At 74.9% G+C, this 92,553-nt stretch carries 82 protein-coding genes, 2 tRNA genes and 1 pseudogene; 36 read left to right on the top strand and 49 right to left on the bottom strand.

Annotated elements, in window-relative coordinates; genetic code table 11:
• Together ABGB16_RS15055 and ABGB16_RS15050 are read right to left on the bottom strand one after the other, a co-directional pair.
• Positions 1-566: membrane protein insertase YidC (locus ABGB16_RS15055; RefSeq protein WP_347668649.1), on the bottom strand; the 566-nt coding region annotated here is incomplete at its 3' end.
• 139 nt (positions 567-705) lie between these two features.
• Positions 706-1,002 carry a DUF6412 domain-containing protein gene (locus ABGB16_RS15050; protein ID WP_347668648.1) on the bottom strand — a complete coding sequence of 99 codons (297 nt, stop codon included), beginning with the start codon at positions 1,000-1,002 and terminating at the stop codon, positions 706-708.
• A gap of 139 nt (positions 1,003-1,141) precedes the next feature.
• Between ABGB16_RS15050 and ABGB16_RS15045 the strand changes: the two genes are divergently transcribed.
• From ABGB16_RS15045 to ABGB16_RS15035, 3 genes are all read left to right on the top strand, one after another.
• The gene (locus ABGB16_RS15045; protein ID WP_347668647.1) at positions 1,142-2,290 is read left to right on the top strand and encodes a glutamate--cysteine ligase; all 1,149 of its coding nucleotides are present in this window, start codon (positions 1,142-1,144) and stop codon (positions 2,288-2,290) included.
• A 24-nt stretch (positions 2,291-2,314) separates the two neighbouring features.
• Positions 2,315-3,694, top strand: a complete 1,380-nt coding sequence (locus ABGB16_RS15040; RefSeq protein ID WP_347668646.1) for an FAD-dependent oxidoreductase — start codon at positions 2,315-2,317, stop codon at positions 3,692-3,694.
• An 83-nt stretch (positions 3,695-3,777) separates the two neighbouring features.
• Positions 3,778-5,199, top strand: coding sequence for a WGR domain-containing protein (locus ABGB16_RS15035; RefSeq protein ID WP_347668645.1), 1,422 nt, complete (start codon positions 3,778-3,780; stop codon positions 5,197-5,199).
• 60 nt (positions 5,200-5,259) lie between these two features.
• On the opposite strand, the gene ABGB16_RS15030 is transcribed toward ABGB16_RS15035, so the two are convergent.
• A complete protein-coding gene (locus ABGB16_RS15030) occupies positions 5,260-6,093 on the bottom strand; it encodes a DNA-formamidopyrimidine glycosylase family protein (RefSeq protein WP_347668644.1) in 834 nt (277 codons plus the stop codon).
• Between the two features lie 363 nt (positions 6,094-6,456).
• Here ABGB16_RS15030 and ABGB16_RS15025 point away from each other — a divergent pair, with 363 nt between their 5' ends.
• A complete protein-coding gene (locus ABGB16_RS15025; RefSeq protein WP_347668643.1) occupies positions 6,457-7,173 on the top strand; it encodes a thrombospondin in 717 nt (238 codons plus the stop codon).
• Between the two features lie 340 nt (positions 7,174-7,513).
• Complete coding sequence (gene ddaH / locus ABGB16_RS15020) at positions 7,514-8,332, top strand: dimethylargininase (protein ID WP_347668661.1); 819 nt, start codon at positions 7,514-7,516, stop codon at positions 8,330-8,332.
• A 13-nt stretch (positions 8,333-8,345) separates the two neighbouring features.
• On the opposite strand, the gene ABGB16_RS15015 is transcribed toward ddaH, so the two are convergent.
• Positions 8,346-9,563 carry an RNA-guided endonuclease TnpB family protein gene (locus tag ABGB16_RS15015; RefSeq protein ID WP_347668642.1) on the bottom strand — a complete coding sequence of 406 codons (1,218 nt, stop codon included), beginning with the start codon at positions 9,561-9,563 and terminating at the stop codon, positions 8,346-8,348.
• Between the two features lie 87 nt (positions 9,564-9,650).
• Between ABGB16_RS15015 and rocD the strand changes: the two genes are divergently transcribed.
• A complete protein-coding gene (gene rocD, locus ABGB16_RS15010; RefSeq protein ID WP_347668660.1) occupies positions 9,651-10,865 on the top strand; it encodes an ornithine--oxo-acid transaminase in 1,215 nt (404 codons plus the stop codon).
• A 76-nt stretch (positions 10,866-10,941) separates the two neighbouring features.
• On the opposite strand, the gene ABGB16_RS15005 is transcribed toward rocD, so the two are convergent.
• From ABGB16_RS15005 to ABGB16_RS14975, 7 genes are all read right to left on the bottom strand, one after another.
• Positions 10,942-12,144: an FHA domain-containing protein gene (locus ABGB16_RS15005; RefSeq protein ID WP_347668641.1), complete on the bottom strand. Its 1,203-nt coding sequence runs from the start codon at positions 12,142-12,144 to the stop codon at positions 10,942-10,944.
• Positions 12,141-12,434, bottom strand: coding sequence for a 4a-hydroxytetrahydrobiopterin dehydratase (locus ABGB16_RS15000; RefSeq protein WP_347668640.1), 294 nt, complete (start codon positions 12,432-12,434; stop codon positions 12,141-12,143). Before ABGB16_RS15000 ends, ABGB16_RS15005 begins: the two co-directional genes overlap by 4 nt.
• A 168-nt stretch (positions 12,435-12,602) precedes the next feature.
• Positions 12,603-13,673: an acyl-CoA desaturase gene (locus tag ABGB16_RS14995; RefSeq protein ID WP_347668639.1), complete on the bottom strand. Its 1,071-nt coding sequence runs from the start codon at positions 13,671-13,673 to the stop codon at positions 12,603-12,605.
• Between the two features lie 186 nt (positions 13,674-13,859).
• Positions 13,860-17,720: a hypothetical protein gene (locus ABGB16_RS14990; RefSeq protein WP_347668638.1), complete on the bottom strand. Its 3,861-nt coding sequence runs from the start codon at positions 17,718-17,720 to the stop codon at positions 13,860-13,862.
• 47 nt (positions 17,721-17,767) lie between these two features.
• Complete coding sequence (gene cutA / locus ABGB16_RS14985; protein WP_347668637.1) at positions 17,768-18,088, bottom strand: divalent-cation tolerance protein CutA; 321 nt, start codon at positions 18,086-18,088, stop codon at positions 17,768-17,770.
• A gap of 9 nt (positions 18,089-18,097) precedes the next feature.
• Entirely contained in the window at positions 18,098-19,120 is a 1,023-nt protein-coding gene (locus ABGB16_RS14980) for a 1-acyl-sn-glycerol-3-phosphate acyltransferase (RefSeq protein WP_347668636.1), read from the bottom strand.
• Positions 19,120-19,953 (bottom strand): patatin-like phospholipase family protein, encoded by an 834-nt coding sequence (locus tag ABGB16_RS14975; protein WP_347668659.1) that lies wholly within the window; start codon positions 19,951-19,953, stop codon positions 19,120-19,122. Before ABGB16_RS14975 ends, ABGB16_RS14980 begins: the two co-directional genes overlap by 1 nt.
• Before the next feature lie 156 nt (positions 19,954-20,109).
• On the opposite strand from ABGB16_RS14975, the gene ABGB16_RS14970 reads away from it, so the two are divergent.
• Positions 20,110-21,651, top strand: coding sequence for a protein kinase (locus ABGB16_RS14970; protein ID WP_347668635.1), 1,542 nt, complete (start codon positions 20,110-20,112; stop codon positions 21,649-21,651).
• Between the two features lie 109 nt (positions 21,652-21,760).
• Here ABGB16_RS14970 and ABGB16_RS14965 read toward each other — a convergent pair whose 3' ends face one another.
• The 7 genes from ABGB16_RS14965 to ABGB16_RS14935 form a co-directional block, all read right to left on the bottom strand.
• Entirely contained in the window at positions 21,761-22,819 is a 1,059-nt protein-coding gene (locus tag ABGB16_RS14965) for a glycosyltransferase family 4 protein (protein WP_347668658.1), read from the bottom strand.
• 148 nt (positions 22,820-22,967) lie between these two features.
• Complete coding sequence (locus tag ABGB16_RS14960) at positions 22,968-23,636, bottom strand: BON domain-containing protein (protein ID WP_347668634.1); 669 nt, start codon at positions 23,634-23,636, stop codon at positions 22,968-22,970.
• A 285-nt stretch (positions 23,637-23,921) separates the two neighbouring features.
• Positions 23,922-25,640: a trypsin-like peptidase domain-containing protein gene (locus tag ABGB16_RS14955; protein WP_347668633.1), complete on the bottom strand. Its 1,719-nt coding sequence runs from the start codon at positions 25,638-25,640 to the stop codon at positions 23,922-23,924.
• A 62-nt stretch (positions 25,641-25,702) separates the two neighbouring features.
• Entirely contained in the window at positions 25,703-27,259 is a 1,557-nt protein-coding gene (locus ABGB16_RS14950; RefSeq protein ID WP_347668632.1) for a HAMP domain-containing sensor histidine kinase, read from the bottom strand.
• Positions 27,256-27,957, bottom strand: coding sequence for a response regulator transcription factor (locus ABGB16_RS14945; protein ID WP_347668631.1), 702 nt, complete (start codon positions 27,955-27,957; stop codon positions 27,256-27,258). Before ABGB16_RS14945 ends, ABGB16_RS14950 begins: the two co-directional genes overlap by 4 nt.
• A gap of 76 nt (positions 27,958-28,033) precedes the next feature.
• Positions 28,034-28,915, bottom strand: a complete 882-nt coding sequence (locus ABGB16_RS14940; protein ID WP_347668630.1) for a lysophospholipid acyltransferase family protein — start codon at positions 28,913-28,915, stop codon at positions 28,034-28,036.
• Complete coding sequence (locus ABGB16_RS14935; RefSeq protein WP_347668629.1) at positions 28,912-29,742, bottom strand: GNAT family N-acyltransferase; 831 nt, start codon at positions 29,740-29,742, stop codon at positions 28,912-28,914. Before ABGB16_RS14935 ends, ABGB16_RS14940 begins: the two co-directional genes overlap by 4 nt.
• A gap of 128 nt (positions 29,743-29,870) precedes the next feature.
• Here ABGB16_RS14935 and ABGB16_RS14930 point away from each other — a divergent pair, with 128 nt between their 5' ends.
• From ABGB16_RS14930 to ABGB16_RS14895, 8 genes are all read left to right on the top strand, one after another.
• Positions 29,871-30,530, top strand: a complete 660-nt coding sequence (locus ABGB16_RS14930; RefSeq protein ID WP_347668628.1) for a hypothetical protein — start codon at positions 29,871-29,873, stop codon at positions 30,528-30,530.
• Between the two features lie 244 nt (positions 30,531-30,774).
• Entirely contained in the window at positions 30,775-31,713 is a 939-nt protein-coding gene (locus ABGB16_RS14925; RefSeq protein ID WP_347668627.1) for an ATP-binding cassette domain-containing protein, read from the top strand.
• On the top strand, positions 31,710-32,537 hold the full coding sequence (locus ABGB16_RS14920; RefSeq protein WP_347668626.1) for an ABC transporter permease: 828 nt from the start codon (positions 31,710-31,712) through the stop codon (positions 32,535-32,537). The genes ABGB16_RS14925 and ABGB16_RS14920 overlap by 4 nt, the downstream gene beginning before the upstream one ends.
• Before the next feature lie 360 nt (positions 32,538-32,897).
• A complete protein-coding gene (locus tag ABGB16_RS14915; RefSeq protein ID WP_347668625.1) occupies positions 32,898-36,617 on the top strand; it encodes a multifunctional oxoglutarate decarboxylase/oxoglutarate dehydrogenase thiamine pyrophosphate-binding subunit/dihydrolipoyllysine-residue succinyltransferase subunit in 3,720 nt (1,239 codons plus the stop codon).
• A gap of 82 nt (positions 36,618-36,699) precedes the next feature.
• A complete protein-coding gene (locus ABGB16_RS14910) occupies positions 36,700-36,876 on the top strand; it encodes a DUF6104 family protein (RefSeq protein WP_347668624.1) in 177 nt (58 codons plus the stop codon).
• 157 nt (positions 36,877-37,033) lie between these two features.
• Complete coding sequence (locus tag ABGB16_RS14905; protein ID WP_347668623.1) at positions 37,034-37,735, top strand: DUF998 domain-containing protein; 702 nt, start codon at positions 37,034-37,036, stop codon at positions 37,733-37,735.
• A 69-nt stretch (positions 37,736-37,804) separates the two neighbouring features.
• Positions 37,805-39,871, top strand: coding sequence for a phosphate acetyltransferase (pta, locus tag ABGB16_RS14900; protein ID WP_347668622.1), 2,067 nt, complete (start codon positions 37,805-37,807; stop codon positions 39,869-39,871).
• On the top strand, positions 39,868-40,983 hold the full coding sequence (locus ABGB16_RS14895) for an acetate kinase (RefSeq protein ID WP_347668621.1): 1,116 nt from the start codon (positions 39,868-39,870) through the stop codon (positions 40,981-40,983). Before pta ends, ABGB16_RS14895 begins: the two co-directional genes overlap by 4 nt.
• Before the next feature lie 39 nt (positions 40,984-41,022).
• On the opposite strand, the gene ABGB16_RS14890 is transcribed toward ABGB16_RS14895, so the two are convergent.
• Complete coding sequence (locus ABGB16_RS14890) at positions 41,023-41,190, bottom strand: hypothetical protein (protein WP_347668620.1); 168 nt, start codon at positions 41,188-41,190, stop codon at positions 41,023-41,025.
• Positions 41,191-41,348: 158 nt separating this feature from the next.
• Here ABGB16_RS14890 and ABGB16_RS14885 point away from each other — a divergent pair, with 158 nt between their 5' ends.
• Positions 41,349-42,224 (top strand): alpha/beta hydrolase, encoded by an 876-nt coding sequence (locus tag ABGB16_RS14885; protein ID WP_347668619.1) that lies wholly within the window; start codon positions 41,349-41,351, stop codon positions 42,222-42,224.
• Positions 42,225-42,308: 84 nt separating this feature from the next.
• A complete protein-coding gene (locus ABGB16_RS14880; RefSeq protein WP_347668618.1) occupies positions 42,309-43,280 on the top strand; it encodes a chlorophyllase in 972 nt (323 codons plus the stop codon).
• An 81-nt stretch (positions 43,281-43,361) separates the two neighbouring features.
• Here ABGB16_RS14880 and ABGB16_RS14875 read toward each other — a convergent pair whose 3' ends face one another.
• The 3 genes from ABGB16_RS14875 to ABGB16_RS14865 form a co-directional block, all read right to left on the bottom strand.
• The gene (locus ABGB16_RS14875; RefSeq protein ID WP_347668617.1) at positions 43,362-44,324 is read right to left on the bottom strand and encodes a zinc-binding dehydrogenase; all 963 of its coding nucleotides are present in this window, start codon (positions 44,322-44,324) and stop codon (positions 43,362-43,364) included.
• Between the two features lie 63 nt (positions 44,325-44,387).
• Positions 44,388-45,566 (bottom strand): NADP-dependent malic enzyme, encoded by a 1,179-nt coding sequence (locus ABGB16_RS14870; RefSeq protein ID WP_347668616.1) that lies wholly within the window; start codon positions 45,564-45,566, stop codon positions 44,388-44,390.
• Positions 45,567-45,715: 149 nt separating this feature from the next.
• The gene (locus ABGB16_RS14865) at positions 45,716-45,985 is read right to left on the bottom strand and encodes a S24/S26 family peptidase (protein ID WP_347668657.1); all 270 of its coding nucleotides are present in this window, start codon (positions 45,983-45,985) and stop codon (positions 45,716-45,718) included.
• Positions 45,986-46,144: 159 nt separating this feature from the next.
• On the opposite strand from ABGB16_RS14865, the gene sodN reads away from it, so the two are divergent.
• The 3 genes from sodN to ABGB16_RS14850 are packed head-to-tail and all read left to right on the top strand — an operon-like array spanning position 46,145 to position 47,543.
• On the top strand, positions 46,145-46,549 hold the full coding sequence (gene sodN, locus ABGB16_RS14860; protein ID WP_347668615.1) for a superoxide dismutase, Ni: 405 nt from the start codon (positions 46,145-46,147) through the stop codon (positions 46,547-46,549).
• On the top strand, positions 46,546-47,103 hold the full coding sequence (locus ABGB16_RS14855; protein WP_347668614.1) for a GNAT family N-acetyltransferase: 558 nt from the start codon (positions 46,546-46,548) through the stop codon (positions 47,101-47,103). The genes sodN and ABGB16_RS14855 overlap by 4 nt, the downstream gene beginning before the upstream one ends.
• 32 nt (positions 47,104-47,135) lie before the next feature.
• Positions 47,136-47,543: an ATP-binding protein gene (locus ABGB16_RS14850; RefSeq protein ID WP_347668613.1), complete on the top strand. Its 408-nt coding sequence runs from the start codon at positions 47,136-47,138 to the stop codon at positions 47,541-47,543.
• A gap of 134 nt (positions 47,544-47,677) precedes the next feature.
• On the opposite strand, the gene ABGB16_RS14845 is transcribed toward ABGB16_RS14850, so the two are convergent.
• Positions 47,678-48,109, bottom strand: a complete 432-nt coding sequence (locus ABGB16_RS14845; protein WP_347668612.1) for a hypothetical protein — start codon at positions 48,107-48,109, stop codon at positions 47,678-47,680.
• Here ABGB16_RS14845 and ABGB16_RS14840 point away from each other — a divergent pair.
• Together ABGB16_RS14840 and ABGB16_RS14835 are read left to right on the top strand one after the other, a co-directional pair.
• Positions 48,108-49,058, top strand: coding sequence for a diacylglycerol kinase family protein (locus ABGB16_RS14840; RefSeq protein WP_347668611.1), 951 nt, complete (start codon positions 48,108-48,110; stop codon positions 49,056-49,058). The two genes, ABGB16_RS14845 and ABGB16_RS14840, sit on opposite strands and share 2 nt — an antisense overlap.
• 448 nt (positions 49,059-49,506) lie before the next feature.
• A complete protein-coding gene (locus tag ABGB16_RS14835) occupies positions 49,507-49,764 on the top strand; it encodes a WhiB family transcriptional regulator (protein WP_073834718.1) in 258 nt (85 codons plus the stop codon).
• A 272-nt stretch (positions 49,765-50,036) separates the two neighbouring features.
• Here ABGB16_RS14835 and ABGB16_RS14830 read toward each other — a convergent pair whose 3' ends face one another.
• From ABGB16_RS14830 to ABGB16_RS14815, 4 genes are all read right to left on the bottom strand, one after another.
• Positions 50,037-50,768: a CbiX/SirB N-terminal domain-containing protein gene (locus tag ABGB16_RS14830; RefSeq protein WP_347668656.1), complete on the bottom strand. Its 732-nt coding sequence runs from the start codon at positions 50,766-50,768 to the stop codon at positions 50,037-50,039.
• 149 nt (positions 50,769-50,917) lie between these two features.
• The gene (locus ABGB16_RS14825) at positions 50,918-51,649 is read right to left on the bottom strand and encodes a phosphoadenylyl-sulfate reductase (protein ID WP_347668655.1); all 732 of its coding nucleotides are present in this window, start codon (positions 51,647-51,649) and stop codon (positions 50,918-50,920) included.
• Positions 51,650-51,690: 41 nt separating this feature from the next.
• Positions 51,691-51,849 (bottom strand): IS1 family transposase, encoded by a 159-nt coding sequence (locus tag ABGB16_RS14820; protein ID WP_145773481.1) that lies wholly within the window; start codon positions 51,847-51,849, stop codon positions 51,691-51,693.
• Positions 51,850-51,925: 76 nt separating this feature from the next.
• Positions 51,926-53,629 carry a nitrite/sulfite reductase gene (locus tag ABGB16_RS14815; protein WP_347668610.1) on the bottom strand — a complete coding sequence of 568 codons (1,704 nt, stop codon included), beginning with the start codon at positions 53,627-53,629 and terminating at the stop codon, positions 51,926-51,928.
• Between the two features lie 527 nt (positions 53,630-54,156).
• On the opposite strand from ABGB16_RS14815, the gene ABGB16_RS14810 reads away from it, so the two are divergent.
• Positions 54,157-55,710, top strand: coding sequence for a glycosyltransferase family 39 protein (locus ABGB16_RS14810; protein WP_347668609.1), 1,554 nt, complete (start codon positions 54,157-54,159; stop codon positions 55,708-55,710).
• Between the two features lie 125 nt (positions 55,711-55,835).
• On the opposite strand, the gene ABGB16_RS14805 is transcribed toward ABGB16_RS14810, so the two are convergent.
• Both ABGB16_RS14805 and ABGB16_RS14800 read right to left on the bottom strand, forming a co-directional pair.
• Positions 55,836-57,362 (bottom strand): histidine kinase N-terminal domain-containing protein, encoded by a 1,527-nt coding sequence (locus ABGB16_RS14805; RefSeq protein ID WP_347668608.1) that lies wholly within the window; start codon positions 57,360-57,362, stop codon positions 55,836-55,838.
• Positions 57,363-57,387: 25 nt separating this feature from the next.
• Positions 57,388-58,419 (bottom strand): SIS domain-containing protein, encoded by a 1,032-nt coding sequence (locus ABGB16_RS14800; RefSeq protein WP_347668654.1) that lies wholly within the window; start codon positions 58,417-58,419, stop codon positions 57,388-57,390.
• Between the two features lie 246 nt (positions 58,420-58,665).
• Here ABGB16_RS14800 and ABGB16_RS14795 point away from each other — a divergent pair, with 246 nt between their 5' ends.
• Positions 58,666-60,501 carry a tetratricopeptide repeat protein gene (locus ABGB16_RS14795; protein ID WP_347668607.1) on the top strand — a complete coding sequence of 612 codons (1,836 nt, stop codon included), beginning with the start codon at positions 58,666-58,668 and terminating at the stop codon, positions 60,499-60,501.
• A 101-nt stretch (positions 60,502-60,602) separates the two neighbouring features.
• Here ABGB16_RS14795 and ABGB16_RS14790 read toward each other — a convergent pair whose 3' ends face one another.
• On the bottom strand, positions 60,603-62,192 hold the full coding sequence (locus tag ABGB16_RS14790; protein WP_347668606.1) for an MDR family MFS transporter: 1,590 nt from the start codon (positions 62,190-62,192) through the stop codon (positions 60,603-60,605).
• 115 nt (positions 62,193-62,307) lie between these two features.
• On the opposite strand from ABGB16_RS14790, the gene ABGB16_RS14785 reads away from it, so the two are divergent.
• Positions 62,308-62,877: a helix-turn-helix domain-containing protein gene (locus ABGB16_RS14785; RefSeq protein ID WP_347668605.1), complete on the top strand. Its 570-nt coding sequence runs from the start codon at positions 62,308-62,310 to the stop codon at positions 62,875-62,877.
• Positions 62,878-63,011: 134 nt separating this feature from the next.
• Here the strand turns inward: ABGB16_RS14785 and ABGB16_RS14780 are convergent, their stop codons facing one another.
• From ABGB16_RS14780 to ABGB16_RS14750, 7 genes are all read right to left on the bottom strand, one after another.
• Positions 63,012-63,527, bottom strand: coding sequence for a GNAT family N-acetyltransferase (locus ABGB16_RS14780; RefSeq protein WP_347668604.1), 516 nt, complete (start codon positions 63,525-63,527; stop codon positions 63,012-63,014).
• Complete coding sequence (locus ABGB16_RS14775; protein ID WP_091068708.1) at positions 63,524-63,739, bottom strand: biotin/lipoyl-binding carrier protein; 216 nt, start codon at positions 63,737-63,739, stop codon at positions 63,524-63,526. The genes ABGB16_RS14780 and ABGB16_RS14775 overlap by 4 nt, the downstream gene beginning before the upstream one ends.
• A gap of 454 nt (positions 63,740-64,193) precedes the next feature.
• Positions 64,194-64,481: a mycothiol system anti-sigma-R factor gene (gene rsrA, locus ABGB16_RS14770; RefSeq protein WP_347668603.1), complete on the bottom strand. Its 288-nt coding sequence runs from the start codon at positions 64,479-64,481 to the stop codon at positions 64,194-64,196.
• A 1-nt stretch (position 64,482) separates the two neighbouring features.
• Positions 64,483-65,310, bottom strand: coding sequence for a sigma-70 family RNA polymerase sigma factor (locus ABGB16_RS14765; protein ID WP_347668602.1), 828 nt, complete (start codon positions 65,308-65,310; stop codon positions 64,483-64,485).
• A gap of 228 nt (positions 65,311-65,538) precedes the next feature.
• Positions 65,539-66,159: an alpha/beta family hydrolase gene (locus ABGB16_RS14760; protein ID WP_347668601.1), complete on the bottom strand. Its 621-nt coding sequence runs from the start codon at positions 66,157-66,159 to the stop codon at positions 65,539-65,541.
• 150 nt (positions 66,160-66,309) lie between these two features.
• Positions 66,310-66,702: a WhiB family transcriptional regulator gene (locus ABGB16_RS14755; protein ID WP_347668600.1), complete on the bottom strand. Its 393-nt coding sequence runs from the start codon at positions 66,700-66,702 to the stop codon at positions 66,310-66,312.
• A gap of 214 nt (positions 66,703-66,916) precedes the next feature.
• Positions 66,917-67,624, bottom strand: a complete 708-nt coding sequence (locus ABGB16_RS14750) for an SOS response-associated peptidase (protein WP_347668599.1) — start codon at positions 67,622-67,624, stop codon at positions 66,917-66,919.
• Positions 67,625-67,725: 101 nt separating this feature from the next.
• Between ABGB16_RS14750 and aroA the strand changes: the two genes are divergently transcribed.
• The 4 genes from aroA (at position 67,726) to ABGB16_RS14730 (ending at position 72,085) form a co-directional block, all read left to right on the top strand.
• Positions 67,726-69,027 (top strand): 3-phosphoshikimate 1-carboxyvinyltransferase, encoded by a 1,302-nt coding sequence (aroA, locus tag ABGB16_RS14745; protein ID WP_347668598.1) that lies wholly within the window; start codon positions 67,726-67,728, stop codon positions 69,025-69,027.
• A gap of 18 nt (positions 69,028-69,045) precedes the next feature.
• Positions 69,046-70,128, top strand: a complete 1,083-nt coding sequence (gene rsgA / locus ABGB16_RS14740; protein ID WP_347668653.1) for a ribosome small subunit-dependent GTPase A — start codon at positions 69,046-69,048, stop codon at positions 70,126-70,128.
• A 214-nt stretch (positions 70,129-70,342) separates the two neighbouring features.
• Positions 70,343-71,158: a histidinol-phosphatase gene (gene hisN / locus ABGB16_RS14735; RefSeq protein WP_347668597.1), complete on the top strand. Its 816-nt coding sequence runs from the start codon at positions 70,343-70,345 to the stop codon at positions 71,156-71,158.
• A gap of 60 nt (positions 71,159-71,218) precedes the next feature.
• A complete protein-coding gene (locus tag ABGB16_RS14730) occupies positions 71,219-72,085 on the top strand; it encodes a hypothetical protein (RefSeq protein ID WP_347668652.1) in 867 nt (288 codons plus the stop codon).
• Between the two features lie 43 nt (positions 72,086-72,128).
• Here ABGB16_RS14730 and ABGB16_RS14725 read toward each other — a convergent pair whose 3' ends face one another.
• Positions 72,129-73,331, bottom strand: a complete 1,203-nt coding sequence (locus ABGB16_RS14725) for a glycosyltransferase (RefSeq protein ID WP_347668596.1) — start codon at positions 73,329-73,331, stop codon at positions 72,129-72,131.
• A 161-nt stretch (positions 73,332-73,492) separates the two neighbouring features.
• On the opposite strand from ABGB16_RS14725, the gene ABGB16_RS14720 reads away from it, so the two are divergent.
• From ABGB16_RS14720 to ABGB16_RS14710, 3 genes are all read left to right on the top strand, one after another.
• The gene (locus tag ABGB16_RS14720; protein ID WP_347668595.1) at positions 73,493-74,485 is read left to right on the top strand and encodes an SDR family oxidoreductase; all 993 of its coding nucleotides are present in this window, start codon (positions 73,493-73,495) and stop codon (positions 74,483-74,485) included.
• A gap of 83 nt (positions 74,486-74,568) precedes the next feature.
• Complete coding sequence (locus tag ABGB16_RS14715) at positions 74,569-75,267, top strand: ATP-binding protein (protein ID WP_347668594.1); 699 nt, start codon at positions 74,569-74,571, stop codon at positions 75,265-75,267.
• 156 nt (positions 75,268-75,423) lie between these two features.
• Positions 75,424-75,996 carry a DUF5709 domain-containing protein gene (locus tag ABGB16_RS14710; protein ID WP_347668593.1) on the top strand — a complete coding sequence of 191 codons (573 nt, stop codon included), beginning with the start codon at positions 75,424-75,426 and terminating at the stop codon, positions 75,994-75,996.
• 159 nt (positions 75,997-76,155) lie between these two features.
• Here the strand turns inward: ABGB16_RS14710 and ABGB16_RS14705 are convergent, their stop codons facing one another.
• Together ABGB16_RS14705 and ABGB16_RS14700 are read right to left on the bottom strand one after the other, a co-directional pair.
• Positions 76,156-76,833: a response regulator transcription factor gene (locus ABGB16_RS14705; protein WP_347668651.1), complete on the bottom strand. Its 678-nt coding sequence runs from the start codon at positions 76,831-76,833 to the stop codon at positions 76,156-76,158.
• Between the two features lie 29 nt (positions 76,834-76,862).
• Entirely contained in the window at positions 76,863-77,996 is a 1,134-nt protein-coding gene (locus ABGB16_RS14700) for a DUF5931 domain-containing protein (RefSeq protein WP_347668592.1), read from the bottom strand.
• 10 nt (positions 77,997-78,006) lie between these two features.
• Between ABGB16_RS14700 and ABGB16_RS14695 the strand changes: the two genes are divergently transcribed.
• Positions 78,007-78,456, top strand: a complete 450-nt coding sequence (locus tag ABGB16_RS14695; protein ID WP_347668591.1) for an ATP-binding protein — start codon at positions 78,007-78,009, stop codon at positions 78,454-78,456.
• Between the two features lie 238 nt (positions 78,457-78,694).
• Here the strand turns inward: ABGB16_RS14695 and ABGB16_RS14690 are convergent, their stop codons facing one another.
• Positions 78,695-79,633 carry a ribose-phosphate pyrophosphokinase gene (locus tag ABGB16_RS14690; protein ID WP_347668590.1) on the bottom strand — a complete coding sequence of 313 codons (939 nt, stop codon included), beginning with the start codon at positions 79,631-79,633 and terminating at the stop codon, positions 78,695-78,697.
• Positions 79,634-80,242: 609 nt separating this feature from the next.
• Between ABGB16_RS14690 and glpK the strand changes: the two genes are divergently transcribed.
• A complete protein-coding gene (gene glpK, locus ABGB16_RS14685; protein WP_347668589.1) occupies positions 80,243-81,727 on the top strand; it encodes a glycerol kinase GlpK in 1,485 nt (494 codons plus the stop codon).
• A 62-nt stretch (positions 81,728-81,789) separates the two neighbouring features.
• Here glpK and ABGB16_RS14680 read toward each other — a convergent pair whose 3' ends face one another.
• The 3 genes and pseudogenes from ABGB16_RS14680 to ABGB16_RS14670 all read right to left on the bottom strand — a co-directional run bounded on the left by ABGB16_RS14680 (position 81,790) and on the right by ABGB16_RS14670 (position 83,853).
• Positions 81,790-81,981, bottom strand: coding sequence for a DUF397 domain-containing protein (locus ABGB16_RS14680; RefSeq protein ID WP_347668588.1), 192 nt, complete (start codon positions 81,979-81,981; stop codon positions 81,790-81,792).
• Positions 81,978-82,747, bottom strand: a pseudogene (locus ABGB16_RS14675) (helix-turn-helix transcriptional regulator). The gene ABGB16_RS14680 and the pseudogene ABGB16_RS14675 overlap by 4 nt, the downstream one beginning before the upstream one ends.
• A 272-nt stretch (positions 82,748-83,019) precedes the next feature.
• Positions 83,020-83,853, bottom strand: coding sequence for a phosphoribosylaminoimidazolesuccinocarboxamide synthase (locus tag ABGB16_RS14670; RefSeq protein ID WP_347668587.1), 834 nt, complete (start codon positions 83,851-83,853; stop codon positions 83,020-83,022).
• A 170-nt stretch (positions 83,854-84,023) separates the two neighbouring features.
• Between ABGB16_RS14670 and ABGB16_RS14665 the strand changes: the two genes are divergently transcribed.
• Positions 84,024-85,352 carry an extracellular solute-binding protein gene (locus ABGB16_RS14665; protein WP_347668586.1) on the top strand — a complete coding sequence of 443 codons (1,329 nt, stop codon included), beginning with the start codon at positions 84,024-84,026 and terminating at the stop codon, positions 85,350-85,352.
• 291 nt (positions 85,353-85,643) lie between these two features.
• Here the strand turns inward: ABGB16_RS14665 and ABGB16_RS14660 are convergent, their stop codons facing one another.
• The 5 genes from ABGB16_RS14660 to ABGB16_RS14640 all read right to left on the bottom strand — a co-directional run bounded on the left by ABGB16_RS14660 (position 85,644) and on the right by ABGB16_RS14640 (position 90,665).
• On the bottom strand, positions 85,644-85,883 hold the full coding sequence (locus ABGB16_RS14660) for a hypothetical protein (protein WP_347668585.1): 240 nt from the start codon (positions 85,881-85,883) through the stop codon (positions 85,644-85,646).
• Positions 85,884-86,034: 151 nt separating this feature from the next.
• A tRNA-Met gene (locus tag ABGB16_RS14655) sits at positions 86,035-86,108 on the bottom strand.
• 277 nt (positions 86,109-86,385) lie between these two features.
• Positions 86,386-86,459: transfer RNA gene (locus ABGB16_RS14650), tRNA-Met, on the bottom strand.
• 88 nt (positions 86,460-86,547) lie between these two features.
• A complete protein-coding gene (locus ABGB16_RS14645) occupies positions 86,548-89,541 on the bottom strand; it encodes a UPF0182 family protein (protein WP_347668584.1) in 2,994 nt (997 codons plus the stop codon).
• A 110-nt stretch (positions 89,542-89,651) separates the two neighbouring features.
• Positions 89,652-90,665, bottom strand: a complete 1,014-nt coding sequence (locus ABGB16_RS14640; RefSeq protein ID WP_347668583.1) for a PDZ domain-containing protein — start codon at positions 90,663-90,665, stop codon at positions 89,652-89,654.
• 182 nt (positions 90,666-90,847) lie between these two features.
• On the opposite strand from ABGB16_RS14640, the gene ABGB16_RS14635 reads away from it, so the two are divergent.
• The gene (locus tag ABGB16_RS14635) at positions 90,848-92,071 is read left to right on the top strand and encodes a zinc-dependent metalloprotease (RefSeq protein ID WP_347668650.1); all 1,224 of its coding nucleotides are present in this window, start codon (positions 90,848-90,850) and stop codon (positions 92,069-92,071) included.
• The last annotated feature ends 482 nt before the right edge of the window (positions 92,072-92,553 follow it).

The raw sequence follows: 92,553 nt of genomic DNA, 5'->3' as shown, positions 1-92,553 counted from the left end.
GCGGCGGCCGCGCCCGCGAGCATGCCGCCGGCCGCCGCCGCCCGCCGCGCCCGCCGGGACGACCACCAGGCCAGGGCCACCAGCGCCGCGAGCAGCGCCCCGAACAGCGGGCCCGCCGCCCCGGCCAGCCCGTCGCTCAGGTGCCAGCCCAGCGGCACCCCGGCCAGCCGCTCGGCGAGCAGCCCGGCGCCGCCCTCGTCCGTGCTGAACAGCCGGTACATGACCAGGAAGAACGGCGCCTGGAGCAGCGTCGGCAGGCAGCCGGCGACCGGGCTCGCCCCGGCCGAGCGGTAGAGGGCGAACAGTTCGGCCTGCAGTCGGGCCGGGTCGTCGGCGTACCGGTGTCGCAGGTCGCGGACCTGCGGGGCGAGGGCCGCGCGGCGCCGCTCCCCGCGGACCTGGGCCACGGTCAGCGGGGAGATCAGCAGGCGGACGGCGACGGTGAACAGGACGATGGCGGCGGCCGTGGCGGCCCCGCCGGTCAGCGGGTGCAGCGTGTCGGCGAGCCAGGCGACGGCGGTGGCGGCGGCGCCGACCGCGCCGTGCAGCGGTGCGAAGGCGAGCATGGGTCAACCCCTCGGGTGCGGATTCCGGTGGCGTCCCGGCCGGCGGACAGACGCGGCGGGACGGATGACGGCGGAATCGGCCGGGGCGGGTGCGGGCGCGCTCCGCCCACGAGAGACGGAGAGACAAGGTCCGGCGACGCTACCCGGCCGAGGGGCGCAGGCCGGGCGCGCGGGGCCGCGGTCGGCCGGCCGCATCCGGGTCGACCTGCCGGGGCACCCGGCGACGGCGGGCGCGTTCCCGCAGGCCGGCGCCGTGGCGGGCGGCCCGGGTGGACGCGCCGGACGCCGAGGGACGCCCGGCGAGCAGGACGACGAGCAGCACGGCGGCGGCCACGGCGGCCCCGGCGAGCAGCTCGGCGGGCTGGCCGGCGAGCAGGGTGAAATGGGTGAGCGCGTACGCCCACGCCCCCGTCACCAGCAGCAGCGATCCCGGCACGCGCCCAGCCTAGGAGACGCCGTCCACCACAACGGCGCGTCGGGGCGACACGCAGGCGGCGGCGTTTCCCCGGTCGGACACTCCGGGTAATGGCCGGTCGACGACGCGGCACGGCGCCGCGGCCGGCAGCGAACGGACGGTGAGGGCGATGGGTGGAGCGGTGGCCCAGCGGGAACGGCATGCGGCCCCGGGCGACACGGACCTGCTCACCGTCGGCGTGGAGGAGGAGTTCCTGCTCGTCGACCCGCACACCGGCGCCGCCGTGCCCGCCGTGGACCTGGTGCTGGAGCAGGTGCCGGCGGAGCTGCGCGGGCAGGTGGAGCGCGAGTTCCAGACCAGCCAGATCGAGATCGGCAGCCCGCCCGGGCTGGAGCTGTCCTCGATCCGGCACTCTCTCGGGGTGCTGCGGCGGGCGCTGTCCGAGGCCGCCGAGCGGGCCGGCGTACGGCTGCTGGCCATCGGCACCGGACCGGTGGACGGCCCCGTCCCGCCGGTGGTCGACAAGCCCCGCTTCGACCGGATGATCGAGCGGTTCCGGCTGCTGGTGCCCGGGCCGGGCAACAACGGCATGCACGTGCACGTCGGGGTACCCGACCCGGAGACCGGGGTGCAGGTGCTCAACCACGTCCGGCCCTGGCTGCCGCTGTTGCACGCGGTGACGGTCAACTCCCCGTTCGCCCGCGGCGAGGACACCGGGTACGCGAGTTGGCGTTCGGTGGAGTGGGAACGCTGGCCGTCGGTGGCGCCGACGCCGTACCTGGAGTCGCACGAGCACTACGAGCGGCTGATCCGGCAGCTCATCGCCAGCGGCGTGATGCTCGACGAGGGGATGCTCTACTGGTACGCCCGGCTGTCGGCGCGGTACCCGACGGTGGAGCTGCGCATCGGCGACGTCTGCCCGTCGCTGGACGACGCGGTGCTGGTCGCCGCCCTGGTGCGGGCACTGGTGGCCACCGCACTGCGGGACATCGCCGCGGGCCGCCCGGCGATCCGCACCGACCACCACCTGCTGGTCGCCGCGCACTGGCGGGCCGCCCACGACGGGCTGGAGGGCGACGGGGTCGACCTGACCGACGGCGAGCTGCGCCCCGCGTGGGAGCTGCTGGACCGCCTCGTCGAACAGCTGCGCCCCGAAGTGGAGCGGCACGGCGACCTGGCGGAGGTGACCGACCTGCTGGGCGCGCTGCGCCGGCACGGCACCGGCGCGGCCCGGCAGCGGGCGGTCTTCGCGCGTACCGGCAACCTGGTCGACGTGGTACGGGACGTGGCGCGACAGACCCGTGGGTGAGCGCGCCGTGACAGGATGGTGGTCGTGGCGCAGCGGCTGATCGTCGTCGGTGGGGACGCCGCCGGCATGGCGGCGGCGTCCCAGGCCCGGCGCCGCCGCGACCGGTCCGACCTGGAGATCGTGGCGTTCGAGCGGGGGCGGTTCACGTCGTACTCGGCGTGCGGCATCCCGTACTGGATCAGCGGTGTGGTCCCGGAGCGGGACCAGCTCATCGCCCGCTCTCCCGCGGCGTTCCGGGACGACTTCGACATCGACGTCCGGCTGCGGCACGAGGTCACGGCGATCGACCTGACGCGCCGGGAGGTGGTCGCCCGCGACCTCGCCGGCGGCGGCCAGATCCGCGAGCGGTTCGACGACCTGGTGTACGCCGCCGGTGCCGTGCCCACGAAGCCCGACTGGGCCGACACCACCGTCGGCGGGGTCTTCGGCGTGCAGACCCTCGACGACGGCGCGGCGCTGCGCGAGTGGCTGGACGCCGACCCCGCGCCCCGGCGGGCGGTGGTGGTCGGCGGCGGGTACGTCGGGGTGGAGATGGCCGAGGCGCTCGTCCAGCGGGGGCTGGACGTCACCCTGGTCGAGCAGTCCGACCAGCCGATGTCCACCGTCGACCCCGACATGGGCACCCTGGTCGCCGAGGCGATGCGCGGCGTCGGCATCGGCATCCGTACCGGAGTCGAGGTGACCGGGGTCGAGGAGCGCGACGGCCGGGTGTCCGCGGTGGTCACGTCCGACGGGCCGGTGCCGGCCGACGTCGTGGTCCTGGGCCTCGGGGTACGCCCCAACACCGCGCTCGCCGAGGCCGCCGGCCTGCCGCTGGGGCCCACCGGCGGGATCCGGGTGGACCTGCGGATGCGGGTGGCCGGGGTGCCGGGGGTGTGGGCGGCGGGCGACTGCGTGGAGACCCTGCACCGGGTCAGCGGGCTGCCGGCACACGTGCCGCTGGGAACGCACGCCAACAAGCAGGGCCGGGTCGCCGGGATCAACCTCGGCGGCGGGTACGCGACCTTCCCGGGCGTGATCGGCACGGCGGTGACCAAGGTCTGCGACCTGGAGGTGGGGCGCACCGGGCTGCGCGAGCGGGACGCGGCGGCCAGCGGCTTCGAGTTCGTCTCGGTGGTCACCGAGTCCACCAACCGGGCCGGGTACTACCCGGGCGCCCGGCCGATGACGGTGAAGCTGATCGCCGAGCGCCCCGGCGGGCGGCTGCTCGGGGCGCAGATCGTCGGCTGGTCGGAGGCGGCGAAGCGGATCGACGCCCTGGCCGTGGCGCTGTGGAACGGCATGACGGTGGACGAGATGACCGCCCTCGACCTCGGCTACGCCCCGCCGTACGCGCCGGTCTGGGACCCGGTGCTGATCGCCGCCCGCAAGGCGGTCGACGCCCTGGCCCGCGCCGGCCGGTAGGGAGTTCTTGTCGGGGGGCGCGGTTAGCGTGTGCTCGCTGTCGCGGTGCCGGTTCCCGGCGCACTTCCCCTCGGAGGCATCCCATGTCGCAGGAGACGACCTACCTCGAACTGTCCGAAGTGGATGGTGGAGCGCACAAGTTCTACGAGGTCGTGGTGGAGGACACCGCGATGACCGTGCGCTACGGCCGGATCGGCGACCAGGGCCAGGTGAAGAGCAGCACCTTCGCGGACAATGCCAAGGCACGGGCCGCGGCGGCGAAGAAGATCGGCGAGAAGATCCGCAAGGGGTACGCCCCGGCGGTGCGCGGCGTACGCCAGAAGCGCCCGATCTCCCGCCGGCAGATCGTCAGCACCCGCTCCACCGCCCGCACCGCCCCGGTCCTCTGGCGGTACGACTCGGGCGCGCCCGCGTTCGGCATCTTCGTCGACGGGCAGAACTGCATGGTCGGCAACGAGCACGGCGTGATCACCACGCTCGGCCACGACGCCCGGGTGCGCAGCCAGGTCCGGCTCCCCGACGGGGTGAAGTGCATCGTCGCGGACGACGCCTGGATCTACGCCGGCTGCGACGACGGCAACGTCTACGACCTGTCGGGCAAGGTGCCCCGGGTGGCGTACGCGATCGCCCCGGACATCGACATCTACTGGCTGGACATCCACGACGGGGTGCTGGGCGTCTCCGACGCCGACGGCGGGATCGCCGCGGTCGACCACGAGGACGAGTTCCTCTGGCGCCGGCCCGGGCGCGGCCGCTCCGCCTGGATGGTCCGCTGCGACGCCGACGCCCTCTACCACGGGCACACGCAGGGGGTCACCGGCTACGACTGGCGTACCGGACGGGAGCTGTGGCACACCCCGACCGGGGCGGTGCTCTTCGGTTGGCAGGAGCGCGACGCCGTGTTCGCCGGCACGGGCCGGCGCGACGTGGTGCGGCTGCGCAAGAACGGGCGCGTCGAGCGGACGTACCGCTGCGACGCGGCCGTCTTCTCCTGCGCCACCGCCGAGGGCGGCCGGTACGTCTTCGCCGGCGACAACCAGTCCTCGATCTACTGCTTCGACGAGGCCGGCAACCGGCTGTGGAAGCTCGGCACCGGCTGCGGCTCGGCGTACTCGATGCAGTACCACGAGGAGCGGCTGTACGTGGTGACCACCAGCGGCTACCTGGCCTGCATCGACGCCAGCGAGCCGGCGATCCGGGCCGCCGAGGCGGGCAGCGTCCCCGAGGTGGTGGACGTCAAGGCGCCGGCTCGGCTGCCCGAGCCGGCCGCCTGGACCACCGTCGAGGTGACCTCCGACGACCGCGACGGCGTGGTGGTGGAGTGCGTCGAGCAGGGCGGCCGGCTGCGCATCCACGTGCTCTCCGACGGCTACCGGCGCGACTGGTCGGTGCAGTTCCCCAAGGGCATCCGGGAGCCGGGGGCGCGCTACCTGGTCACCGAGGTGCGGGAGTCGGGCCGCGGCGGCTTCTACCGGGCGTACGGCGACGTCCGCCGGCTCCGCTGACCGCAATCGCCTGCTGGACGGCGCCTGATTCCGACCGCCACCGCGCGGGCGGCCCGGTGCTCAGGCGCCGGGAGGGGACCCTTCCGTACCGGGCTGGCAGGTGGGGCACCAGTAGAGGTTGCGGCCGGCGAGGGTGCCGCGGCGCACCTCGTCGCCGCAGACGTGGCAGGGCGCGCCGGGTCGGCGGTAGACGTACACCTCGCCGCCGTGCCGGTCCACCCGGGGCGGGCGGCCCGTCGCCTCGGGCAGGTGGGCGTCCCGAACGGTGTCGATCCGGCCGACCTCGACGGCCTTGGTCATCAGCGCCACGAGGTCCGCCCAGAGCGCCCGCCAGCCGGCCGGGGAGAGTTCCCGGCCGGGCAGGGTCGGCGGCAGCCCGGCCCGGAACAGCGCCTCGGTCACGAAGATCAACCCGGTGCCGGCGACCACGGACTGGTCCAGCAGCAGCGCGGCGAGCGCCGTCGGGCTGCGGGAGATCCGGTCGTACGCGCGGGCGGGATCGGCGTCGGGGCGCAGCGGGTCGGGCCCGAGCCGCTCGCGCAGCGCCGCCACCTCGGGCGGGGTGAGCAGCTCGCAGGCGGTGGGGCCGCGCAGGTCCAGCCAGTGCAGGTCGCTGGTCAGCCGCAGCCGCACCTGGCCGACCGGTGGCGGCGGCTCGCCCGGCCCGTCGGCGAACTTGCCGTACAGGCCGAGGTGGACGTGCAGGGTCAGCTCGCCCGCGTGGTGGTGCAGCAGATGCTTGCCGTACGCCTCGGTGCCCTCCAGGACCGTGCCGGACAGCCGGGCCGCGCCCTCGGCGAAGCGGCCCTGCGGGCTGGCGGCGTACACCTTGTCACCGGCGAACAGTTCGGCGTGTCGAGCCGCCAGGCGGTGGATGCTGTGTCCCTCGGGCACGGCTGCCCAGCATAGACCCGACGCTCGGAAACACCGACGAGCTGCCCGAAGCAGCCCTCACAGATCTTGGTACGAATGGGCCCCTGGAAGGGCCGTTTCGTGCCAAGATCCACCTCCGCGACTACCTCGGATGATCTCCTCAGCGGGTTCGGACCCGCTCGGTGATCAGCGACAGGTTCGTCTCGGCGTCGTGGACGTCGAACCGGGTGGCGCCCTCACCCGACATGTGGAACCTCCTCGCCTCGCAGGTCGGGCGACCGCTGGTGTCGGCGGCATGCCGACTGGGTACCTCCTGGCCGTTACCGCGTGGCTGCCGCCGACGCTCACCGGAAGGCCTCCACGCACTGATCAGGAGGTGATGTGGTGAAACTTCCTTCGCTGACGCGCCGGAACGAGCCGGCCCCCGCCCACGACGGGGTCGACGGTCCGAACGGGGGCGCGACCACCGTCGCCACCGGGGAGCCGGTGGCGACCGACCGGGACCACGAGCACACGACGTACCGCAGCGGCGCGACGGCGACCGACGGCGAGCGCACCGCGGACGCCGAGCGGCGGGCGGCGGAGCGGGCGGCGGTGGCCCGCTCCGCCACGGTCGTCCGCCCGACGGGCGAGGAGGCACGCCGGGCCGGGATCGACGCCACGGACGCCGAGGAGCGGACCGTCGATCTCGACCGGGACCGGACAGCACGACGGCCGGTGGACCCGGTGGACGGGGAGCCCCGGCCGGCGCCGGAGCCGCCCGTGGCGATCGGGCCGAAGCCGCGGGCCAGTCTGCTCGCCACCCTGGGCCTCGTCGTCGGCGTGGCCGGGGCGCTGTTCGTGCTGACCGGCACCCTCGCCGGGTACGGCATCGCGGTGGGTGCGCTCGGGGCGGTGCTCTCCGTCCTCGGGCTGGTCGCCACCCGGCGCCGGCACGTGGCCGGCAAGACCGACGCCCTGCTGGGGATGGCCTTCGGCGTGGCGGCGGTGGTGCTGGGGGTGCTGGCGATGACCGGCCAGTTCGACTGGCCGACCACCGACGGCGACTGGGTGCAGCGCTTGCGGGAGTGGCTCGACTCACAGTTTGCCGGCCTGGTCTGACGGGCACCTGGGATCCCGCCGGCGGTGCGCCGGCGCAGGTGGAAACGCCGGCGGCGCGCCGGCGGCCCGGACCCCCTGGTGGTTCACCAGCCGGGCACATCCTCTTCTCGGGGGCGGCGGTTCGCCGCCCCCGAAGCATGTCCGGGGCCGGCCCGGCCCCGGCATCCCAGGAACGCAACGGATCGCCGTCGCTCCGGCTCGAAACGCAACGATCAGTCGGTCGACGCAACTTCCGCCGGTGGATGCCGCCGTCCCCGCGCGCATACCGTTGGGCAACGGCGCCAGCCCGTGGGCCGAAGGTGGCCGGGCGCGCCCGACCCCTGGGAGCAGGACAATGACGATGGACGCGACGAGCCAGCGCTTCCTGATGTGCCGGCCGACGTACTTCGCCGTCGACTACGCCATCAACCCGTGGATGGACCCGACCGGGCCCGTGGACGCCGACCTGGCGATCCGCCAGTGGGAGCGGCTGCGTCAGGTCTACCGCGAGCTGGGCCACACCGTCGAGGAGATCAACCCCGTGCCCGGCCTGCCCGACATGGTGTTCGCCGCCAACGGCGGCACGGTCATCGACGGCAAGGCGATGGCCGTGCAGTTCCGCGACCCGCAGCGCGCCGACGAGGCCCCCGCGTACCGGGCCTGGTTCGAGGCCGCCGGTTTCGAGCTGTACGACCCGAAGCACGTCAACGAGGGCGAGGGGGACGTGCTGCTGGCCGGCGACGTCCTGCTCGCCGGCACCGGGTTCCGCACCGCGCACGCCTCCCACGCCCAACTGCAGGAGGTCTTCGGCTATCCGGTGATCACCATGCAGCTGGTCGATCCGCGCTTCTACCACCTGGACACCGCGCTCACCGTGCTCGACGAGCACACCGTGGCGTACCTGCCGGAGGCGTTCTCGCCCGGCAGCCAGGCCGTGCTGCGCCGGCTGTTCCCGGACGCCGTCCACGCCACGCTGGCCGACGCCGAGGTGCTGGGCCTGAACGCGGTCAGCGACGGCCGGCACGTGGTGCTGCCCGAGCAGGCCACCGACCTGGCCGCGAAGCTGCGCGACCGGGGCTACGAGATCATCGGTGTGGACCTGTCCGAGCTGCGCAAGGCGGGCGGGGGACCGAAGTGCTGCACGTTGCGACTCCGCCGTCAGGGAGAGGCAGACAATTGACATCCTCCCTCGCCTAGCGGCGGGGGATTCCCACCCTCGCGGGTTGGGGTTCCTGGTTCATTGCAGACCGCACGGAAGGAGGTCCTTCGTGTCTGACGTCCGCTCCGCAGGCGTTTTGTGTCTCGGCCAGCCCGGCCGCGACGGCGATGTTCTTGGCGGCGTTGACGTCCCGGTCATGCCGGGTGCCGCAGCTCGGGCACGTCCAGTGGCGTGTGCCGAGGGAGAGGGTGGCGAGCAGGTGCCCGCACGTCGAGCAGGTCTTCGACGACGGGTACCAGCGGTCCACGACGGCGAGGGTGCGGCCGTCGCGGTGGGCCTTGTAGGTGAGCAGGGTGCGGAACTCGGCCCAGCCGGTGCGGGAGATCGCTTTGGCCAGGGACGGGTTGCGGACCATGTTTGCCACCGCCAGGTCCTCCACGGCGATGGCGGCGAACCGGCGTACCAGGGCGGTCGACTGCTGGTGGAGGAAGTCCCGGCGCGCGTCGCGTACCCGCGAATGCGCGCGGGCCGCCTTCCGCTTGGCTTTGGCGCGGTTGGCGGAACCCTTCTGCTTGCGGGCCATCATCCGCTGATACCGCTTGAGTCGGCGTTCGCGCCGTTCCATGTGTTTCGGGTGGGGAATGCGTTCGCCGGTGGACAGCACCGCAAAATCGGTCAGGCCGAGGTCCACCCCCACCACCCCGCCCGTCGGTTCGGGTGCGGTGGGTGCGGCGACATCGACGGCGAAGCTCACGAACCAGCGGCCGTCCGGGTCACGGGACACCGTCACCATCGTGGGGTCCAGGGCGGTCACGTCCACGCCGGGCCACGACCACACGAACCGCAGCACACCGGGTGTCTTGCCCAGCGTCAGGTTCCCGTCGCGCAGGCGGAACGCCGACCGGGTGTAGGAAGCCGACTGCCGGCCGTGCCGGGACTTGTACCGCGGGTACCGGGCCCGCTTGGCGAAGAACGCGGTCATGGCGGTGTGCTGGTGCCGCAGGGTCTGCTGCAACGGCACCGACGACACCTCGCGCAGGAACGCCAGGTCGGGCTGCTTCTTCATCTCCGTCAGCGCCCGGTCCGTCTCCGCGTAGGAGGTGGATCTCCGTTCGGTGTGCCAGCGGACGTGGCGGGCGGCGAGAGTGCGGTTCCAGACGACGCGTACACACCCGAACGTACGGTTCAGCACGCTCACCTGCTCGGGCGTCGGGTATGCCCGGCACCTGTACGCCGTCCGCACAGGACTCATCTAACCAGAAAGGACGATCATGGCTGACAACATATCCGTCACTCCTTCCCGCCCTGAAGGACGGGGCATCCTGGCGGTGAATCGGTGATCGTCGACGACATGCTGCGGACGCCGGGTGCGGTCCGGGACGCGGAGCGCTGGACGGCGCACAACTACCACCCGCTGCCGGTGGTGATCAGCTCGGCGGAGGGCGCCTGGCTGACCGACGTGGACAACCGCCGCTACCTGGACTGCCTCGCCGGCTACTCGGCGCTCAACTTCGGCCACCGGCACCCGCAGCTGATCGCCGCCGCGCGCGCGCAGTTGGACAAGCTGACCCTCACCAGCCGGGCGTTCATCCACGACCAGTTCGCCGACTTCTGCCGTGAGCTGGCCGAGCTGTGCGGCAAGGACCTGGTCCTGCCGATGAACACGGGCGCGGAGGCGGTGGAGACCGCGATCAAGGTGGCCCGCAAGTGGGGTTACCAGGTCAAGGGCGTACCGGCCGGCCAGGCGAACATCGTGGTGGCCGAGGGCAACTTCCACGGCCGCACCACCACCATCGTGAGCTTCTCCACGGACGAGGACGCCCGGGCCGACTTCGGGCCGTACACGCCGGGCTTCACGGTCGTCCCCTACGGCGACCTCGACGCGCTGGCCGCCGCGATCGACGAGACCACCGTCGCGGTGCTGATCGAGCCGATCCAGGGCGAGCAGGGCGTCGTGGTGCCGCCGGCGGGTTACCTGCCGGGCGTGCGCCGGGTCTGCGACGAGAACAACGTGCTGTTCCTCGCCGACGAGATCCAGTCGGGCCTGGGCCGCACCGGCGAGACGTTCGCCTGCGACCACGAGGGCGTCACGCCGGACATGTACCTGCTGGGCAAGGCGCTCGGCGGCGGCATCGTGCCGGTCTCGGCCGTGGCCGCGAACGCCGACGTGCTCGGGGTGCTGAAGCCGGGCCAGCACGGCTCGACGTTCGGCGGCAACCCGCTGGCCTGCGCGGTCGCCACGGAGGTGGTCCGGCTGCTGGCCACGGGCGAGTTCCAGCGCCGCTCGGCCGAGCTGGGCGAGCGGCTGCACGCCGGCCTGCGAGGGCTGGTCGGCAAGGGCCTGCTGGCCGTCCGGGGCCGGGGCCTGTGGGCGGGCCTGGACATCGACCCGGCCCTGATGACCGGCCGGCAGGCGTGCGAGCGGCTGATGGAGCGGGGCATCCTGGCCAAGGACACGCACGGCTCCACCATCCGGCTCGCCCCGCCGCTGGTGATCACCGCCGAGGAGATCGACCACCTGGTGGCCCAGCTCGCCGCCGTGCTGGCCGGCTGATCCCGTACGCGGAGCGGGCGCCGGGACCACGGTCCCGGCGCCCGCCGTCGTTCTCGCCCACCTGCGGCGGCCGGCCTCAGGGGCGGGGCAGCCGCATCGCCATGGTGGGGGCCTCGGCCATCACCGAGGTGGGGGTGAACGGCGCACCCGTCGGCAGGTCCTCGGCGCGGCCGACCTGCACTCCCGGGTACAGCTCGACCATGTCCCTGGCGGCGAGCGCCCGGGACTGCTGCGGGGACAGCGGGACGCGGTCGGGCTCGGCCATCGAGCCGCCCGGGCGGATGCCGGACCCGTTGGTGCTGACGTCCGTCACGATCACCTCGCCCCGACCACTCCAGCTCGGCGCGTCTGACGCCGCGCCGCGACCTGGAGCAGTCGCCCGCAGCTCGAACCGCAGGTGGCTGCGGCTGATCCAGCGCCGCGCCTCGTCGTTGAGCCACTGGCCGAGCACGATTCCGCCCTGCTGGTCCGGCGCGCGCCCGACCAGCACCGGCTGCCCCTCGGTGAGCACGAACCGGCGGCGGACCATCCCGCCGATCCGCACCGCCAGCACCTCGGTACGCGGGCGCGGCCCGGCGTCGCCCAGCCGGGCGCCGTGCCGGGGACAGATCGGCACCCCGTTGCGCAGGGACGGCGGCGGCTGGCCGGCCGGGGCCCGGTCCACCCGGGCGAGGTCGGCGAACGCCCCGCCGCCCCCGCCGCCGCCGAACAGGGCGCAGCCCGGCTCGGGGCAGCGCCACTGCCGGGCGAGCAGCTTCGCGCCGGCCGGCGAGCGGCTGCCGGCGACCGGCACGTTCCCGCCGCCGACGTGGGCGATGAACACCGGCCCGCCCGCGCCGGGCACCGGGGCGAGCACCCGGCCGGGCTGCTCGACCAGCCACGGGAACCGGCCCCGCAGCCCGTCGAAGCGGGCGCGGCTGAGCACCGGCAGCCCGAGCAGGTCGGCGACCTCCAGCATCCGGTCGCCCGGATTGTCCAGCACCTCCACCAGGCCGTCGTCGGCCCACCGGCGCACGACCATCCGCTCGTTGGAGGTCAGGTCGGCGTCGGAGAGCAGCGCCCGGTGCACCACCGCGTAGACCGGGACGCTGTCCTCCTCCAGCTCGCGGGCGAGCGCGTCGATCACCATGCCGAGCCGGAGCAGGCTGGCCGGCCGGCCGCTGTCGAGGTTCTGGTAGCGGATCACCTCGGCCAGGTCGAGGACGGCCCGGGCCAGCGACGGGTCGGTGCAGACCCGCCCCTCGATGGCGTCGAGCACCTTGCTGATCTCGAATCTCATCGGGCGCTCCGGAGGATGTCGTCGATCCGCCGCGCCAGCTCCAGGTCACGGTGGGTGACCCCGCCGGCGGAGTGGGTGACGCAGCGGAAGGTCAGGGTCCGCCACCGGATGTCGATGTCGGGGTGGTGGTCGAGCTCCTCGGCCACCACGGCGACCCGGTCGACCACCGCGATGGCCGCCGGGAAGCTGCCCAGCTCGACGGCACGGCTGATCCCGGTCGGGTCTCCCGTCCAGTCCGCCAGGGCGCCCAGCTCGTCTCGCACCGCCTCCGCGGTGAGCACGTCTGCCATGGCCCGACCCTACCGGCAGGCGCCCGCCCGGCACTCTCCCGCCACCTCGTACGGGGTCGGGAGCTGCGGAAACGCGCGGCCCGACACCGCGTCCCGGCGGCTGACGCCCGCTCGATCGACGCGACGGGGCGGCGCGGGTCGGTGCCGCCCCGTGGTGCGTACGGCGGCTCAGGCCCCGGCGTCCGGTCGGGGGCCGCGCAGCGGGCGCCCGACCTCGTGCAGGTGGGCCAGCGCCTGCCGGTACGACTCGACCAGCCCGGTCTCGACGTACGGCAGGCCCCGCTCGGCGCAGTACGCCCGCACGATCGGCCGGGCCCGGCGCAGGTTGCCGCGGGGCATGTTCGGGAACAGGTGGTGCTCGATCTGGTGGTTCAGCCCGCCGAGCGCCACGTCCACGAACCGGCCGCCCCGGACGTTGCGCGCGGTGAGCACCTGCCTGCGCAGGAAGTCCAGGTCGTCGTCGGCCGTCGGCATCGGCATGCCCTTGTGGTTCGGCGCGAACACGCAACCCATGTAGAGCCCCCACAGTCCCTGATGGACGGCGACGAACGCCAGCGCCCTGCCCGGCGACAGCACCGTGAACAGCAGGCCCAGGTAGCCGGCGGCGTGCGCCGCGAGCAGCAGTCCCTCGACCGCCCGGTGCCGCACCGGGGTGGCGAACCGCCCGTCCGGCCCCCGCCCGACGAGCGCCCGGACGCTCGCCACGTGCAGGTTCAGTCCCTCCAGCAGCAGCATCGGGAAGAACAGCCACGCCTGCCGCCGCGCCAGCCACCGCCCGAACCCCCGGGTCGCGGCCGCCTGCTCGTGCGTCCAGACCAGGGCGCCGGCCCCGACGTCCGGGTCCTCGTCGGCGTGGTTCGGGTTGGCGTGGTGGCGGTTGTGCTTGTCCACCCACCAGCCGTAGCTGAGCCCCGCCGCCAGGTTGCCGGCGAGCAGGCCGGCCACCTCGCTGGGGCCCCGCCGGCGGAACATCTGCCGGTGCCCGGCGTCGTGCCCGAGGAACGCCACCTGTGTCGTGGCCACGGCCAGGCCGGCCGCGACCAGGAGTTGCCACCACGAGTCGCCGACGAGCGGCACGGCCGCCCAGCCGGCCAGGAAGGCCGCCAGGGTCAGCGCGATCCGGACGGCGTACCCGCCGGGCCGGCGCCGGAGCAGGCCCGCTGCGCCGATCCGACGGGACAACTGTGCGTAGTCGCTGCCCCGCCGGGCCGACGGGTCCGCCACCGCTGCAAGCACCATTTCCGCTCCCGTACCTCGACAACCGGGTCACGCCGGGCGGCGTGCCTGGTGTCGAGTCTCCGGGAATCGGTCGCGCTGAGTAACCCGGACGGCCCCCGAATCCGGGGTAGGGCGAGCCCCACCCCGGCCGGGCCACCGCCCCGCGCCGGACGTCGGGCGTCGGGCGCCGGGCGTCGGGCGTCGGGCTCATCCCATCCGGCCGACCGCCGCCCGGAGCCGGGCCAGGTCGCGCCGGCGCCGCTCGTACGTCGTGGCCAGGCCGATCAGGGCCAGCCCGCCGGCGGCCAGGAAGATCCACCGGGGCAGCAGGTCCCAGCCGCGGACCAGCTCGTGCAGCGCCAGCAGGGCCAGCGTGCCCCCGCCGAGCAGCACGGGCGCCTGCCAGCGGCGGGCCGCCCCGGCCAGCACCACGGTCAGCGCGGCGGCCCCGAGGAGCAGCCGCCGCCAGGGCTGCGGCTCGGGGGCGAACAGCACCGACACCAGGCTGGGCAGCAGCCCGGCGGCCAGCCCGGGGCCGAGCGCGAGCCAACTGTTCAACCCCGGTCGGGTACGCAGGGCCACCGTCCCTGCGGCCAGCGCGAGCCCCGCCGCCGGCAGCGTGTACGCCTCCAGCAGCGCCACTCCACCCGCGGCCAGCAGCAGCCAGGCACCGAGCAGCTCACTGCCTCCGGCGATGCCGGCGAACGTCCACCGGCGCCCGGCCGGCCCGCGGGGCAGCACCCGCAGCCCGACCGCGACGCCCCACAGCACGCAGACCGCGGCGGCGTGCCGGTACGACCCGACGGCCAGCAGCAGCGCGACCAGGGCGACGGCCTGGGCGGCGCCGTCCAGCGCCCGCCCCACGGTCCCGGCCCGGTGGGCCGTCAGGGCGGCGACGGCCAGGACCAGCGCGGCCACCGCCAGCACCGGATACGCCGCGGAGCGCGCCGGCAGGCCGGCCGCCAACGCCGCGGTGAGCGCGAACCCGGTCGCCGCGCCGACCGCCGCCAGCGCGCCGGCCAGCCGCACCGCGCCCGCCCGGGCGACGACGGCCACCACCGTGGCGGCCACGACCAGCGTGCCGAGACCGCCGAGCGTGCCGGCGCGGGTGGCGAACAGCCCGGCCAGCCCGGACCCGGTCGCCACCAGCCCGACCGGCACGGTCACCGGGGCGAGCAGCGGCCGGGGCGGGGCCAGCGCGGCGGCCAGCAGGGCCGCCAGCCCGACGAGCAGGACGACGGCCGGCACCACCGGCCAGGGGGCGCCGGCGGCGGCGAGGAGCACGGGCAGCGCCGCCGCGGCGAACGGCAGCGCCGCCAGCCCGGCGCCCGCCCGGGACGGCCGGCCGGCGGCCGGAAGCGAACCGCCGGCAGCCCGGGACGGACCGTCAACGGCAGCCCGGGACGGACCGTCGACGGCAGCCCGGGACGGACCGTCGACGGCCGCCCGGCCGGCCAGCGCGGCGGCCACGGTCAACACGAGCAGCGCCACGCCGGCCGCGGCGGCGCCGCGCACCGGGCCGCCCGTCGGCGCGCCGGACCAGGGCGGGGCTGCCTCGCCGTACGGGGCGACGAGCACGGTGACGGTCACCGGGGCGACGGCGAGGAGCGCGACCGCCGCCAGTCCGAGCCCGGTCAGCCGGAGCGGGCCCGCCGGACGGGCCCCCGACCCGACGAGCATCGCCAGCAGGGCGGCCAGCGCGGCGTAGAGGGCCACCGGCTCGTCGCCCCGTACGACCAGCGGCGCCAGCCCGGCGAGCGCGGCGGCGAGGGCGAGCGCGGTCGAGGCGTACCCGGTCAGTTCCGCCCACCGGCGACGGACGGCGGGCAGGCCGAGCAGCGTCAGCGCGACGGCGGCCAGGGCGGCCCGCGCCCGCCACCAGGGCTCGGCCCCGGCGGCCAGGAGCGCGACGGCCGCCCCGGCCGGCACGGCCAGCAGCGCGCCGGCCAGCGCGACCCCGGCGACCCCCCGCCCGGGGGCGCCGGCCCGGCGCCCCCGGGCGGCGACCGCCGCCCCGAGCAGCACGACCGCGCCGAGCACGGCCGCCTCCCCGGCCGGGCCGGCCAGGCCGACCAGCAGCGCGTGCCCGACCAGGACCGCGCCGGCCCCGGCCGGGACCAGGACGGTCCACCAGCGCCGCCCCCGGACGACGGCGAGCAGGAGCAGCGCCGCGCCGACGGCCAGGTCGGCGACAGGCACCATTGCCCACGGCACCCCGCCGAGGCTCCCGACGGGAAGCACGGCGAAGGCGGCTGCCACCGCCGCGATCGCCGGCCACGCCGCGCGGGCCAGCAACGCGGCCAGCGCGACCGCGGTCACCGCCACGGCCACCGGCACCTGCCAGGCCCAGGACAGATCCGGGGCCGTGCCGACGCCCCGCCACGGCGGCAGCACCCGGCCCACCCCGACCGCCCCGAGCAGCACGGCCAGCAGCACGGCGACCTGCGCCGTCCCGCCGGCCACGACCAGCGCCCCGACGCGCGGGCCGGCCCCGACCCGGCGAGGCAGCAGCCGGACCGCGCCGGCCAGCGCCAGGGCCACGAGCGCCGCCGCCAGCATCAGCAGCCCCGGTCGCAGCTGCGCCGCCGGCCGGAGCAACGCGACGGCCAGCACCGGAACGACCGCCCCGGCCGCGATCGCGCGGAACGCCCGTCCGCCGGCGACCAGCGCCGCGCCGAGCAGCGCGAGGGCCACCAGCAGCAGCGGCCCCCCGGCCAGCAGCGGCGAGCCGGCGGCCCGCCCCCAGGCGAGCGGCACCAACGCGCACCCCGCCGCGACGGCGAGCGCGACGCCGTGGCCGACCCAGGCCAGCACCCGACCGGCGGCCACGACCGACCCCCCGGAGACCGCGATCGTGGCCAGCGGTCCGGCCGGCAGCGGGGCCGAGGCGGCGGGCGGAACGGGCACGGCCGGCGCGGCGGGCGGAACGGGCGCGGCGGGCGGAACGGGCGCCGCAGGCGGAACGGGCGCCGCAGGCGGAACGGGCGCCGCAGGCGGAACGGGCGCCGCAGGCGGAACCGGCGCCGCAGGCGGAACCGGCGCCGCAGGCGGAACCGGCGCCGCAGGCGGAACCGGCGCCGCAGGCGGAACCGGCGCCGCAGGCGGAACCGGCGCCGCAGGCGGAACCGGCGCCGCCGGGCCGCGGGGGCGCAGGGCGGCGACGACGGCCAGGTCCAGCAGCGCGACGCCGACGAACACCAGCGTCCAGCCGGCCGCCGACGGGCGGGCCGGGGCGGCGAGCAGCGGCAGCACCGGCTGCGCGGCGAGCAGCGCCGCGAACCACGGCACCGCCAGGCGGGTCAGCCGGCCGTAGCCGGCCGCCACCGCCGCGCTGGCCCCCCCGACCAGCGCGGCGTAGCGGGCGCCCGGCCAGCCGGCCACCCCGAACAGGTCCACGGACCAGGCGGCGTACCCGTCGAGCGCCACCAGCAGCAGGCCCACTGCGGCGAACGTCTCGGCGGTGCCGCGCAACCCCCGCCGGGCCAGCACCGGCGGGACGGCCAGGGCGAGCGCGGTGAACGCGAGCAGGATCAACGCCCGCCCGGTGATCCCCACCGCGGCCCAGGCGACCGCCGTGAAGACCACGGCCGCCGTGCCCAGCAGCAGACCGCCGAGGACGAAGAGCAGCCCCTGCACGGTCCGGGTCGACGTCTCCGGTCCGCCGGTCGGCACCGTCGACGGGTACGGCCCGGGCGTGGGATGGGGCACGGGCGCCGGCACGGGACCGGGTGCCGCGGTCGACGGGTACGGCCCGGGCGCGGGGCGGGGCACGGCCGCCGGCACGGGACCGGGCGCCGCAGTGGCCGGGCGCGGTGCGCCCGACGGCGTCGCCGCCCGTATCCGGGCCGCCAGTTCCGCCCGGCGGGCCTGCGCGGCGCGGACCGCCGCCGCGAGTTCCAGGTACGTCAGGCGGGCGTGCTCCGCCCGCTCGGTGAGCGTGCCGATCTCCCGGTCCAGCCGGATCACCTCGGCCGCCGCCGGGTCGGGTGCCCGGCCGCACCGCCGGCAGCCGACGCTCAGGTCGGCCGGCGCGCCGCACCCCGGGCAGGGGTAGCCACTCGAATCCACGCGGCCATCATGGTGGGCGCCCGCCACCGAGCCCAGAGTGCGCGTACTCAGGGCCGGGTCTGCTCGTACACCCAGGCCGTGTAGTCGGGGTTGCCGCTGTCCACCCGGGTCACCAGGATCTCCGGCACCTCGTACGGGTGGGTGGCCCGGATCTGGTCGACCAGCGCCGTCACCCGGTCCGGCGCGGTCTTGAACCGCACCGACCACTCCGCGCTGGTCTCCACCGCCGACCGCCACCAGTAGGTGCTGTCCACCTGGCCGCCGACCTGGGCGCACGCCGCCAGCCGGCCGGCGACCGCGGCGGCCGCCAGCACGTCCGCGACCGCCCGGCTGTCCACCACCGTCGTCACCACGCTGATCTGCTCCACGAGCGCACCCTACGCGGCGTCGGCGCCGTTCCGGTTGGCCGCGATCCACTCGTCGATCCGGGCCCACCAGTCGAAGAGCCAGTCGATGCGCTCCTGCCGGCCGGTGGGGACCTCCTCCGGCGGTACGGACCAGAACCGCATCACGATCCGCTTGTCCATGGGCAGCTCCCGCCAGACGTCGGCGACGGTGAGCATCCGGTCCAGCCCGGTGTGCGCCACGAAGATCACCCCGGCGTCCGGGGCGGCCTCCAGCGCCGCGAGCATCCCGCCCGGCTGCGGGGCGAGCACGTGCTGCATCCGTTCCGCGCGCAGCGCCATGCGTTCCAGGCCGAGCGCGCGCAGCCGGGCGATGGCCCGCAGCCGGCGGCGCGGGGTGAAGTTGCCGCCCTCCGGGAAGATCACGAACGCGTCGTCGTCGTCCAGTCCGGTGGCGAGGTGGCCGATCTGGGCGGTCACGGACTCGTGCCGCTCGCGGGTCGGCGCGAGGAACCGGTTGGGCAGTCGGTTGAGCAGCACGTCGATCGCCGGGTCCCACTGGAGGCTCTCCTTGAGCACGATCCGGGGCTCCCGGTGGAACCAGTTGACCAGCGCATGGATCAGGATGAACGAGTCGCCGGGGCCCGCGTGTCGGCAGAGCACCAGCTCCGGCCGGCCGGGCAGCGCCGTGTCCGGGTCGGTGCCGACGACGTCGATGGTCAGCCGCAGCGTCCACCGGGCCTGCCAGAAGAACACCCGGAGGAACGCCCCGGCGAGCACGTAGTGCGCCCGCTGGAAGACGGGCGCCCGCGCCCGCACGCCGAAGCCCGAGGCCAGCCAGAGGGCGAAGAGGGCGACCAGCGCCGCCGCGTCCCAGACCAGGTAGAGGCAGCCGATCCAGAGCAGCCGCAGCGGCCGCAGCCGGCCCGGCACCAGGGGGGACAGCGCCAGCGCGAGCAGCGCCCAGACCGGGATGCTGGTCACCACGAGCGCCGCGAGCAGCACCACGCCGGGCGCCAGCAGCAGCCGACGGACCCACCGGGGTGGCAGCGGCATCAGCGTTCCAGGTGGGTCGCCAGGTAGCGGCGGGAGGCGGTGTACGCGCGGCTGATCCGCCGCCCCACCGCCGCCATGTCCCGGTACGCCCACGGGCTGTCCTCCCGCGGCCCCAGCCCACCCGTCGGCAGCACGTGCACCTCGACCCCCTCGGGCAGCGCGGCCATCTCCCGGGCGAACCGGTGCCGGCGGGCGATCTCGAACGCGACCTGCGCGATCTCCCAGGGCCGCCGGGGCGGCGTCAGCTCCCGCTCGATCCGGCCGACCTGGAGTACGAAGATCTGCCGCGCCCCGGCGGCGACGGCCTCGCCGATCGGGATCGAGTTGACGATCCCCCCGTCGACGTAGTGCTGGCCGTCGATCTCGGTGGGCGGCAGCAGCCCCGGCACCGAGGCGGACGCGAGCACCGCGGGCACCAGCGGACCGCTGTCGAACCAGTGCTCGGCGGCCCGCTCGATGTTCGCCGCGCAGCACCGGAACGGCACGCGCAGGTCGGCGAAGGTCGTGCCCTCGCCCAGCTCGGTCTCCAGCAGGCGGCGCAGGGGCCGGGGCGAGTGCAGGTGGGTCCGGGCGGCGAAGCGACGCAACTGCCGGGCGACCGAGTCGCCGTACACCTCGCTGGCCTCGGGCGAGGCCCAGAGCCGGACCAGCCGGTCGGTGACCGCCTCGGACGGGTCGGCGGCGACGAGGGCGCCGTTGACCGCGCCGATGGACGTGCCGAGCACCATGTCCGGGCGCACGTCGGCGCGGAACAGGGCGCGCAGCATGCCGACCTCCACCGCGCCGAGGACTCCCCCGCCGCCTAGCACGAACGCCACCGGACCGCCGACCATGCCGTTCATCCTGGCACGGGCGGTCACGCCGGCCGTCCGCGCTCCCGGCCCGCCGCTCGCCGGGACGGACACGACGGCAGGGACCGGACGGCCGTTGACATGTTGGACACCTTCGCGCAACCTGATACGGCCCCGACCCAGGCAGGTGCGACCCCGATGGCAAAGCTGCACGCCGGCAGGCTGCTGGCCCGCCGGTACCGGCTCATCGACCAGATCGGCACCGGCGGCATGTCGGTCATCTGGCGGGCCCGGGACGAGGTGCTCGATCGGGTCGTCGCCCTCAAGGTGCTCGCGCCCTCCCTGGCGGCCGACCCCCGGTTCCGGGACATGGTCCGGGAGGAGGCCCGCTCCGCCGCCCAGCTCGTCCATCCACACGTGACCTCGGTGCACGACTACGGCGAGACGGTCGCCCCGGACGGGAGCACCACCTCGTTCGTGGTGATGGAGCTGCTCGGCGGAGACGAACTGGAATACCGGCTGGCCGAGGGGCCGCTGCCCTGGGCGGAGGCCGTCGGGATCGGCGCGCAGGTGGCCGAGGCGCTCGCGGCGGCGCACCTGCTGGGCATCGTGCACCGGGACATCACGCCGGCCAACGTGATGATGACGCCCGTGGGCGCGAAGGTGCTCGACTTCGGCATCGCCACCCACGTCGGCGCCCCGGACGAGGACGGCGCCTTCGGTACGCCCGCGTACGTCGCCCCGGAGCGGCTGCACGGCGCACCGGCGCAGCCGGCCACCGACATCTACTCCCTCGGCGTGCTGCTCTACGAGACGCTGACCGGGCGGGTGCCGTACCCGGCGGACACCTGGGAGCAGCTCGGCGCGGCGCTGGCGACGGGCGCTCCCCCGCCCCCGCTCGACGTGCCGGGCCTGCCCGCCGAGGTGGCCCGGACCTGCCTACGCTGCCTGGCCCGGGATCCCCGGGACCGGCCCACCGCCCAGGAGGTGGCGGGGGTGCTGCGCGACCAGTTGCTGCCGGCCGACCCGCAGGCCGCCACCATGCTCGCCCCGACCGTGACCCTGCCCTCGATCGTCGGCCCGCCCGAGCCGTCACCGGCCCGGGTCCTGCCGTCGCCCCCGCCGGACGACCCGGGGGCGGGCCGCCCGGCCGACCCCGCGCCCGCTGCCCGGGGGGCGGAGCCGGCCCCGCCGGGGCGGCCCGGGGGATCGCGCCGACGCCGGCTGGTGCCGCTGGTCGTGACGGGCGCGGTGCTGCTCGCCGGGGCAGCGCTGCTCGTCCCCGTGCTGACCAGGGAGCCCGCCCCGCCGTCGGGGGCCCTACCGGACCGGAACCCGGCGGTCGCCGCGTCGGCAGCCGCACCGGACGCGCTGCGCAGCGCCCCGCCGACCTCCCCGACCGCGACCCGCGCGCCGGACCCGACCCGCCCGGCCCCGCCGCCAGCGGCCACCGCCACCCGGCCCGCGCTGACCAGCGAAAGCCTCACGGCGGCGGCGGACCGGGTCGAGCAGCTCATCGAGGACGGGGTGGCCAGCGGCGGGATCCGCGCCGACGTCGGCGCCGACCTGCGCGACCTGCTCGGCCAGGTCACCGCCGCGAGCGGGCCGGGCGAGCTGACGCTCGCGGTGCGGCGGGCCCGGGACGAGATCGCGCAGCGGCAACGCCAGGGCGGCATCACCACGTCGTACGCCCGCCGGCTCGACAACGCGTTCAAGCAGCTCGGCGCGGCCGGGGCGTGACGGGGTTCGGGCGACGGCCCGGGGCGTGACGGGGCCGGTCGACGGGGCGACCGCCGGGGCGTGAAAGGGCCGGTCGACGGGGCGACCGCCGGGGCCTGACGGCGGTCGGTCAACGGGCGACCGCCGGCGCCGGCCGGCGGGTCGCGGCGCGGGTGGTCCCGTCGAGGAAGTCCCGGTAGACGCCCGAGTAGCCGAGCGCCATCGCGGTGGTGGAGAAGTTCTCCGTCACATGCGCCCGGCACGCCGCCGGGTCGAGGGCCCCGGCCCGGCGCAGCGCGTCCGGCAGGTCGTCCGGCTGGTCGCAGACCAGCCCGGTCACGCCGTCGCGGACCAGCTCAGGCACGGCCCCCCGGTTGAGCGCCACCACCGGCGTCCCGGTGGCCATCGCCTCGACGATCACCATGCCGAACGGCTCCTCCCACTGGATCGGCATGATCAGGCAGCGGGCGTCGACCAGCATCCGCAGGGCGGCCTCCCGGTCGGCGTTGAGCACCACGGTCACGTCGTCGCCGAGCAGCGGCTCGACCACCTCCTCGTAGTACCGGCGCTCGCCGGGCTCGTTGCACTTGCCGGCGAGCACCAGCGGCAGGCCGGCCGCCCGGGCGGCCCGGATCGCCAGGTCCGGGCCCTTGTCCGGGTTGAACCGGGCCAGCCACAGCACCGCGCCCCGGCTCGGCGCGCTCTTGTACGGCACGCCGGCGGTGTCGAGCGCGTTGTGCACGGTGCCCACCCAGGGCAGCGCCGGGTTCATCCGGCGCTGCGCGTGCGAGATGGCGACGAGCCCGACACCCACGTCGGTGTCGCTGAGCACGGTGCCGTACTCGCCGACCGGGTTGCCGTGCACGGTGGCCACGGTGGGCACCGTGCGGCGGCCGGCGACGAGCGGGCCGATCATGGTGTGGTCGTGGATGATGTCGAAGTCCTCGGGGCCGACCAGGTGGGCGACCTGGGCCAGGTGGGCCAGTTCGGGCATCGCCTCGCCGAGCCGCTCGTACTGGATGTCGACGCCCACCGGGACGTACCGGGCCCGGGTGCCGTGGTCCTGCCCGGCCCCGAAGACGGTCACCGTGTGACCGAGGCCGACCAGCCCGTCCACCAGGCCCGCCACCACGTACTCCAGCCCCCCGTACCCGGGGGGCGGCACGGACAGCCACGGCGGGACCACCATGGCGATCCGCAGCCGCCGTTCCCCGGAACGGTCGGTCGGCTGACGGTCAACGGCCACGAGTCCTCCCCGTCGGTCCCACGTACAACGCGATCGGACGCTTTCCCGGCCGGACCCCGAGCAAACGGACGCCCCTGGACCGCCACCGGCGTCAGCCGGCCACCACGAGCCGGTCGTCCACCGTCCGGACCCCCGGGGCCGACCAGGCGACCCGTTCCGCCTCGTCCCGCTCCCACCAGGACCGGACCACCCCGCTGAGCACCACCGTGTCGCCGTGCAGCTCGGCGACCACCCGTTCGGTGCCCAGCCTCCGGGACAGGGCCCGCTGGAGGTCGTGCCGCGCGCGCTGGCCGGACGGCCGCGCCGGCCGGACCTCCACCAGGTTGGTCACCCCGCGTACGCCGCGGAGCCGGCGCAGCTCCCGCTCGGCCGTACGCCGCTGCCAGCCGAACTCCACCTCGCCGCGCAGGATCAGCCACCCGTTCGCGGCCGTCACGTCCAGCCGTTCCGCCGGCACGAAGCTGTCCCACTCAAGGGCGCGGCTGGCCGCCAGGGCCAGGTCCGTGTCGGTCGGCCCGGAGACGTCGGGCGGGCGTACCTCGATGTCGTCGGCGACCGCGCGGACGCCCCGGACCCGCTGGGCGCCCCGCACCGCCGCCCAGCGGTCGGCGTAGCTGTCGACGGAGCCGGTCAGGGTGACCACGCCCTGTACGACGGAGACCCCGACCACGGTCGGCGGTATCTGAGGGTCCCAGTCCAACTCGGCGAGGACGTCGCGCTGGATCTCCGGGTCGGTCCGGGTGGTCGCCGCCGTCGTCATGGCACTCCTCTCCCGCGCTGGGCGCTGCTGCCGTCACCGTGCCGGACGGCGGGGTGAGCGCGGCTCACCCGGACCGGGTGAGTCCTCCCCGGCGCCGCGGGATGCCGAGTCGCCGACATGGGGGCGTTCGAGCCCGTGGGACACCGCCATGCCGCCGACATGGCGGCGGGGCCGCCCGGAGCAGGGAACCGGGGCCGCCCGGAGCAGGGAAAAGGCGGCGGGTGACGAGGCCAACCCCCTTGGCCCCGCCACCCGCCGCCAGGAGGAGGCAGGTCTGCGTGTCTGTTATGACGTCTCGGCGAGCGTCACGGTTGCCGTCGCCGGCGATCCGTTTCGCTGGTACTGCACCTCGACCTGGTCGCCCACCTTGCGGGACTGGACGGCGCCCACCAGGTCCTCGGAGTCGTTGACCACCGTGTCGCCGAACCTGGTGATCACGTCGCCCTGCCGGAGGCCGGCCTTCTCGGCGGCACTGCCCGGCGTCACGGACGCGACCACCGCCCCGCCGTTCTCGGCCGCGGTCACGCTCACCCCGAGCGAGGGGTGGCTCACCTTCTCGCCCCGCTGGAGCTTGCCGGCGACGTCCTTGGCCTTGTTGCTCGGGATGGCGAACCCGACGCCGATGTTGCCGGTGCTCTGCCCGGAGGTGGCGATGGCGGTGTTGATGCCGATGACCTCGCCCCGCGTGTTGACCAGCGCGCCGCCGGAGTTGCCCGGGTTGATCGGCGCGTCGGTCTGGAGCAGCCCGGAGATCGAGCTGGCGCCCTGCCGCGGATCCTGTTGCTGGCCGCCGCCGGCCTGGATCGTGCGGTCGCGCGCGCTGAGGATGCCGGCCGTGACCGAGCCCTGGAGGCCGAGCGGACTGCCCAGGGCGAGCACCTGGTCGCCGACCTGCATCGCGTCGCTGTCCCCGAACTTCGCCGCCTTCAGCCCGCTGACGCCGCTGGCCTTCACCACGGCCAGGTCGGTCTTCGGGTCGGTGCCGACGATCTCCGCCCGGACCTGCTTGCCGTCGGCGAAGACCACCCGGACGTTGTCGCCACCGGCGGAGGCGACCACGTGGTTGTTGGTCAGCACGTAGCCGTCCGCGGTGAGGATGACCCCGGAGCCCTCGCCGCTGCCCGTGGTGATCGAGACGACGCTGTCCTGGACGGACGCGGCGATCTTCGGCAGGTCCGCGCTGTTGATCACCGGCGCGGCCGAGTACGTGCGGGTGATCCCGCCGGAGCCGGAGTCCAGGGCGACCGCGAGCGCCCCACCGGCCACGCCGGAGCCGAGCATCAGCGCGAACACGGCGACGCCGGCGCCGGCCAGCTTCGCGATCCGGCTGGGCCGCACGGCCGTGCCCTGCGCCCACGGCGGGACCGGCTGGCCGGCGTGCTGCGGCGGGAACGGGCCCGTCGGGTACGCGGGACCGCCCGGGTGCGGGGTGTATCCGCCGGTGCCGGGCTGGTGCTGCGCGCCCCCGGTCCAGCCCGACTGCTGCCCCTGCTGCCAGGGGCCGGCCGGGTACTGCGCGGCGGGCTGCGGCTGCCCCGACACCGGGTATGCCGGCGCCGACGGCGTGGCGGCCGGCTGGGCGTACCCGCCGTACGGGTGCTGACCGGGCGCGGGACCGGAGCCGGGCGCGACCGGCGGGGCGGAAGCGGGGGCGGGCGCGGCGTGGCCGGTGCCGGCGGTGGCCTCGCTGCCGGCGGCGGCGACCGGGCCCGCAGCGGGGGCGGAGGCGGTCGGGCCCGCGGCGGGGGCAGAGGCGGTCGGGCCCGCGGCGGGGGCAGAGGCGGTCGGGCCCGCGGCGGGAGCGGAGGCGGCCACGGCGGGCGCGGTCGGGGCGGCGTCGGCCACGGTGGGCGCGGTGGGGGCGGAGGCGGCCGGAGCGGCGGGCTCGACGGCCGGGGAGTCGGAGTGCTCGCGCTCCGCGCGGGGCAGTTCGGCGGTGGGCTGCGACGGCTCGGCGTCGGAGGGTGCCGGCCGCCGCTGCGGGTCGGTCTCGTACTCGGTCATGTCCCCAGCTTGCCCGCCCCCACTGCGACCGGCCTGGAATCCACCTGGAAGTTCGCTGAAAGTCACTCGCCCTCACCGTCCGTGTCGGGTGCGAGGGGCAGCCGGACCCGGAACGTCGCTCCCCCGCCCGGCGTCTCGTCCACCTCGACGGTGCCGTGGTGGGCGGCCACCAGCGCAGCCACGATGGCCAGACCCAGGCCCGTCCCGGTGGCGCCCCCGGCCCGTCGGGTGCGGGCGGCGTCGGCCCGGTAGAAGCGCTCGAAGACCCGCTCGGCCTGCTCCGGGGAGAGCCCCGGGCCGGTGTCCGCCACCTCCACCACCGCCAGGTTGCCCGGCTCGCCGCGCAGCCGCAGGGTCACCGACGCCTCGGGCGGGGTGTGGGTGAGCGCGTTGGTCATCAGGTTGCCGATCACCTGGCGCAGCCGGGCGTCGTCGCCGTACACCAGCAGCGGCCCGGAGCCCGGCACGATGTCCAGCGCGATCCGCCGGTCCGGGGCCACCACGCGGGCCGCCTGCACGGCGTCGGACGCCAGCACCGGCAGCTCCACGGGGGCCAGCGAGAGCGGTCGCTCCCGGTCCAGCCGGGCCAGCAGCAGCAGGTCCTCCACCAGCAGCCCCATCCGGGCGGCCTCGTCCTCGATCCGGCGCACCAGCCCGGCCGTCTGCTCCGGGGACCGCGCCGCGCCCTGGCGGTACAGCTCGGCGAAGCCGCGGATCGTGGTCAGGGGGGTGCGCAGCTCGTGCGAGGCGTCGGCGACGAACTGCCGCATCCGCTCCTCCGAGCGGCGGGCCCGGGCCTCGGACGCCTGCGCCGCGATGGCGGCGTCGCGGGCGCCGGCCTCGGCCGCCCGGGCGGCGGTCTCCGAGGCGGCCCGGGCGGTGAAGGCGGCCTCGATCTGGGTGAGCATGGCGTTCAGCGCCCGGGACAGCCGGCCCAGCTCGGAGGTCGGGCAGGGATGCCCCTCCTCCGGGTCCGGCACCCGCCGGGTCAGATCGCCGCCGGCGATCGCCGCGGCGGTCCGCTCGATCTCCACCAGCGGCTTGAGGCTGGTGCGGACCATCGCCGCGCCGAGCGAGGCGAGCAGGATCAGCACGGCGCTGCCGACCAACAGGTCGATCCAGATCAGGCGCTTCACCGCCAGGTCCACGTCGGTGAGGTGCTGGCCGATCATCGCCATCTGCCCGTTGGGCAGTTGGGTGTAGAGGACCCGCCAGCGCACCGCGCTGTCCCGCGCCTGGACGGTGCGTGGCTTCCCCACCTTCGCCGCGAAGCCTGCCGCGTCGCTGGGCCAGGGCGGCAGGTCGTTGACGCGGAACCGGTGGGTGTCGTACACGTCGCCGTACAGCTGACCGGTGTTCGGGTCGGTCGTCACTACCAGGTAGTCGGTGGGGGGGATGTTCAGCGTTTCGGCGCGGGCCGCTGCGAAGTCCTCGATGTTCTGGGCAGAGGCGTACAGTTCGCCGTCGACCTGGACGACCAGGTAGTCGCGGAGGAAGTACGTGGTCAGGGAGCTGATCACCACCAGCGCCACCGCGACCAGCGCCAGCACCGCCGCGACCAGCTTCACCCGCAGCGGTACGCCCCGCAACCGCCCCTTCGCCAACTGGACGGCGTTCACGCCGCCGGCTTGCGCAGCACGTACCCCACCCCGCGCAGCGTGTGGATGAGCCGGGGCTGGGTGTTGTCCACCTTGCGGCGCAGGTAGGAGATGTAGGACTCGACGATGTTGTCGTCGCCCCGGAAGTCGTAGTTCCACACGTGGTCGAGGATCTGCGCCTTCGACAGCACCCGGTTGGCGTTGAGCATCAGGTAGCGCAGCAGCTTGAACTCCGTCGGCGAGAGCTGCACCCGCTGCCCCGCCCGGTAGACCTCGTGGGTCTCCTCGTCCAGCTCCAGGTCGGCGAAGGTGAGCCGGGAGGGGGCCTGCTCCCCGGTGGTCGTCCGGCGCAGCACCGCCCGGATCCGGGCGGTCAGCTCCTCCAGGCTGAACGGCTTGGTGACGTAGTCGTCGCCGCCCAGCGTGAGCCCGCGGATCTTGTCGTCCGTCGCGTCCCGGGCCGTCAGGAAGACCACCGGCGTACGGGTGCCGCCCTCGCGGAGCATCCGGATGACCTCGAAGCCGTCGAGGTCGGGCAGCATCACGTCGAGCACCACCAGGTCGGGGCGGTGGTCCTTGGCGGCGCTCAGCGCGGCGCTGCCGCTGGTCGCGGTGGCCACGTCGAAGCCGGCGAAGCGGAGGCTCGCGGAGAGCAGCTCGAGGATGTTCGGGTCGTCCTCGACGACGAGCAGTCGCGCCTCGGTCTGGGTAGTGGCCATGCGGACCATCATCCGCGATGTCGCTGCGCCCGCGCTGGGCGCTTCCTGGAAAGTCCCTGAGAGCGGGGCCGGGCGCTCAGGCCGCCAGGCCCACCGCCACGGCGGGCTCCGCGGGCGGGGGCACGACGGCGGGCCGGGGCGCCGGCAGGCGGACGGCCGCCTCGGCGGCCCGGGCGAGCGGTCGCCGGTCCGCCCCGGGCGCCGGGTGCAGTGCGGCGGTGATCGTCACCTCCGCCGTCAGGTCGCGCGACCCGAGCACCCGCCAGACCGACCGCGCCAGGCTCTCGTCGCCGAGGAAGGCCGCGGCCGTGGTCGACGCGCCGCCGCCCAGCCGGTAGCCGATCCGCAGCGGCACGACGGGCGCACCGGCGTCGATCGCGGCCTGGAACACCGCCGGGCGGAACCCGCCACCGGGGCGGCACCCGGGCAGGACGCCGCACCAGGTCGTACCCTCCGGAAAGACCGCGACCGGGTGACCTGCCCGCAGCGCGGCCGCCACCCGGCCCACCGTGGCCGGCAGCGCCCGGGGGCGGGCGCGGTCCACGAAGAGCGTGCCCGCGGCGGCGGCCAGCAGCCCGACCAGCGGCCAGCCGCGCACCTCGCGCTTGGCCAGCATCCGGGCGGGCGCCACCGCCAGCACGGCGGGGATGTCCAGCCATGAGAGGTGGTTCGCGACCACCAGCGCCCGCCGCCGGGGCAGCCGGCCCCGGACCACGAGCCGGACCCCGGAGGCCCGGGCCGTCGCCCGGGCCCAGCGCCGCACCGCCGAGCGCCGCGCCTCGACCGGCAGCGCGGGCAGCAGCGCGGCCAGCCCGGCCCCGGCCGCCAGCATGCCGAGTACGCCGGCCAGCCGGGCCAGCCGGCGGGCGACCGGCACGGCGGGGACCTCGCGCGGCCCGGGCAGGCAGTCCGGCCCGCAGCCGGAGGCCGGTCGCCAGAGGTGGCTGCCCGCGCTCACCGCTCGGCCCCGCCGAGGAAGTGCCGCAGGTAGCGGGGGTTCATCCGGTCCAGGGACAGCAGTACGTAGAAGTCGGCCACCCGGAAGTCCGGGTCGTACGCCGGCTCGCCGGCCACCCACGCGCCGAGCCGCAGGTACCCGCGCAGCAGCGGCGGGACGGCCACCCGGTCGGCCGCCGCTGCCGCGTCCGGGGCGACCCGCGGGGCACGGGCCCCCGGGGCGGGCAGCCACGCCACGGGGGGCTCTGGCGCGACCGCGCCCGGCTCGGCGAACCAGGGCCGCAGCGGGCGGACCCGCAGCGGCGGGGGCGCGAGGTGCCGGGCGGCCACCCGCGTCCACACCCCGGCGGCGAGCCGCCCACCGTCGTCGACCGGGACGGAGGCGCAGCCGCCCAGCCAGCGGGAGCCGCGCAGGTGCAGGTAGCGGGCGATGCCGGCCCACATCAGGTTGACCACCGCGCCGGAGCGGTGGTCCGGGTGGACGCAGGAGCGCCCGGCCTCCACGAGGACGTCGCGGAGCGGGTCGAGCGCGCCCAGGTCGAATTCGCCGTCGGCGTACCGGCGGCTGGTCCGTCCCGGCGGCAGCAAACGGTACGTGCCGACCACCGCCCCGGTGCGCTCCTCGCGCACGATCAGGTGGTCGCAGTGGGCGTCGAGGTCGTCGGCGTCCAGGCCGGCGGGACCGGGGCGCAGGGTGGCCCCCAGCTCGGTGGCGAACACCTCGTGACGCAGGCGTTGCGCCGCCGCGACCTGTGTCGAATCGTCGGCGATCAGGAGGGTGTATCCGCTGGTCGTCAGGGGCGCGCCAGCGACGGGCAGAACGGCCATGAGCACTGTGTAGGTGCTCCGGGTGCCGACAGCGGGGACGACCGGTGTCGGTCCGGTGAACGCCGTCCGGCGAGGGGCTTCTCCGCACGGCGGGTGGGCGTGCGAGGCTGCCCGCAGGAGGTTTGGAGATGATCATCCCAGCGAGGTTCAACGGCCCGCCCGGCTCGGGCAACGGCGGCTGGAGCGCGGGCGCCTTCGCCGGCGCGACGGGCCACGACGGTGGCGTCGCCGAGGTGACGCTGCGGCAGCCGCCGCCGCTGGACACGCCGCTGACCGTGGACGCGGGCGAGGTCCGGGACCGCGACGGCCTCCTGATCGCGCAGGTGCGGACGGTGGACGAGGTCCCGGAGGCGGTGCCGCCGGTGGACGTCGAGACGGCGCGGACCGCCGCGGCGGCGTACCCCGGCCTGGTGGACCACCCGTTTCCCGGTTGCTACGTCTGCGGCCCGGAGCGGGCCGACGGGCTGCGGATCTTCCCCGGCCGGCTGGCGGACGGCCGGACGGCGGCGCCGTTCACCGCCCCGGCCGACGTCGGCCCGGCGACGGTCTGGGCGGCGCTGGACTGCCCCGGCGGGTGGGCCGTGATCGCCCCCGGCCGCCCGTACGTGCTCGGCCGGATGGCCGCCGTGGTGGACGCGCTGCCGGCGCCCGGCGACGAGTGCGTGGTGACGGGCGTGGCCGTCGGCGGCGAGGGGCGCAAGGCGCTGGTGCGCACCAGCCTGTACGGCCCGGACGGGCGGCTGCTGGGCCGCGCCCGCGCCACCTGGATCGCCCTGCCCGGGGCCTGACCACCGGCCCGGTCACCGGTCCAGGCCGCCGCCCCCGGCCGCCGTGCGCCGGGGCGCGCGGGCGGTGCGGGCGGGAGCGGTACTCATCCGTGCGGAGGACGGCCTCCTGCCTGAGGAGGAGGCCGATGTAGGTGCCGCGCCTCATTGACCGGGTTGCGCCGCCTTGCCAGGCTGTGCGACGACGCGACCGCGACCGCGTCGCGACACGTCGGCGCGACCTCGCGCCACGCACGGGAGGAGAACGATGGCTGACGGGCAGCGAAGCCCCACCACCAACAACGGTCAGATCGTGGTGTCCGGCCTGACGAAGCAGTACAGGAACCTCCGGGCGGTCGACAGTCTGTCGTTCACGGTCGAACCGGGGCGGGTGACCGGCTTCCTCGGCCCGAACGGCGCGGGCAAGACCACCACGCTCCGCATGCTGCTGAACCTGGTGACCCCGACCGGCGGCACGGCGACGATCGGCGGGCACCGGTACGCCGACCTGGCCGACCCGCTGCGCCACGTCGGCGCGGTGCTGGAGGCGTCGAGCGCGCACAAGGGCCGCACCGGCGTCAACCACCTCCGGGTGATCTGCGCGGCGGCGGGGCTGCCGCGGCAGCGGGCCGACGAGGCGCTGGCCCTGGTCGGGCTGACCCCGGCGGCCGGCCGCAAGTTCAAGGGCTACTCGCTCGGCATGAAGCAGCGGCTCGGCATCGCCGCGGCGATGCTCGGCGACCCCCGGGTGCTGATCCTCGACGAGCCGGCCAACGGGCTCGACCCGGAGGGCATCCGGTGGATGCGCGACTTCCTGAAGGGGCTGGCCCACGAGGGCCGCACGGTGCTGGTCTCCAGCCACCTGCTGTCGGAGATGCAGCTCCTCGCCGACGACGTGGTGATCATCGCGGCCGGCAAGCTGGTCCGGCAGGGTCCGGTCGAGCAGGTGATCGGCTCGATGTCGCAGGGCGGCCGGGTCCGGGTGCGTACCCCGCAGGCCGAGGAGCTGGCCGCGGCGCTGCGCGCGCGGTCCGCGACCGTGGAGGCCGGCGAGCCGGGCCTGCTGCTGGTCGGCGGGGTGGACGCCCCGACGATCGGCCGGGCCGCCCTCGAAGCCAAGGTGGAGTTGCACGAACTAACCACGGAACGGCCCGACCTGGAGGGCGTGTTCCTGGAACTGACGGCCGGAAAGGCGGGCATCCGATGAACCTCGTCCGATCCGAGCTGCTCAAGATCCGCACCACCAGCACCTGGTGGGTGTTCGGGCTCATCACGCTGCCGCTGTGGGGCCTCACCCTGCTGATCAACTGGCTGCAGACCGAGACGCTGACCAGCGGCATCGGGGCCGGGGACGTCACCGCCGAGCAGGCCGACCAGCTCCAGGCCGCCGCGTCCGCCGACAGCCTGGCCGCCAACCTCTACACCAACGGCCAGTTCTTCGGGCTGCTCATCGTGATGCTGCTCGGGATCATCGTGGTGACCAGTGAGTTCTTCCACCAGACGGTGACCACCACGTTCCTCACCGCGCCGCACCGCACCGCGGTGATGCTGGCCAAGCTGGTCGCCGCGGCGGTGCTGGCGATCCTGTTCTGGCTGGTCACCACCGCCCTCAACCTGGTGTTCGGGGCGCTGATCCTGGCCGGCGTGGACTTCGCCCCGCAGCTCGGCAGCGGCGCGGTCTGGCGGGCGATCGGGCTCAACGCGCTGGCGTACCTGCTCTGGTCGGTGCTGGGCGTCGGCATCGGCGTGCTGATCCGCAGCCAGATCGGCGCGACCGTGACCGGCATCCTGCTCTACCTGGGCGGCTCGATCGGCGCGGCCATCGCGATCGGCATCCTGGCCACCCGCTTCGGCGACTGGATCAACAACCTCCAACTGCTGGTGCCGTCGCTGGCCTCGGGGCTGATGGTGACCGGCGCGGAGATCCCCGGCAACCCGCCGCGCTGGGCGGGCGCGGCGGTGCTGATCGGGTACGCCGTGGTGACGGGCGTGGTGGGCACGCTCGCCATCCGGCGGCGCGACATCTCCTGACCCGCGGGTTGCGGCGGGCCCCGCCGTGGGGCCCGCCCCGCCCGCTTCAAGATCCGCGCACTTTCCCCGAAGGTGTGGCCTCCGACGACGCCGAGGCCACACTTTCGAGGAAGTTGTCCGGATCTTGGGATGCGTCCGTACGCCAGGGCGGGCGGGCGGGGCGCGGCGCGGAGTCGACGGAACACGCGGCGTTTACCGAGCTTCCGGTGTCTTCTGTGAAACCGAACACGCGACGGAGGCGGAAATGCTTACCGTATTCGTACGGCGTAGCCTGGGAGCCGTCTCCTGTTCGCCCGCGTGACGGGCGACGGCAGACACCGCGTGACACACAAACCCGCGTGAAAGAGGCGATTACCGGCCGTGTCGACCCAGCAGACTTCGCAGGAGAACCCACTGGCGGGTTTCGGCCCGAACGAGTGGATCGTCGAGGAGATGTACCAGCGGTACCTCGCCGACCCAAGCAGCGTCGATTCGGCCTGGCACGACTTCTTCGCGGACTACCGCCAGGCCCCCGGCGCCGCCGCGGCGAAGGGTGAGCCGGCGAAGGCCGCCCCCGCCGCGCCGGAGCCCGCCGTCGGGCAGGAGCCGGCCGCCACGGTCACCCAGCCGGTCGCACCGACGGTCGAGAAGACGCCCGCGAAGCCGGCTCCGGCGAAGGCCGCGCCCGCCAAGGCCGCCGCGCCCGCCAAGCCGGCCGCCAAGGCCGCCCCCGCGACGCCGGCCGCCGGCGCCCAGACCACGCCGCTGCGCGGCGTCGCCGCGAAGATCGTCCAGAACATGGACGCCTCACTGAGCGTGCCGACCGCGACCAGCGTCCGCGCCGTCCCGGCCAAGCTGCTGGTCGACAACCGGATCGTCATCAACAACCACCTCGCCCGCGGGCGGGGCGGCAAGGTCAGCTTCACCCACCTGATCGGGTACGCGCTGGTCCGGGCGCTGGTCGAGCACCCGGAGATGAACAACTCCTACGCCGAGGTCGACGGCAAGCCGGCGATGGTGCGTCCGGAGCACGTCAACCTGGGCATCGCGATCGACCTGGCCAAGCCGGACGGCAGCCGCACGCTGGTGGTCCCGTCCATCAAGGGCTGCGAGCAGATGGACTTCCGGCAGTTCTGGCAGGCGTACGAGGACGTGGTCCGGCGCGCCCGCCGCAACGAGCTGACCATGGAGGACTACTCCGGCACCACGATCTCGCTGACCAACCCGGGCGGCATCGGCACGGTCCACTCGATCCCGCGCCTGATGACCGGGCAGAGCGCGATCATCGGCGTCGGCGCGATGGAGTACCCGGCGCCGTACCAGGGGATGAGCGAGAGCACCCTGGCCGAGCTGGCCGTCAGCAAGATCATCACGCTGACCAGCACGTACGACCACCGGATCATCCAGGGCGCGCAGTCCGGCGAGTTCCTCAAGGTGATGCACGAGCTGCTGCTCGGCGAGCGCGGCTTCTACGACCAGGTCTTCACCTCGCTGCGCATCCCGTACGAGCCGGTGCGCTGGATGCGGGACGTCGCGGTCGACTCCGAGGGCCAGATCAACAAGACCGCGCGGGTGCACGAGCTGATCCACGCGTACCGGGTGCGCGGCCACCTGATGGCCGACACCGACCCGCTGGAGTTCAAGATCCGCAAGCACCCGGACCTGGACGTCCTGGAGCACGGCCTGACCCTGTGGGACCTCGACCGGACCTTCCCGGTCAACGGGTTCGCCGGCAAGCAGCGGATGAAGCTGCGCTCGATCCTCGGCGTGCTGCGCGACTCGTACTGCCGCCGGGTCGGCATCGAGTACATGCACATCCAGGACCCGGAGGAGCGGCGCTGGATCCAGGAGCGGATCGAGCGCAAGTACGAGAAGCCGACCCCGGACGAGCAGAAGCACGTGCTCAACCGGCTCAACGCCGCCGAGGCGTTCGAGACCTTCCTGCAGACCAAGTACGTCGGCCAGAAGCGCTTCTCGCTGGAGGGCGGCGAGTCGCTGATCCCGCTGCTCGGCGAGGTGCTGGAGTGCTCCGCCGAGGCGGGGCTCGACGAGGTCGTCATCGGCATGGCCCACCGGGGCCGGCTGAACGTGCTGGCCAACATCGTCGGCAAGCCGTACGAGAAGATCTTCTCGGAGTTCGAGGGGCACCTCGACCCGCGCACCACGCAGGGCTCGGGCGACGTGAAGTACCACCTCGGCCAGAACGGCAAGTTCACCACCCCGGACGGCGAGCACGCCGTCAAGGTCTCGGTGGTGGCGAACCCGTCGCACCTGGAGGCCGTCGACCCGGTGCTGGAGGGCATCGTCCGGGCCAAGCAGGACCGGATCGACCTCAAGCTGGAGGGGTACACCGTGCTGCCGCTGGCGGTGCACGGCGACGCCGCCTTCGCCGGCCAGGGCGTGGTCGCCGAGACGCTGAACCTGTCCCAGCTGCGCGGCTACCGCACCGGCGGCACGGTGCACGTGGTGGTCAACAACCAGGTCGGCTTCACCACCGCCCCGGAGCACTCCCGGTCCAGCCTCTACAGCACCGACGTCGCCCGGATGATCCAGGCGCCGATCTTCCACGTCAACGGCGACGACCCCGAGGCCGTGGTCCGGGTCGCCCGGCTGGCGTTCGAGTACCGGCAGGCGTTCAACAAGGACGTCGTGATCGACATGGTCTGCTACCGCCGGCGCGGGCACAACGAGGGCGACGACCCGTCGATGTCGAACCCGCAGATGTACCAGATCATCGACTCGAAGCGGTCGGTCCGGAAGCTCTACACCGAGGAGCTGATCGGCCGGGGCGACATCACGGTGGAGGACGCGGAGGAGCTGCTGCGCGACTACCAGGCACAGCTCGAGCGGGTCTTCAAGGCCACGCGGGACGCCGCCTCGGCGCCGCGGCAGCTGGCCCGGCCGCCGCGCGAGGACGAGCCGGAGCCGCAGGTGGACACCGCCACCGACGCCGCCGTGATCAAGGCGATCGGCGAGGCGCACGTCAACCTGCCCGAGGGGTTCACCCCGCACAAGCGCATCCAGCAGCTGCTCGACCGGCGGGCCCGGATGTCCGTCGAGGGCAACATCGACTGGGGCTTCGGCGAGATCATCGCGTTCGGGTCGCTGCTGCACGACGGGGTCACCGTCCGGCTCGCCGGGCAGGACTCCCGCCGGGGCACCTTCGTGCAGCGGCACGCGGCGGTGGTCGACTCGAAGACCGGCGAGGACCACCTCCCGCTGAGCTCGCTCACCGGCGACGGCGCCCGGTCCCGGTTCTTCGTGCACGACTCCCTGCTCAGCGAGTACGCGGCGATGGGCTTCGAGTACGGCTACTCGGTGGAGAACCCGAACGCGCTGGTCTGCTGGGAGGCCCAGTTCGGCGACTTCGTCAACGGCGCCCAGTCGGTGATCGACGAGTTCGTCTCCTCCGGCGAGGTGAAGTGGGGCCAGCGCTCCGCGATCACCCTGCTGCTGCCGCACGGCCACGAGGGCCAGGGCCCGGACCACACCTCCGGCCGGCCGGAGCGGTTCCTCCAGCTGTGCGCCGAGGACAACATGCGGGTGGCCATCCCGAGCACCCCGGCGAGCCACTTCCACCTGCTGCGTCGCCAGGCCCTGTCGCCGAAGCGCAAGCCGCTGGTGGTGTTCACGCCGAAGTCGCTGCTGCGGCACAAGCTCTGCGTCTCCCCGGTCGAGGACTTCACCACCGGCACCTTCCAGCCGGTGCTGCGGGACCCGGCCGCCCCGGCGCCGCAGCAGGTGAAGCGGGTGCTGCTCTGCTCGGGCAAGGTCTACTACGACCTGTTCCAGGCCCGGGCCGAGCGGGGCGTCACCGACACCGCGATCATCCGGATGGAGCAGCTCTACCCGCTGCCCGTCGCGGAGATCCGGGCGGCCCTGGCGCAGTACCCGAACGCCGAGGACTTCGCCTGGGTGCAGGAGGAGCCGGCCAACCAGGGCGCGTGGAGCTTCGTCGCGCTCAACCTGCTGGAGCACCTGTCCGACGTCCGGCTGCGCCGCATCTCCCGTCCGGCCGCCGCCGCCCCGGCGGTCGGCTCGGCCAAGATGCACGAGGTGGAGCAGAACGCGCTGCTCGAGGCGGCCCTGCCCCGCCCGTGACCTGACCGCACCGCCGACACCGGGGCAGCGACCGTGGGTCGCTGCCCCGCTCGCGTGGCGGTCCGTTCCTGAGAGGACCCACATGTACTTCACCGACCGCGGCATCGAGGAACTGGTCCAGCGCCGGGGCGAGGAGTCCGTCAGCATGGAGTGGCTCGGCGAGCGGCTGCGCGACTTCGTGGACCTGAACCCGGAGTTCGAGACGCCGATCGAGCGGTTCGCCACCTGGCTCGCCCGCCTCGACGACGACGAGGACTGATCCGACCCGTGCCCCCGCACGCGTGGCGTCCGGTTTATTCGTTTGCGCGACGGGTGACCGTTTGACCGGGTTTCGATCAATAGCCTCCGCTGCGAAGCTGGGTCCAGGGCCGGCGAGGAGCCGCCGGCCGACCACCGCCAGCGCCAGGGAGGCCGCGATGGACCGCGAGCGCCCCAAGCCGCCGCAGGATGCGATGACCGTCCGCCGCCTCCGCCTCGGCATCGGATCCGTCGGCATCTCGCTGCCGGTCGTGCTGATCGTCGGGCATCTGATCGTCACCCGCCGGCCGACGCTGCTCGACTCGCTCAGCGGCTACTACCACACCCAGATGCGGGACATCTTCGTCGGCGCGATGTGCGCCGTCGGGGTGTTCCTGATCAGCTACCGCTACCGTCGGCTCGACGACATGCTGGGCACGGTGGCCGGCGTGCTGGCCATCGTGGTGGCCCTGTTCCCCACCACAATGGGCGCGCCGGCCGGCACCGTCAGCGCCGCCGACCGGGCCACGGGGATGGTTCACCAGGCCGCCGCCGCGGCCCTGTTCCTGCTCCTCGCCGTCTTCTGCCTGTTCCTGTTCACCCGGCCCGACCGGGCCGGGGCGCCGCCCGGGCGGGCGGCGAACCGCTTCTACCGCGCCTGCGGGATGCTCATCCTGGTGGCCGTCGGGCTGGCGCTGGCCAGCACCGCGCTGCCCGCGGACGTACGCCACACCGTCAAGCCGGTGCTCTGGTGCGAGACCGTGGCCGTGCTCGCGTTCGGCGCCGCCTGGGTGGCCAGGAGCGAGGCCCTCTTCGCGGCGTCCCGCCCGCCCGAAGGGGCGCCGGAGGCCGGCCGGGAAGCCGCGCCCGCCCCGTCGTGATCCCGCAGGCCCCACGGCTCGGGTACGAGGACCCGGGCGGGTGGCACCGCGATCCACTAGCGTGGGGGCGTGGCGCGCAGCGTGTACCTGACCGGGGTGGGGGCGGGCGGTGGCAAGTCGACCGTCGCGCTCGGGCTGGCCGAGTTGCTGTCCCGGCAGGTCGAGCGGATCGGCGCGTTCCGACCGCTGGTCCCCGGCCACGGCCCGGACCCGATCCTCGCCCTGCTGACCGAGCGCTACCGGATCGACCTGCCCATCGCGGAGCTGCACGGCGCGACGTACGCGGAGGCGGCCGCGCTGGTCGCCGACGGCCGGCGCGAGGAGCTGATCTCCCGGATCGTCCAGCGGTACCGGGACGTCGAACGGCGCTGCCCGGCGGTGGTCGTGGTGGGCAGCGACTTCGCCGACGGCGGGGACGGCGCGGGCCCCCGCGAACTGGCGTTCAACGCCCGACTGGCCACCGAGTTCGGCAGCGTGGTGGTGCCCGTGATCGACGGCCTGGGGCAGGAGCCGGAGGCCGTCGCGGCGGCCGCGCGCGGGGCGTACCACGATCTGGACGAGCTCGGCGCGACGGTGCTGGCGGTGATCGCCAACCGGGTCCCCGGGCCGATGGCGCTGCCCGAGCTGCCCGTCCCCGCGTACACGATCCCCGAGGTGCCGACCGTTTCGGCGCCGACGGTGGCCGAGGTGGCCGCGGCGCTCGGCGCCACCCTGCTCGCCGGCGACGACGCGGCGCTCGCCCGGGACGTGCTCGACTACGTCGTGGGCGCGGCCCACGTGCCGACGCTGCTGGATCATCTGACCGACGGCGCGCTGGTCATCACCCCGGGCGACCGCGCCGACCTGCTGGTGGCGGCCGGCGCCGCGCACGTGGCCGGGCAGGTCTCCCTGGCCGGTCTGGTGCTCACCCTCGGCGAGCGCCCCGACCCCCGGGCGATGCGGCTGGTGGAGAAGCTGGGTACCGGGCTGGCCGTGCTGTCGGTGCCCAGCGACAGCTACGACACGGTGGCCGCGTCGAGCCGGATCGAGGGCCGGCCCAGCGCCGCCAACCCACGCAAGGTGGAGGCTGCGCTCGGCGCGTTCGAGGGCCGAGTGGACACCGTCGGCCTGGCCCGCCGGCTGCGGGTCAGCCGCTCCGAGCGGGTCACCCCGCTGATGTTCGAGTACGACCTGATCGACCGGGCCCGCGCCACCCACCGCCGGCTGGTGCTGCCCGAGGGGACGGAGGAGCGGATCCTGCGGGCGGCGGAGATCCTGCTGCGCCGGGGCGTCGCCGATCTGACCCTGCTGGGCCGACCCGACGACGTCGCCCGGCGCGCCCGGGAGCTGGGCGTCGACCTGGCCGGCGCGGCCGTGGTCGACCCGGCGGCCAGCGACTGGCGCGACGGCTTCGCCGAGGAGTACGCGCGGCTGCGCGCCCACCGCGGCGTGACGGTCGACCTGGCGTACGACGTGGTGGCCCAGCCGAACTACTTCGGCACGATGATGGTGCACGCCGGGCACGCCGACGGAATGGTCTCCGGGGCCACCCACACCACGGCGGCCACCATCCGGCCGGCGTTCGAGATCATCCGCACCGTGCCGGGCGTGACGGTGGCCTCCAGCGTCTTCTTCATGCTGCTCGCCGACCGGGTGCTCGTGTACGGCGACTGCGCGGTCAACCGCGACCCCGACGCCGCCCAGCTCGCCGACATCGCGATCTCCTCCGCCGGCACCGCCGCCCGGTTCGGCGTCGAGCCCCGCGTGGCGATGCTGTCGTACTCGACCGGAACCTCCGGGGCGGGCGCCGACGTGGAGAAGGTGGCGGCGGCCACCGAGCTGGTCCGTGAGCGCCGCCCGGGCCTGCTGGTCGAGGGCCCGATCCAGTACGACGCCGCGATCGACCCCCGGGTGGCGGCCACCAAGCTGCCCGGCAGCCCGGTGGCCGGGCGGGCGACCGTGTTCGTCTTCCCCGACCTGAACACGGGCAACAACACGTACAAGGCGGTGCAGCGCTCGGCCGGGGCGGTGGCCGTCGGGCCGGTCATGCAGGGCCTGCGGCGGCCGGTCAACGACCTGTCCCGGGGCGCCAGCATCCCCGACATCGTCAACACGGTGGCGATCACCGCCATCCAGGCCGCCGGGCAGCCGTCGTGAGCCGGGTGCTCGTCCTCAACTGCGGGTCGTCGTCGGTGAAGTACCGGCTCTACGACGGGGAACAGACCCTGGACCACGGCACGATCGAGCGGGTCGGCGAGCCGGGCGGCGACGCGGGCGACCACGGGACGGCGGTTCGTCGGATCCTCGCCCGGCTGGACCTGGCCGGCCTGGCCGCGGTCGGGCACCGGGTGGTGCACGGCGGGCGACGCTTCTCGGCGCCGGCACTGGTCGACGACGCCGTGCTCGCCGCGATCGAGGACCTGGTCCCGCTCGCCCCGTTGCACAACCCGGCGAACCTGGCCGGCATCCGGGTCGCGCGGGCGGCGCTGCCGGACGTGCCGCAGGTCGCCGTCTTCGACACCGCGTTCCACCACACGCTGCCCGAGGCCGCCGCGACGTACGCGATAGACCTGGCCACCGCGCGGCGGTACGGCATCCGCCGGTACGGCTTCCACGGCACCTCCCACGGGTACGTCTCCCGGCGCACCGCCGAACTGCTCGGCCGCCCGTACGCCGAACTGAACGCCATCACCTTGCACCTGGGCAACGGGGCCAGCGCCTGCGCGGTCGCCGGCGGGCGCAGCGTGGCCACCTCGATGGGGATGTCCCCGTTGGAGGGCCTGGTGATGGGCACCCGCAGCGGCGACCTCGACCCGGCCGTCGTGTTCCACCTGCGCCGCGAGGGCGGGCTCACCGTCGACCAGATCGACGACCTGCTCAACCACCGCAGCGGCCTGCTGGGCCTCACCGGCGTCAACGACATGCGCGAGGTGCTGGCCCGCCGCGCCGCCGGGGACCCGGCGGCGACTCTCGCCTTCGACGTCTACTGCCGGCGGATCACCGGGTACGTGGGGGCGTACTACGCCCTGCTCGGGCGGGTCGACGCGGTCACCTTCACGGCCGGGGTGGGCGAGAGGGCCGCCCCGGTGCGGGCCGCCGCGCTGGCCGGCCTGGACCGGCTCGGCATCAGGATCGACCCGGGGCGCAACGAGGGCACGGGCGACCGCGTCGTCTCCCCCGACGGCGCCGAGGTCGCCGTGTGCGTGATCACCACCGACGAGGAACTGGAGATCGCCCGGGAGACCCGCGCGGTGGTGTCGGGCCGCTGACCCCGGCGGCCGGGCGCGGCTGCGGGCCGGCGGGCCCGCTCAACTCAGGGCCAGCCAGGCGGCCACGGCCACCAGCAGCACCACGACCACCACGACGCCGGCGACCAGCGGCGCGCGGGACGCGGCGGCCGGCGCATCGGCCTCCGGGGCATGGGCGAAGGCGCGGAACTGCTCGGTGTCGCCGCTCGGGTCCACGTACTCAGGCATGGCGCCGACCCTAGTGAACGGCCGCCACCTGGGCCGACCCCTGCGCGCGGCGCGGCGCGGAACCGCCGGATCGGCCGAGCGGCCCCGACCGGGTGGCGTTCCGGACCGGTCCGGACGGCGGGGCCGCACCGGGTCCTCGGCCACCTACCGTGGCATCCGTGGGGGTACGACGGCTGGTCGCCGTGGCTACGACGGCGCTGCTGCTGACCGGCTGCGGTGCGGCCACCGCCGCCACCTCCACCGTGCCGCCGGCCCGGCCCGCGCCCACCGTGGCGTACCCGGTCGGGACGCGAACCTTCACCCTCGACCCGGCCGGGCCGCGCCCGCTGCCGGTGACCGTCTGGTACCCGGCCGGCCGGGGCGGGGTCGCGCCGGGCCGCTTTCCCGTCGTCGTGTTCAGCCACGGGCTGCACAGCCTGCCCGAGCTGCACGCCCCGCTGACCACCCGGTGGGCCGCCGCCGGGTTCGTGGTCGCCGCGCCGGCGTACCCGCACACCCGGCGCGGGGCGGCCCGGTTCACCCGGGCGGACGTGCGCAACCAGCCCGCCGACGCCTGGCGGCTGATCCGGCACCTGGTCCGGCTCGACGCCCGCCGGGGCGACCCGCTGGCCGGCCACCTGGACGTCGCCCGGTTCGCGGCGGCCGGGCACTCGGCGGGCGGCTTCACCACCGCCGGGATGTTCGCCTCCGGGCACTCGCCCCGGCTCCGGGCGGGCATCGTGATCGCCGGGGGCGGGCTGCCCGGTGCCTTCGCCGGGGCCGCCGCGCCGCTGCTGTTCGTGCACGGGGACGCGGACCCGATCGTCCCGGCGGCCGTCGGCCGCGCCGCGTACGACCGGACGCCCGGCCCGGCCGCGTTCCTCGCCCTGCCCGGCCGGGGTCACGGCGAGTACCTGGCCCCCGACGACCGGGACTTCCCCCGGCTCCTCGCCGCCACCACGGACTTCCTCCGCTGGGCCCTGTACGCCGACCGGGCCGCCCTCCGCAGCCTTCCGGCGGAGCGGAAGGGCGCCTTCTCGACGCCTCCGGTATAGGAGGGTCCGCTCTCCCGGGCGGCCGGGCCGCGGCGGGCGGCGACGCCGGCCGGCACCCGCCCGAGGCGAGGCACAATCGGGTTCATGCGCCGCCGCCGTTCCGCCGCCCTGCTGCCCGCCACCCTGCTGTTCGCCGCCGGCCTGGCCGGCTGCTCGGGCGACGCCGGGCCGGCCAGGCGCGCCGCGCCGCCCGTGGAGTCGCCGAAGGTCACCGCCCCGGCGCCCCGGGCGCCCGCCGGCAGCGCCCCGGGCGAGCCCTTCGCCGTCGGGGTACGCCAGCTGAAGCTGAACCGCGACGGCGACCGGCCGCTACCGGTGACCGTCTGGTACCCGGCCCGGGGCGCGGCGGGCGGAGCGGCGGAACGGTCGGCGGCCCCGGCCGCGGGGCGGTTCCCCGTCGTCATGTTCAGCCACGGGCTGGGCGGGCGGCCGGACGACTACGCCACCCTGCTCACCCGCTGGGCGGCGGCGGGCTTCGTGGTGGCCGCGCCGGCCTTCCCGCACACCGCCCGGGGCACCGACGGCAACGTGCTGGACGTGCTCAACCAGCCCGCCGACGTGTCGTACGCGCTGACGAAGGTGCTCGCCCTCGACGCGACGGCCGGCGACCCGCTGCGCGGCCGGCTGGCCACCGACCGGGTGGCCGCGGCGGGGCACTCGGCCGGCGGGGTGACCACGATCGGGCTGTTCACGGCCGGGCGGGACGACCGGCTGGACGCCGGGGTGGTCTTCGCCGGCACGGCGCTGGGGGTGGGCACCGCCTTCGCCGGGGCCGCCGCGCCGCAACTGTTCGTGCACGGGGAGGCCGACGAGGTGGTCGCCTACGCGGCCGGCCGGGCGGCGTACGACAAGGTGCCCTGGCCCAAGGCGATGCTGAGCCTGCCGAAGGGCGACCACGGGCGGGCGCTGCTCACCGACGGCGCCGCCCTGCGGGTGGTCTCGGACACCACCGTCGAGTTCCTCCGCTGGACGCTGTGCGGGGACGCGGCGGCCAGACGCCGGCTTCCGACCGACGCGGCCCGGGGCGGGCTCGCCACCCTCGACGATCACCTGTAAGGAGGGCTCTCCCGCACCTCCCGTGGAGAAGGGCCGCCCTCCCGCCGCCCGCGGCCAAGCGCGGCGTACCGCGCCGGCCGGTCACGCCGTGTGGTCGTTGACGATCTTGCCGAAGACCTCGCCGGAGGCCAGTCGGGCGAATCCCTCCTCGATCCGGCTGAACGGCACCACGCTGTCCACCACCGGGCGCACGTCGTGCTCGGCGCAGAACGCCAGCAGCTCGGTCAGCTCGCCGGGGGTGCCCATCGACGTGCCGAGGATCTCCAGCTGCATGGCGAAGACCCGCCGCAGGTTGACCTTCGGCTCGTACCCGGCGGTCGCCCCGGAGACCACGATGCGCGCATGCGGCGCGGCCGACTTGAGGGAGTGGTCGAAGGTGGCCGCCCCGACCGTCTCGATCACGACGTCGACCCGCTCGGGCAGCCGGGCGCCGGGCTCCAGGGCCGTCGCCCCCAGCTCCGTGATCCGCTCGCGCTTGGCGGCGTCGCGGCTGGTCGCGTACACCCGCTTGCCGAGCGCGACGGCGAGCGCGACGGCCGCGGTGGCCACGCCACCCCCGGCGCCCTGGACCAGCACCGCCTCGGCGTCGTCGACCCGCCCCTTGGTGGTGAGCATCCGCCAGGCGGTGAGCCACGCGGTGGGCAGGCACGCGGCGTCCGTCGCGGACACGCCGGCCGGCAGGGGCAGCAGGTTCATCCGGGGTACGGCGACCCGCTCGGCGAAGGTGCCGGGGAAGTGCTCGGAGAGGATGGACATTCCGCGCGGGTCGCCCGGGTCGGCGACCAGCGGGTAGACCACGACCTCGGTGCCGTCCGGGTCCACCCCGACGGCGTCGCAGCCGAGGATCATCGGCAGCCGGTCGGCGCCGAGCCCGACTCCGCGCAGGGACCAGAGGTCGTGGTGGTTGAGCGAGCTGGCCAGCACCCGCACGGTCACCCAGTCGTCCTCGGGGTGGGTCGGCTCGGGGCGCTCGCCGACGGTCAGCGCGGCGAGCGGGTTGTCGGCGTCGAGGCTCGAGGCGAAGGCAGCACGCATGATCGGCACCGTAACAAGGGAAGTGGGCGACAAGAAGGGGCCCGGCCCACACGGCGGGCCCCTTCTTCCGGGTCAGGCGCGGGCGACGCCGTCGCGGCGGGCGGCCTCGGCGACGGCCTCGGCGACCGCCGGGGCGACCCGGGGGTCCAGCGGGGACGGCACGATCGCGTCGGCGGTGAGCGTCTCGGCGACCACGTTGGCGATCGCGTCGGCGGCGGCCACCTTCATCCCGTCGGTGATCCGGGTGGCCCGGGCATCGAGGGCCCCCCGGAACACGCCGGGGAACGCCAGCACGTTGTTGATCTGGTTCGGGTAGTCGCTGCGGCCGGTGGCCACCACCGCGACGTGCCGGGCGGCCACCTCGGGGTGCACCTCGGGGGTCGGGTTGGCCAGCGCGAAGACGATGCCGCCCGGGGCCATCCCGGCCACCGCCGCCTCCGGGATCTGCCCGCCGGAGACACCGATCAGCACGTCCGCGCCGCGCAGCGCCTCGCCGATGTCGCCCTGTCGGCCCTCGGCGTTGGTGTCCGCCGCGAGCCCCGCCTTGCCGCCCGTGAGGTCGGTGCGGTGCCGCCCGATGATCCCCTTGGAGTCGCAGACCACCACCCGGTCGGGGTCCACCCCGCCGGCGATCAGCATCCGGGTCACCGCCACCCCGGCGGCCCCCGCCCCGCTGACCGCGACCCGCAGGTCGCCGAGCTTGCGGTTGAGCAGGGTGGCCGCGTTGCGCAGGGCGGCGAGCACGACGATCGCGGTGCCGTGCTGGTCGTCGTGGAAGACGGGGATGGGCAGCGCCTCGTCGAGCCGGCGCTCCACCTCGAAGCAGCGCGGCGCGCTGATGTCCTCCAGGTTGATGCCGCCGAACGAGGGCGCGAGGGCCGTCACCACCGCGACGATCTCGTCCACGTCCTGGGTGTCCAGGCAGACCGGCACCGCGTCCACACCGCCGAACTGCTTGAACAGCACCGCCTTGCCCTCCATCACGGGCAGCGCCGCGCGCGGGCCGATGTTGCCCAGGCCGAGCACGGCCGACCCGTCGGTCACCACGGCGACGGTGTGCGCCACCCAGGTGTAGTCGTCGGCGAGGGCGGGATCGGCGGCGATCGCCTCGCACACCCGGGCCACCCCCGGGGTGTACGCGAGGGAGAGGTCGTCGCGGCTGGTCAGCGGCACGGTCGACGTGACGGCCATCTTGCCGCCGGCGTGCAACCGGAAGACGGGATCGGCGGGATCCACGGTGGACGAAGACATGGTGACTCCAGAATCTGTCGAGCAGACGTGGCGGCCGCCGCGGACGCGAGGTGGGGCGAGGAGCGGCGGTGACGCGGTGCGGGGGGTCACCCGGGCACCTGCCGAGTGTAGTGTCGGCGGTGCCTCCGAAGTGTGAGTAGGGTCATAACTTACGGGTGTGGAAAGAGACGCGGTCGAGGCCAGTAGCGGGCCACGACCCGGCCCTGCACGTCGGCCACGCCGTACGTCCGGGAGTCGTCGGTGGCCAGGGTGTTGTCGCCGCGTACCCACCAGCCGCCGGCCTCGGGGCGGACCGCGCGCTTGACGACGAGCAGGTCCGGGCGGGCGCGGAAGACCGCGACCACCAGGTCACCCGGGCGGACGGGGCGCCCGCCGCGCCGCACCAGCAGCGCGTCGCCGTGCCGCAGCGTGGGGGCCATGGACGGGCCGGTCACCAGCACCGCCGCGAGCGGCCCTCGCAGCCGGTCGACGGCGCGGGATTCGTCGGCGCGCACCGGGTTTCACCTCCACGCCTCCGGGGAGCATCTCCAGGAGTAATGTCATCTTGGATCATCGCAAACATCCCATGGAGGACCCTGATGCGCCTTCCCCGCATCCTCACGCCGCGTGTGACCGTCAGCGCCCACTGCGACCTTCCGTGCGGCGTGTACGACCCGGCGCAGGCCCGGATCGAGGCCGAGTCGGTCAAAATGATCTGCGAGAAGTACCAGGCGAACACCGACCCCGAGTTCCGCACCCGGGCGATCATCATCAAGGAGCAGCGGGCCGAGCTGGTCAAGCACCACCTGTGGGTGCTCTGGACCGACTACTTCAAGCCGCAGCACTTCGAGAAGTACCCGCACCTGCACACGCTGTTCAACGAGGCCACCAAGCTGGCCGGCGCGGCCGGCGCCAAGGGCGCCACCGACCCGGCGAAGGCCGACCAGCTGCTGCAGAAGATCGAGGAGATCTCGAAGATCTTCTGGGAGACCAAGCAGGCGTGACCCTGCCCGTCCAGGCTCCGACCGTACGGCCGGCACGTCCCGACGACGTGCCGGCCGTCGTCGCCATGGTGCACGAGCTGGCCGAGTACGAGCGCGCACCCGACCAGTGCCACCTCACCGCCGAGCAGCTCTCCGCCGCCCTCTTCGGCCCGGCCCCGGCCCTCTACGGCCACGTGGCGGTGGACGACGCCGACCGGCCGCTCGGTTTCGCCCTGTGGTTCCTCAACTTCTCCACCTGGGCCGGGGTGCACGGCGTGTACCTGGAGGACCTGTACGTCCGCCCGGAGGCGCGGGGCACCGGCGCGGGCCGGCAACTGCTGGCCACCCTGGCCGCCATCTGCGTGGAGCGGGGCTACCAGCGGCTCGAGTGGTGGATGATCCGCTGGAACCCGGCGGCCCGCTTCTACGCCTCGATCGGCGCCACCGTGATGGACGAGTGGGTGCCGTACCGGCTGGCCGGGCCGGCGTTGACCGAGCTCGCGGCCCAGCTGGGGCGCCCGACGGCCGGTTCGTCGTCCCCGGCCGGTGCCGCGCCCGCCCACCCGACCGCCTGAGCGGGTAGAGTCCCGCACCGGGGGGATGAGGCGTGACTCAACTGACCGGCCAGCCAGCGACCGACGACGACGTTGTGCACCTCACGGTGCCCGCCGACGGCGGCTATCTCGGCGTGCTCCGCACCGCCACGGCTGGTCTCGCCGCCCGTCTCCAGTTCGCCCTCGACGAGATCGAGGACCTGCGGATCGCCGTGGACGAGGCGTGCGCGATGCTGCTCGCGGTCGCCACGCGGGACGCCGAACTGGAGTGCCGGTTCACGGTGACGGACGACGCGCTCACCGTCGAGGTGACCGTCCCGACCGTGCGGGGCGCGACGCTGCCCTCGGAGTCGTCCTTCGCCTGGAAGGTGCTGACCGCGCTCACCACGGCCGCCGCGGCGGGCGCCGCGAACGGCCGGGCCACCATCTCCCTGCTGACCCGCCGCGCCTCCGGCTACTGACGCCCCACCCGCCCCCGCTCCCCCACCCACGCGATCTTGCAGTTTCTGCCCCGACAAACCGGGCAGACGCCGCGTAACGAGGGCCACAAGTGCAAGATCGCGGCGGGAGGGTCGGAGGCAGCGGGGCCGCGGGGTCAGAAGCCGAGGGCGCGGGTGGTCTGCGGGCTCACCAGCAGCGCGCTGACACCGACGCCGAGCGCCATCAGCGGCACGCCCAGCCAGCCCAGCCCGCCCTGGATCATGTACCAGCCCACCGGCAGCAGCATGAGCTGGAGGACGATCGCCGGGGCGCGGGCCCCGGCCCGGCGCCGGCCCAGCGCGCCGCCGAGCGCCCAGAGCGCGGCGGCGCCGCCGCCGGCGAACGCGGTCACCAGCAGTGCCGACGGCAGGTCGGTGGTGTCGGCGGTGAGGTCGGCCCAGACCAGCCAGACGGCGACCAGGCCGAGGGCGACCGCCTCCGCCCGGAGCAACCGGACCGCCCAGGCGAGCGTGGTCGGATTCGGGTCAGGGTCGATGGTCACGGGCGACACGATACCGGTGGCGGCTCGCGGTACAGTGCCGCCCATGCGGGCCGTCCTGGTCGTCAATCCGAAGGCCACCACCACGAGCGAGCGCAGCCGGGACGTCCTGGTCCGGGCGCTGCGCAGCGAGGTCGACCTCGCCGTGCGGTACACCCGACGGCGGGGCCACGCCACTGATCTCGCCCGGGAGGCGGCCGAGGAGGGCGTCGACCTGGTGGTCACGCTCGGTGGCGACGGCACGGTGAACGAGGTGGTAAACGGCCTCATGACGGCCGAGCCGCCGACCATCCGCACCGGGACGACTCCGGCCGAGCGGCTGCCGGCGTTGGCCACCGTCCCCGGCGGGTCGACGAACGTGTTCGCCCGGGCGCTCGGGCTGCCCCGGGAGTGGCCCGAGGGCACCAGCATGATCCTGGAGGGACTGCGGCTGGGCCGGTCCCGGACGATCGGCCTGGGCCGGGCCGACGGCCGCTACTTCACGTTCTGCGCAGGCTTCGGCATCGACGCCGCCGTGATCCGCCGGGTCGAGCAGGCCCGCCGCCGGGGGCGGGTCTCCACCCCGGCGCTCTACCTCCGCTCGACGGCGAGCCAGTACCTCCTGGGTTCGGAACGCCGGCACCCGACCATCACGCTGGAGCGGCCGGGCGAGTCGGCCGAGGCCGGGCTGGGCACCGTCATCGTGCAGAACACCGCGCCCTGGACGTACGTGGGCGAGCGGGAGATCAACCCGAACCCGCAGGCGTCGTTCGATCTCGGATTGGACGTGCTGGCAATGCGGCAGCTACGGGTGGTGAGTACGACACGGACAGTCACCCAGTTCTTTTCCCGGAACCCTGATCCGCGGGGTCGTCAGGTGCTGCGACTGCACGACGTGGCCGAGTTCACCCTGCTCGCGAGCCGTCCGCAGGCCTTCCAGCTGGACGGGGACTATCTCGGTGAGCGGGAGAAAGTCAGATTCACATCCATTCCCGCCGCACTGAGAGTAATCTGCTAGGTCTCGGGTACAGCCATCGATCGGAGCGGTCCCCCACACCGCGGCCGACGCGGTGGCCGCGACACCGAGGCGAGGCGCCGGAAATGTCAGCAATGTCACCGAGACTGTACTATATTGATCCGCGACTGTGCCAAGGCGGGCGACCGGACCTTCCGGGAACCCGGACAAAAGGGTCGTGAGCTTGCTCACCGCGCGGAGTTTTTCCGAGCGTCACCCTTGACATTGCGTGGGTTCGTGAAAGTATTCACAAGCGAACTTGAGTTACCGGGACATTGCCTGGATATGCTCAGCATGTTGAGCCGTTCCAGCAGGTCCCAGGGGCCACAAGAGCCTGCTCACGCAGCGCCGAATTGATGGACGCGAACCGTCACCATCCGGCGTGCGGACGCATATGGAAAAGCACCAAAGCAATATCTGCCACCCATCCAGAATGAGGAGTGTTGCCGCCATGGACTGGCGCCACGATGCCGTCTGCCGCGACGAGGACCCGGAGCTGTTCTTCCCGATCGGGACGTCCGGGCCGGCCCTGCTGCAGGTGGAGCAGGCGAAGGCCGTCTGCCGGCGCTGCCCGGTGACCGACCAGTGCCTGCAGTGGGCACTGGAGTCCGGTCAGGACGCCGGCGTCTGGGGCGGGATGAGCGAGGAGGAGCGGCGCGCCGTCAAGCGCCGCGGCGGCCTCCGGGTGCTTCGCGCTCACTCCGCCTGACCACCGCACCACGCTGCTCCACGCCCCGGCAGGGCTAGACCCCGCCGGGGCGTCGCGCTGTCCGGGCGCCGTACGACGATCGGGCGACGGCAACGTGGTCGGTAGCAGGGCCAGCAGGCCCACGGCCGCGGGGAGCGTGGCTCACCCGTGGGACAGCCCCGGCGGTGGTCACCCCCGTCGGCGCGGCGCGCACTCCCCCCACAGGCGCGTCGGGTGCAGCCGGGTCGCGCCGCGCGCTCACCGCACAGGCGCAGCCAGATCGCGCCGCGCACTCACGCCGCAGACTCGGCGGCCACCCGGCGCAGCACCAGATCGACCAGCTCCGGGGCGTCGGTGAGCGGCCCGGCCACCGTCGCCGCGCCGGCCGCCCGGGCGTCCGCCACCACCGCGTCGTGGAAGAGGCCGGGGGCCAGGAAGTACGCCGACACGGCGACCCGGCGGGCCCCCGCCGCGCGCAGCCGGGCCACCGCGGTCCCCACCGCAGGCGGGGCGGCCGAGGCGTACGACACCCGGCAGGGCACGCCGTACGCGGCGCCGAGGGCCGCCGCCACCCGCCCCACGGACGCGCGCGCCCGGGCGTCCCGGGTGCCCGCGGCGGCCAGCACGAGAGCGTCGAAGGGGTCCGGTCCCGCCTCGGTCAGCCGCCGCCGCAGCCCGGCCAGCAGCCCCGGATCGACCACCCCGTCGGCGGGGCCGAGCACGTCGCAGACGCGTACGGCCAGCGGCGGCCCCGACTCACGCGCCGCCGCGACGGCCGCCGGCACGTCGACCCGCCGGTGGTACGCGGCGGTGAACAGCAACGGCACCACCACGGCCCGGGGGTGACCGGCCTCCGCCAGCGACCGCAGCACGGCCGTCGGCCCGGGGTCGGTGTGGTCCAGCCAGCTCGCCCGGACCGGAATGCCCGGTCGGGCGGCGGCGACCGCGCGGGCGAGCGCCCTGGTCGCCGCGGCCGCCCGGGGATCCCGGCTGCCGTGCGCGACCAGCACGACCGGCTCCGGCACGGCCGCGCCGACCGGCCCCGGACCGAGCGGGCCCGGGGCGGTCGCCGCGGGGACGGACGGGGCCACGGCGAACGGTGCCGCGCCGACCGGGACCGCCGGGGCCCGGACAGCCGGCTCTGCCGCATCCGGGGCCGACGGCGGCGCCGCGGTCAGAGGTGCAGCCCGCACTCGGTCTTCTCGAACATCGCCCACCGGCCGGCCCGCGGGTCCTCCCCCGCCCTGGTGCGCCGGGTGCAGGGCCAGCAGCCGATCGAGCCGTAGCCCCGGCGGAACAGCTCGTTGACCGGGATGTCGTGGCGCGCGATGTAGGCGTCCACGTCGGCCTGCTTCCAGGCGGCGATCGGATTCACCTTCACCTTGCCCCGGCGGGCGTCGTACGTCACCACCGGCGTGTTGGCGCGGGTCGGCGACTCGTCCCGGCGCAGCCCGGTGGCCCAGGCGTCGTACCCGGTCAGGGCCCGCTCCAGCGGCTCCACCTTGCGCAGCTGGCAGCAGTCGTCCGGCGACCGGTTGAACAGCCGGGGCCCGTACTCGCCGTCCTGCTGGCCCACGGTGAGCCGGGGGCGGATCGAGCGGACGTTCACCGGCAGCCGGCGGGCCACCTCGTCGCGCACCCTCAGCGTCTCCGGGAAGTGCAGCCCGGTGTCGAGGAAGACCACGTCCACGCCGGGCGCGACGCGGGAGACCAGGTGGGCCACGACGGCGTCCGCCATCGAACTGGTCACGCAGAACCGGTCGCCGAAGGTCTCCGCCGCCCAACGGGCGATCTCCAGCGCCGGCGCCCCCTCCAGCTCGCGGCCCGCCTCCTCGGCCAGGGCACGCAGCTCCTCCGGGCCGCGGCGGCCCGACTCGGCCGGGCTCGGCTCGCCGGGCCCGACCAGCCCGAGGTCGACGGCGGAGACGAGCCCGCCGCTCCTCGCGCTCACCGGGCCACCGCCCGGCTGAGCAGACCCGTGAACCGCACGGTGAAGACCCGGGCGCAGGCGTGGCACTCCCACGCGCCGTGCCCGGCCTCGCTCGGACGCAGGTCCTCCTCCCCGCAGTACGGGCAGTACAGCGGCACCGAACGGGTTTCGCTCATCGCGACACCTCGCTTCGCTCGGCGTCGCGACGAGGCTCCACCACGCTGGGCCTGCCGGTTCGCTCGCTACGCTCGCTCATCGGAGTTCCTCCTCGTCGACCCTGATCACCCAGTTGGCGAACGTCTCCCCGGTGGTCCGGCCGGCCAGGTAGCGCCGGGCCAGCCGCTCCACGTACTCGGGAAGCTCGTCCGCGGTGGTCTTCAGACCGCGCAGCTTGCGGCCGAAGCCGGCCGTCTGCCCCTGCGCCATGCCCAGGCCGCCGCCCAGGTGCACCTGGAATCCCTCGACCTGCCGGCCGTCCGGGCCGACCACGAGCTGGCCCTTGAGGCCGATGTCGGCGACCTGGGTGCGGGCGCAGGCGTTGGGGCAGCCGTTGAGGTGGATCGAGATGTCGGCGTCGAAGTCGCGCAGCCGCTCCTCCAGGCGGGCCACCAGCTCCTCGCCGCGCGCCTTCGTCTCGACGATGGCCAGCTTGCAGTACTCGATCCCGGTGCAGGCCATCGTGCCGCGCCGCCAGGCCGACGGCCGGGCCTCCAGGCCGATCCCCCGCAGCGCCGTCACCAGCGAGTCGGTCCGCTCCGGCGCCACGTCGAGCACCAGCAGCTTCTGGTACGGCGTGAGCCGCACCCGGCCGCTGCCGTGCGCCTCGACGACGTCGGCGAGCTGGGCGAGCTGGGCACCGGAGACGCGGCCGACCACCGGGGCCGCGCCGACGAAGTTGCGCCCGTCGCGCTGCTGGTGCACGCCGATGTGGTCGATCGGCCTGTCGGGCAGCTCCGGGGCGGGGCCGTCGAGCAGGGCCCGCCCCAGGTACTCCTTCTCCAGCACCTCGCGGAAGCGCTCCACACCCCAGTCCGCGACCAGGAACTTCAGCCGGGCCCGGCTGCGCAGCCGGCGGTAGCCGTAGTCGCGGAAGATCCCCACCACGCCCGCCCAGACGTCCGGCACCTCGGCCAGCGGGACCCACACGCCGAGCCGCTTGGCCAGCATGGGGTTGGTGGACAGGCCGCCACCGACCCAGAGGTCGAAGCCGGGGCCGTGGTCGGGGTGGTCGACGCCGAGGAACGCGATGTCGTTCGCCTCGTACGGGGTGTCGACCAGCCACGAGATCGAGGTCTTGAACTTGCGCGGAAGGTTGGAGTACTGCTTGTCGCCGACGTACCGCTCGACGATCTCGTTGATCGCCGGGGTCGGGTCGAGCACCTCGTCCCGGGCCACCCCGGCGACCGGGCTGCCCAGCACGACCCGCGGGCAGTCGCCGCACGCCTCGGTGGTCTGCAGGCCGACCGCCTCCAGCCGGCGCCAGATCTCCGGCATGTCCTCGATCCGGATCCAGTGGTACTGGATGTTCTGCCGGTCGGTGATGTCGGCGGTGTCCCGGGCGAACTCCCGGGAGATGTCGGCCACGACCCGGAGCTGGGCCAGGGTGAGCTCGCCGCCGTCCACCCGGACCCGGAGCATGAAGAACTCGTCCTCCAGCTCGTGCGGCTCCAGCACGGCGGTACGCCCGCCGTCGATGCCCTCGCGACGCTGGGTGTAGAGCCCCCACCAGCGGAACCGACCGCGCAGGTCCTGCGGGTCGATCGAGGCGAAACCCCGGTGGGCGTAGATGGTCTCGATCCGCGCCCGGACGTTCAGCGGGTTGTCGTCCTTCTTCATCCGCTCGTTGGGGTTGAGCGGCTCGCGGTGGCCGACCGCCCACTGTCCCTCGCCGCGGGGGCGGCGGGGTGCCCGTGCCGCGGGAGCGTCGGACCGGGCGGGGGTGCTGCTGAGCGCCATCGCGGCGTCCTCCGTTGTCTGCTGTGCCTCGGCGGCGCGGGCGCGACGGCCGGCCCGTGGGACGGGCCGTGGGACGGCGATGTCGGATCGGCCGGCGCGGAGCGCACCCGAGACAGGTGGGTCGGGCGTCGTCAGTGGGCCGGACAGATGGCGCTGCGCACGCGGCCGTAGTCGACGTGGCGACGGGCCACGAAGCGACGGACGATGGCGGCGAGCATGCGGCCATGCTCCCACATCTCCGGGACCCTTCCAATGGCCCAGTGTGCGATCCCACATCACGGACCGTCGATGACGTGGACACCTCCTCGCCCGGGCACCCCGTGCAGGCGGCCAGGTCAGGTACCCCGGCACTCGCCTGGCGGCGGTTCGGCCTCCCACCACACGCGGGTGTGCGAGGCTCTGGACGTGGCCGAAATGCCTGGAAGGCTGCATCGCATACCGGTTTGTCGGCCCCGGCGAAGCCGGCCGGGACGGGCGTGAACGGCGGACGGGCGTGAACGGCGGACGGGCGTGAACGGCGGACGGGCGTGAACGGCGGACGGGCGGCGGGCCGGGCCGCACCCGCCCCGCCGCGGCCGGTCCCGGTCTGGGTGGTTCCCGCCCTGCTCACGTTGGCCGTCACCCTGACGGGGGTCAACGGGGCGCAGCCGTGGCGGGACGAACTGGCGACGTGGAGCGCCGCGACTCGGTCGCCGGCCGGGCTGGCCCGGATGGCGGGCACCATCGACGCCGGCGCCGTGCCGTACTACCTGCTCATGCACGGCTGGCTGGCGCTGACCGGCGACTCGGCGACCGCGCTGCGGCTGCCGTCCGTGCTGGCCATGGCCGGGGCGGCCGGGCTGACCGCCGTACTCGGCGAACGGCTGCTCGGACGGCGGACCGGGCTGGCCGGCGGGCTGCTGTTCGCGGCCGTCCCCGGCGCCTCCCGGTACGCCCAGGAGGCCCGCCCGTACGCGTTCGTCGCCCTGTTCGCGGTGCTGGCGACCCTGCTGCTGGTCCGGGCGATCGACCGCCCCGGGTGGCGCGCCTGGGCCGCCTACGCCGCCGCCGTCACGGCGCTCGGCCTGGCGCACCTGGTCGCGCTCGGCCTGCTCGCCGCGCACGCGGTCGCCGTGCTCGCCCGGCGCGGTCGAGGGGCGGCACGCCGAGCCGGGGCAGCGGACAGCCCGGCAGCGCACAGCCGGCCAGCGGACGACCCGGCCAGGGCAGCGGACAGCCGGGCCGAACCTGCCGGGCGCCGGGGCCGGCCGCTGCGGGGCTGGCTGACCGCGCTCGCCCCGGCGGCGGCCGTGCTGGCCCCGCTGGCGCTGCTGTCCGCCGGGCAGCGGGGCCGGCAGCTCGACTGGGTGGACCCGGCCCGCCTGGCCGACCTCGCCGCGCTGCCCGGCGCCCTGGCGCGTGCCGGCGCGGTGGGCGGGTTGCTGCTCGGCCTCGCCGTACTCGGTGCGGTCCGCGCGGGCCGGCGTGCCCTGCTGCCCGCCGCCGGGGTGGCGCTGCCGACGCTGCTGCTCTTCGTGGCCGGGCTGGCGGCGCCGGTGTGGGTGCCGCGCTACCTGTTCTTCACGGTGCCGTTCGCCTGCCTGCTGGCCGGGGCGGCACTGGCCACGGTGACGCTGCCGGCGGCGTCGGCCGTCGTGCTCCTCGCCGCCCTGCTCGGCCTGCCCGACCAGGCCGCGCTGCGGCGCAGCCACGAGTGGCCGCCCGGCGCGCTGGTCGACTACCGGGGCGCGGCCCGGGTGGTCGACCAGGGGCGCCGCCCCGGGGACGCGGTCGTCTTCTCGCCCCGGGACGGCTGGCTCTTCCTCGACCTCGGCACCCGCTACCACCTGGGCGACCGCCAGCCCCGGGACGCGCTGGCCGTACGGGGACCGGACGCCCGCGGCGACTACTGGGCCGACGAGTGCGCGCGCCCGGCCGAGTGCCTGGCCGGCGTACCCCGGATCTGGCTGGTCGTGGCGGGGCACCCGGCGGCCCCCGTGGACGCGGTGCCGGGGGCGAAGGGGGCGGCGCTGCGCGGCACCTTCACCGTGGCGCGGGTCTGGGCCCGCCCGGGCGTGACGGTGGCCCTCCTGACCCGCTGACCCCGCCCGGGCTCCTCGGACACCACGACGCGGCCAAGGTTGGCAGCCGGGCGACGTTTCCGTCGGCGCGTCGAGTCGCTCGTCCGTCAACGCTCGCGCCAGAGCCACGCCGCCCTGTCCAAGGGTCAGGGGCGGGCCAGGGGGACGACCAGCAGGGCCTCCGTGCCGCCCTCCGCCCCGTTGCACAGCTCGATCGTGCCGCGCAGCTCCCCGGTGACCAGGGCCCGGACGATCTGCAGGCCGAGGTTGCCGCCGCGTTCCGCGTCGAACTCGGCCGGCAGGCCCCGGCCGTTGTCGGCCACCGTGACGTGCAGTTGCTTGCGGAACCGGTGCGCGGAGACCACGACCTCGGGCTCCGCCGCGCCCGTCGGGCGGCCCTCGCCCTCCTCGCCGGCCGGCGGGAAGCCGTGCTCGACGGCGTTGAGCAGCAACTCGTTGAGCACCATGACCAGGGAGGTGGCGATCTCGGCGGGCAGCACCCCGAAGCTGCCCCGCCGGTGCATCCGGACGGTCTGCTCGGTCGCGGCCACCTCGGTGGCGGCGCTGGCCACCCGGTCGACGATGCCGTCGAACTCGACCGCCTCGTCGCTGGACATGGAGAGCGTCTCGTGCACCAGGGCGATGGACGCGACCCGGCGGACGGACTCCTCCAGGGCCACCCGGGCCTCGGGCATGGCTACCCGGCGGGCCTGGAGGCGGAGCAGCGCGGCGACGGTCTGCAGGTTGTTCTTCACCCGGTGGTGGATCTCCCGGATGGTGGCGTCCTTGGTCATCAGGGCGCGGTCGCGACGGCGTACCTCGGTGACGTCACGGACCAGGACCAGCGCGCCGATCGGCACCCCGGCGGGCATCAGCGGAAGCCCGCGGGTGAGCATCGTCGCACCGCGGGCGTCGATCTCGCGCCGGGGCGGCGCCTCGCCGCGCAGCGCGGCGAGGATGCCGTTGGCCGCGTCGGTCCCCTCCAACGGGTCGCCGGCCAGCCGCCGGTGCAGCTTGGCCAGATCCTCCCCCACCAGGTGCGAGGCGTAGCCGAGCCGCCGGTACGCGGACTGGGCGTTCGGGCTGGCGTAGGTGACCTTGCCGTCGGCGTCCAACCGGACCAGCCCGTCGCCGACCCGGGGCGCGGACGTGGTCTCGCCCGGGTGCCGGGGCGGCGGGAACGTCCCGTCGGCGATCATCTGGGCCAGGTCGTCGGCGGTGGTCAGGTAGTTCAGCTCGAGCTGGCTGGGCGTGCGGGCGGTGGACAGGTTCGTGTCCCGGCCGACCACCGCGATCACCTCGCCTGCCTCCCCGTCGGCGGTGCGCAGCCGGACCGGGATCGCCTCGTGCCGGGCCGGCACGTCGCCGTACCAGACGGGGTCGCCCTCCCGCCAGATCCGGCCCTGCCCGTACGCGACCGCGAGGTGGGCCACCTCCGGCCCGCCGACGATCCGCCCCACCTGGTCGTCGAGGTACGCGGTGGGGGCGGTCGTCGGGCGGACCTGGGCCACGCAGAGGAACGTGCCGTCGGCGTCCACGGGCACCCAGAGCAGCAGGTCGGCGAAGGACAGATCGGACAGCAACTGCCAGTCCCCGGCGATCCGGTGCAGGTGGTCGATGTCGGCCGGGCGGAGCAGCGTGTGCTCCTCGGCGAGGTCGCGCAGCGTGGACACGCAGACCAGCGTGCCACGCCGCCGGTCACATCGTCGCGGTGACCTTCTTCAGCCCGCGCGGGGCGTCCGGGTCCTCGCCCCGGGCCAGCGCCAGCGCCAGGGCCAACCGCTGCAACGGCAGGATGTCCAGCAGCGGGGCGTACCGCTCGTCGACGTCGGGCACGGCGATCCGGGTCGCCCCCTCGACGTCGGCGGAGCCGACCACCACCACGTCGGCGCGGCGCTCCCCCAGCCGGGGCAGCACCTCCCCCATCGACCGGCCGCCGGGGCCGGAGCCGACCACGGCCAGCACGGGCACGTCCGGGTCGGTCATGGCGAGCGGGCCGTGCAGCAGGTCGGCGCCCGAGAAGGCGAGCGCCGGCAGGTACGACGTCTCCATCAGCTTCAGCGCCGCCTCCCGGGCCGTCGGGTACGCGTACCCCCGGCCGGTGGTGACGAGCTGCGCGGCGAACCGGTACCGGGGCGCGAGCTGGGTCGCGGTGGCGTCGGCCAGGGTGCGGGCGGCCAGCTCGGGCAGCTCGGCCAACGCCGCCCGCTCGTCGGCCGGCAGCGCGCCGTCGCCGGCCCGGATCCCCTCCACCAGCATCAGCAGGGCCAGCAGCTCGGCCGTGTACGTCTTGGTGGCCGCCACCGCCCGCTCGTGCCCGGCGGCGATGTCGACGCTCAGCTCGGCGGCCTCGGCCAGCGGCGAGCCGGGCGCGTTGGTGACCGCGAGGGTCAGCGCGCCGGAGGCGCGGGCGGTGCGCAGCACCTCGGTCAGGTCGGGCGAGCCGCCGCTCTGGCTGACCCCGACGACCAGCGCGTCGGACAGGTCGGGGCGGGCGCCGAACAGGGTGACCGCGCTGGGCGAGGCGAGCCCGGCGGGCAGGCCGAGGCGGATCTCGGTCAGGTACGCCCCGTAGAGCGCGGCGTGGTCGGAGGTGCCCCGCGCGGTGAAGACCACGTGCCGGGGGCGCCGCTCCGCGACCGCCGCGGCGACCCGGGCGATCGCCCCGGCGTGCTCGGCGGAGAGCAGCCGCTCGTACCCGGCCGGCTGCTCGGCGATGTCGGCGGCCATCCCGGCCCCTGCACCCGTCACGGAACACCCCTTTCCCGCACGGTTTCCCCCCGCGCGGACCCTTCCCTGCGCGGCATCCCCGCGCGACCCTTTGCTGCGCGATTTCCGCGCGTTTGATGCTCAGCCTTGCACGTTTCGCCGGCCGCAAGCAATGTAACGAACAGCATCGCGCAGGGATCACCACGGTGCCCCAACATCACCTAGGCTTGCCCGGCCGGGCGACGCAGCGACGAGCGAGAGGCACACGTGTCCGAGGGAAGGGACGATTCCCCGCTGTCGGCGGAGGAGGAGCTGGCCCTGGCCCGGCTTGCGCTCGACGAGGGCGACCTGCCGCACGCCGCCGGGCACGTGGCCGGCGCGCTGGCCCAGGCGCCGACCCTGCCCGAGGCGCACGAGACCCTCGCCCGGGTCGCCGCCGCCGGCGACGGCGGGCTCGGCCTGTTCCCGCTGCACCACCGCGCCTTCGTCGGCGTCGTGGTGGCCCGCGCGCACCTGCTCGCCGCGGCGGGCCGGCCGGCGGAGGGGCTGGAGCTGCTGGCCGCCGCCACCGGCCACGACCGGCGGGCGGACTGGGCCGGCGTGCCCTGGGTGACGGCCCCCGAGCTGCCGGAACGGCTCGACCCGGAGCGCACCGCCGGGGTGCTCATGCAGGTCTGCGGCGTCCTGCCCGACCCGGTGCCGCGGGCGGAGCGGGCGCCCCTGCTGGCGTACCTCGCGCTGGCCCGCAACGCGGTCGCCGTCCACCCGGAGCACGGCCTGCTGCTCGGTGCGGCGTCCGCGCTGGCCCGGCGCCTCGGCGAGGTCACCGTGGCGATCCGCTGGGCCAGCCGGGGCGTACGGACGCAGCCCTCGAAGCTCGGCGAGGTGTGGCTCGGGTACGCCTACCGCAGCGCCGGCCGGACCCGGGAGGCCCTGGCGGCGCTGCGCCGGGCCGTCGCGCTCGACCCGGACGACCTGGCCGTGTACGCCGACATCGCCGGCACGCTCGGCGACGTCGGCCGGCTCGACGAGGCGCTGGAGTGGATCGACCGGGCCCTGGCGCGGGACCCGACCTTCGACTGCGCGGTGCACACCGCGCACCGGCTGCGTTTCCAGCGCGACGGCGACGTGGCCCACCTGGTGGCGCTGGCCGACTTCATCCGCGACCACCCGGACGACTCCCACGAGCACGGCGACCTCGCCGAGTGCTGCCGCAGCCGGCCCTGGCTCGGTCAGGTCACGCCGGCGGCCGGTGCCATGGTCGAGGCGCTGCGCCGGGCCCTCACCGACGACCGCCACGGCCCGGGCGCCGCCGTACGGCTGGAGACGCTGGAGCCGCCGAGCGCGATGCGTACCGTCGAGGCGGCCGTGCCCGGGCTGCGGGTCGAGGTGGTCGCGGTGGCCGACCCTGACCCGCGCCAGCCCCGCCGGGCGACCGACCGGCCGCTGTGGCGCTACGACGGTACGGCCGTCGCCCCGACGTTGCCGGCGCCGTCGGCCGAGGCGGCGGCCCGGGTCCGGCAGCTCGCCCAGCCGGCGTGGTCGCACCCCCCGGCGGCGTACGACGCGGCGGTCGGCCTGGCCACCCTGGACCTGGCCGACCTGCTCGGGCTGCTCGTGCACCCGCCGCCGCCCCCGGCCACCGCCCTCGGCCGGGTGCTGGCCGGGCAGGACCCGTCGCTGTGGGTGCGCTGCGTGCAGGTGTGGGCGTGCCTGGGCCTGCTGCACCACCGCACCGACGAGCCGTGGGCCACCTCGGACCGCCGCCGTGTGCTGCTGGAGCTGGTCTGGGGGGTCGAGGACTGGATCACCGAGGCGGCCCTGTTCGCCCTGGTCACCGCCGCGTGGATCGACCCCTCGGTACGCCCGGACGTGGCGCGGGTGGTGGCCGAGCGGCTGGCCGACGCGGCGGCGGTGGCGCGGGACCGGCCGGTGCCCATCGGGGTCTCGCTGGCGTACCTGGCCCTGGCCACGCCGGGCCTGGACCGGGCGACGGCGGCGCGGGCCGGCGCGCTGATCGCCCGCCAGCCCCCAAGCCCACGCCGCCCCGGCCGGCTGGGCCGCCTCTGGACCTTCTGGCGCCGCCTCACCCGCCGCCCCTGACCCTCACCCGCTGCAAGATCCGCGCAACTTCACTGAAAGTGTTGCCGCCGACGGAGCAGAGGCACCAACTTCCCTGAAGTTGCGCGGATCTTGTGGAGGTGTCAGGCGGCCGGGGCCTTGCCCAGGGCCGTCTCGGCGCGCTCCTCGCCGGTGGCGGACGGCGGGGGCTCGTTGGCCGTGCGCAGCGGGATCTCCTGGATGAACCAGGCGAGCACCGGCACGACCACGGTGAACAGCACCGCCCAGAAGAAGACGTTCGAAATGGCGTCGGAGAGGCCGCCCAGCACCAGCTCCCGCGCCTGCGCCGGCAGCTCCTTGAGCTTCTCCAGGTCCATCCGGCCGCCCTCGCCGCCGCCACCGCTGAACGCGGCGCCGGCCGGCGAGTCGGCGAGCCGGTTGGCGAAGATCGCGCCGAACAGCGAGATGCCGAACGAGCCGCCGATGGAGCGGAAGAAGGTGGCCGCGCCGCTGGCCGCGCCGAGGTCCTTCTGCTCCACGCTGTTCTGTGCGATCAGCATGGTGGTCTGCATGAGGAAGCCCATGCCGGCGCCGAGGACGATCATGTAGAGCGCCAGCTCCACCTTGCCGGTGTGCACGTCGAGGAGCGTCAGCAGCCCCATGCCGACGGTCATTCCCACGCCGCCGACGATCGGGAAGATCCGGTAACGCCCGGTCCGGGTGATGGCCCGGCCGGCCACCAGCGAGACCACCAGCGTCCCGAACATCATCGGCAGCAGCAGCAGGCCGCTGTTGGTGGCCGAGGCGCCCTGCACGGTCTGCTGATACAGCGGCAGGAAGTTCATGGCGCCGAACATCGCGAAGCCGAGCAGGAAACTGATCGTCGAGATCAGCGCGAAGTTGCGGTTGGCGAAGAGCCCCAGCGGCAGGATCGGCTCCGGCGCCCGCCGCTCGACGACGCCGAACGCGACCAGGGCGACCACGGTCAGCGCGGCGAGGCCGAGGATCTGCGGGGAGACCCAGTCGTACTCGTTGCCGCCCCAGGTGGTGATCAGCACGATCGCGGTGATGCCGACCGAGAGCAGGGCGGCGCCCAGCCAGTCGATCCGGTGCTCGGTGCGGTACTTCGGCAGGTGCAGGGTGGCGACGAGCAGCACCAGCGCGACGCCGCCGAGCGGCAGGTTGACGTAGAACGCCCAGCGCCAGGAGAGGTGGTCGGTGATGAAGCCGCCCACCAGCGGGCCGGCCACCATGGCGACCGCCATGATGCCGGCCATCATGCCCTGGTACCGGCCCCGCTCCCGGGGCGGCACGAGGTCGCCGATGATGGCCATGACGCCGACCATCAGGCCGCCCGCCCCCAGGCCCTGCACGGCCCGGAACGCGATCAGCTCGATCATGCCGCGGTCGGTGCCGCCGAACACGTCGGAGCCGGCCATGCCGCACAGCGCGGAACCGATCAGGAAGATCGCGACCGAGGTGAGGAAGACGGTCTTGCGGCCGTAGAGGTCGCCGAGCTTGCCCCAGATCGGGGTGGAGACGGTGGTGCCGAGCACGTACGCGGTGACGACCCAGGTGAAGTGGTCCACCCCGCCGAACTCGCCGACGATGCGCGGCAACGCCGTGCTCACGATCATGTTGTCGAGCATCGCGAGCATCATCGCGATCATCAGGCCGAAGAGCACGACCCGGATGTCCGGCCTCCGCTCCGGTGCCCGGTCTGCCTGAGTCATCGGTAGGCTCCCCCCGAGGTGCAACTGACTTACTTGCCGTCCGGCTAGTTACCTTACTAGCCGGACGGTAAGCTGAGGAGCAGGAAATCGTCAAGCGAGTTCGGATGGTGCACGGGTGAGGGAGAGCACAGGCACGCGGGAGCGCATCAAGACCGTCGCCCTGGAGCTCTTCACCGAGCAGGGGTACGAGAAGACCTCGTTGCGTGAGATCGCGGAGCGGCTCAACGTGACGAAGGCGGCGCTCTACTACCACTTCCGGAGCAAGGACGAGATCGTCGACAGCTTCGTGGCGGACCGGCTGCACCGGATGGACGCGCTCGTCGCGTGGGCCGAGGAGCAGCCGGCCACGTTGGCGACCCGCCGGGAGCTGATCGCCCGGTACGCCGAGGCCATGTTCACCAGCGAGCAGGCCGCGGTGATGCGCTTCTTCGAGCAGAACCAGACGGTGCTGAAGAGCCTGTCCGCCGGCAAGCAAATGCGCGAGCGGATGATGCGCCTGGCCGACGCGCTGGCCCGGGGCGACGACTCCCCGGCCGCCCAGCTGCGCGCCGCGCTGTCGCTGTTCGCCGTGCACAGCAGCTGGTTCGCGGTGCGTACCCCGAACATCACCGACGCGGAGCGGAAGGCCCTCGGGTTGGAGATCGCCGACGAGCTGCTGGCCCGGATCGCCGACCAGGACGGCTGAGCGCCGCCTCGCCCGGCGGGGCGGGCGAACCCGGCCGGCGGGGCGGGCGAACCCGGCCGGCGGGGCGGGCGAACCCGGCCGGCGGGGCCGGCGGACCGCCAGGGGCCGGCGGACCGCCAGGGGCCGGCGGACCGTCAGGCCGGCGGGGCGGTCAGCTCGCGGCGGAGGCCGAGCAGCTCCACGTCGGGCAGCGGCGACCAGTCCCGCTCGGGCGTGCGGACGAAGCCCAGCCGCTCGTAGAGCCGCTGGGCGGTCTCGGCGAACCCGCTGCGCACGCAGATCACCACGGCCGCGCAGCCCAGCTCGGCCGCGCGGGACAGGCAGGCCCGGACCAGCGCGACTCCCGCGCCGCGGCCCTGCGCGGCCGGGTCGACCGCGAGCATCCGGAACTCCGCCTCGCCCGGGCCGGACAGCTCGGCGTACGGGGTGCCGGGCAGCACGAACGTGACGGAGCCGAGCACCTCGCCGGTGGCCTCGTCGACGGCGACCAGCACCTCGCCGCTCTCCGCCCGGGTGGCCACGTCGGCGAGCACCGTGCCGTAGCCGTTCTCACCCTTGAGCTGCCCGTCGGCCTCGTACGCGGCGACGGTCAGCCGGGCCACCGCCGCGAAGTCGGCCGCGGTGGCCCGCCGGACGCGCAGGCCGGTCAACCGATCACCGCGATCAGGTCGCCGTCCTGCACCACGTCGCCCTCGTTGACCGCCAGCTGCTGCACGACACCGTCGGACTCGGCGACGACGGGGATCTCCATCTTCATCGACTCCAGGATGACCAGGGTGTCCCCCTCGGACACGGTGTCCCCGGCGGACGCGACGACCTTCCACACGTTCGCCACCATCTCGGCGCGGATCTCCTCGGCCATCTCGGCCCTCCCTCTCCACCGGTGTCTGCGATCCGTATCCAATCATGCGTCCACACCCGAGAGGCGCGGAGCGGCGCGGCGCCGCTGCCGCCCCGCCGGCCTCGGCCGGCCCCCGGCCCGCCGGCCCCGGCCCGCCGGGCGGACGTACGCGCCCGACGCATTAGCATCAGCGGGTCGGACCCCGGGCGCCCGGGAGGCCGGTACGCGACCACCGCCGCGCTCCCGCGCGGGCGGACGTGACCAGCACATGAGGAGGTCAGCATGGCGAAGAAGGCCCGCAAGAAGAAGGCCCGCAAGAAGAGCAGCGCGAACCACGGCAAGCGCCCCAACTCCTGATCGGGGCGGGGCGCGTCCGCCCTCCGTTCCGGTGTACCGGCCGACCGGCCGGACGTGACGGTGGCCCGGGTCTGTCGACCCGGGCCACCGTCGTGTGTGGTTCGTCGCGCGACGCGCGTCAGTCGGTCAGCTTGCGCGACTCGCTCGTCTCGAAGACGACCAGCTCGGTCAGGCGGATCCGCAGCCGCTCGCGCAGCTGCTCCGGCGCGGTCTCGTTGCCGCAGCAGCGGGCGACCAGCGCCTTCACCTCCTGCTCCAGGCCGTACTCGCGCAGGCAGGGCCCGCACTCGTCGAGGTGCCGCCGGATCAGCGTGCGGCGCTCCTCGGCGCACTCCAGGTCGAGGTAGAGGTAGACCTCCGCGAGGACCTCGCGGCAGTCCGTCTCGTGCGGCTCTCCACAGCTCACGTCATACCTCCCGACCGGCCGCGGCCGAGCCCTTGCCGGACGACGCGGCGGTGAACCCCCGGTCGGCGGCGTACCGCTCGAGCAGCTTGCGCAGATTACGACGGCCGCGGTGCAGCCGGGACATCACGGTGCCGATGGGCGTGCCCATGATGTCGGCCACCTCCTTGTAGGAGAAGCCCTCGACGTCGGTGAGGTAGACGGCCAGGCGGAACTCCTCCGGCAACTGCTGGAGGGCCTCCTTGACATCGCTGTCGGGCAGGCGGTCCAGCGCCTCCGTCTCGGCCGAGCGCAGCCCGCTGGAGGTGTGCGACTCGGCCTCGGCGAGCTGCCAGTCGGTGATCTCGTCCGTGGGCGCCTGCACCGGCTGGCGCTGCCGCTTGCGGTAGGAGTTGATGTAGGTGTTGGTCAGGATCCGGTACAGCCAGGCCTTCAGGTTGGTGCCCTGCTCGAACTGGTGGAAGGCGGCGTACGCCTTCAGGTACGTCTCCTGGACCAGGTCCTCGGCATCCGCCGGGTTACGCGTCATGCGCAGCGCGGCGGCGTAGAGCTGGTCGACGAAGGGCATCGCGTCCCGCTCGAAGCGGGCCCTGCGCTCGTCCGTCTTCTCGGTGGTCAACCGCACATCCCCTCGGGTCGGATGCCTTCCCGCCGAGGATACGCGCCGGCTCACGTCCGCAGATCCACTTCCGGCCGGTGTGCTGGTACTCACCACCTCCCGCGGCTGGGCCGGCGGCACCGGCACGGACCAGTCCGGCCCGTCCAGCAACTGCCTGAGCAGCCCCGCCTGGAGCTGTTCGTCCCGTTCCCGGCTCCGGGTCTCCGTCGGCACCGGTCACCCCCTCGAAGCAGAAGTCTCGTCCGAGGGTGGTAACGCGGGGTGTGGGGCGCCGCATTCCGGCTCGCCGGCCCCCGTTCCTGGTCCCGGCCCCGGCGAGCACCGGCGCTGGGACCAGGAAGGGCCTGGGAGGGACGGCGCCGAGACCCGAACCGGGCCCCCGGCACCATCGGAGTCAACGACGCGCGCCGCGCGCGGACACGGTCGGCGACGGCCGCCCGCTCAGGGCGTCGACGCCCAGCCCCGCTCGCGCAGCCAGTCGACCACCACGGCGGCCGTGCCCGCCGGGTCGGCGCGCAGGTCGTGCCGCTCACCGGGGCGGACCACCACCCGGACCGGCGGACCCGCGTCGGGCACGCCGAACGGGTCGCGGTCGCCGTTGACCACCAGCGTCGGCAGCCCGGTGGGCAGCTCCGCGGCCCGAGAGCGTTCCGGCCGGCCGGGCGGGTGCAGCGGGAAGGCCAGCGCCACGACGCCGTCGGCGCCGACCGTGGTCGCCGTGCGGCACGCGACGCGGGCGCCGCTGGACCGGCCGCCGACCACGAGCGCCGGCACGCCGGGATACCTGCGACGCAGGTCGGCCAGTACGGCCGCCCACGCCTCGTCGAGGTGCCCCGCGGGGGCCGGCGCCCGCCTGCCGGCCACCCGGTACGGCTGGGTGACCAGGGCCACCGCCACGCCGGCGGCGACCGCCGCGTCCCGCAGGGCGCGCAGATCCGGCGCGTCGACGTCACCGCCCGCGCCGTGGCCGAGCACGAGCAGGGCGGCCGCCGGGCCGACGGGCAGGCTGACGTCGACCCGGGCGGGCCCGCGTGGTGTCTCGATCTCGTCGTCGTGCCGCACCGGCCCATTCTGCGGGTCGGCGCTCCCGGGTCGGCGCTCCCGGGCCGGCGCTCCCGGGCCGGCGCTCCCGGGCCGGCGCTCCCGGGTCGGCGCTCCCGGGCCGGCGCGGACGCTGCAAGAGCCGCCCGTCGACCCGGGAGGGCGGCCCGGTCAGCTCAGCGGGACCAGGGCGAGCAGCCGGTCCCGCACCGGCGGGCCGGCCTCGTCGACCGCGTCCGGGTCGGGATCGACCTCGCCGCGCCACGCGACCAGCATCGCGCGGCGCTCGCGCGGTGTCGTGCCGCCCCACACGCCGTGGCAGTCACCGACCTCCAGCGCCCACGCCAGGCAGGAGCCCTGGACGTCGCAACTGCGGCAGAGCGCGACGGCCGCGTCTGCCGGTTCGTTGGGCGCCGGAAAGAATGTCTCCGGGTCCACGCTCTGGCAGGTTCCCCTGGTCCGCCATGCATCGTCCTGTCGCCGTTCGCGCAGCGCCCGCAACAGTCGCGGATCCCGTCGCGCGGCAGCCACCTCGTGCGGGCGGGGCATACGCGCCCGTGTCATCCACCCACCTCCCCCGTGGGACCGGAAAAAATGCCGGTGGGAGTCGTTCGCACCGTACGAATCGACACCCACTTCGGCGCTGTGTTGTATCGCACTTCGGGACGCGGGGACAAGGGCCCGCCCGGAAACTCGCCTAAAAGCCGACCGGACAGGTGGCCGACGATCCGTCGCAAACGCCGACAAATCAGTGCGCGACAATGCACGCAAGCAACTGTCAGAAAAGCGTCATTTTTTCGGCCGGCGGGTCCGGCGCGGGAATGCGGGCAATCAGCTGCGGCCCGTCGTTGCGCACGTTGCCGACCGCCGGCCCGACCGGCCGGATCTCCAGCCCGGCCAGCCAGTCCGGCGCGGGCGGGGCGAGCAGCGCGGCCCGGTCGTCGGCCGGGCCCAGCCAGGCGGACCAGCGCTCGCGGGGCAGCAGCAGCGGCATCCGGTCGTGCACCTCGGCCAGTTCGCCGATCGCCGGCACGGTCAGCACGCTGAAGCTCAGCAGCGGCCCGGACGGGCCCTCCCAGACCGACCAGATGCCGGCCAGGGCCAGCACCGAGGAGTCGGCCGGGGTCATGTAGTACGCCTGGCGGCCGCCGTCCGCCCGCCGGACCCACTCGTACCAGCCGTCGGCGGGGACCAGGCAGCGGCGGCGGGCGAACGAGGGCGCGTACGCCCGGCTCGTGGCCACCGTCTCGGCCCGCGCATTGATCATGCGGGCGGCGCCCGCGGGCGAGGAGGCCCAGGGCGGGACCAGCCCCCAGCGGCCGGCGGAGAGCGCCCGGTGCCCCTCGGCGGTGAGCCGCACCAGCGGCACGGAGTCGGTCGGGGCCACGTTGTGGCTCGACCTGGCGCCGCCGTCAGTCTCGTCGTACGACTCGAACAGCGCGCTCAGGTCACCCGTGCTCCGGGTCGTGGCGTACCTACCGCACATGGGCACACGCTAGCGCCCCGGGCCGGACCCGGCTGTCCCGCCAGCCGGGAGCGGACCACGCGGCCGGTCGTAACACGCCGGGAATACGGCAGAATGTCACCGTGGGGAACCTGACCGCGACCCGGCCGCTGCGGCCGTGGACCGCTCCGACCGCGTCCGATCCCGTGGTGGCCTCGCTGCGGCTGCCCGGCTCCAAGTCGATGACCGCCCGCGCGCTGGTGCTCAGCGCGCTGGCCGGTGGCCCCTCCACGCTGGCCCGGCCGCTGCGCGCCCGGGACACCGAGCTGATGGCGGGCGCGCTGCGCGCGCTGGGCGCGCACATGTCGATCGCCGACGACGACCGGTGGCTCGTCCGGCCCCACCCGCTCGCCGGCCCGGCACACGTCGACGTGGGGCTCGCCGGCACCATCATGCGGTTCGTGCCGCCCGTCGCCGGCCTGGCCGAGGGGCGGATCACCTTCGACGGCGACCCGCAGGCCCGCACCCGGCCGCTCGGCCCGCTGATCGGCGCGCTGCGCTCCCTCGGCGTACGCATCGAGACCCCGGCCACCGGCAGCCTTCCGCTGACCGTCTTCGGCGCCGGCCGGGTCACCGGCGGCGAGGTGGTCATCGACGCCTCCGCCTCCAGCCAGCTCGTCTCGGGCCTGCTGCTGGCCGCGCCGCGCTTCGACCGGGGGGTCGTGGTCCGGCACGTCGGCCCGCCGGTCCCCTCCGCGCCGCACCTGCGGATGACCGTGCAGATGCTGCGGGCCGCCGGGGCGGCGGTCGACGACACCGTGCCCGACGTCTGGGTGGTCGAGCCCGGGCCGCTGTCCGGCCGGGGCTGGGAGATCGAGCCGGACCTGTCCGGCGCGGTGCCGTTCTTCGCCGCCGCGCTGGTCACCGGCGGCGAGGTGACGCTACGCGGCTGGCCGCGCAGCAGCGCCCAGCCGGTCGAGCAGCTCCGCGGGCTGTTGCAGCGCATGGGCGGCGAGGTGAGCCTCAGCACCGAGGGGCTGACCGTGCGCGGCACCGGCAAGGTCTGCGGCATCGACGCCGACCTGTCCGACGTGAGCGAGCTGACCCCGGCGCTGACCGCGCTCGCCATGCTCGCCGACTCGCCGTCCCGGTTCACCGGCGTCGCCCACATCCGGGGTCACGAGACCGACCGGATCGCCGCGCTGGCCCGCGAGTTCACCGCCCTCGGGGCGGACATCACCGAGTCGACGGACGGCCTGGAGATCCGCCCCCGCCCGCTGCGCGGCGGCGTGTTCCGGACGTACCACGACCACCGGATGGCGCACGCCGCGGCGGTGGCCGGGCTCGCCGTCCCCGGCATCGAGCTGGACGACGTGTCGTGCACCTCCAAGACCATGCCGGAGTTCCCGGCGCTATGGTCGGCGATGGTGACCGGAAAGAGCTGACACGACGGGGGGACGGTCCTGGCGACCAGACGGCGGGAGTACGACGAGGACGACGTACGGGTCCGGCCCGGGAGGTCCTCGCGCCCGCGTACCCGGACCCGCCCCCGGCACGCCGAGGCGGTCGAGGGGTTCGTGACGGCCGTGGACCGGGGTCGCTACACCTGCGTGCTCGCCGACGCCGGCGGCCCGGACGCGCCGACCGTCACCGCGATGCGGGCCCGGGAGCTGGGCCGCAAGTCAGTCGTGGTGGGCGACCGGGTGGGCCTGGTCGGCGACACGTCCGGCACGGCCGGGGCGCTGGCCCGGATCGTCCGGATCGCCGAGCGCAGCTCGGTGCTGCGGCGCACCGCCGACGACGACGAGACCACCGCCGAGGGGAAGCTCGAACGGGTGGTGGTGGCCAACGCCGACCAGCTCGTCATCGTCAGCGCGCTCGCCGACCCGCCGCCGCGCACCGGCTTCATCGACCGCTGCCTGGTGGCCGCGTACGACGCGGACGTCGAGCCGCTGCTCTGCCTGACCAAGGCCGACCTGGCCGGCCCCGAGCAGGTGGTGGGCTACTACGCCGAGCTGGAGCTGCCGTACGTGCTCGTCCGGCCGGACTCCGACCTCGACGGGCTGCGCGGCCTGCTCGCCGGGCGGGTGTCGGTCCTGGTGGGGCACTCCGGGGTGGGCAAGTCGACGCTGGTCAACCGCCTCGTCCCGGACGCCGCCCGCGCGGTCGGCAGGGTCAGCGCGATCGGCCGGGGCCGGCACACGTCCAGCAGCGCCGTGGCGCTGCGGCTGCCGCCCCGACCGGGCTCCGACGCCGACCCGGGCTGGATCGTCGACACCCCCGGGGTGCGCAGCTTCGGGCTGGCGCACGTGTCGGCCGAGAGCCTGCTGCACGGCTTCCCGGACCTGGTCGAGGGGACGGTGGACTGCCCGGCGAACTGCCAGCACACGGCCGACGAGGCGGCCTGCGCGCTGGACGCCTGGGTGGCCGCGGGCCGGGCCGATCCGCGGCGGCTGGCCTCGTACCGCCGGCTGCTGGCCTCCCGCACCGGGGAGGCCGACCCCCGCGAGACCGACCGCGACGCCGACGCCCCGCCCGCGGCGTGACACCCGGCCGCCCGGCCCGGCCGCCCGCCCGCGTGACACCCTGTCGCCCGGCCCGGCCGACCCGCCCGCGTGACACCCTGTCGCCCCAGCCCGAGCGATCCGCCCGCGTGACACCCGCCGCCCCGGCCCGACCGCGAGCCGGCGCCGCTCCCATGCCGTGACACGCGGCGAGCCGCCCGCCCCGGCGCGGCCCGGCGGTCGCTACGGTTTCGCCATGACCGGGTACGCCGACGACCTCGCCCTCGCCCACCTGCTCGCCGACCGCGCGGACGCCGTCTCCACGGCCCGGTTCCGCGCCCTCGACCTGCGGGTCGAGGCGAAGCCCGATCTCACCCCCGTCTCCGACGCCGACACGGCGGTCGAGCGGGAGATCCGCGCGCTGCTCGCCGAGCACCGGCCGGGCGACGGCCTGCTCGGCGAGGAGTACGGCGAGCAGCCCCCCGCCGGGTCGGGCGGGCGGCGCTGGGTGGTGGACCCGATCGACGGCACCAAGAACTTCGTCCGGGGGGTGCCGATCTGGGCCACCCTGATCGCCCTGCTGGAGGGCGACCGGCCGGTGGCCGGGCTGGTCTCCGCGCCCGCGCTGGGCCGCCGCTGGTGGGCCGCGCGGGGCGCGGGCGCGTACGCCGGGCCGGACGCCGCCCACGGCGAACCGATCTCGGTCTCCCGCGTCGGCCGGCTCGCCGACGCCAGCTTCTGCTACTCGTCGCTGTCCGGCTGGGAGGACGCCGGGCGGCTGGAACCGATGCTCCAGCTCATGCGGGACACCTGGCGCAGCCGGGCGTACGGCGACTTCTACGGCTACATGCTGCTGGCGGAGGGGTCGCTGGACGTGATGGTCGAGCCGGAGCTGTCGCTGTGGGACGTCGCCGCGTTGGTGCCGATCGTCACCGAGGCGGGCGGGACGTTCACGGACCTGGCCGGGCGACCCGCCCCGGCCGGGGACGCCGCCGGGCACAGCGCCGTGGCCAGCAACGGCGCGCTGCACGGCGACATCCTGGCGAGGCTCGGCCGGCCGGCCGAGCGGTGATCCGGTAGCAGCCTCTATCCTCGCCAGGTGGTGTCCTCCGGCTGGTGCTTCCTGGCGGCGATGATCGTCGCGTACGGCATCGCCAACCTCCTCCAGTCCGTGGCCGCGGCCCGGACCACGCTGCACCACACGTTCGACCCGGGGTTGCTGCTGCGGCTGGCCAGCCACCGCACGTACCTGGTCGGGCTGGGCTGCCAGGTGGGCGGGTTCGTGCTGGCCTTCCTGGCGCGCCGGGACCTGCCGCTGTTCCTGGTCCAGGCGAGCGTGGCGGCCGGGCTGGGGGTGACGGCCATCCTCGGCGTGCTGGTGCTCAAGTGGCGGCTGCCCACCGCCGAGGTGGCGCTGCTGGTGCTGCTCTTCGCGGGCATCACGGGCCTGGTGCTGTCGGCGCAGCCCGCGCCGTCGCGGCAGCTGGGCACCGCCGGGCTGGCCGCTTTGGCGGTGGCGCTGGCCCTGATCGCCGTGCTCGGCTTCTTCGCGGTACGGCTGCACGGCGCGCCCGGGTCCGTGGCGCTCGGCTCGCTGGCCGGGCTGGCCTTCTCCGCCGCCGCGGTGGCCGCCCGCCCGCTGGCCTCCGCGTCGACCGCCGAGGCGCTCGTCCGCGACCCGCTGCTCTACCTGCTGGTGGCCCACTCGGTGGTCGGGCAGCTGCTGCTCGGGCTGGCGATGCAGCGCGGGTCCACCACGGCGGCCGTGGCCGCCATGGACGCCGCGGGCGCGGTGCCCGCGGCGATCGTCGGGCTGCTGCTGCTGGGCGACCGGATCTGGCCCGGCCGGGAGTGGCTGGCCGGGCTCGGCTTCCTGGCCACGCTGGCCGCGGTCATCGGGCTGACAAGGTACGCCGAGCCGCAGCATCACCACGAGGTGGCCCGGGACCGCGACCGGGGCATGGTGCCGGCCGGCGTCCCGGTACGTCCCCGCCGCTGAGCCCCGCCGCCGAGCCCCCGCCGCTGGCCCCCGCCGCCGGCCCCTAGGCCGCCTCGACCGGTTTGCGGCGGCGGACCACCCGCTCGTAGAGCCGCTCCAACGCGCCGGCCGTCCGCTCCCAGGTGTAGCTGCACCGCACCCGGTCCACCGCCGCGTGCCCGTACGCGAACCGCCCCGCGTTGTCGCTGAGCAGCCGGCGCAGCGTGAGCCCGAGGGCGCGTACGTCGCCCGGCGGCACCAGCTTGCCGGTGACCTCGTCGACCACGGCGTCGGCGATGCCGCCCATGGCGTACCCGACGACGGGCACGCCGCAGGCCATCGCCTCCAACGACACCCGCCCCGCGGAGGAGTAGTGCGGGGTGCAGGCGACCACGTCGGCCGAGCGGTACCAGGTGGCCATCTGGTCGTGCGGCACCGCGCCGACCAGGGTCACCTGCTCGGCCACGCCGACGCGCTCGGCCAGCTCGCGCAGGCGGCGGGCCTCCGCGTGGCCGGCGAGCTGCTCGGCCGGCGGCCCGCCCGCGATGATCAGCTCGGCGTCGCCGACCAGCCGCATCGCCCGGATCAGGTCGTCCTGCCCGTGCCCGGCCGACAGCCCGCCCACGGAGAGGATGCGGGCGCGCTGGTCGCGCGGGGCCGCCTCCCCGTCGGGATGGAACCGCTCCACGTCCACCCCGGCCGGCACCATCGCCACCGAGGCCCGTTGCAGGCCCATCCGGGTCAGCTCGTCGACCTCGTCGTTGCACTGCGCGACCGCGATGTCCACGGCGCGCGTCAGCGCCCGCTCCAGCGGGATGCGGGCGCCCGGGCCGTCGTACCCGGGGCCCAGATGCCGGAGCTGCTCGACGCCGAGGGAGTGGAAGGTCTGCACGACCGGGACGTCCGTCTCCCGGACGGCGTGCGCGGCGGCCAGCCCGCCGACCCAGTAGTGCCCGTGCACCACCTCCGGGGCCCACTCCCCCGCCCACCGCTCGGCCAGCCACCGACCGAACTCGGGCACGTACGGGACCAGCTCGGCGGTCGGCGCCGGGGCGGCCGGACCGACCGGGACCCGCTCCGCCCGGTACCCGTCGACCTCGACGGCGGCCGGTAGGTCCGGGTCGTCCCGGCGCTCGTAGAGGTGCACGTCGTGGCCACGGGCGGCCAGCTCGGCGGCGACCCGCGTGATGTGCTCGCGCGTGCCGACGGGCGGACCGTCGGCGGGCCTGGACGGGCCGGAGTGCGCGCACACTAGGCCGACGCGCATGGGTCACCTCCATGCGTTCCTCGAGCTGGCGGATCCTCCCGGTCAGAGGGTCCCATTAACCGGGCGCCCACGAGCCGAAACCTGGCAAGTCGGAAACGTACGACCCGGCCGCCGGGAAACTCCGCCGGCATGAGCGGCCCGCACGGGGGTACGGGCGAGTAATGCCTCTCACCCGCAGTCTCGACGACGCCACGGTCGTGATCACCGGCGCCTCCAGCGGCATCGGCACCGCCACCGCGTACGCGCTGGCCCGCCGGGGTGCTGCCGTGGTGCTGGCGGCGCGCAGCGAACAGGCGCTGGGGCGGGTGGCGGCGCGCTGCCGGGAGCTGGGCGGGCGCCCGCTGGTCGTACCGACGGACGTCACGGACCCGGTGGCGGTGCAGCGCCTCGCCGCCCGCGCGGCCGACGAGTTCGGCCGGATCGACGCCTGGATCAACAACGCGGCGGTCAGCGCCGTGGGCCTGTTCGACGAGATCCCGGTGCGGGAGTTCCGCCGGGTGCTGGAGGTGAACCTGCTCGGCGTCGTGCACGGGATGAAGGCGGCCCTGCCGTACCTCGACGCCGCCGGCGGTGGGGTGCTGGTCAACAACGCCTCCGTGCTGGCGGAGGTGGCGATGCCCTACCAGTCGGCGTACAACGCCGCCAAACACGGCATCCGGGGGCTCGCCGACGCGGTCCGCCAGGAGCTGCGGGTCACCGGGCGGGGCCACGTCTCCGTCTGCACGGTGCTGCCGGCGAGCATCGACACCCCGTTCTTCCGGCACACCGCCAACCACACCGGTCAGGAACTGGTGCCCCCCGCCCCGGTGTACCCGCCGGAACTGGTCGCCGAGACCATCGTCCGGCTGCTGCGCCGGCCGCGCCGCGAGGCGTACGCCGGGGGCGCGGCCCGGCTGCTCGGCGCCCAGTGGCGGCTGGCCCCGGCGCTGGCCGAGCGCGGCCTCGGCTGGTACGGCCGCCGCTTCCAGTTCGGGCCGGCGCACCGGCCCGACAGCACCGGCAACGTCTTCACCGCCGACGCGACGGGCGAGCGGGAGGGCGGCTGGCGCGGGCGGCGCGGGCGGCTGGTCCGACTGACCGCCGCGTTCGGACTCGCGGCGGCGGGCACGGCGGTGGGAACCGTGATGGCCAGAAGAGTCCGGACGGAAGCGTGATGAACGGGGCCGGCCGGTTGGATGCGCACCCGGTAACCGGAGTGCACAATGGGGCGATTATGCCGACACACGTGCGATGTCTGGTGGAGACGGACGAATCGTCCGGCGCGCTCCGGCTGACCGGGGTGCTCGACACCACCGCCACCGGCACCGTACGCGACGCGCTGCTCGCGCGGCTCTGCGAACGGCCCGGCCCCGTGGTGGTCGACCTGTCCGGGGTGCGGATCACCGACCGCGCCGCCCGCCGCACGTTCGCCGAGGTACGCCGGGAGGTCGCCGACTGGCCGGCGGCGGACCTGCTGGTCGTCGACCCCACCGGGAGGACGGCCGGCGACGAGCTGCCCGTCTGGCCGACCCTCGACGAGGCGACGGCCGCGCTGGCAGTGCTCCCGACGGCCACGGCGGCCACGACGGAGCTGCCGCCGGACGTCGGGGCGGCACGGCAGGCCCGGGCGCTGGTGCTCGACGGCTGCGCCCGCTGGGGGGTCGACGAGCTGGCCGAGGCGGGCTGCATCGCGGTGACGGAGATGGTCAACAACGTGGTGGCGCACGCGGGCACCATGATGACCGTCCGGCTCGCGCCGCGCGGGGACACCCTGCACATCGGCGTGCGCGACCACTCCCCGCGGCAGCCGACGTACGCCGGGCTGGTTCCGGTGGACACGGCCGGCGGCCGGGGCCTGCTGCTCATCGACACGGTCGCCCGCCGCTGGGGCAGCACGCCGCTGCGCGACGGGAAGCTGGTCTGGGCGGTCCTGCACACCGAGGACGAACGCCCCTGACCCCCTTCCCCCTCCCGCGATCTTGCACTTTTTGCCCCGGCAAACCGGGCATTCCGCCCGGACTGAGGGCACAAACTGCAAGATCGCGGCGCCTCGCCCGACCCGCGCCCGGTCCCCTGCCGGTTACGGGTGGGGGGCAGCGGGTAGTGCTCAGGCATGCGCGACGACGAGTACCCGACCCCCGTCTCCGATCCCGAGGCGGAGGGGCTTCCCCAGACCGCCGACGACGACTCGACGGCCAACGACGACCTCTTCACCGGCCGCGAGGCGGACGGCCCGGAGCCGGCCCAACTGCCGGGGGACCGCACGCCGGTCGCCGTGGACCGGTACGGCACCACCGCCGAGGAGCAGCTCGACGGGGAGTCGCTGGACTACAAGCTCGGGCGGGAGGTCTACGAGCGTCCCGCCGACGACCCGCTGGCCGCCCCGGTCGACCCGGACATCGCGGCCGAGGCCGACAGCCCGGCGGCGGCCGCGCAGGCGCAGCTCGATGCGGACGTCATCGACCCCGGCCCCACCTCCGACCCGAAGTCCCCGATCTCGGTCTACGACCACGGCCGGCTCGGCGGCGTCGCCGACGCCACCGTCGGCCGCCTGGTGGAACCGGACGAGGGGGCACACAGCGACCTGGAGACCGACAGCGTCGCGTACGACGCGGGCTCGGCCGGCGGCGGGGCGAGCGCCGAGGAGCTGGCGATCCACGAGACCCGCCCGCCCGAGTCGCGCTGACGGCGTCCGCCCGTCCAGCACGAGCGTTGGCAGTCCAGGAACTCGACACGCCGGGAGAAGCGCAGCCCGGCCGTCAACCTTCCCCATCAGCGATCGACCAGCCAGCCCACCTACAGGTCACGCCGGCCACCGCCTCGACAGCCGATCCCCGACCTGGAATCAGCCGTCGAGGCCGCGCTCGATCGCGTACCGGGTCAGCTCGACCCGGTTGTGCAGCTGCAGCTTGCCCAGCGTGTTCTGCACGTGGTTCTGCACCGTCCGGTGGGACAGCCCGAGCCGCTCGGCGATCTGCTTGTACGACATCCCCTTGGCCACCAGCCGCAGCACCTCGGTCTCCCGGTCGGTGAGCCGGGGCGCGCCGTCGTCCCGGCCGGCGGGACCGGCCGTCCGGACGCCGGAGGCCGTGCCGCGCCGGCTCGGCCCCTCCCCGGCGAGCCGGCGGAACTCCCCGAGCACCAGCCCGGCCAGGCCGGGCGTGAAGACGGGCTCGCCCGCGGCGGTGCGCCGCACCGCGTCCAGGAACTCGGCCGGTGCGGCCGACTTGACCAGGTACCCGGTGGCCCCGGCCTTCACCGCGTCCAGGACGGTCTGCTGCTCCCCGCTGGCCGAGAGCATCAGCACCCGCACCCCGGGCAGCGCCGCCCGCAGCCCCCGGATCACCTCCACCCCGGAGATGTCCGGCAGTTGCAGGTCGAGGACGACCACGTCGGGACGAGCGGCGGCGGCCACCCGCACCGCCTGACGTCCCTCGCCGCTGGTGGCGACCACCAGGTGGCCGGCCTCGGTGAGGTCGCGGGCCACCCCCTCGCGCCACATCGGGTGGTCGTCCACCACCATCACCCGTACGCCGGCGTTCCCCGACGTGTTCACCGGGCGGCCCTCGGCACGGTCAACTCCACCTCGGTGCCCGCGCCGAGCGCGGACGTGATGGTCACCGTCCCGCCCAGGTCGGCGATGCGACCCCGGATGGACTGCGCCACCCCGAGCCGGCCCTGCCGGGCGGCCTCGTCGAGCCGGCCGGCGGCGATGCCGGGGCCCTCGTCGCGTACCGAGACGGTCACCGTCTCCCCCTCGTCCTCGATCAGCACCCACGCCCGCCCGCCCGCGTGCCGGTCCACGTTCTCCAGCGCCGCCCCGGTCGCGGCGGCCAACTCCCGGGCCGTCCCGGCGGGCAGCGGGACTCCGGTGGCCGGCGCCGACACCGAGACCGCCGCCGAGGCGTACCGGCCGAGCAGGGCGCGCAGGTCCAGGGTGCCCGGGTCCGCCTCGGCCCCGCCGTCGGGCGGCGGCGCACCCGCGATCAGGGCACGCAGCGCCGCCTCCTGCTCCCCCGCCAGCCGGGCCAGCTCGCCGGCCTCGCCGTCGAGGTGGGCGCCCCGCCGCTGCACCATGGCCAGCACCTGAAGCACCGAGTCGTGGATGCCCCGGGCCAGCCGCTCCCGCTCCCGGGTCGCCGCCTCCAGCTCGACCGCCCGTTGCAGCCGCTGCTCGGCGGTCACCGCGAGCCGTGCGACGTGCCCGACCACGACGCCGGCCAGCAGCAGGAGGATGGCACCCGTGAAGGTGGACTGGCCGATCCGCTCCCGGGTGGCCAGGTCCGCCGCACCCATCGCCAGCGCGGCCACCGCGCCCCGGCGCCGACCGCCGGAGACGGCCCAGGCCAGCACCGGCCCGGCCAGCCAGACCACGGCCAGGCTCGGTACGCCGCCCGCGAGCCCCGTTCGCCCGATCACCCACGGGCTGACCAGCAGGACCGCGAGCACCGCCGCGAGGTCGGCCGCCAGCAGCGGCCAGCCCCGCCGCCGGGGGCGGGCGTAGCCGAGGGCGGTGAGCACCGTCCAGCCGAGCATCGCCAGCAGGACGATCCCGGCGACCAGCGGGTGGGCGTACCGGTCGGCGTCGCGCAGGGCCAGCACGCCGACGTACGCCAGGGCAGCGAACCGGAACACCGCGACGGCCCGCCAGAGCGGGACCTCGAAACCACCGGGCGGCGACGGCACGCCCGACACGATGCCACAGCCCGTCGGGACGGAATCCCGCGCGCCGCGTACGGTGGTGTCCATCGACACCACCGTCCTGATCGCCGAGGCCTTCGACCAGGCCCAGGTGACCGAGCTACGGCACTCGGTCACCTCCTGCGCCCACGCGGCCGGGCTGGACGGGCAGCGCCTCGACGACTTCGTGCTGGCGGTAAACGAGCTGATCAGCAACGCGGTCCGGCACGGCGGGGGGCGAGGCTGGCTGCGGCTGTGGCACGAGCCGGGACGGGTGGTCTGCGAGGTCGCCGACCACGGGCGGGGCATCAGCGCGGGGCGGCTCGGCCAGCGTGGGCGCCCCGCCGCGGACGTCCCCGGGGGTTGGGGCCTCTGGCTGGCCCGGGAGCTGAGCGACGCCATGGACGTCGACACCGGCCCGGCCGGCACCACGGTCCGGATCAGCGCGGCGGTCGGGGCCCGGTAGCGCCCGGCCCTCGCCCGGCCCCCGGACCCGGCCTCGCCCGGCCCCCGCCCGCCCGGTCATGTCGGCGACATGGCGGTGTCGGAACAGTGAGGATGCCGCCATGTCGCCGACATGGTGCCGGCGGCGCGGGCCGGCGGCGCGGGCCGGCGGCGCGGGCCGGCGGCGCGGGCCGGCGGCGCGGGCCGGCGGCGCGGGCCGGCGGCGCGGGCCGGCGGCGCGGGCCGGCCCGCCGGCCGGCTCAGCCGAACAGGGCGCTGACCGACTCTCCGTTGTGGATCCGCCGCATCGCCTCCGCCAGGGCCGGCGCGACGGAGAGCACCTCCAGCTTGGGCACCCGCTTCTCGGCCGGGATCGGCGCCGTGTTGGTGCAGACGATCTCCAGCACCCCGGGCTGCTCGCTGAGCCGCTCCAGCGCCCCGCTGGAGAAGAGGCCGTGGGTGCAGGCCAGCCGGATCGACCGGACCTTCAGCTCGCGCAGGTGGGCCATCAGCTCGATCACCGTGCTGCCCTTGGCGATCTCGTCGTCCAGCACGATCACGTCCCGGTCGGCCACGTCACCGATCACCGTACTGATCTTGACCCGGTCGTCGCTGAACCGCTGCTTCGCGCCGGCCGCGACCGGGGTCCCGAGCATCCGCGCGAAGGCCGCCGCCTCCTTGGCGTTGCCCAGGTCGGGCGAGACCACCACGGCGTTGCCCAGGTCGTACCGCCGGAAGTGGCCGGCCAGCTCGCGCAGCGCGTGCAAATGGTCCACCGGGACGCTGAAGAAGCCGTGCACCTGCGGGGAGTGCAGGGTCATCGCCAGCACCCGGTCCGCGCCGGCCGAGGTGAGCAGGTCCGCGACCAGCCGGCCGCCGATCGAGATGCGCGGCGCGTCCTTCTTGTCCGACCGGGCGTACGCGTAGTGCGGCAGCACCACCGTGATCCGGCCGGCCGAGGCGCCCCGGGCCGCGTCGATCATGAGCAGCAGCTCGACCAGGTTCTCCTGCACCGGCGGGACCAGCGGCTGGATCAGGAACACGTCCCGCTCGCGGCAGTTCGCCTGCAACTGCACCTCCAGGCAGTCGTTGGCGAACCGGGACACCCGCACCGGGTGCAGCGGCACCCCGAGATGGGTGCAGATCTCGGCGGCGAGGTTGGGATGGGCGGTTCCACTGAAGACGGCGATGTCGCGCACGTCCACAGATCGTACGGCCGGTGACGCCTCCCGTCGCCCGTGGACCGGCGACGGCGGACGAGCGCGGGCGGGCGCAGGCGCAGGGCGCGGGCGCAGGGCGCAGGCGCAGGCGCAGGGCGCAAGCGCAGGCGCAGGGCGCAAGCGCAGGCGCAGGCGCAGGGCGCAGGCGCAGGCGCAGGGCGCAGGCGCAGGCGCAGGGCGCAGGCGCAGGCGCAGGGCGCAGGCGCAGGCGCAGGGCGCAGGCGCAGGCGCAGGGCGCAGGCACAGGGCGCAGGCACAGGGCGCAGGCACAGGGCGCAGGCGCAGGCGACCAGGCGGCGGCCGACGGGCAGCGGGCAGCGGGCCGGCGGGCAGCGGGCAGCGGGCAGGCGGGCCGCGGGCCGCGGACCGGCGGGCGGCGGGCGGCGGGCGGCGGGCGGCGGGCGCGGACCGGCGGGCGGCGGGCGGCGGGCGCGGACCGGCGGGCAGCGGGCAGCGGGCGGCGGGCGCGGACCGGCGGGCAGCGGGCAGCGGGCGGCGGACCGGCGGGCAGCGGGCAGCGGGCGGCGGGCGGCGGGCGGCGGGCGCGGACGGGCGGCGGACCGGCGGCGGGGCGGGTACGGTGCTGCCGTGACCGGACAGTACGTCGCCGCCATCGACCAGGGCACCACCTCGTCGCGGTGCATCGTCTTCGACCGGGCCGGCGAGATCGTCTCCGTCGCCCAGCGCGAGCACCGGCAGGTCTTCCCCCGACCCGGCTGGGTCGAGCACGACGCCGAGGAGATCTGGGAGAACGTCCAGCTCGTGGTGCGGGAGGCCCTGGACGCCGCCGGCACCGGCCCCGAGGGGCTGGCGGCGGTCGGCATCACCAACCAGCGGGAGACCACGGTGGTCTGGGACCGCGTGACCTGCCGGCCGGTCACGCACGCCATCGTCTGGCAGGACACCCGCACCGGCCCGCTGCTGCGCGAGCTGGCCGACGTGTACGGCGAGGAGCGCCTGCGGGCCCGCACCGGGCTGACCCTGGCCACGTACTTCGCCGGGCCGAAGCTGCGCTGGCTGCTGGACAACGTGGACGGTCTGCGCGAGCGCGCCGAGCGGGGCGAGGTGCTGTTCGGCACGATGGACAGCTGGCTGATCTGGAAGCTGACCGGCCGGCACGTCACCGACGTGACCAACGCCAGCCGGACGATGCTGATGGACCTGGAGACGCTGGACTGGGACCCGGAGCTGCTGGACGCGCTCCGGGTGCCCGCCGCGATGCTCCCCGAGATCCGCAGCTCCGCCGAGGTCTACGGCACCGCCGAGGGGGTGCTCGCGGGGGTGCCGGTGGCCAGCGCCCTGGGCGACCAGCAGGCCGCCCTGTTCGGGCAGACCTGCTTCCAGCCCGGCGAGGCGAAGTGCACGTACGGCACGGGCAGCTTCCTGCTGCTCAACACCGGTGCCAGCCCGGTCGCCTCGGCGCACGGCCTGCTGACCACGGTGGCGTACCGGATCGACGGCCAGCCGGCCGCGTACGCCCTCGAAGGGGCGATCGCGGTGACCGGCTCGCTGGTGCAGTGGCTGCGGGACAACCTCGGACTGATCTCCACGGCCCCCGAGATCGAGGACCTGGCCCGCACCGTGGACGACAACGGCGGCTGCTACGTGGTGCCGGCCTTCTCCGGGCTGTTCGCGCCGCACTGGCGCAGCGACGCTCGTGGGGTGATCGCCGGGCTGACCGGGTACATCACCAAGGGGCACCTGGCCCGGGCGGTGCTGGAGGCGTCGGCCTGGCAGACCCGCGAGGTGGTCGACGCGATGAACGCCGACTCCGACGTGGCGCTGCGCCGGCTGCGGGTGGACGGCGGGATGACCGGGAACGCCCTGCTCATGCAGTTCCTCGCCGACGTGCTGGACGTGCCGGTCGTCCGCTCCCGGATCACCGAGACGACCTGCCTCGGCGCGGCGTACGCGGCCGGGCTCGCCGTCGGTTTCTGGCCGGACCTGGCCACCCTGCGCGCCCAGTGGCGCTCCGACGCCCAGTGGACCTCGGCGATGACGCCGGAGCACCGCGAGCGGGAGCTGCGCAACTGGCGCAAGGCCGTCCAGCGCACCCTCGACTGGGTGGACTGAGCCGCTCCGGTGATCGCCTGATGCTCAGCCCTCTTCCCGAGCATCAGGCGATCCTGTGGGCCTCAGCCCGCCCTGACCAGGGCGACGAAGGAGCGCCAGGCGGCGGGGTCGAAGGTCAGGGTGCCGCCGTCGCGGTCCTTCGAGTCGCGCACCAGCACCCGGCCGGGCAGGTTGTCGGCGACCTCCACGCAGGTGTCCCCTCCGTTGCCGGACCGGCTCGACACCCGCCAGCGAGGGGTGGGGGCAGCGTTCACAGCTCGCTCACCAGCTTCCCGATCAGCTCCAGCGAGGCGCCCTCGGGCAGGGCCTCGCCGAGCAGCCTGTCCCACATCGATCTGATCGTATCCACCGCGTCCGGCCGGTCCATCACCTGACCGAAGACGCCATCCGAGTAGACCACCTCGTCGCCGTCGAGCAGGGTGGCCAGCACGAAGCCGCCGGCCGCCCGGGGTGCGCGCCGACCCCGGCGGGCACGACGTGGAGCCGGATGTGCGGCAGCGCCGCCAACATGATCAGCCGCTCCAGTTGGGCCCGCTGGACCTCCCGGTCGCCGACCACCCGGCGCAGGGCTGCCTCGTCCACGATCGCGGTGAAGCGCTTCGGGACCGGCCCGGTGATCAACTCCTGGCGGGCCATCCGCGCGGCCACGAGCTGCTCCACCTCCTCCGGGGTGTGGATGCCCTGCGCGGTCAGCACCGCCCGGGCGTACTCCTCGGTCTGGAGCAGCCCCGGCACCAGGCAGGGCTGGGACGTGCGGAGGGCGACGGCGTTGGCCTCGACACCCAGCCACGGGGCGAACCAGCTCGGCGACTGCTTCCGGTTGGCGGCGGCCAGCAGCTCGCTGAGCAGGCCGGCCGTGCCGAGCGCCTCGTCGGCGGCGGCGGCCAGGTCCGGGGTGGGCCGCCGCCGGCCGGTCTCGATGGCGGCGATGGTGGAGGGGCTCCACCTGATCAGCTCGGCGAGCGCCTCCTGCGAGACGCCCGCGCTCGCCCGGGCCGCCTTGAGGGCCCGGATCCACATGTCGAGGTTCATCCGACCTCCCTTGAAGTCACTCGGACACGGAGGGTGACAGATAGATCATCGACGCTCGCGGAACCGGGGTCCAGTGATGCCGCCCAAATGGCGGTAACGGCGTGTCGAGACATTCGCAAGCGCTCACGCTCGCGCTCGCGGCCACGTCCGCACAACTTCAGGGAAACTGTCGCCTCCGGCGCGGGCCGAGGCCACAACTTCCCGGAAGTTGCCGCCTCACCCCCCGCCTCACCCCCGCCTCACCCTGCCCCGCCTCGGCGTCAGGACCAGGGGTTGCCCGTCAGTTTCTCGTAGACGTCGACGTAGCGGGCGCGGGTCGCCTCGATCACCTCGGCGGGCACCTCGGGGGCCGGCGGCAGCTTGTCCCAGCCGCTGCCGGTCGCCCAGTCGCGGACGTACTGCTTGTCGTAGGAGAACTGGGTGCGGCCCGGCTGGTACGACTCGGCCGGCCAGAACCGGGACGAGTCGGAGGTGAGCACCTCGTCGCCGAGGACCAGGCTGCCGTCCGGCGCCCAACCCAGTTCGATCTTGGTGTCGGCGACCAGGATGCCCCGCTCGGCGGCGATCTCGGCGCCCCGCCGGTAGACGTCGATGGTGATCTGCCGCAGCCGCTCGGCGGTCTCCGCGCCCAGCTTGTCCACCACCTGCCGGTAGCTGATCGGCTCGTCGTGCTCGCCCTTCGGGGCCTTCGTCGACGGGGTGAAGATCGGCTCCGGCAGGATCGACGCCTCGACCAGCCCGCGGGGCAGCTCGACCCCGCAGACCGCGCCCGTGCGCTCGTACTCGACGAGGCCGCCGCCGGTCAGGTAGCCCCGGGCCACGCACTCGACCGGAACCATCTCCAACCGCCGGCAGCGGATCGCCCGCCCGGCGCACTCGGCCGGCACGTCGGTGGCGGAGATCACATGGTTCGGCACGATGTCGGCCAGCTGCTCGAACCACCACAGCGAGAGCGCGGTGAGGAGCCGGCCCTTGTCCGGCACCGGGGTCGGCAGCACCACGTCGTAGATCGAGAGCCGGTCGGAGGCGACCAGGATCAGGTCGTCGCCGTCGGCGTAGACGTCCCTGACCTTGCCCGAGTGCAGAAGTTCCACGGGACCAAGTACACCACGCGTCGATCGCCCGCCCGGACGGCCACCGGAACCGTCCAGAACCGCGAAGGCCGCCGGCAGCCGCCCGAGCCGGGCCGTACGGCCGTTGACACCCGCGTACGCCAGCTGTGTAAATGATCCAAAACCGCCCCACGGACGACCAGGAGTGCCCCGTGCCCGTCGCCCGCCTGCCGCTCTCCCGCCCCGGCACCGACCCGGTCCGCCGGCGGTTGCTGAAGGCGCTGCTCGGAGCGCCGCTCGCCGCCGGCGGGCTGGCCGGCTGCGGCCACGACGAGGGCACGCCGGTCGAGAACGGCCCGATCACGCTCTCCGTCTTCTGGTACGGCGGGACGAAGCGGGCCGCGCTGACCGAGAAGGCGCTCAAGCTGTACGCGGCGCGCAATCCGCAGGTCGGTTTCCGGGTCACCTGGCAGGACCGGGTCGGCTACTACGAGCGGCTGGCGACCCAGGCGGCCGGCGGCAACGCGCCCGACCTGTTCCAACTCGACGACGCGATCCTCACCGAGTACGCCGAGCGCGAGATCCTGCTCGACCTCGGCGGGTACGTCGCCGACCACCGGCTCGACCTGGGCGAGCTGCCGCCGGGCCTGGTCCGCTACGGCGAGGTCGACGACCGCACCGTGGGCGTCGCCGCGGCCCAGACCAGCGCCGCGCTGGTGTACAACCGGAGCCTGCTGCGAAAGCTGCGGGTGCCGGAGCCCCGCACGGGCATGTCCTGGCAGGAGTACGTCGACTGGGCGCAGCGGGTCACCCGCGCGGCCGGCGGGCGGGTGGCCGGCACGATGGACCCGTCCGGGGACGACCGGGCGCTCTGGCTCTGGCTGCGCGCGAAGGGCAGCGAGCTGTACCAGGGCCGGCGGCTCGGCTTCAGCGCGGGCGAGCTGGCCAACTGGTTCGAGCTGTGGCGGCGGGCCCGGGCCGGCGGGGCGACCCCGGGCGCGGCCCTCGTGGAGCGGGCCGAGAGCGGCGAGCCGGCCCGGCAACTCGTGGTCACCGGGCACGCCGCCGCCTCGTTCGCCTGGGCCAACCAGCTTCCCGAGCTCCAGCGCCACACCCGCGACGAGCTGGCGCTGGCCGCGTTCCCCGGCCCGCCCGGCGCACAGTGGGCGCGGGCCCCGATGTACTGGGCCGCCTACCGGGGCACCCGCCACCCCGACACCGTGGCGGACGTCATCAACTTCCTCACCAACAACATCGAGGCCGGGGCGGCTCTCGGCAACGAACGGGGGGTGAACCCCAACCTGGGCATCCGCCGGTACGTGCGGGCGAACCTGACCGATCCCGTGCAGCACCGGGCCGCCACGCTCGCCGAGGCGCTGACCAACGAGCTGGGACCGGCACCCTCCCCGCCCCCGAAGGGGCATGCCCGGGTCCGCGCCCTGCTCGTCACCACCGCCGGGGCCGTCCGCTCGGGCCGGATCAGCGTACGCACGGCGGCCTCCCGCTTCATGGCCCAGGCCGACGCCGCCCTGGCCGGCTGACCCGGACACGGCCACGGGCCGGACGCCGGCCCCCAGCCTCAGGCGGCCCCTAGCCCCCAGCCACGTGTGCGGCGCCAGCCCACGTGCGGATGCCGCCGCACACGCAGGCGGCAGCCACGTATACGGCCCCAGGCACGTATGCGATCCCAGCCAGGTACGCGACCCCAGCCACGTACACAGGCGACAGCCCCACATGCGGGCGCCAGCCAGCGAGGCGACTGGGCGGCCCGACGGATCACTCCGGCGACCCGACGGATCACTCCGGCGGCCTGCCGGTGTGGCGGGCCGTTCTCAGCGCCGACGGTTGCGCCGGTTGTTGAGCAGCACGATCAACAGGATGATCACGCCGACGACGACCAGGCAGCACAACAGGCCGACGAAGCCGACGCCCCGGGACCGTCGCTTGGCTGCCTCGACCACCAGCTCGCCGGTGCCGCTGGACGCCCACGCCGCGACCGGGACGAAGACCGACAGCACGACCGTGCCGAGGACGGCGCCGAGCCGGCCCCACCATTTGCTCCACGAAGACATGCCCTCATCCTCGCCGAACGGTGCAAGGGCGGCAGGCCGGACGGCGGGCTGCATGGCGTGGCGCACGGCCAGGGAAAGACGGCGGACAGAATGCGGCAGCGGTCGCGAAACGGAAAAGGCCCCGGAGCGGACTCCGGGGCCTTTCGACGAGTAGCGGGGACAGGATTTGAACCTGCGACCTCTGGGTTATGAGCCCAGCGAGCTACCGAGCTGCTCCACCCCGCGTCGGCTCGTACAGCTTATCGCATCCGCCTGGCGAAGGCCGCAAGGGCCCCCGATCCTCCCCCGCCGAGCCCTTGACCAGGGCCGTTGACCAAGAGGTTTGCGTCAGCGGGTCACGGGATCCTGACGCAAACCTCTTGATCAACGAGGCGGACGGCGCGGCCCCGAGGCGGGCAGCTGATCACCGAGGCGGCCGCGCGTCACCAGGGCGGGCGTCCGAGGCGACGTGCCAGTAGGACGTGAAAAGGCCCCGGAGCGGACTCCGGGGCCTTTTCACGAGTAGCGGGGACAGGATTTGAACCTGCGACCTCTGGGTTATGAGCCCAGCGAGCTACCGAGCTGCTCCACCCCGCGTCGGCCCGTCAACCGTAGCGCATCGACCCGGGAGGCTGCAAAACGGTCCCCCCACCCGCCCCGCCACCACCGGGTCGACCGCGTCCGCTCAGCCGCCCGGCGCCGTCGAGGGCGTCGGCGAGGGGCTGCCGCTCGGCGACGTGGACGCGGCCGGCGACGCCGAGGCGGCCGGGGTGGCGGCCTTCTGCGCCTGCTGGAACGCGGTCATCGCCTCGTCCAGCGCCTTCAGCGCCTTGCCGTACCGCTCGAAGTCGCCGGATGCCTGCGCCGCCTTGACCTCGTCGATCGCCGCCTGCACCTTGCCCGCCGCCACGGCCAGCTCGCCGGTCAGGGGCGGCGGGTTGTTCCCGCCGCTGGGCGGCGGTGGGGTGCCCTCGGCCGGCGGCGGGGTGCCCTGAGCGGCCTGCTTGCCCTGCTCGACGAGCTGCTTGATGCCGTCGGACAGGTTGTCGGCCAGCGCCACGTACGACCCGTCGCCGTACGAGACCAGCACCTTCGACAGCACCGGATACGCGTCCTGCCGCTGGTTGCTCTTGACGTAGACCGGCTCGACGTAGAGCATCCCGTCGCCGAACGGCAGCGACAGCAGGTTGCCGTACTGCACCTGCGACGTCTGATTGCTGGACAGCAGGTTGAGCTGCTGCCGGATGTTCGAGTTGGTGTTGGTCATCTGCTGGTGCACCTGCACCGGGCCGGCGGTGCGGGTCTGGTCGGGCAGCTCCAGCACCTCCAGCCGTGGCTTCCCGTCGACGTACGACCCGGAGATCAGCGCGGCCAGGTTCTGCCGGCCGTTCGGGGTGACCGCGGAGGTGAGCTGGAACCGCGGCGCCTCCTGCCCGGGGAACTGCGTCCACAGGTAGTACGGCGGCTGCTTCTGCCCGCTGTCCGGCGCGTCCGGCACGTTCGGCACCTGCCAGAAGTCCTGCGCCGAGTAGAAGTCGCCCGGGTCGGTCACGTGGAACTTGGTCAGCAGGTTGCGCTGCACCTTGAACATGTCCGCCGGGTAGCGGAAGTGCTCGCGCAGCTCGGTCGGGATCTTGTCCTTCGGCAGGATCAGGTCGCCGCCGAACGCCTTGTTCCACGCCTTGAGCACCGGGTCGGTGTCGTCGAACTGGTAGAGCCGCACCGTGCCGTCGTACGCGTCGACCGTCGCCTTCACCGAGTTGCGCATGTAGTTGACGTTCTCCCGGGCCAGCTGGAAGGTGCCCCGGTTGGTCAGCTCGTCGGTGGTCTCGGCCTGGAGGTTGATCCGCTCGGCGTACGGGTAGGTCGCGGCCGTGGTGTAGCCGTCGACGATCCACTGCACCCGGCCGCCGACGACCGCCGGGTACGGGTCGCCGTCGAGGGTGAGGAACGGCGCGACCTTCTCCACCCGATCCCGCGGGTTGCGCACGTACAGCAGCTTCGAGTTCTCGTTGACCGCCTCGGAGAGCAGGAGGTTCGACTCCTGCTCCTTGATGGCGTAGAGCAGCCGGCGGGTGAACGAGCCGATCTCGACGCCGCCCTCGCCGGTGTAGGTGTAGTACTGCTCGCCGCCGGTCTGGGTCGGCCGGTCGAACTCCGCGTTGCGCTTCGGGTCGGACTGCCCGACGATCGCGTAGTCGTCGGCGCCCATCCGCTCGCCGTAGTAGATCCGCGGCTGCTGGGCCGGGATCTCCTCGGTCGCGGACGCGCAGCCCTGCGCCTCCTTGTCCGGCTCACCGAGAAAGCCGGAGACGAAGTACGGCAGGCCGTTGCAGACCCGGTTGGCGGGGGCGGCCACCAGGCCGTAGCCGTGGGTGTAGACGGTGTGCCGGTTGATCCAGGTGTTCTGCTGGTCGGTCAGCTCCGTGTAGTTGATCTCACGGACGCCGACCACGTAGTCGGAGGTCTTGCCGCCCACGGCGTACCGGTCGATGTCCAGCTTCGGGCCGAAGTCGTAGAAGCCGCGCACCTGCTGAAGCTGGGTGTACGCGTCGGAGACCAGCTGCGGGTCGAGCAGCCGCACGTTCGGCACCACGGAGGTGTCGGTGGCCAGGCTGGCTGGCGGGACGAAGTTGTTCGCCGCGTACGGCGCGGTCTTCGTGTCGATCAGCCCGAACGCCGCCCGCGTGGCCTCGATGCTGCGCTGGATGTACGGCGCCTCCTTGTCCTTGGCGCTCGGCTTGACCTCGAACGTCTGCACCGCCCACGGGTAGATGCCGCCGATGGCGACGGCGGACACCCCGAGCAGGGCCAGTGAGATGCCCGGCCAGACCAGGTTCCGCATCACCGCGTTCGAGAAGACGATGATCGCGATGGCCACCACGACGGAGATGTAGGCGAGGATCTCCTTGGCGGGCAGCAGCGCGTTCACGTCGGCGTACCCGGCGCCGTAGAGCTTCGCGCCCTCGTTGTACTCCAGCAGCATCGCCCGCCGGTCCAGCACGTACGCGACCGCCTTGAGCAGCACGAAGACCGCGACCAGCGTGCTCAGGTGGGCGCGCGCGGCGCCGGTCATCCGGTCCCCGACGCCCTGCAGCCGCACCCCGCCGAACACGTAGTGCACGGCCAGCGCGCCGAGCAGGGCGAGCACGACGGCGGTGAAGCCGACGCCGAGCAGGTAGCGCCAGAACGGCAGCTGGAAGACGTAGAACCCGACGTCCACGCCGAACTCCGGGTCCTTCACGCCGAAGTCGCCGCCGTTGCGGAACAGCAGCCACTGGTTCCACCGGCTCTGCGCGGAGAGCCCGGCGAAGATCCCGATCACCAGCGCGGCCAGGCTGATCCACAGGCCCAGCCGGGGCTCCAGCACCATCCGGTACCGCTCCAGGGTGGCCTGCTCGAGCGAGTGCGGGCGCATCCTGGGGCGCAGCCGGTGGGCGAGCCAGAGGTTGCCGCCGACGACCAGCGCCAGGCCCAGGCCGACCACGAGGAAGAGCAGCAGCCGGGTGGCCAGCACCCCGGTGAAGACCTGGGTGTAGCGCACCTCCTCGAACCAGAGCCAGTCCGTCCACGCCTGCACACCCCACCCGAGGACGGTGAACAGCACGAACACCCCCACCAGGACGCCGATCGTGACGCGTCCGCGTCGGCTCATCCTCGGCAGGGGGCTGCTACGCATGACCACTGTTGGCTCCGCACGCTCGATGTGATCGGCTCCGACCAGGCAACCAGAGTACGGGGTATTCCTGAAAGCGTCGCCCACGGTCACGCCGGGCGGGCCCACGGCAGTCAGCAGCGGGTGGGCTGGCCCCCCTCGCGCAGCGTCTCCAGGGCCTTCAGCGCGTCGTCCAGGGAACCCACCCGCAGCAGCGGAAGGTCGGGCTGCGGGTTACGGACGGCCTCGGCGCAGTTGGCCTCCGGCACCAGGAACACCTTCGCCCCGGCGTCCTTCGCGCCGACCAGCTTCTGCGCGATCCCGCCGATCGGGCCGACCCGGCCCTCGTCGTCGATCGTGCCGGTGCCCGCGATGATCTTGCCGCCGGTCAGGTCGGCCGGTTCCAGCTTGTCCACGATCCCCAGCGCGAACATCAGGCCGGCGCTCGGGCCGCCGATGTCGTTGAGATCGATGGAGAGGGTGAACGGGTGCGGCTGCTGCTGGTCGATCTCGATCCCGACCCGCGGCCGGCCGTCCTGCTCGCGGCTGGTGACCCGTGCCGTGGCGGCGACGCCGTCGCGGGTGTAACCGATCGTCAGCGTGGTCCCGGCCGGCCGGGCACGGATCAGCTCGGTGAGCCGGCCGGCGCTGGTGACCTGCTCGCCGTCGACCGAGGTGACGACGTCGCCGGGCTTGAGCATCCCGGCCGACGGGCCGTCCGCGCCGACCGTCTTCACCAGCACCTGCACCGGGTAGCCGAGCTTGCGCAGCGCCGCCGTCTCGGCGCTGGTCTGCGAGGCGCGGAAGTCCTCCTCGTTGCGCTGCTCCACCTCCTGGCGGCTCTCCCCCGGCGGGTAGACCAGCTCGCGCGGCACCACCGCCTCGTCCGGGGAGAACCAGCCGGCCAACGCCGAACGCAGCCGCACGGTGGGCTGCACCCCGACCGTCGTCAGCCGGAGCTGACCGGCGGAGGTGGACGTCGCCCGCCCGCTCACCTGGATGACCTCCTTGCCGTCCGAGGTGCCCAGCGTGTTCACCGTGGGCCCGGGACCGAGCACCACGTACGGGATGGGGACGCTGAGCACGCCGAAGCTGAGCAGGGCGGTCAGCAGGGCACCCAACAGGACGGTCAGGCCACGACGTCTCATGGCGCAGAGCGTACCGATCGGCCGTACGGGGGCCGGGGGCGTGACGGCGACTTCGCCCTCAGCGCAACGCCGGTGGCGACGACCTGGGGCACTGCCCGCGTACCGTAGACGTCGTGCCTGATATTCCGTTCGGCTTCCAGCTCCCGGGCGGGCAACCGCCCGACCCCAACGATCCCGCGCAGATGCAGCAGTTCATGTCGCAGTTGCAGCACCTGCTCTCCGCGCCGGGCAGCGGGCCGGTCAACTGGGACCTGGCCCGGCAGGTGGCCGCCAGCCAGCTCTCCGCCGCGGGCGACCCGGCGGTCTCGCCGTCCGAGCGCACCGGCGTGACGGAGGCGCTGCGCCTGGCCGACCTGTGGCTGGAGCCCGCCACCTCCTGGCCGACGGGCATCCGCACCGCGTCGGCGTGGAACCGCAACGAGTGGATCTACAAGACGCTCGACGTCTGGCGCAAGCTCTGCGACCCGGTGGCCGCCCGGATGGTCGGCGCGATGGGCGACCTGGTGCCGCCGGAGGCCCGGACGCAGCTCGGCCCGATGCAGTCGATGGTCGCCACGCTCGGCGGCGCGCTCTTCGGCGGGCAGCTCGGGCAGGCCCTCGGCTCGCTCGCCGCGGAGGTGCTCTCCGCCGGCGACATCGGGCTCCCGCTCGGCCCGGCCGGCACGGCCGCGCTGATCCCGGCCAACATCCGCGCGTACGGCGAGGGCCTGGAACTGCCCGAGGACGAGGTGCGCCTCTACGTCGCCCTGCGCGAGGCGGCCCATCAGCGGCTGTTCGAGCACGTGCCGTGGCTGCGCGGGCATGTGCTCACCGCCGTGGAGACGTACGCCTCCGGCATCCGGGTAAACCGGGAGGCGATCGAGGAGGCGATGGGCCGACTCGACCCGACCGACCCGGAGTCGATGCAGGCGATCGCGCTGGAGGGCATCTTCACCCCGGAAGACACCCCGGCGCAGAAGGCGTCGCTGGCCCGGCTGGAGACGGTCCTCGCCCTGGTCGAGGGCTGGGTCTGCCACGTGGTGGACAGCGCCGTCGGGGATCGGCTGCCGAACGCGGTACGCCTCGCCGAGGCGTTCCGCCGCCGGCGGGCCGCCGGCGGGCCGGCCGAGCAGACCTTCGCGGCCCTGGTCGGCCTGGAGCTGCGCCCGCGCCGGCTGCGGGAGGCCGCCGCGCTGTGGGCCGCGCTGACCGAGCACCGCGGCATCGCCGGCCGGGACGCCGTCTGGGGCCACCCCGACCTGCTTCCCTCCGACGACGACTTCGCCGACCCGGTGGCGTTCGCCACGGCCCGCGCCGACCTGGACGACGAGCTGGCCAACTTCGACTTCAACGCGCCGGGCGCGCCGGAGGAGCAGGCCCCCGGCTCGCCCCGCCCACGTCCCGAGGGCGACACCGACGAGTCCTGAGGCTCCGCGCCGTACGGCCGCCGTCGCGCCCGCGACGGCGGCCGTCGCCGTCTCGGGCTCTACCGCCGCCTCGGGCGCTGCCGCACGTCTCGGGCGCTGCCGCGCGTTGCCCAGGCATCAACTTCAGGGAAGTAGTCCCCTCGGCGCCGCCCGACACAACTACTTCACCGAAGTTGCGCGGATCTTGGCGCGACCCGACGCGTGCGGCGCGACGCGTGCGGCACAGGGCACCGGGCACCGCGTGTGCCCGGGGCAGGCGCGCGAAACAGGGGGCACGCGCGCGAACAGGGGGCACGCGGGCGCGAGGCACGCGCGCGAACAGGGGGCACGCGGGCGCGAGGCACGCACGCGGGCACGAGGCACGCACGCGGGCACGAGGCACGCACGCGGGCACGAGGCACGCACGCGGGCACGAGGCACGCACGCGGGCACGAGGCACGCACGCGGGCACGAGGCACGCACGCGGGCACGAGGCACGCACG

The sequence above is a fragment of the Micromonospora sp. B11E3 genome (genome assembly GCF_039871625.1).
In the GTDB taxonomy this organism is placed as follows: Bacteria; Actinomycetota; Actinomycetes; order Mycobacteriales; family Micromonosporaceae; genus Micromonospora.
This window is presented reverse-complemented; position numbering and strand designations above follow the sequence as displayed.

What these genes read in the sequence shown, in the direction of transcription:
- ABGB16_RS14910 (WP_347668624.1), top strand. Translation starts at nt 36,700, where the DNA reads ATGTACTTCACCGACCGCGGCATCGAGGAACTGGTCCAGCGCCGGGGC.
- ddaH (WP_347668661.1), top strand. Translation starts at nt 7,514, where the DNA reads ATGGACGCGACGAGCCAGCGCTTCCTGATGTGCCGGCCGACGTACTTC.
- ABGB16_RS14970 (WP_347668635.1), top strand. Translation starts at nt 20,110, where the DNA reads ATGGCAAAGCTGCACGCCGGCAGGCTGCTGGCCCGCCGGTACCGGCTC.
- ABGB16_RS14995 (WP_347668639.1), bottom strand. Translation starts at nt 13,673, where the DNA reads ATGGTGCTTGCAGCGGTGGCGGACCCGTCGGCCCGGCGGGGCAGCGAC.
- ABGB16_RS14790 (WP_347668606.1), bottom strand. Translation starts at nt 62,192, where the DNA reads ATGACTCAGGCAGACCGGGCACCGGAGCGGAGGCCGGACATCCGGGTC.
- ABGB16_RS14725 (WP_347668596.1), bottom strand. Translation starts at nt 73,331, where the DNA reads ATGCGCGTCGGCCTAGTGTGCGCGCACTCCGGCCCGTCCAGGCCCGCC.
- ABGB16_RS14960 (WP_347668634.1), bottom strand. Translation starts at nt 23,636, where the DNA reads ATGACGACGGCGGCGACCACCCGGACCGACCCGGAGATCCAGCGCGAC.
- ABGB16_RS14635 (WP_347668650.1), top strand. Translation starts at nt 90,848, where the DNA reads ATGCAGCAGTTCATGTCGCAGTTGCAGCACCTGCTCTCCGCGCCGGGC.
- ABGB16_RS14930 (WP_347668628.1), top strand. Translation starts at nt 29,871, where the DNA reads ATGATCATCCCAGCGAGGTTCAACGGCCCGCCCGGCTCGGGCAACGGC.
- ABGB16_RS14955 (WP_347668633.1), bottom strand. Translation starts at nt 25,640, where the DNA reads ATGACCGAGTACGAGACCGACCCGCAGCGGCGGCCGGCACCCTCCGAC.
- ABGB16_RS14925 (WP_347668627.1), top strand. Translation starts at nt 30,775, where the DNA reads ATGGCTGACGGGCAGCGAAGCCCCACCACCAACAACGGTCAGATCGTG.
- hisN (WP_347668597.1), top strand. Translation starts at nt 70,343, where the DNA reads ATGACCGGGTACGCCGACGACCTCGCCCTCGCCCACCTGCTCGCCGAC.
- ABGB16_RS14890 (WP_347668620.1), bottom strand. Translation starts at nt 41,190, where the DNA reads ATGCCTGAGTACGTGGACCCGAGCGGCGACACCGAGCAGTTCCGCGCC.
- ABGB16_RS15000 (WP_347668640.1), bottom strand. Translation starts at nt 12,434, where the DNA reads ATGGCAGACGTGCTCACCGCGGAGGCGGTGCGAGACGAGCTGGGCGCC.
- ABGB16_RS14720 (WP_347668595.1), top strand. Translation starts at nt 73,493, where the DNA reads ATGCCTCTCACCCGCAGTCTCGACGACGCCACGGTCGTGATCACCGGC.
- ABGB16_RS14905 (WP_347668623.1), top strand. Translation starts at nt 37,034, where the DNA reads ATGGACCGCGAGCGCCCCAAGCCGCCGCAGGATGCGATGACCGTCCGC.
- ABGB16_RS15005 (WP_347668641.1), bottom strand. Translation starts at nt 12,144, where the DNA reads ATGAGATTCGAGATCAGCAAGGTGCTCGACGCCATCGAGGGGCGGGTC.
- ABGB16_RS14865 (WP_347668657.1), bottom strand. Translation starts at nt 45,985, where the DNA reads ATGGCCCCCACGCTGCGGCACGGCGACGCGCTGCTGGTGCGGCGCGGC.
- ABGB16_RS14710 (WP_347668593.1), top strand. Translation starts at nt 75,424, where the DNA reads ATGCGCGACGACGAGTACCCGACCCCCGTCTCCGATCCCGAGGCGGAG.
- ABGB16_RS14965 (WP_347668658.1), bottom strand. Translation starts at nt 22,819, where the DNA reads ATGGTGGTCCCGCCGTGGCTGTCCGTGCCGCCCCCCGGGTACGGGGGG.
- sodN (WP_347668615.1), top strand. Translation starts at nt 46,145, where the DNA reads ATGCGCCTTCCCCGCATCCTCACGCCGCGTGTGACCGTCAGCGCCCAC.
- ABGB16_RS14730 (WP_347668652.1), top strand. Translation starts at nt 71,219, where the DNA reads ATGATCGTCGCGTACGGCATCGCCAACCTCCTCCAGTCCGTGGCCGCG.
- ABGB16_RS14835 (WP_073834718.1), top strand. Translation starts at nt 49,507, where the DNA reads ATGGACTGGCGCCACGATGCCGTCTGCCGCGACGAGGACCCGGAGCTG.
- ABGB16_RS14755 (WP_347668600.1), bottom strand. Translation starts at nt 66,702, where the DNA reads ATGACACGGGCGCGTATGCCCCGCCCGCACGAGGTGGCTGCCGCGCGA.
- ABGB16_RS14640 (WP_347668583.1), bottom strand. Translation starts at nt 90,665, where the DNA reads ATGAGACGTCGTGGCCTGACCGTCCTGTTGGGTGCCCTGCTGACCGCC.
- ABGB16_RS14945 (WP_347668631.1), bottom strand. Translation starts at nt 27,957, where the DNA reads ATGGCCACTACCCAGACCGAGGCGCGACTGCTCGTCGTCGAGGACGAC.
- ABGB16_RS14870 (WP_347668616.1), bottom strand. Translation starts at nt 45,566, where the DNA reads ATGTCTTCGTCCACCGTGGATCCCGCCGATCCCGTCTTCCGGTTGCAC.
- ABGB16_RS14820 (WP_145773481.1), bottom strand. Translation starts at nt 51,849, where the DNA reads ATGAGCGAAACCCGTTCGGTGCCGCTGTACTGCCCGTACTGCGGGGAG.
- ABGB16_RS14815 (WP_347668610.1), bottom strand. Translation starts at nt 53,629, where the DNA reads ATGGCGCTCAGCAGCACCCCCGCCCGGTCCGACGCTCCCGCGGCACGG.
- ABGB16_RS14840 (WP_347668611.1), top strand. Translation starts at nt 48,108, where the DNA reads ATGCGGGCCGTCCTGGTCGTCAATCCGAAGGCCACCACCACGAGCGAG.
- ABGB16_RS14845 (WP_347668612.1), bottom strand. Translation starts at nt 48,109, where the DNA reads ATGGGCGGCACTGTACCGCGAGCCGCCACCGGTATCGTGTCGCCCGTG.
- ABGB16_RS14695 (WP_347668591.1), top strand. Translation starts at nt 78,007, where the DNA reads ATGCCACAGCCCGTCGGGACGGAATCCCGCGCGCCGCGTACGGTGGTG.
- ABGB16_RS14935 (WP_347668629.1), bottom strand. Translation starts at nt 29,742, where the DNA reads ATGGCCGTTCTGCCCGTCGCTGGCGCGCCCCTGACGACCAGCGGATAC.
- ABGB16_RS14705 (WP_347668651.1), bottom strand. Translation starts at nt 76,833, where the DNA reads ATGGTGGTGGACGACCACCCGATGTGGCGCGAGGGGGTGGCCCGCGAC.
- ABGB16_RS15015 (WP_347668642.1), bottom strand. Translation starts at nt 9,563, where the DNA reads ATGAGTCCTGTGCGGACGGCGTACAGGTGCCGGGCATACCCGACGCCC.
- ABGB16_RS14750 (WP_347668599.1), bottom strand. Translation starts at nt 67,624, where the DNA reads ATGTGCGGTAGGTACGCCACGACCCGGAGCACGGGTGACCTGAGCGCG.
- ABGB16_RS14660 (WP_347668585.1), bottom strand. Translation starts at nt 85,883, where the DNA reads ATGTCTTCGTGGAGCAAATGGTGGGGCCGGCTCGGCGCCGTCCTCGGC.
- ABGB16_RS15035 (WP_347668645.1), top strand. Translation starts at nt 3,778, where the DNA reads ATGTCGCAGGAGACGACCTACCTCGAACTGTCCGAAGTGGATGGTGGA.
- ABGB16_RS14920 (WP_347668626.1), top strand. Translation starts at nt 31,710, where the DNA reads ATGAACCTCGTCCGATCCGAGCTGCTCAAGATCCGCACCACCAGCACC.
- ABGB16_RS14880 (WP_347668618.1), top strand. Translation starts at nt 42,309, where the DNA reads ATGCGCCGCCGCCGTTCCGCCGCCCTGCTGCCCGCCACCCTGCTGTTC.
- ABGB16_RS14645 (WP_347668584.1), bottom strand. Translation starts at nt 89,541, where the DNA reads ATGCGTAGCAGCCCCCTGCCGAGGATGAGCCGACGCGGACGCGTCACG.
- ABGB16_RS14775 (WP_091068708.1), bottom strand. Translation starts at nt 63,739, where the DNA reads ATGGCCGAGGAGATCCGCGCCGAGATGGTGGCGAACGTGTGGAAGGTC.
- ABGB16_RS14975 (WP_347668659.1), bottom strand. Translation starts at nt 19,953, where the DNA reads ATGGTCGGCGGTCCGGTGGCGTTCGTGCTAGGCGGCGGGGGAGTCCTC.
- ABGB16_RS14800 (WP_347668654.1), bottom strand. Translation starts at nt 58,419, where the DNA reads ATGGCCGCCGACATCGCCGAGCAGCCGGCCGGGTACGAGCGGCTGCTC.
- ABGB16_RS14980 (WP_347668636.1), bottom strand. Translation starts at nt 19,120, where the DNA reads ATGCCGCTGCCACCCCGGTGGGTCCGTCGGCTGCTGCTGGCGCCCGGC.